Here is a 115,343-nt window from a genome sequence, read left to right as displayed (position 1 = left end):
GCCCTAACTGCTGAGTTAAAAGGCGAGCGTCCGGCCAATGTGGCTGGCCTTAAAAAAGGAGGCTGTATTGCAGTCACTAATGCGGGTCGTCCCTTTGCCAACGATTTAGTATTACTGCGTACTTTAGAGTATGCCGCTACTTTTGGTTTAAAAGTATTTTTCTATCCTAATGAGCCTAGCCTATCTGCAGGCGGGGTAGCTCATGAAGGCTATATTGCCTCTTTCCATGGTTTACAAGGCATTCCTTGGTTGGCAGAGACGGTTGCCTTATCTACTCAGCTATTGATGGTAGAAGAAACAGGTATTTCCGCTCACTTTAGTCAGCTGACCTGTAAATCTTCCATCGGCTTAATGCGTTTGGCCAAAGCTCAAGGCTTACCGGTCACTTGTGATGTGGCGATGCATCAGCTGCATTTAACGGATGACGATTTAGAAGGGTTTAATGCTCAAGCTTATGTCATTCCTCCTCTGCGCAGTAACACCGACCAAAAGGCCCTGATTAGAGGGCTACAAGACGGAACCATCGATGCCATTTGTAGTCATCATGAGCCTTTAAATGACACCGCAAAGCAAGCACCTTTTGCTGAGTCTACTCCAGGTATTTCAAACTTTGATACCTTTATGGGCCTAGCTTGTAAACTGGTGCGGGACAATATCCTAACTCCAGAGCAATTGGTGGAGAAGATTTGTTTGGCTCCAGCACGTATTGCGGGTATTGAAGAGCAGTATCACGAAATCGGGGGTGCAGTACTGGTTGATCCTAACCATGAGTGGCAGCTGACTCGAGACAGTATGCTGTCAAAAGGTAAAAATACGCCTTTCTTAAATCAGACCTTACAAGGTAAGGTGGTGGAGACTTATTTTGACTGAGCCCACTGTAATTAGTGGCTCCATTAAAGCAGTCACTTTTTATGAATTAATCAAAGGAGTAGGGGCAGTGATTACTGCCCTTGCTTTATGGGCTTGGCATAATGACGTGTCGCTGTGGATTGAGTCGGCGAATCACGCTTGGGTCCAACATTTCGGTACTTTATTTAGTACCCAAGTCGAGGCGCTTACCCGAGTGGCCCAGAAAGCGTCAGAGAACTGGACCTTATTCTTATTATTGATTTTGGGTTATGCCAGTCTTCGCTTTATTGAAGCTTATGGTTTATGGACCGATAAAACTTGGGCTTATTGGTTTAGCGTATTAGGCTACGGTATTTTTTTGCCCGTTGAACTTTACTATCTCATAGCTCGCCCTTTTGACTGGCTACAGCTAGCGACATTGCTATTAAATGTTTTAGTAGTGGTTGTTGTCTACAAACATATGCGTCGTAAAGGGTTGATCTAAACCAGCTCAGAAATGGTTTTTGCCAATTTTTTGGCCAACAGTGAGTAGGCGGTGGAATTGGGATGAAAGCCATCTTCAGCAAAGAAGTTTTGGGTTTGTAGGTCTTTATTGTTAAGGTTAATCGGCAAGGCCAATACTGACTCATAGTGGTCACAAACTTCAATCAACCTCTCATTCATTATCTGCGTTTTATATCCCATTAACTTATTCAAGGGGCTAGGGATAGCGGGCATTTCCTGCATGGGGGGTAAGCAAGGGAAGATAATCTGTTTCGCTCCAAATTTGCGTTGACTTAGGCCAATAATCTCGCGCAGCTGCTGCTCCCATTTGCTAGTAGAGACATTAGCAGTGGTGTCATTTACCCCCACCATTACTATCATAATGTCTACAGGAGTAGGAGGTACGGGCAATACATACAGCCTACGCAGGGCATCAAAGCTGGTATGACCGGAAGTGGCGTGCAGCGACCACTCTAGCTGTGAGAATTTCTGTTGAATTTGGGGCAGTAGCTGCAGTTGCTCAAGCAATTGGCCGGCAAGCGCTTCTTGTTGTGAGCTCACCCCTACACCAGCCGCTGAGGAGTCTCCTAGCAGCATGATATTTAAGGTGCTCTTATCCTCTGAAGGGCTGTCCTTTTCGTTAAGAGTCAGTCGCCCTTTACGTTCTCCTTCTGCTTCTGGCAGTCTTAAAGCGGTCTTTTTTAGCTTCATACCTTGGTAGAGATAGACTGGGGCTAATGCGATGTGTTTTGGTTGCAAAGGAATCATAGTTTTTTTCTTTTATATTATTTGTCTGACTGTTATATAGTTTATCTGGCTGTTTTAGGAAGCTATGAGTGTAATACAGTTTGATATCTCAAGCTAGAGTAGGGTGACAGCCGATCCTCCTGTTTTGCAGGGTTTGGTTATGGTTGTTTGTCTAAATGAGACATATAAGCGAGAAAGATAAAAAAGCTTCGCCTTAGATAGGACGAAGCTTTTGTTTATCGAAGCTAATACGACTAATCGAAGCTAGTACCAGTATATGATAGGCTAGATTTTACCAACTCCCAGTACGCTGACGAATGGTGGTTAAGCTATCATCAATTAATAGCTTGCCATCGACAAATACATCCCGTAATAAGTTATCTTCGCGGCTTTGTAGTTGGTCTTCTTTTATGGTGCTCAAATTGCCTTGTTGGTCTTTGACTAAAGCTAGACGTCCTTTTTTCGAACGTTTTGAGCGGCTGGTGATTGGGTCTTTGAAGATGTCTTTCCATTCTCCATCGATTTGAATAGCACTGGCTTTCATGGCCCAGCTCATAGTGTCTCGGGTCACTTGCTGTAATAAGCCGCCACCCATACCGAAAGTAACGTTATCGGCGCTAAATCCAGCTTTCATTACCGTCTGTAATATCTTGCCTAGGCTTTGTGGACTTATGCCATCGCCTTGGATCAGGCGCACATAATCCGGTAGAACTTTGTAGCCTTTACTGTTTACGCTGTAGCCAAATTTGACCGATAAGCGCTCTAAAGCTTCACGCACAACTTTAGCAGGATCGCCACTGTCAGGGCGAATCACTAAAGTGCCGCCCATGGTTTCGACTTGATGCTTTAACTCATCGCCCCAAATATTGTCAATGGCGTTCCATAGGTCATAACTGTCTGAGACCACCGCCACAGTACTTCCCTCACCCCCAAATTGCTCTAGCATATTGGCATAGGCTTGGCTTTCACGTTCGCGGCCCCAAGCGGTCATGGTGCTGTGCTCCGCGGCGGGAATAGAGAAGGCAGGCATCTCCTCGCTCATACCATACCAGCGACTGGCGGAAACTAAAGCAGTCATACTGTCGGTGCCAGAGAAGTTGACCAAATGCGCTAGGCTACCTAAAGCCACAGACTCTAAGCTTGAAGCACCACGGGCTCCAAAGTCATGTAACTTAAAGGGCAGGCCAGCTTGGCTATCTGCTGATTTCTCCAGGGCCACTTTGATCACGTTTTTGCAGTAATAAGATAGACTCGATACCGTTGAAGGATACCAAATGGCCCGTAATAAAGAGGTTTCTAAATAGCTAGGTAGCCAATAAAACTCAGGATCGGTATTGATAATCTGACACACCACATTTGAGACAGGGACAATGCTGCCCTCGGGCACCGCTTGGATTCTAATTGGCAGGTAGCCACCATGTTTTTCTACCAGACGCTCCCAACCTGAGCGATTAAAGGGTAGGCCGTGAGCGGTAATGATTTGCTCTGCCTCGTCAATATCTGCAGTGGTAATAGGCTTGCTCAGATATTCTTTAATGTACGCTTGTAACCCAAAGAAAACCACATCATAGTCGCCTTTGCGGGCTTCCACGTAGCTTGACATATATTCGCTGCCTGGGGGGTATTGTAGCCAGTGCGAAGTTTTATAACTGTCAGAATTCAGAATTAAATTATTTAAATTACTGGTGTACATCACAGAGCTCCTCTGATTGATGAAACGACATTTAGGATAAGTATTGAGGCTGTAAGGGCTAAAATAAGAAAGCCAAATTAGCCTCAAATGTCGTAATGGGGTTTACCGTCTATCGGCTTGACTGTAAAAGGCTGTAGCAGATAATAGCAATAAAAATCACAGGCCTACCATCTTAGTAATAATGGCGTAGTGATCCTCAAACATTCTTTTGGGATCAAGTTCAGCCAAGGGCAACCAGAAAGCTTTGGCAGCATCATCTCCCCCTTCTACTTGAGGCAAGCCTTCAGGGTCGTTTTTTAGCTTAAAGTAAAATACTTGGGTAATGGTACGACCTCTTGATGAGCGGTAAGGGTCATCAAAGGTATGCTGACTATGGCGAGAGCCATATAGCACTGAAGCAGGTACATCGAGCTTGGTTTCCTCCGCCAGCTCACGAATACAGGCATCTAGCAAGGTTTCTTTTTGATCCACAAACCCTCCAGGTAGCGCCCATAAACCACGACCTGGCATACTACGACGCTCTACCAGTAAGATATGGCCAGACTGTACTACCAAAGCATCAGTGGTCATAAAGGTAGGAGGATAAGGGGCATCACGCCACTGCTTCATATAATCATCAACGAACCAAGCTTCTTCATGAAGGTGCTGGTAGTCCTCAGTTTTTTTGAGAGCCTCCATAACTTCACGCGTGGAAACAGGGGTACGTTCTCCAGTGGGGGTAGCGCCCATCAGATAGCCTTCACGAATGGGAGTAGCAGATAGGTCTTTGTAATTGGGAACGGATACAGACTCCCAGGTTGGGAATAAGGATAAGTAATAAGACGAGCTGTCTTTGGAGTGGCCAATTAATGCAATGTCTTCATTCAAATCATGAGTAACGCTCTTAACAGAGGCTTGAACATACTGTAGCCAGCGCGTGTCGTTATATAGAGCATCATCAAGGCCAACACAGTGAATTCTAGCAGCATCCTCAGCCGAGTAAGCCCCCTTAATCATTTGAGCGCGCTCTTCAACTGTGAAAGGATTACGCAGGCTTCTAGGCATATTCGCTGAGCCGATTAACATGATGACATTTTCTGCTCTGTTTAACGCCTCATCTACCACCGCTTTATGCCCCATATGAAAGGGCTGAAAACGACCAATAAATACTAAATATTTGTAATGGCGATTGGAATTTGACTTTAAATTATCAGACTTTTTTTCTAATTCCATTGGGCTTTGTGCAGGTGACACGCTCATTCTTGAAGCTCCAGCAATACCAGCATTCAATCTTGTGATTGAACTTTGAGTTTGTGATTTGAGTTTGTGATTATTGTAAGAATTAATTTTTAAGGATAAAGGGCTTTATAGTGACACACTAGACTTCACAATAACAATAATGAATAGGTTCCAAAACGTATAAAAGGAGTAAAAAAAGCCCCTCTAAAGTTTAGAGGGGCTTGTATTTTAAAACTTTAAAAGCCAATGGCTTGTCTTGTTTAGCATTTAGCTAACCCGAGCGCCTTTCATCCAGGGTTTATTGTTGCGTCTATTGGCCCGTAACTGACGAACGCCATGGGCAATCAGGAACATGATACCGATCCAGATTAGACCATAACTGTATAACATGCCCATTTCAAAGCTATCGCCTAAGACCGTTATGGCTAAGAAAAATAAAAATACTGGCTCAAGATAACTCATCATGCCAAATACATTGACGGGCAATATTTGACTGGCATCTAAGTTGGTCTTTAATGCCAACACGCTGAGTATGCCTAGGCTTACGACCAGTAGCATATGGAGACTTGAACCCATTACAAAGGCTAAGTTCTCAGGAGCAACAAATAGCATATATCCTAGGGCAATAGGTAAAAACAGAGTCAAGTCGACTAGCATTCCTGTCATGGCAGTAATGCCCTGTAATCGACGCATAATATAATAAATGGGGTAAGTCCCACACACCCAAAGCGTTGCCCAAGACACGCTTTGAGTCCGCATCATCTCTAGGCTAATACCCACCAGGGCGAAGCCCACAGCCAACCACTGTAACTTGGATAATCGCTCCCCAAAAAACAGATAGCCAAACAGCACCATCATCAAGGGAAATAAGAAGTAGCCCATCGCTACCTGTACCCCTTGTCCATTGACTGGGGCCCACATAAATAGCCAAAGTTGACTAAAAAATATGGGGGTAGGTAGTAGCAGCCAAGCCCACTGCTTAGCCGTTTTTAGATTACGCAAGATATCCAGGTGGTAGCCCAAGCGGCCTCTTATCACCACAAAGCCTACTAAGGCTACCCACATAGACAGCATGCGCCAGATAAAGACCTGAGTACCGGTTAGCGGCTGCAGTAAGTTACTGTAAAAATAAAGGATACCAAATAATAAGTTTGAGACTACTGCCAGTAAGACACCTATAATCATTGTGCGCTGCTGTGCGTCACTAGCAGACCAAAAGGAAGCAAATGGCCGGTTGCTTCTTGTGGTGGAAATTTGTTTAGACATACAATGCACCATAAAAATAGGCATACCGATAGCATAGCTTTTTATAAAATAATTTATAAAAATGCAGACCCCGTCAGTATTGCTAAATTAATTTAATCTAGACAGTGCAGGGATTAATAACTTAGCCATATAGGCAAAGCGCTATGGGTATGAGATGACGGTTTAAAAAAGATTTTTTGTATTTAATAATACAATTGGATAATCAAATATCTGGTAGATATTAGAATCTTGCATAAGGGTTAGGCTGTAGCACTTAGGACAGCACCGGCGCCTAACCTTTGGGTATTATAAGTAACAGGTAAGTAGCCTATAGAGAAATGCTAGGAATGGACTTACGGCCGTTACTCTTCAGTGGTTTTAGTGACCAGTAACTGATTAACCTTGAGGTTTTCAGTATCTAGAATTTCAAACTTAAAACCAGCGTGCTCAATGAAGTCGGTTTTTTTGGGTATCTTTCGTAAAGAATACATCATGAACCCACTTATGGTTTCATAGTTCTCTGAGTTTGGCAAGTTTATGATCCCTAAAGTACGAATGACATCTTCAATAGGGGTCATACCATCGACCAACCAAGAGTTCTCTGTGCGTTGTACGATAGGCTGCTCATCTACGGTGACCAGCTCACCCATCACAATACTCATCACATCTTTTAAGGTAATCACCCCTACCACTAATGAGTACTCATTAACGATAATAGCAAAGTCGGATCCTGTGCTTTTGAAGGTCTCTAATACGTCGAACAAAGATAAGGTATCTGGAATAAATAGCGCGGTACGCAAAATAGTGGGGTCAGTTAGACGCACCTTCTCTTTTTGTAAAACCATCGCCAAAAAGGCACGAGACTCAACATAGCCTATGGTTTGCTCTAAGTCATCTTCTAAGCAGACTAAGAATTTATGATGTGGCTCACGAATCATGGTTTCAACAATCACATCATGATTTTCATTGGAGTCGAAATAAACGATGTATTCACGGGTGGTCATTACCGAGGTAACCGTGCGCTCTTGCATCTCAAAGATGTTGGCAATTAAATGATGCTCTTGGTGCTTTAACACCCCAGCTTCGGCGCCCGCATCCATTACTGCATAAATATCCTCTGAAGTGAGATCATCACGGCGCACCGTCGATACGCCCAGTAGCTTAAACAACAGGTCAGCTGCGCCATCAAATACCCAAATAATGGGTTTGAACACAAAGATAAGCATCATCATTGGGCGTACCAATCGGATGGCAATGGGCTCAGCATAGCTCATGGCAAAGCGTTTGGGCATTAGGTCGGCAAATAGCACAAAAACACTGGTGACCAGGATAAAGGAAATCACTGAAGCGAGCGTTTCATAACCAATGATCGATTGTAAAAATGATAGGGCTTCGTGTTGTAAGATGGCTTCTAGATAGGGGCTAACGGCAGATTCGCCAATCACACCGGCTAAAATAGCAACTGCGTTCAGTAAAACTTGTACCACCGTAATAAAGCTACCAGGGTTGTCTTGCATGGCGAGCACATCTAGGGCGCGTACTTCGCCTTCTTTGGCTAGAATTTGTAGTTTTATTTTTCGAGCTGAAGCTAGGGCAAGTTCAGAACTCGACACAACAGCACTGATCGCTATTAATATGAAAATAGAGATTACCGCAGTAATTAAGGTCATGATAGTTAACTCTAAGCTTTTTAAACTCAAAACCTAGGCTATAAGCGCCATAAAAAATGAGGCCACAAAAAGCTCGATAAGGGAGGCGAAGGGATTTTGAGTAGCTTAATAAATACAGTAAAATGGGCGATAGGAAATCGTGATTTCTGATAGAGTATATTATAGGTCATATTACAATATTTAGCTTGCTTATAAGCCTTTTTGCAGCATTTTTAGAAGGCATGAGTTCTTAGCTGCTTTTCTAGGCAACTAATTGCTATTGTAACTAATTATCATTTTCCTTGATTAATTCTCAATCGCCACCATAATAGAAACACTAAAGAAGCATATTCATCTTTAAACCCATCAAACTATCTTATCCATCCTATAATTTATAATATAAGAGGTCATCTTATGACTGATAACGCTCCAGTTTCTGCAATAGACATCGAACAATCAGACATTAAAAGCAACATTACCATCACTCCTTCGGCGCAAGAGTACTTAGCTGAATTACTGGCAAAACAAGAAACCCCAGGTATCGGAGTGCGTATTTTTGTTGAGCATCCAGGGACGCCTCGTGCAGAATGCTGTATGGCTTATAACCAGCCTGGTGAGGAAGATGAGGCAGATCTACAAATGCCATTTGAAGCCTTCACTGCTTATATTGAAGCCTCTTCAGTGCCTTATTTAGAAGATGCGGTTATCGATTACAATAAAGACCGCTTCGGAGGTCAGCTAACTTTCCGTGCACCTAACTCTAAAGTGCCTAAAGTGGGTGCTGATGCTAGTGTTGAAGAGCGTATCAACTATGTGCTTCAATCTGAGATTAACCCAAGCTTAGCCGCTCATGGTGGTGACGTACAGTTATTAGAATTGATTGAAGAAGAAGGCGTTGGCTTAACTGCGGTACTTAAATTTGGCGGCGGTTGCCAGGGTTGTTCAGCAGTAGACATGACTTTACGTCAAGGGGTTGAGGTTCAATTAAAACAGCAAATCCCTGAGTTGACTCAAGTGGTGGATGATACAGACCACTCGCATACAGAAAATGCTTATTATAAATAAACCCTCCTAATTGAGCGTAAGTAATAAGTATAATAAGAATTAGTGATTATATTTATTCATTGGCTGGGTTATCATTAGATAATCCAGCTTTTTTATGGCTTTTGATTTTGCCCTAGGGCTAGTTTTTGGCTTATGGTACTTTTTAAATTTATAGCACTTTTTGAGTGATAGCACCTTTAGAACAAGGTGCTTATATAAGATAGTATCGTTAAAGCTTTTATTTGAACTTTTATATTAATACGTTAAGGATGCGATATGAGTAATGCCGACAATGCAGTTGATAACCAGCGTTTAGAAACTTTAGCCATTCATGCAGGTTATAGTGTAGAGCCTACCACCAAGGCGGTTGCTGTGCCTATTTATCACACCAGCTCTTATGCTTTTGATGATACTCAGCACGGGGCAGATCTGTTTGATTTAAAAGTAGCAGGTAATATTTATACCCGTATTATGAACCCCACCAACGCTGTGTTAGAAGAGCGTGTGGCAGCATTAGAGGGCGGTATCGGCGCTTTGGCAGTAGCTTCAGGCATGGCGGCTATTACTTATGCGGTACAAACCATCTGTGAAGCTGGCGATAACATTATCGCTGCCTCAACACTATATGGCGGCACTTATAACTTCTTTGCGCACACTCTACCGCGTCAAGGTATTGAAGTTCGTTTCTTTGATCATAAAAACCCTGCAGCTATTCACGACTTGGTCGATGACAAAACCAAAATGGTCTTTGCTGAGAGTATCGGTAACCCATTAGGTAACATCATTGATATTGAAGCCATTTCAGAAGTGGCCCATAAGCATGGTGTACCGGTAGTTATCGATAACACCGTGGCCACGCCTGCTTTATGCCGTCCGTTTGAATTTGGCGCTGACATCGTGGTGCATTCATTAACCAAATACATGAGCGGTACTGGTACTTCTATTGGTGGCGCCATTGTAGATAGTGGTAACTTTAATTGGGGCGATTATCCAGAGCGTTTCCCTTTATTAAACCAGCCTGATGTCAGCTATCATGGCGTAAACTTTGTAAAAGATGTGGGTGCTGCAGCCTATATCGCCCGTGCTCGTGTGGCTCCTTTACGTAATACAGGTGCTGCGTTAAGTCCCTTAAATGCCTTTAGTATCTTGCAGGGTATCCAAACCCTAAGCCTACGTATGGAGCGTCATGTCCAAAACGCTCAAGCCGTGGCTGAATATCTAAAAGGTCATGATAAAGTGGCTTGGGTTAAGTATGCTGGCTTGTCGGATCATCCTGATCATGAGCTGGCGCAGAAATATATGAAAGGTACTCCTTCAGCTATCTTAACCTTCGGGGTAAAAGGCGGCCGTGAAGCGGGTGCGAAATTTATTGATGCCTTAAATCTAATCACACGTTTGGTAAACATTGGGGATGCTAAATCTTTGGCCAGTCACCCAGCCACTACTACTCACCGTCAGCTTAATGACGAAGAGTTGGCAAAAGCAGGCGTTAGTGAAGATATGATTCGTCTGTCTATTGGTATCGAGCATATCGAAGATATCAAAGCGGACTTAGAGCAAGCACTAGCCAAAGCCTAAGGTTATCGTTCCTGAAAAATAAAAAATCCCAAACTTAAGTTTGGGATTTTTTTTTGCTTGATGTTTAAGAATTCTAGCTTTAGCAAATTAAGCCGACAGAACTTGCTCAGCAATGGCTTGGTATTGCTCAACGGTTAGGCGAGGACCAAACTGTTGTACCACTTGACTGGCCACAGTACCTGCCAGCTTGCCACATTCAGTTAAGCTGTGACCTTGTGATAAGGCATACAAGAAGGCGCCAGAATAGTTGTCGCCAGCGCCATTAGTATCAATGACCTTATCAACTTTAGGGGTAGGTACTTGCGTTAAGGTGGTTGCTGCGTCAGCGTCTTTTTCACAAATAACCGTGTCTTTAGCGCTATTGGTTACTACAGCCAGTTGACAGTATTGAGTTAAGGCTTGGGCGGCTTCAGTAATGTTTTTTGTTTCAGTAAATAGCATGGCTTCTTCAGCATTACAGAAAATAGTATTTACCCCGTCACCTAAGACTTCCAGTAAGCCTTCTTTAGCAAAGTTAACCACGGCAGGGTCCGCAAAGCTTACGGCAATCCTGATATTATTATCTTTGGCTTGTTGACGTAGCTGTTGTAGGGCAGGGCGTAGACTCTCTGACATTGCCAGATAACCTTCAAAATAAAGCCAACTACTTTGAGCTAAAGCGTCAAAGTCTAGGTTATCTGCATTAATGTCACTTGAAGTGCCTAAGTAGGTTTGCATGGTACGCTCACCGTCTGGAGTAATCGTTACCACACAAGAACCAGTAACTCCTCCTGCTGAGACAGATTTTTCAGAAGTAGTGGCCACTCCCGCTTGATTCAAGTCTGCTAAATAAAACTCGCCCGCCTTATCATCTCCCACACGGCAGCCATAAAAAGACTTACCGCCAAGGCTAGCAAATGCAAACATAGCATTGGCAGCTGAACCGCCCCCAGTTTGCTTTGAGGGCTGTAATTGCTGAGCTTCGAATTCTGTTAGCAACTGTGTTTGCTCCTCTAAGCTGGCTAAAGTCATACTGCCTTTGGCCAGACTGGTCTGAGTAAGTTGTTGATCATTCAATAGATATTCATGATCTACCAAAGCGTTTCCTACAGCCATAACGTCGTACATAATATTTCCAACTCTTAGTAATTGTGGTGTGTTTGATTTCGATGCGGCTATGATACTGTAATTTAGGTTGGTTGTGGAGATAGAGGTTACCGCGTGGAACATCTGCTAGAAACTACAGAGTCTAAAAAAAATTATAAAAATTTATCGCTAAAAATAATTATATTGTAAGTATTTGATTTTAAATAGAAAATATTTTGTTTAAAAAATAGACAATTTTATCCTAAGCTTTAATTATTGTGCGTTATTTGCTGTCAAGTCATGAGTTATACACAGAGTTATCCACAGCTGCTGGGGGTAACTGAGTGACCTCTAGATTTTATAAGGCTTAGCCAAGTCACGAAAAAGTATTGGTTTAAACATAAAAGATATGGATTGCATTTTATACCGCCTACTAACTGATTAGTCTGTGGATGTTCCACGCTATTTCTAACCCCAGCTTATACTTAAGAGGCTATCAATTAAGCAAAATAAATTTGAATTAATCGCCGTCGCTAGTAGACTAAGCTTTTTTTGAATACACTGCTGTCAAGTGGTGAGTAAGGGTTAGGGGGCTCTTTTTCTAGGGAGCTCTTTTTAAGGCATAGTGTTAAAAGGGTGGGTTAATTAAAGGTAGCGTATGAAAAAAATATATTTGGTTCGACATGGACAAAGTACCGCCAACGCTGGAGGAGAGATTCAGCCTAACGCTAAGATTGAATTGACCGAGCTGGGCCACAAGCAAGCGGAAGAAGCCGCTGAATGGTTGTTGCAGACTCTGGGTGAAGATATTAACTCCATCTGTGTGTCGAGCTATATTCGCACCCAGCAAACCGCACAGCCGTTATTAAATAAACTAAAGCAGACACCAAAAGTTATAGACGGCTTACAAGAGTTTGATTTAATCGGCTTTAGTCGCTTAAAAGGCACCACTTTTACGCAGCGTATGGTGTTGACTGAGGCTTATTGGCAATCAGCTCATCCTGCCATTGCTAATGCTGAGGATGCGGAGAGTTTTCAGCAGTTTTATCAACGTATTCCCCAAGTACTTAAGCAATTTGCAACTTTTGAGCCAGGCAATCATGTGGTGTATACCCATGGGTATTGGATCAGTATGTTGATATGGTATTTACTCGGTTTGCCAGCCGATGAGACGCAGCACGTAACTAAGTTTCGTCAATTTGAATTGTCCATACGCGCCCAAAACGGCGAAGTATTTTGCTTGACATTGCCCAGTGATGAATTGAAGGGGCAATATGCACCTACCATTACCAAGGTGCGTCACTGTACTGACCAAAACTCAGATTTATCAGCCCAAGCCATTTAGCTTTGAATGTAAGTAAAGTTGTTACTTTGGCTTTAAAAAACCACAAACGCCTCCATTAATTAATATCAGCATTTTTGAATGACGCCTCTTAGATAGGCAGCCCTTTAAACCAGTAATAGCTAATAAAAATACGATAAATAATACGAGCAAAAAATATGAAACAAGATAATGCAGCGCTAGATTTGACCTTACATCCAAGCTTTGAATTAATTGAGCACCGCAAAATTGAAGCGTTGTCGCTTGATGTTGTTATCAGTAAGCACAAACAAACCGGAGCCATGCATTATCACTTGGCTCATCCGAGTGATGAAAATGCATTTTTAGTGGGCTTTCGTACTCAGCCTATGGACTCAAAAGGTGAGGCCCATATTCTTGAGCATACCGCGCTTTGCGGCTCTGCTAAATATCCAGTACGCGACCCTTTCTTTTCTATGATTAAGCGTTCCTTGAATACTTTTATGAACGCTATGACTGCAGCCGATTGGACTGCCTATCCGTTTGCGACCCAAAATAAGAACGACTACTTTAACCTGTTGTCGATATATTTAGACGCGTCTTTCTTCCCTAATTTACACCCCTTAGATTTCGCTCAAGAAGGCATTCGTGTTGAGCTCGATGACAATGATAAGCCGCAATTTAAAGGCATTGTGTTTAATGAGATGAAAGGGGCAATGAGTGGGGAGATTGACCAGCTGTATCACAGTGTGGCGCATCATTTATTCCCAACCACCACTTATCATTACAACTCTGGGGGTGATCCTGCAGATATCCCAGACTTGACTCATGCAGAGTTGGTTGAGTTCCATAAAAGCCATTACCATCCTTCAAACAGTGTGATTATGAGCTTTGGTAATATCCCAGTACAACAAACCCAGGCCAAGTTAAACGAAGATGCCTTAGCTCAGTTTGGAGAAGGTAAAAAGCATGAGTCACATCCTGAGACGCGCCTAAGTGCGCCTGTTCAGGTTACCGAAACCTATACTGTGGATGAGGTAGATAAAGCGCAAACTCACCATGCTATGGCGTGGTTATTGCCAGAGATTACCGATCCAAAACAGCGCTTAGCACTGCGTCTGTTAGAAGGGGTATTGATTGAGCATGCGGGCTCGCCTTTACGTGCCTATTTGGACAGTCATCCGTTGGCTACCGGTCCAAGTCCTTTATTAGGCTTAGACGACAGTCATTTTGAGATGGTGTTCTATGCTGGTGTACGTGGCTCAGAGCCTGAGCATGCCGATGCTATTGAACAAGGTATCTTAGATTTATTACAGCAAGTGGCCGATAATGAGATTGATTCTGAAGCCATTGAGACCATCTTGCACCAAATTGAGATTGATCAGCGTCATATTGGCGGTGATAGCATTCCTTATGGTCTAAACCTGATGTTAGAGGGCTTTAGTACAGCCATTCATGATGGCAACCCAATTGATATTTGGGAGGTCGATGAGCATCTACAGTGGTTACGCGAACAAGTAAAAGACCCTAATTGGTTGCCTGGTTTATTACAGAAGCATTTAATTGATAACCCACACCGAGTGCGTGTGACCTTAGTGCCTGATGCCACCAAGTCTGCTAAATTGGCCGAGGCGGAACAAGCCCGATTGGATGCTATTGAAGCGACATTAACGGCAGAAGACAAACAAAAAATTAGAGAGCAAACCGAGCAGTTAACTGCCCGTCAAGCGGCAGAAGATGACTTAAGCTTGTTGCCTAAAGTCGGTCTAGAAGACGTTCCTGAGTCGATTAGCTTTACTCATGGCAAGCAAGTAGACATTAAACTTGCCGGTGATGACAGTGTCCTGTATCAGTATGAGGCTGGTACCAATGGTTTGTATTATTATCAATTGATTATGCCGCTAGCGGGTCAGGATGAGTTGATTAATCATCCACTATTGCCTATTTATCTAGGTCTGCTGTCTGATTTGGGAACTGATACCTTGTCAGCGCGAGATTTCCAAGCGCTACAAGCGGCTCATTCTTCAGGGGTAACCGCGCGCGTTAGTCAGCGCACCTCGCCGCAAGATCCAGACTTATTGAGCAGTTACTTTGTGGTGGCAACTCGTGCCCTAAATCGTAAGCCGGAAGCCATTGATTTGGTGAAACAAGTCTTAGAGCACAGTATCTTCACTGAAAAAGACCGTATCAAAGAGCTATTACAGCAAAGACGCGCCGGCTGGCAGTCTCGTTTGGCCAGCTCAGGCCATGCGTATGCGATGCAAACGGCAAGCCGTAGTATGAGCCGTCAAGCTGAGCTTGAATATGTGCGTAGTGGCTTGCCTGCATTAAATGCGCTAAAAGAATTCTTGGGCAATGCCGCTGAAGATGAGTCCAAATGGGATGAGCTGTCTAGCGCTCTAGTAGTGTTACATAAGCGTTTGGCGAGCCTGCCCAAGCAAGCCTTAATTGTGTGTGAACCGGAGCAAACAGAGCACTTCAAACAGTTAATTGAACAAAACTGGGCGCAATCACTTTATACCAATAAGGTAGAGCAAGACAGTCAAGCCTTGGCAGATAGTATTCCTAATGAATACACCCAGCTGCAGCTTGAGCGAGGCAGTGCCGTGCCGCAACAAGCTCCTAGTGGAGAGCGTCAAGCGGAAGATATGGCTTGGTTGGTTGCTACCAACGTTTATCATAATGCTGCAGCCTATCCAGTGGTGCCAGCAGACCACCCCGATACAGCAGCACTGATGGTATTAGCGCCTTACTTACGTAACGGTTATTTGCATAGTGCTATCCGTGAGCGTGGTGGTGCTTATGGTGGCGGGGCGGGCTACGATGCCAATGCCTGTGCCTTTAAGTTCTTTAGTTACCGTGATCCACACTGTGCTGAAACCTTTGAGCATTTTGAGCAAAGTGTGAACTGGCTGCTTAATGAGCCACAGAAGCCGGAACAATTAGAAGAGGCTATCTTAGGGATTGTTTCAGGTATGGACAAGCCCGGCTCACCTGCTGGAGAAGCAGTGAAGTCTTGTTTCTCTGATTTACATAACCGCGGGGAAGCTTGGCAACAAAAAATGCGCGGCAATATTCTAGCCGTTACTTTAGAAGATTTGCAGCGTGTGGCGACCACTTATCTAAAAGATAAGCCAAGTAGCAAAGCAGTATTGGCCCCTTATGATAAAGAAGAGGTAGTGCAGCAGCTTGGATTTAAAGTGGCGAAAGTTGCCAGCTAATTCAAGCAGGCAAAGACTTGGTTGAGTTACATTGCTTGAGTGATATTGAGTTTACAATAGCAGAATAAAAAAGGTGGGCTTAAAGCTCACCTTTTTTTATGGCCATCAAGTTTTTATGGTGCTTGAGGTTTTTAAAACGCCTCAAGCTTTAGGCCAAATAGGATTCTAAACTGAAGTAAAAAACAAAACGAAGCAAAAAAGGGCGATTTGTGGTTAGATAGCAGGCTGACCCAGATTTCTATTTTGATAATACGAGAAAAAAATGCAAGATGAATACCATAAGCCCAATCAGGATCACCATATTCCTGACCCTGTGGCGATGACTAAGACCGACCAAACCAAAAGCTATGGCTATTTATCACGCTTTGCACTGGCTTATACGTTACTCTATGTTTTTTTGCCCTCAAGCTTGGCTCAGCTAGGTATGTCGGTTTCAGGATTAGTGCTATCGGCTTTAGTGGTTTTGGTATTAAACATGGCGCTGATTGCTATATTTAGAAGAACCGAGCAGCGCAGCTTAGAGAAAATAGAGTGTCACCGTATCGGCTTATTAACCGCAGTATTTACGTTAATAGTGACCTCTATGCTGATGATTTATTCTCTATACGACTTGTCTGCATCAGAGTTTACTATGACTGCGCTAAAAGAAAATGGGGTGATTCCGATGTTGGTCATCAGTGGGGCTGTTGGGTTTGCCATTAACTATGTGGTTGTTACTTATGGGCTGTGGTTACTACAACGCTTGCAGTCTCGATTGGCTAAATCGGCTTAGTTCGATTATGAGTTAGGCAAGGTTGCAAATCATTTCAAGTTTTAATAGCTCTGTATCTAATGCTTCAGTTAAATACTCAAGATTTGGCAGTGTTTTATCACAGCCCACAATACCAAAGTGCAATTTATCAAGATAACTGCTAAAGGTAATATTTAACGCCTGACCATTAAACACCACAGAAGCGGGATATAAGGCGCTCAATGTGGCCCCATTCCAATATAGCGGTTCTTTAGGGCCAGGCACATTAGAAATGAGAATGTTAAAGGCTTGCTTTTTGGGGTAAGCGTTGGTCAGCAGGTTAACCCCTTCCCAAGCATAACTGATGGCACTGTAATTAATGACTTGAGCTTGCTCCATCCGTCCAAACTTATCTTTGCCCATGGTCATGCTAGCATGGATAGCCTTGATTCGCTCAATAGGGTCGTCAACATTTGTGGCTAAGTTGCAAAGTACCAAGGAAGCTTGATTGCCCGAAGCGCTGTCATCTTTGCGTAATGACACCGGAACAAAAGCAATCAGAGGCTCTTCTGGCAACTGCTCAAGCTGTAATAAATAGCTGCGTAGGGCGCCAGAACAAATGGCTAAGGCCACATCATTGAGACTAACTTGCAAGATTTCGGCTATTTTTTGGAACCGAGACAGAGCATAAGTGGTTGCAAAAAAAGCTCGGCTATTGGAGATGCGCTGATTTAACGGGCTAGTCGGAGCCTGTATGGTTGAGACAAATCCGGGCTCTTTGCGTTCTTTGAGCTCATTCTTAAGCTCACCAAATACCGGCTTGATGGTGCCAATCTGTTCTTTTACTATCCCACTAAAAGTTCGTTTATTTGGTGCTATATTTTTTAAGTTTTTTTCATCGCGACTTAGTAGAGCCCAAGGCGGCAAGGTCATAACTTCAGTAGAGGAGTTAGACAGAGATTTTTCAACAATACGCATGGCCGCCACGCCATCCACTAAGGAGTGATGAATCTTAAAATATAAAGCAAAGCGCTTGGGCTCAGTCTCAGATGTAGTGGATGCGTCATCGATACCTTCAATAATATGGCACTCCCATAACGGGTATTTTTTATCCAGCATATTGGCATGGACATCGGACACGTAAGACAGTAGCGCTTGAAAAGAGTGCGGCTTAGACAAAACGGTATGGTGGAAATGATAGTGCAGATCGAAGTGCTCTGTGGTCTTCCAAAAGGTTAAGTTGTGCAGCACCTGATTAAAAGGAAAGGTCGGCGGTGTCTCTCCGTTGCGTATTTGGCGCACCAAATCAGTCACAAAGTCAGGCTTTGCGGAGGTAGGAATGTCAAACAAAAACAGCCCGCCTACATGCATGGGCTGTTTGTGCTTTTCAATTAAAAAGAACAGCTGTTCTACCAAAGAGACTACGCGCATATGACCTCTTGCCGCTTTAATTTTTTTAGACCAAAGTTATTCACGAATACCCAATTTTCTTTCGTGACAAATATTTTCTAGATTGGTCAATTCACTTTCTAATAACTTCAATATATTTTGAGTTTTTGGCAGAGTTTTACTACACGCTATGATACCAAACTCAATTTTATCCAGATAACTGGCCAAAGTAATATTCATGGCTTGGCCATTGAATAAGATAGAGGCCGGATATAATGCTCTTAATTCAGCGCCGTTCCAGTAAAGCTTCTTCTTAGAGCCCGGTACGTTGGAAATAATAAGGTTGAAAGCTTGCTTCTTGGGATAAGCACTGGTCAACACGTTAATAAGCTCCCAACTATAAGCCAGTAAACTATAGTTAATGACTTCAGGCTGGGTCATGCGACCGAAACGGGTCTTGCCATCATTCATACTGCTATTGACCAGTTTTAAGCGGCTCAGCGGGTTCTCTAAGTGGGTACCAAGGTTGCATAAAATAAAAGCAAACTGGTTGCCAGAAGCGCTCTCATCTTTACGCATAGAGTAGGGTACCCAAGCGATTAAAGGGTCTTCAGGCAGCTGGTCAATGGCCAATAGATAGTTGCGTAAAGCACCGGAGCAAACGGTAAGCACCACGTCATTAAGACTTACCCCTAGGTTACTAGCCACATTCCTGAATCTTTCAAGCTCATAGGAGTCTGCAATAAAGCGTCTTGAGCTGGAAATACTCTGATTTAGAATACTGGCTGGAGCCTGAGTGGTTCGAACAAAGCTTGAATCTTTACTTTGATTGAGAGTCTGGGTGACTTCTTTTAAAACAGGTTTGGCGGTCTTCAATTGATCTTTAAAGATGGTCAAAGCAGAGCGGTCCTTATCAGGCAGAATGGTTTCAATCTCATAACGATGACGCATCATCAAAGCCCATAAAGGCAAGGTCAGGGTCTCGTTCGGTGACTGAGACAAAGACTTTTGTACCAAGCGCATGGCTGCAATACCATCCACCAATGAGTGATGGATTTTAAAATATAGACCAAAGCGTTTTGGGCGCCCTTCAGATTCCGGTTCAATACCTTCAATAATATGACATTCCCATAAAGGACGGGCGCGGTCTAATAGGCGGCTATGCTCCTTTGAGATGTAAGACAGTAGTTCACGTACCCGTGCCGGCTTGGGCAACGCGATATGATGGAAATGGTGCTCAACATCAAACTCTTCATCCTTAGCCCAATAGGTTAAGTTATGAAGGACTTGGTTAAAAGGGAAAGTTGGCGGTGTTTTAGAGGACTGCATTTGCTGGACCAGCGTTAGAACGAAGTCTTCATCGGCGTCAGCGGGGACTTCAAATAAGAACAAACCGCCAACATGCATGGGTTGTTTACGTTTTTCGACCAACAAAAACATAAAATCTAGTAATGATAATAAACGCATAGCATTCCTTTGCTTAGATGACTGATAAAGAGAGTAAAGAACTTAATATTGAACAAGAATTGATAATCATTTTAGAGGGTAAGATCCATATTAATGCAAAATCTATTTGAGTTAAATAGTTAATGTTGCTATGACGTATTACTTTATATTTAGGGCCCAATGAGCCCTAAATTCCAAATACAAGCAGGTTAAAAAAAGAATAGGCTAAAAGGTTAGCTGATACTGCTTAGAACTACTGAAAAAAGTAGCCTGTTTGTGGTGAGCTGGGTAGAGCCATCTTACGTTTTGGCATACGGCCTGCTAAGTGAGAAGCACGTCCAGCCCAAATGGCGTGTTTCATGGCATGGGCCATTAATACGGGATCTTCTGCATAAGCAATGGCTGAGTTCATTAACACTCCGTCACAGCCAAGCTCCATAGCAATAGCGGCATCTGAAGCGGTGCCGACTCCGGCATCTACTAGGACTGGAATATTTAGCGCTTTGGTATTCTCAATAATAATACTCAAGTTATGTGGGTTTAACAAACCTAAACCAGAGCCGATAAGACTGCCTAAGGGCATAATCGCCACACAGCCCATGCTAGCAAGCTCTTTGGCAACGATGGGATCATCAGAGGTGTAAACCATGACCTCAAACCCATCGTCAATTAATTTTTGCGCGGCTATCAGTGTTTCAGTGACGTTTGGATATAACGTTTGCTCATCTCCTAGTACCTCAAGCTTTACTAGGTTATGGCCGTCTAGCAATTCACGCGCTAATTGGCAGGTGCGTATCGCGGTATCTGCATCAAAACAACCGGCGGTATTAGGCAAGATGGTGTATTTTTCCGGAGAAATAACATCTAGTAAGTTTGGCTGATCTCTATGCTGACCAATGTTGGTACGGCGAATGGCCACAGTGATAATCTCTGCACCAGAAGCTTCAATAGCTTCTCCCGTTTGTTGTAAATCTTTATATTTACCAGTGCCGACCAGTAGTCTAGATGAAAATGTACGGCTACCAATTTGGAAAGTATCATTTTTTAAAGGGGTGATAAGAGCGGTATTTTCAGTGTTCTTTGAGGCTTGCATAGTCATTCCAGTTACCTTGAGGTGAGAGGAGTAGGTATTATATAGGCTGAAAACGTCAAAGCCACTGCTCCTCGGGAGATGTTGTGGCATTATAACAAATAACAGCTGGGCACTGGTTTTAATATACAGTAGCAGAATCCATTACTGGTATTTACTTTTTGGCTTTTTGGTAGTAGCAGTTGGCTGATCGATAGGACGGGTCGCAAGGATCATTAAAGTCTAGCTGGCTAGTTTGACAAACTAAGGGGCGTTAGGGCACTTGATAGCAGACATCCCTTGAGTAATCCTTTATAATCTATAAATAAATATTACTTATTAACAGTCTAGTATAATTGATCTGTTTAAGCATGAGAGAGACAAGGGGTTGAATATGGGTTCATCACGACAATTACTACTGGGTACAGGCGTATTCCTTGGAGGCGGCATATTACTGTTGTCCTTGGTGAAACAAATGGATGCTCCAAAAGATTCCGCTGCAGATAATGCCATAAAAGTAGAGCAAGTCAGTAGCGCCGTAAAGTCTGATCAAGACCCGTTAACGGCTGATCTTGAAACAGAAAAGCGCTTATTGGCACAGAAACGCCTTGAGCGTGAAAAGAAGATGGCTCAATTGGATCAGAAGACGCGTGAATTCTTGACCGAGCAAGAAAAAGCCGAAGCCTTAGCGATGCAAAAAGCCCGTCTTGAAAATGAGCAATATCGTAGTGGTGCCGCAGAGCCTGTTGTTGATGAAATGCCAAAAACCGAAGAGACGTCTAAAGTAGTGACTCCAGTTACTCGCCCTGTAGTTACTGCAAGACCAGTTGAGCAGAGCGTGACCCCAGTAACTACTACACAGCCGATGCAAGCCCGTACTGAAGCAAAGGCCACAGTATCAAAGCCTGAGCCGAAGCCACAAGCTGAAGTGGTTTCTTCAAAGGCACCTTCCAGCACCCAAAAGCATACGGTACAACGTGGTGAAGGGTTAATTAAGTTATCTCGTCAATATAATGTGCCTGTAGAAGCGATTTCTCAGGCCAATAAAATATCTAAAGGTTCTACCATACGCGTTGGGCAAGAGATTACCATTCCCTCGAAAAGCCAGATAGACCGATTGGTGCGTGACTATAACGCCAGCAATAATGTTCAATCTAAGCCGCAACAAACGAAAGCGGCAGAAACCAAACCTGCCAGCTCTACTAATAAGGCCCCAACTAGCCAACAAGGCTATCAGGTAAAAGCAGGGGATGGCTTAATTAAGCTGGCTCGTCAATATAATGTGCCGGTAGAAGCTTTGGCTGAAGCCAATAACATGAGCACCAACTCTTCATTGAGAGTAGGGCAAAACATTACTATTCCTTCTCGCAAGCAAGTAGAAAGATTGCAGCGAGAGGCTGAACAAAAGAAAGCCGCTGAGCAAAATAAGCGTGAGGCACAACAGCGTTTGGCGGAAGCCCGTCGTAAAGCGGCTAGTGGTGAGGCCAAGGGCACCTTCGGCGTACAGGTGGCGCTTGCTGATAATCAGCAAAAAGCCGATGCCATTGTAAAAGAGCTGCGTGCTGCCGGTTATCCCGCTTCGACCAGTAACACCAGTAGAGGGGTTCGCGTAATTGTGGGTCCGGAAAAAGGCAAAGAAGCCGCTTTGGCTTTGAAGGATAAGATTAATGCTGATCCCAAGACTAATGTGAATAATGCTTGGGTACTTTATTGGCGTTAGAAGGATAGGATTGGCGCTAGTAAATTTCAAATTAGATTTAATCTACGCAAATAAGCTCACCCCTAACTAAACACGACACTGGATGTCGTGTTTTTTTATGAGCTGTCTTAAAATCTAAGCGAGTATAGGTCAGAAATGAGATAATACAAAATAGTATAAACATCTGTTTTTAAAAGCATTTAGAATAAAAAATTGCCAAAATTTTTTTAAAGTTAGCGGTAACAAAGAATTATAGATAAATTCTTTATTACTTTATGTGGTAAGTAATTATTGAGTTAAGGCGGTAAGATTTAGTGGACTTTATGATGTTAGGGGTCATGGTGTTGGTCGCGCTCATTATTATGATGAGTATTATTGCTCAGCGTCGCCATGACAATAAAAAACAGAAACCGGTTAAAGGAGATGAGCTTGCGATTTGGCCTTTTGAGCCAATGCCAATAATGACCGATACCGAAGTCTTGTTTTTTGCTAAATTGCAACAAGCTGTGCCGGAGTATTATATTTTTAGTCAGGTACAGCTTTCACGGATTATTGCACCCAGTGAAGAGGCCGGCACTGACAAAAACTTTTGGTTTAACCGTATCTGTCGTCAAAGTGTGGATTATGTGTTGGTAGATCGAGATGCTCAAACTACCTTGCTTGCCATCGAGCTTGATGACTGGACTCATGACAGTGTTGCAAGACAAAAAGCGGATGATAAAAAAGATAAGGCTTTGGCAAGTGCTGGTATTCCTATCTTACGATTTCATGCGGAGCGTATGCCCAGTGTTTCAGTCATACGCCACGATGTTGAAGCGGTGATTAGTAAGTATTTTCACAATTAAATCAATTTCTTATTACAGATATCCTTGATATTACTGGGGATTATTTAATCTATTAACGCTGCGTATACATATCTAACTAAATCTAAACAGGTATTTTCACCGATTTAGGTAATATATCAAGTAGTTGTAGATACAACTTTTTTAGATATATTTCGAATTACAAAGACAAGCTGTAGTTGTAATCAATAGTTCGGTATAGCTAGGCCGTATTGTTAAGCTAGGTTAAGTTAGCCAGATTTCGTTGAAAACGCCCTCTGTGCCTTCTGGCTTGACTGATATAAAAATAATTCACCCAGCAAGGAATAATAATGAAAGATAAAATTGATCATAATGACCCAGCCAAAAATATGTGTCCCCATACAGGAAATGGTGGTGAGCCACAATATCAAGCCGATGACAGTGTGCCAAACCTTACTACTCAACAAGGTGTGGTCATCTCTGACAACCAAAACTCTCTAAAAGCCGGCCCCCGTGGCCCAGCTCTATTAGAAGACTTTGTATTACGTGAAAAAATCACTCACTTTGACCATGAGCGTATTCCAGAGCGTATTGTTCACGCCCGTGGTACTGGTGCCCATGGTTATTTTGAGCTTACTGAATCTTTGGAAAAGTATACCACTGCTAAGATTTTGACTGAGACTGGCAAACAAACGCCTTTATTCACGCGTTTCTCAACAGTAGCCGGTAACAAAGGCTCAAAAGATACCCCACGTGATGTGCGTGGTTTCGCGGTTAAAATTTATACTGAAGAGGGTAACTGGGATATCGTCGGTAATAATATGCCGATCTTCTTTATTCAAGATGCTATGAAGTTCCCAGATTTCGTTCATGCGGTTAAGCCTGAGCCAGATCGCGGTTTCCCACAAGCAGCTTCAGCCCATGATACTTTTTGGGATTTTGTGTCATTGACCCCTGAAACCATGCATAACTTAATTTGGTTAATGAGTGACCGCGCTATTCCTCGTAGCTTACGTATGATGGAAGGCTTCGGTATTCACTCTTACCGTCTAATTAATGCTGAGGGTAAGAGCACTTTCGTTCGTTTCCACTGGAAACCAAAGTTAGGCGTTCAATCATTAACTTGGGATGAAGCGGTTAAGATTTCAGGTGCAGACCCTGATTATAACCGTCGTGACTTATTTGAATCTATCCAAGCAGGCGATTATCCTGAGTGGGAATTTGGGGTTCAGTTATTTACCGAAGAAGAAGCGGCAGAGTTCCCATTTGATCATTTAGACGCAACAAAACTGATTCCAGAAGAATTAGTACCGGTGAAGATTGTGGGTAAAATGGTATTGAACCGTTATCCAGATAACTTCTTTGCGGAAACTGAACAGGTGGCCTTCTGCCCATCGCATTTACCACCAGGTATCGACTTCAGTAATGACCCCTTATTACAAGGCCGTTTGTTTAGCTATTTAGATACTCAGCTTAAACGTTTGGGCGGTCCTAACTTTGCGCAGATTCCAATTAATGCGCCAAAATGTCCATTTGCGAACAACCAGCAAGATGGCCATATGCAAATGCATGTGCCTAAAGGTCGTACCTTGTATGAGCCACAAAGCTTAGAGCCTAACAAGCCACGTGCTAACTATAAGCAAGGCTTTAAGTCTTTCAACGAGCAGTTAGATGATGGCGTTAAAGGTCGCGTCCGTGCTGAAAGCTTCGCCGATCATTATAGTCAGCCTCGTATGTTCTACCGCAGTCAAACCCCAGCAGAGCAAGCGCATATTGCCACTGCCTATGCTTTTGAACTGGGTAAGGTTGAAACTGCCCATGTGCGTACCCGTACCCTAAGTCATCTATTAAATATTGATGAAGACTTAGCGAAACGTGTTGCCGATGCGTTAGGTATGGACTTACCTGAAGCCGCTAAACCAGCCGCGCCTATCGTTGATATGCCAGAGTCGCCAGCGGTTCAGACCATTGGTCTTAGCCCTAAAACTTTAAAAGGCCGTCAAGTCGGTATCTTAGTAGGAGCAGGCTCGAAGAAAGCTTCTATTGAGAAATTTGAAAATGCGGTTAAAGCTGCCGGTGGTAGCGTGAAGATTGTTGCCCCAAGTATCGAAGTGAAATTAGACGATGGCACAACCATCCAAGCTGATGAACGAGTGGCTGGTGCCCCCTCTGTGTTGTTTGATGCAGTAGTAAGTATCATCATGCCAGATGTGGCCAAGAAACTAGCCAAAGACAGCTCAACCCTAGATTGGTTCAACGATGCATTCAACCACTGTAAAGCCATTGCTTACTGTGGCGCGACTGATGAATTTATCTTAAGCAAACTACCTGTAGAAAAAGATGAGTTCGTAACGCCACTCGATGAGTTAGATGCCTTTATTGAAAATGCTAAGACCCGTCTGTGGGAACGTGAACCTAAGGTTCGTGATTTAGCTTAATTTTTAGCTATTTTAGACCCGTAAAACAAAAAACCAGTCATATAAATATGGCTGGTTTTTTTGATTTATTAATAACTCATTTATTACATTAATTGAAATGGAGAGAAGGCTATATGGCAGCCTGTACCTAGAAGTGGTAAGTTATATCTTTAAAAGATAAACTATAACCAGTATTCTTTTTACCACAAAATGGTATGTTACAACCTGATTTGTGACCACGCGATTACTTACTAAGCTTTGATAGAAAAAGGATTCTCACATGGAAAGTGTCCCAAGCAATAAAAATAAAGATAATAAGACCAATACAGACCAGTCTACGAATACTTCAGTAGCCTCAGAACATATGGATAGCGTTCGCTATGAGCAGCTTTTGAATGAGTCGCCAACCACTTACGACTTGTTTAAGAAAGGGCATGATATTAATCCTGATGCGCCTGCATTAAGCTTTTTCTTACAAGGCACAGCTTATAAGGAAAGTGAAACTTTTAGCTATGCAGAGATGCTGACTGAGATACATCAAGTGGGCAACTTTATGGATACTTTAGGACTAGAGGACGATGCGGTGGTTGCCATGCTACTTCCCAATCTCCCTGAGTGCTATAGCGTCATAATAGGGGTGCAAACTCGCCACATTATTATGCCCATTAACCCTCTACTTGAGCCTGAGGTCATTAGCGAGCTTTTGGCAACGGCTAAGGCTCGAGTACTGGTTACCCTTGCGCCTTTTCCCAATACTGAAATATGGTCAAAAGCTAAGTATATCGCACAGCATGTTCAAAGCTTAGCACACGTTGTTAGCATAAATATGGCCGATCATGTGCTCGGCAAAAAGTCCTTGCCTGCTAAAGTGTTACAAAAACGTCAAGACATCATAGAAAACGATGTGTCAGCTCTGCTTTTCGGTAGTAAGGCTGGACTACCTAACCATATCAACTGGCATAATTGGAAAACTGCCATAGTAAAGCAGCCAGGCGATCGTTTAACCTTTGAGAACAATAAATCGAAACGTCGTAATAGCTTAGATTATTCTTCGTTCTTTTGTACCGGCGGTACCACAGGGCGACCCAAGATTGCCAAGCGAATACATAAAAATGAAGTCTCCAACGTATTACAGGTGAGAGCCGCTTTGGGTGATGACTTCGTTGGCAATGGCAAAAACTTATTATGCGGTTTACCCCTGTTTCATACCAATGCCGTCATGGTAACAGGCATGTTGCCTTTTTCCTTGGGCAGTCATGTGATACTGGCCACACCGCAAGGTTACCGAGGTGAGGGTGTTGTTGCTAATTTTTGGGATATTATTGAGCAGTACCAAATTAACTTTTTTAGCGGCGTACCGACCTTGTTTAGCTCTTTATTAAATATTCCGATTAAGACGCAGGATGTTAGTAGCTTGCAGTATTGCTTAAGCGGGGCGGCACCCATGCCTATTGAAGTGTTCAATCAGTTTGAAGCACAAACAGGCATGAGCATATTAGAAGCTTATGGGCTGACAGAGGCCAATTGTGGTAGCTCGGTTAATCCTCGTGAGGGTGAACGCAAAGTTGGTTCCATCGGTCAAAGTTTTCCACATCAAGAAATGATTGTGGCTATCCTAGAGGAGGAAGGATTGTTCCGCCGTGCAGAAGTAGGTGAGGTCGGTAATGTCATTATACGCGGGGACAATGTATTTGCAGGATATTATATAGACAGCCAGAATAAGGATATTTGGCTTTACGATACGGTTGAAGATAAGCAAAAAGCGGACAATAACCAACTGGACCCCGCTAAAAGATGGGTTAATTCGGGAGATTTGGGCTATCAAGACGGCGATGGATTTTTCTTTTTAACAGGTCGTAAAAAAGAGCTTATTATTCGGGGTGGTCATAATATTGATCCAAAATTAATTGAAGAGCCTGTCTATAAATTTGGGGATATCGAAATCTGCGCTGCTATTGGTAAACCTGATGTGTATGCTGGCGAGATTCCTATTTTATACGTGCAGCCCAAAACAGGCGCGAGTATAGATAAACAAGCCCTTGAGGCGTATTGCCAAGATCATATTGGTGAGCGTGCCGCAATACCAAAAGAGATTCACATTATTGATGAAATACCTCTTACCCCGGTGGGTAAGGTGTTTAAGCCTGCTTTAAAACGATTGGCAAATGTGGAGGCGGTTGCTACCTTACTTAATGAGCACAATATTGCCGCAGACGTTACTACCCAAGAAGATGCCACTTACGGATTTATCACTTGTGTCAAGGTTACTGACCCTAATCAGCTAGAGACAGCGAAGCATTTGGCCGGTCAATTTGCCATTGCTTTAGATATTCGTTAGTTTTTTAGCTTATACAAACGGGTTTTATGACGGTAAGATCAAAGCAAAAGATGCCCCTTATATTGATCCAGTCAGAGGCTTAAATCCATAAAAAAACCAGCCACCGAATGGTTGGTTTTTTGTTGTTTTATAACGCGTCTACTCTCTTAATTGAGAGTAGGCGTTAGTCAGTTCTTTAGTCATCCCATTCAGGCGTGTAATCAGGATGTTCGATCATACGACCGTCTGAGCGTGCCAACTTATTGATGGCTTCAATATCTTCTTTATCTAGCTGCACCTTTAACGCATCAAGGTTACTTTGTAGGTGAGATGGGGTGCTGGTTTTTGGAATGGCAATACGGTTGTTGTCAGATAAAATCCAAGCCAACGATACCTGTGCTGGATTAATATTATGCTTGTCAGCAATGGCTTTAATAGTGTCATTATCAAAGACATCACCACGTGCTAACGGTGAGTAGGCAGTTAGCGGAATATGATGGTTGTATAAGAACGTTTGCAGGGTCTGTTGACGAATAAAGGGGTGAAATTCGACTTGGTTCGCTGCAATAGGCACATCACTGTGTTTTTGCGCCTCTAACAATAGATTAATATTGAAGTTAGAGACCCCAATGTTTCTAGTCAATCCTTGATGCTGCATTTCTGCCAATGCCGGCATTGTCTCTGATAGTGGCACACGAGCATCTGGCCAGTGCAGTAATAATAAATCTACATACTCAACGTCTAATTTATCTAATGACTCATGCACCGACTTCACTAAATTATCAGGCTCAAAGCGCATATCATCTGGGAAAATCTTGGTGGTTAAGAAAAAGCGGTGACGAGCTACACCCGACTTTTTAATGCCTGCTCCCACTTGAGCCTCATTATGATAGGCTTGAGCCGTATCAATATGCTCATAGCCCATTTGTAGAGCTTGGCTAACCACCTCAATACAGTCATCGTCTGTTGATTGCCAAGTTCCCAATCCTAAGGCAGGTATTTGCGCTTGTCCAACGGTGCGGGTTTGATAATTTTTATTATGCATTCTACTTATCCTTATTATTTTGACGCCCTTAGCCTTGAATCGGCTTAATAAGCGACGCTTATATCGTTTGCAGTAAATTTAAGGGCAATTCGGTCAATTTGAGTTTCAAATATGAGTCCCCTTAATACTAGTAGTACTCTTCAATACTGGTACCCTTTATGCGAGTAACTATTATTAGTATAACGACCAAGCCGATAGGGTTTGTAGTTAAGCTATATGAAAACGTAAGTGAGCGTAAAGCACTCAATAAATAACTCTCTATCTTTATGATATGCAATAATTTTTTTGTTCAGATAGAGGTTAGGCAAATAAAAGTAGAGTAGAGGCAGCTGAAGCTAAAATAGCTTGGTGTAAAAACTTATCGGTCAACATGGACACTTAAACTATCTATAGACTAGGTTTACTATGATGCGATTATATATCGGGCAAGCATTAGGAGAATTATGAGTTTAATAGAAGTAGTGGGTATAGAAGGTTATATTCAGACCACCTATCTTGCAGTATACCCTGACAAATTGATGTTAATAGATTCCGGTTGCCGTGGTGACGTAGATCTTATTTTAAACTACATCACAGACACCCTACAAAGGCCTGTTGAGCAGCTTAAGACAGTCTTGGTCAGTCATATGCATCCTGATCATGCTGGGGGTGCTGTGCTACTTCGTAAGAAGACGGGCTGTCAGATTGTGGCAGGCGCTCAGGCTGACACCTGGTATAAAGGCCTATTAGGGCGCAAACAACATGTATGGGATTTGGCACTGACTCACTATGTGGCCAATCGTAAAAGAAAGCCGAAGACCTATCAGTGGTACACCCCATTTCTCAAGCCCGATATTATAGTAAAAGATGGCGATAAAGTGCCCAACTTTGAAGACTGGGTGATACTTGAAACCCCAGGGCATACCAACTGTGACCTCTCCTTTTGGCATACGCCCAGCAATGAAATTTATACCGCTGATTTAATTTTAAAGATTAAAAATAAATTTGTATCGCCTTATCTGATAAGTTATCCCAAAAAATATAAAGCTTCTTTAAATAAGATCAAGGCTTTACAGCCTTCACAGTTACTGTTAGCGCACGGTAGAAAATCAGAAATTAGGGCTGAAGATTTCGATAGCCTCATTGAAAAAGCACCTAATGAGCCTCGTAGAATGGGTCTTAGAGAGGCAATAGGTCTTAAGTAAAGTTATGACGACTTTGAGGGCGATTGGCTTTGCTTAGGGCTTATGTCGGGTGTGATAGATTCTGAGAGTGATTGATTTTTAGAGTGAGTGGTTTTTAGAATGATTGACGTTTAGAGTAACTGATGCCTTGTATTGGTAAGTATTAATAGATAACCGCTATTATTATCAATGCAAGGCCTTTAACCCTTAGCAAACTGCCAAATAGAGTAGACGAAAAAAACCCCGATTAAACATTGTTTAATCGGGGTTTTTAGATATATGGTGGGCCGACCGCGACTCGAACGCGGGACCAATAGATTAAAAGTCTACTGCTCTACCAACTGAGCTATCGGCCCTAAACTTGAAGAGATTTTATAAAATGTCTCTTTGTTAGGAGAGGCATATTATACTTATCAAATTTAAGATTGCAATATAAATTTGAAAATTATTTCAATTTTATGGCATCTTATTAACAGTCTAAATCAAAAACGAATTCTTAGTAGAAAGAATCACATCGAGACAAACTGTTGAAAGAAAAACCCCGACTAAACGTAATCGGGGTTTTAAATATTTGGTGGGCCGACCGCGACTCGAACGCGGGACCAATAGATTAAAAGTCTACTGCTCTACCAACTGAGCTATCGGCCCTAAACAGTTAAAGGGTTGCTGTATCCCCTTAACGTGAGAGCACATTATACGCCTCAAAAATGAGAATGCAACCCTAAATCTTAAATTTTTCTATTTTTTTCAGTATTAATCGTTATTTTGTGGTTTTTACCTTAGATCATAGCCATTTATATTATCGCAGTTAGCTACTAAGGGCTTTAATCTCTAGATAGAGCTTCCACTGGGTTTAGCTTAGCTGCGTTGCGCGCAGGTAAGAAACCAAAAACAATCCCGATTAATGTTGAGCAAATAAAAGCGGCAATAATGGAAGTAGGGGAGTAGATAACACTGAAACTATCAGAGCCTAAACTATTAATACCTTCTCCAATTAAAAATGCTAACAGGATTCCTAAACCGCCGCCTAAGATACAAACTAGGACAGCTTCTATCAAAAACTGCTGCATGATGTCACTTTGACGTGCTCCCACCGCCATACGTACCCCAATTTCATTGGTACGTTCGGTTACTGAAACCAGCATGATATTCATCACCCCAATGCCGCCCACCACTAACGAGATAATCGCAATAGAGGAGATGAGTAGCGTCATGGTATTGGTAGTAGACTCAATGGTTTGACGAATAGAGTCAGAGTTTTGGGTTCTAAAGTCATCAGCCCCGTGTCGCCCTTCAATGAGCTCTGAAATCGCGGATTCTGCAGCACTGGTTGAGATTTGATTGTCAATGAGCACCACAAAACGATCAATGTTTTCTCCGCCCACAATACGTGACATCATAGTGGTATAGGGCATATAGATAGTAGGGGTATCACTAGAACGACTGAAGGCATTTTCATTGGGCTCTAATACCCCAATTACAAGCCCAGGAACATTGCCAATTAGCAATACTTCTCCAATGGGGTTAGTAATGTCTGGGAAAAAAGTGGTTTTGGCATTGTCATCAATGATAATGTCTTGCGTACGCAGGGAGATACTTTGTTCGTCGAAGCCTTGACCTTGTGCCAGTTTTTCTCCAGTGACTTCGAGATAGCCTGAGCCCACACCACTGATACTGGCGGACTCTTGTACACTTCGATAGCGGACACTGGCGTTGGTATCAAGCTGCGGGCTGACGCTGACTACATAAGGCTGATCGGCCACAGCTTGGGCATCGTCTGGCGTCAGGTTGTCATCATTATATTGTCGTCTGGGATCGCCATAGGGGTAACCATCAATAACGGTGATGGTATTGGTACCTAATGAGCTGATATTAGACAAAATTTGCTGCTGTGAGCCTTGACCTATACCTACGACTGAGACCACGGAAGCGATACCAATAATAATCCCCAGCATGGTCAACAAGGTGCGCATCTTATGAGCGCGCATCGCCAATATTGACATTCTAAACGCTTCTGATAGGCGGTCAATAAGGGAGCCTAACCGACTTTTTTGTTTGTGGCGTAAGACTTTTGAAGGGCTGGCTGAGGCTGCTGTTGCCTCTTCTGTTGTCTCTTCATTGGCTAGAGCTTGCGTATGGTCTGAATGGTTAAAGTGCTCATTGCGATAATCTGCAATAATGTGTCCGTCTTTAAGCTCAATAACCCGTTCTGCTTGATCTGCAATGCTGGGATCATGGGTGACCATAATCACCGTGTGACCTTGCTTGTTCAAATTATTTAGAATTTGTAAAACATCTTTCCCTGACTTACTGTCCAAGGCGCCTGTGGGTTCATCGGCTAAGATGACATCACCACCATTCATCAAGGCTCGCGCTACCGACACGCGCTGCTGTTGTCCGCCTGACAGTTGGCTGGGCCGGTTATGAACCTTATCGCCAAGGCCTAAGTCTGTCAGTAACTGCTCAGCCCGCTGTGCTCGTAGCTTATTGTCCATTCCGGCATAGACGGCAGGTACAGCAACGTTGTCTCGAGCATCAATATCACCCAGTAAGTGATATCTTTGGAAAATAAAGCCAAAATGTTCCCGGCGCAGCTTGGCCAGCTCATCGGCATCTAGCTGCTTAACGGATTTGCCAAAGATGAGATATTCACCGGCAGTGGCCTTGTCTAAACAGCCTAAGATATTCATCAAAGTAGATTTACCTGAGCCGGATTGGCCAATGATGGCCACCATTTCACCTTGATAAATAGTGAGGTCAATACCGTGCAAAATACGAATGGTCTGCTCACCAGCAGGAAACTCACGGATAATACCGCTTAGTTGCATGATGGGCTCTGCCCCCGGTTTTGGCGACGAGGCAGTCCTTTTTAATATTGGGTCGGTTGCAACAGAGTTGCTTATTGGCGGCTCGGGTGTGGTCATAGCAAAATCTTCAGTTCAGGCAAAGCTAATAAAATAAACTAGCCTAAGATAAATTCAAAGTCAGTGATCAGGTAATAAATAGCCAGTTATTAACAGGTTTATAGACTAGCTTTTACATTCCAGGTGGACGACGGCGACGGCTTTGCTGTTTGCCTGGGCCACCTGAGTTCTCCCCAATAATTACCGCTTCCCCTGCTTTGAGTCCACTTAGGATTTGGGCATTCACTCTATTGTCGATACCGACGGTTACAGGTCTGTCTTCCACACTGCCATCAGCTTTTAATACTCGCACATAACTACCTTTATTATTGGCAGAAGGTTTGTTAGTAGCAGAGTTTTTAGTAGCAGCATCGGCTCCTTGCTTAGCGGAGCGTTTGCCACCTGCAGCATTATTATCGCCTCGTCCTTTTTTGATTGCAGCAGAAGGCACTATTAGCGTGTTCTCAGCTTTATCGATGACCACATAAACTTGAGCAGTCATATCAATACGGAAAAGGCGCTCGGGATTAGGGACTTCAACATAGCCAATATAATAGATGGCAGAGTCGGTGGTGCTCGTGGAGCTAATTTGTTCTGGGGCGGGCTCGACAGCCGTTAATACCGCATCGTATTTTTTGTCGGGGTTCCCAATGGTATTAAAGTATACCGGCATACCCGCTTTGACATTAATCACATCTGCCTCTGAGATTTGGGCATTAATACGCACCGTTGATAAATCGGCTAAGGTGACGATAGTAGGCGCGGCTTGATTGGCGTTAACAGTTGTCCCTTGCTCGGTGACCACAGCGACGATGGTACCATCCATTGGGGCGCGGATAGTGGTATAGCCTAAGTCGGTATTGGCAGTATTTAAATTGGTTTGGGCTTTGCGTACGTCTGCTTCGCTACTGGCAATATTAGACTGGGCAGTGATAAGCGCTGCTTGGGCAGTTTTTATAGCAGATTTCGCTGCGGCCACACTGGCTTGCGCTTTTTCGACTGTGGTTCGCGCATTTTCAACTTCTTGCTGGCTAATAGCATCCATCGCAAGTAATGGACTTAATCTAGCATAGTCAGACTGGGCCTGCTTTAAGTCCGCCTCACGACTTGCTAAATCGGCTTGGGCGCTTTCTAAGCCCGCTTTACGGCTATAATATTCTGCTTGCGCACTTTGTAGTCCGGCTCGACCTTGCTCTAGAGTCGCTTGCTGATTAGATAAGTTGTTTTTTTGGGTAACTTGGTCAATTTGAGCGATGAGATCGCCTTTTTTTACTACATCACCCACATTTACATACAGCTTAGTGACTTCCCCAGAGACCTGGGCGCCTACATCGACCGTGTTTAGCGCCTTTACTTTACCTGAAGCCATGACATTACGTTCAATATCTCCTATCTCAGCAGGAGTAGTAATGTAGTTTGGGGTCTCTTCTTTGGGTTTAAATTTATTATATAAAAGTATGCCTAAAGCTAAGACAGCTAAAGCTATGAGACTCCACTTTATAAGAGACTTGCGAGTTTTCTGATTAGAGATAAAAGCCATGTCACAGTCCGAAACCTAATTTTAAATAGACTTATGATACCTCACTACGATAAAAAGACTATGGTATTAAGTTTAAGAAAGGTTACAAGGGACGGCTTAAGAGGTTGAAAATACGTAGAGGAATGGGATTGGGCAGAATAAATCGCTGGATAAGGTAAGCAATTGAGATATACGCAAGAACCAATTATAGAGGCAGATACAACTATAATGCTGATTAAAAAGCTAAGGTAACTGACTAAAAAAGTCGATGCCCTGTCACTCTTAAGGCCGCTTGCAGCATAAGCTCCCAAGCAGGTTGGCGCACAATACCTTTTACCGCTTTATCACACTGATAAAGAATGTCTGGCCAATCGGCAATGCTCTGTGGGGTTTGACGCCGGCAAGCACTTTGATATAAAGACTGCTTACTACTCCAGATACCTATGTTTTGGGGGTTTTCGCCAGCCATAAGCTGCATAATAAGGCGCATATCCTTACTAATGGCCCAAAGTATCAAGGGAGTGGGTTCTTCCATGGCTTTTAGTTGCTCCATGATCTTGACTACTTGAGGCGCATTACCGGCCAACATAGCGTCAGATAAATCAAAGACACTATACTGGGCATCACTGACTAAGGCATTTTTTAAAGCCTCCACATCAATTGTAGTAGATGTTGCTGAGGAAGAGTCAGGTTGAGGGTTATCAATAGCAGATTCGTTAGGAGAGACGGTTTGTGGTGAATATAAATAAGACAAGCGCCATAGGGCCTGATAAGCACTGAGCAGATGATGTTCTGTCTGCACCATCAAAAACTGCCAAGCTTCGGGCAATAGATTCAGCCCAAATTTTTGCGACTGAAAGGTTAGAATCTGTTGGCGCTGGTTTTCATTATATAAATTACAATCAATGACATGCCCTTGCTGCGCAAAGGGTATATACCATTTACTACTTTTTGAGCGGTTATCTACTTTGGCGGTTAGCCATAGCATACAGTTTTGATTGTCGCCATTATTGGCGGCGCTGGCAAAACTTTCGAGCTCTTGCAGCATCGCCTTATCAGGTTTGTGGTTGCCGGTCACGATAACCGCTGTGGCATCGTCAAATAAAGACAGGCTATTAAGCTCACTCATGACTTCTTGCCAGCTCTTACTCGACACTAATTCTAAGCGTTTAACCGCCAGATTTTGTGCTCGCCAAGAGTTACGCATGGCATCGATGAGCCATTGTTGTAACAAAGGCTCATCGCCATGGGCCAACCACAATCCGGTTAAATTAAGCGGGTTTGTGGCGCTAGCAGCACTAAGCTTTGGATAGACATTTAAAAAAGTATCTTCCATGGCTTAAGGCGTAGACTCAGCAGCAGGTGAATCAGAATCAGTCGGCACCAATACTGCAATCTTTGAGTCATCTTGCTTGGCTTTTGGTGCCACACGAGGCAAATTTAGCGCCACATATTGATCGGTAATACGCTGAGCTAAGTTTCTGTATAGCCACTCTTCAATTTGCTTACCCTGCTTATCGTCGGTACTGACTGAAGCTTCATCAAACTGATAAGTGCGCTCTACTTGCACTTGGTTTTTCACGATCATCGGTTCGCTAGCACGGCCTTGATCGTTATTCAGCGTTTCGTAGAAGACATCTGCAGACAATACTAGGCGAACTTCGGTTAACACCCCAACCAATTCGTAGCGTTTAAGCTTTACGTTCTCTACACGAATACTAGAGGTGTACTGCTTATCACTGCTATTAATTTGACGTCCAATGTTGTCAACCACATTGACCCCAACGGCATTCAAGCGCTGTGTTAGCGGTTGTTTTAAGCGAAAGCTGGTGGGGTCATTATCATTGAGACTAAGAGAGGTGGTTTGCGCCACATAAGTCATAGGACTGTCATAGCCACGTAAATGAAAACCACAGCTGCTCAGCATAAGCGGGGCTGCCACTAATGCCGCTGTTAATAGCGCAGTGCATAGAGCACCACGCTTATTTGTAGCAACAGTACCAGTTTCAGTCTGGGCTAATAGATGGGTCATGATTTATCCTACCACTACAATGTTAACCAGCTTGTTAGGCACAACGATCTCTTTTTTAATCTCACCGGTTAGATACTTAGCCACAGTTTCGATTTGTTTCGCTTGTGCTTTAAGGGTTTCAGGGTCGCTATTAGGCGCCACTTCCATCTTACCGCGTACCTTACCGTTAACCTGAACCACCATAGTGATGGTATCTTGAACCAATGCTGATTTATCAGCAGTAGGATAAGTCAAGTTTAGGGTGTCTATTCCCAACTCTTCAAGCAAATGCTCTGCAATGTGCGGCGCATAAACAGACAAGATCGTCAGCAAAGTAGTAATGGCTTCATGCTGTACCGCCAGTGCAGTGGTATTAACTTGTTTGTTCTTCGCAATGAAAGTACCAATCTCGTTGGCCAATTCCATTAGGCTTGATACTGGCGTGTTTAATGATAAACGGTCGCCTAAGTCATTATCAATTTTAGCAATAACTTCGTGAGTCTTACGACGTAGATTTTTTGCTAAGCTGTCTAGCTCATTGCTATCGATAGTAGAAATGGCCGGCAACTCAGTAGCACTAATGCCTTGTTCTTCTAACAGCTCAATATGAGTTTGCACTTCACGCCAAACTTTCTTTAAGAAGTTATAAGGTCCTTTTAAGGAGTCATCTGACCACTCTAGAGTTTGATCAGCAGGCGCGGCAAATAGGGTATACAAACGAACCGTATCAGCACCATACTGGTCGATAGTGGTTTGCGGATCCACTCCGTTATTTTTCGACTTCGACATCTTTTCAATTTTACCGATGGTTACTGGCTGGCCATCTGCTTTTAACGTCGCACTGATAGGCTGGCCACGGTCATCATAATTGATATCTACGTCTTCAGCGAAGTAGTAAGTTTTGCTGCCGTCTTCATTTTTGCGATATAAAGTACCGGCCAATACCATGCCTTGAGTCAGTAAGTTTTTAAACGGCTCATCGCCTGATACCAAACCTTCATCACGCATTAGCTTGTGATAGAAGCGGGCATATAATAGATGCATCACCGCATGCTCAACACCGCCCACATATTGATCGACCGGAAGCCAGGTGTCAGCGGCTGATTTATCGACCATTTGCGTTTCATCATTAGGACTTGCAAAGCGGGCGTAATACCAGCTTGATTCCATAAAGGTATCAAAGGTGTCGGTTTCACGCTCTGCTGGGCCACCACACTTAGGACAACTGGTGTTAACAAACTCAGGGATATTCTTCAGGGGATTACCACGGCCATCAGGCACTACGTCTGTCGGTAGCTTGATGGGTAAGTCTGCTTCGTCCACAGGAACGTTGCCACAGTACTCACAGTTAATCATTGGAATTGGGCAGCCCCAATAACGTTGACGTGACACACCCCAGTCACGTAGACGATATTGAATCTTACGTGCAGCTAAGTTTTGCGGTTCAAGCTTGGCCAACATGGCTTCAAATGAGCCTTCGAAGTCTAAACCGTCGAACTCACCTGAGTTAACTAAGGTGCCGCGCTCAGTGTAAGCCCCTTCATGATCTTCAGGAGTCTCAATTACAGTCTTGATAGGTAAGTTATATTTGCTAGCAAATTCGAAATCACGCTCATCATGAGCAGGAACCGCCATTACCGCACCAGAGCCATAGCTCATTAGTACGTAGTTGGCTACCCAGACAGGAATCTCTTCACCAGTTAGAGGATGGGTAACCGTCAGACCAGTATCCATACCCACTTTATCAGCTTTGGCAAGGTCAGCTTCTGCCACAGAGCCTTTTTTACACTGTTCACAAAACTCAGCAATTTTTGGGTTCTGTTCAGCGGCTAATTTGGCTAAGCGGTGTTCGGCAGCCACAGCCACATAAGTGACCCCCATTAAGGTATCAGGGCGGGTAGTAAATACATCTAAGGTGCTGATATCATCGCTGTTTTTGTAAGGGAAATGAACTTCCATACCTTGGCTGCGACCAATCCAATTGCGCTGCATGGTGATAACATCGCTTGGCCATTGTCCTTCTAACTGCTCTAAATCATCCAGTAGCTCATCGGCATAATCTGTGATTTTGAAGTAGTACATAGGGATATCGCGCTTCTCAACAGGAGCGCCACTACGCCAACCTTTACCATCGATAACTTGTTCGTTGGCCAATACGGTATTGTCTACAGGATCCCAGTTTACAGTGGCAAGTTTTTTATAAACCAAGCCTTTTTTGTAAAGCTGCAGGAAGAACCACTGTTCCCAGCGGTAATATTCAGGAGTACAGGTAGCAAACTCGCGTGACCAGTCAATCGATAGACCCAAAGTCTTTAACTGAGTACGCATGTTGTCAATGTTAGAGAAGGTCCATTTTGCTGGAGCAACTTGGTTGGCAATGGCCGCGTTTTCTGCAGGCATACCAAACGCATCCCAACCCATAGGCTGTAAAACCTGGTCACCTTTTAAGCGATAATAACGGCTGAGAACATCTGAAATAGTATAGTTACGAACATGCCCCATATGCAGCTTGCCACTTGGATAAGGGAACATAGACAGCATATAACGTGTTTTTTCATCTTTGTTGATGTCATTGCTTACTTCAAAGCGCTTATCCGCTTCCCACTTAGCTTGTTGTGTGGCTTCAATTTGCTTTGGTTGATAATGATTTGAATGGTTTTGTTCAGTTGCTGTGGTGCTCATAGTAGGCTCTAAGTTAGATGTTTTTTAAAAGTTTGAGTAAAAAAATCGTAATGACTAAAGTAATAAATAATAGAGAAATTCAGATACGATAGAATAGCTTAAATTGACTAAAATTGCGATGGTAAGCGCCAATTTTAACTCGATATTGGCGTTCACTGGCTTTATAAGCTGTTAACTATTAAGCTTGTTAAAACTTTTTTTGAGAGATAACCGTCATAAAAACAACAGGAGATATAAATGACAATAACTGTTTATGGTATTAAATCTTGTAGCACAATGAAAAAAGCGTTCACAAAATTAGAAGCGCTTGGTATTGACTATCAATTTCATGATTATAAAAAGCAAGGTATCGATAAGCCCAGTATCCAGCGCTGGGTCGACGAGCTGGGCATTGAAAAAGTGCTTAATAAGAGAGGGACCACTTGGCGTAAATTGACTGAGGAGCAAAAAGCAGCTGCTGATGCCGACGTCGATAAAGCGATTGAGCTATTGGTTGAAAACACCAGTATGATCAAACGTCCCATTGTAGAGGGCGAGACTCAAGGCAATAAAGTGCTACTTTGCGGCTTTAACGAGGCAGAGTTTGAGCAGGTATTTTCTGCCTAATTTATTAGTTAACACCGCTCGTAAAACATTAGAATTATTATAAAACAAAAGGGCACTGCTATTAGCGGTGCCCTTTGATTTGTTAACCTTTGATTTATTAAATAATAGCTATCAGTAGTGCGTGACTATTCAGATATCAGGCTAATTTCAGATGTAAGGGCAATTAGCTTAAAGCAGCGTCTAAATCACGGCTGATTAATGTCCCCACACCTTCATTGGTAAAGATTTCAAGTAAGGTGGCGTTAGGCACACGGCCATCGACAATAACCGCGCTTTTTACGCCGCCCAGTACCGCATCTAAGGCACACTGTATCTTCGGAATCATACCGCCTGAAATGGTGCCGTCTTTGATCATTTCGTCGACTTTTTTCGGAGTTAATCCGGTGACTACTTGGCCTTCTTTATTCATGACCCCTTTGATATTGGTCAATAGCATTAATTTTTCAGCATGTAGGAACTCGGCCACTTTACCGGCTACTAAGTCTGCATTGATGTTGTAACTGTTACCTTCATTGTCTACACCAATGGGGGCGATCACCGGAATGAAGTTTGAGCCAATAAGCATCATAATCACGTCTTTATTGACGCTTACCACTTCGCCCACAAAGCCTAAGTCGATATCACTACTATTACCTTGCTCATCAGTCTTAGTCATAAGTAGCTTTTTGGCGCGAATTAAATTCGCATCCTTACCCGTTAAGCCAATGGCACGGCCACCATGTTTGTTAATCAGGCTGACAATAGATTTGTTGACACTGCCGCCTAATACCATCTCTACCACGTCCATAGTAGATTTGGTAGTAACGCGCATACCGTCAATTCGATCTGACTCACGGCCTAGCTCTTTTAGTAAATTATCTACTTGAGGACCACCGCCATGAACCACAACGGGATGTAGGCCCACTGTTTTTAACAGGACGATATCGCGGGCGAAAGAGCTTTCTAGCTCTGGATCGGTCATGGCATTGCCACCGTATTTCACCACAATGATTTTGTCTTCAAAGCGCTGAATGTAAGGTAGGGCAGTGGTTAATACTTGAGCAGTGGTTTTGGCTTGGGCTAGATTTAAGGACATGAGAGACTCTTTTTTTTATACTTTGATAGGTCGTGAGTTTAATTAAATAGTTGGTGAATTTAAATCAATGGCTTTTGAACTTAAACAAACAGTTTAAACACCTTTTATTATTCTACTGATTTACCCGAATGTTGGCTACCTGATTGGCCAAATCCTCACTGATAGATTGGCATAGGTGGACGAAATAGCCTTGTATTTGAGTTAAGTCAGATAGGGAGTCGCCGGCGAAGCGCACTGTCAAACTGTTACTGGTGTTTGAGGAGCGAATGATGCCAAAGCCGTGGCTAAAATCCAAACGTAAACCATCAATACAGGTTAGCCGAGTATCTGCTGGCAAGGAGTGAGGCAGATCCTTTATATTGTCCTGTAGCTTCTGACATAGAGCCGAAAGTCTATTTAATATGGGCTGCGAATCTGGCGCCACATCAGGAACGGCAGTGTCTTGTGATACGCTATAAGAGTAATCGGCTAAAGGCAGATAGACATCTGGGGTGCTAACCATCTGCGGCAAAGTGTCGATGACATCAGCTAGGGTCATAGGCTGATGATGCAACCAGTTTAATAGGCGCAATCCTGCATACATGGCATCATCATGCAATAAGAAGTGGTCATCATTAAAGATAAAGTGCCCTGATAATTCACCGGCAAATAGATTATGCGAGTCTGTACCGTCTTTATTAGATTGTAAGGCGCGGCGCAAGATGCTGCTGCCTGTTTTACTCATTTGTGCTTCAGCCCCAGCTTGATTTATTAAGCTAGGTAGGTGATGAGAGCATTTCACATCGAAGATAACGGTTGGGGTGCAACAGTTAGAGTGACTACAAGTGCCAGAAGCAAAGTGGTCTTCTATGGCCACCCGAGACAGCAGATATAATAAGTGATCGGCTACCAACGGCTGGCCTCTGCTATCGACTACCATCAATCGATCCCCGTCGCCATCGAAGCTTAACCCCAAGTCAGCTTTATGGTGCAAAACTGCTGCAGACAACTCATGGAGGCGATTGTATTCCATGGGGTCTGGATTGCCCTTTGGGAAGTCGCCGTCAACATTGGCGTTAAGTATGATAACTTCCGAACACAAATTGGGGTGGGCTTGGTAAAAATCTTCAGCGAATAATCCAGTCGACCCATTTAAGCAATCAACGACAATCTTCAGCTTAGAGCCTGTGCGCTCGATATACGGCTTGTGGGTAGAGGTAGTCAGTTTTAAACGTGATTCATTAATACTATCAAGCGCTTCAACTGCCTTATTGATATAAGGATTTAATACTTCTTGGTGAGATAAGATGATTTGTTTTGGCAAAGATTTATTTGGCTTAGGGATGGCTGTATTAATATCTTTGCCTTCAATCTTGTCTTCATCGTTAGACTGATTTGATATCAGTTGCTGATACAGTTGCTGGATTTGCTCACTGCTTGGGGACTGGCTATTGATCAGCCATTTTAAGCCATTGATATGTGGCTCAGAATGACTGGCGGTAGCGATGACGCCATGGCCTTGATATTGATTGGCCCAAAAAGCCATCAAGGGTGTGGTCACTAAGCCCAACCAAATGACCTCACAGCCATGAGCCTTAAAACTAGAGGCCATATGTCTGGCAAGGGTTTCACTATGGTGACGGGCATCAAAGCCAATGACTACGTGATTGGCATTAGCATATTTTACAAAGTAACGGGCAAGCGCATGACTTAGAGCTGTCATGAACTCGGTGGTGAACAATCGACGTTCACCACGGATGTCGTAAGCTTTGAAAAGGGTACGTTGGTCGCTAAAGGCAGTCACTGACAAAGCAAAGTTCCAAATTTCAAGAAACCATCATTATAACTTTATAAATTTATAATAATAGTACTTTTAAGCTATTGCATTGTAAACAGGAGGCTTGACGTTATTGACGGCCTGAGTGACCAAAGCCACCTGCACCGCGTGCGCTTAGCTCATTGAACTCTTCGACAATCTCGAACTCAGGACGCATTACAGGAACCACCATGTATTGCGCCATACGCTCTGCAGGGTTTAATACAAAATCAGTCTCGCTTCGGTTCCAGATACTCACCATCAGCTCGCCTTGATAATCTGCATCAATTAGACCCACAAGGTTGCCTAAGACGATACCGTGTTTATGGCCTAAGCCTGAGCGAGGTAGGATGATGCCGGCATAGTTAGGATCAGCGATATAAATTGCCATACCAGTACCGACAAGCTGAGTCTCACCGGCCTTAATGGTAATAGATTCATCAATGCAAGCCCGTAAATCAATACCTGCTGAACCATCTGTGGCTCGAGTGGGCATAGGGAAATTAGGGTCAGTACCGATTTTTGGATTTAAGATTTTAACTTGTACAGAGTTCATAATTTATCCGTTATTTTGTGGTTTTAACTATATGGCTATTAAAGGGCACCCAGTCTAATTCATCTTTTTTTAAAATCAATTGCTAAAAAGCTAATGGTTACAGAATCAACCAGCTAGCCAGGCCTAAAAAGGACATGAAGCCAACAATATCGGTGACGGTGGTTAAGATCACTGAGGCTGATAGGGCAGGATCAATATCTAAGCGCTTTAAAAATAGTGGGATGCCGATACCGGCTACGTTGGCAGCAGTCATATTAATGGCAATGGCACAGCCAATGACTAAGCTAATCTTGGGGTCATGGAACCAAAGCTGAGCAATACCAGCCATAATTAAGGCCCAAATTACCCCGTTGATGGCACCGACCCACAGCTCTTTGTTCATTAACCATAAGCGGTTCGAGCCCCCGATTTGGCCCATAGCTAAGCCGCGGATAACCACAGTTAGCGTTTGGCTACCAGAGATACCGCCCATACTGGCGACGACCGGCATTAATACTGCTAAAGCGACTACTTGTGCCAGTACTTCTTCAAACTGTCCAATAACTGAGGCGGCGAGTAGTGCCGTTAATAAGTTAATGCCGAGCCAGACGCTACGGCTTTTAGCACTACGTAAAATGGGTGCAAACAGCTCTTCATCATCGCTCACACCAGCTAAGTGCTTCATGGTGCTGTCTACGTCATCTTGAATAATTTCCATGATGTCTTCGGCGTTAAGCTGGCCAACCAATTCGCCAAAACTATTGACCACTGGGGCATAGCGAATGTCAGAGGAGCGAAATACTGCGGCCGCATCTTGAATGTCCATTCTGTCGTTAATAGTAATGGCAGGATCGATCCATTGCTCAACCAAAGACTGCTGTGGATACTTAATCAGGTCCACCAAGCTTAATAGACCCAGCAGCTGATGGCTGGAATCAACGACGATGAGCTCTTGGGTTTCATCATCGAGTAGGTCTTCATCTTGACGCAGCCAGTTTTGCACCTCCTCCAAAGTAATATTACCTTGAATCTGAATGGTGTCTGGGTCCATATAGTCACCCACCTCATACTCTTCATAAGTATTGAGCTGGCTAACTTGCTGACGAATATCCTCATCAAGATTAGACATTACCTCAGAGCGCACCTTGTCATCAACGGTATCTAAAATCTCAGCAATGTCTTGAGCATCTAAGTCTTCAGCAAGCGTTTCAATCTCTTCTGCTTGCATGTTCTCCATCAATGAGGGGCGAATATCATCGACCACTTCAGCCAGTACTTGACCTTTTAGCTCGACAGGCACCTGCTCCCAAATCAGTTGGCGAGCATCGTGAGGAAAGGATTCTAGTAGGCTAGCAATTTCATACTCAGTTTGCTCATCTAAGAACTCAGCCATAGTAGTCAGGTCTTTGTCTGCTACCAACCTTTGTAGATAAATAAGCTTGTCTTCAGCGCGATCATAGCTCTCTGATAGGGGTTCTGGTTTGACTTTATGCTCAGTTTGAGTAGACATAGCGGCCCTTAGATTGCTTGATGAGAGAGAAGGTGAGGAGTTAGGGGTATAAAAAACCAAACCCCTAAAAACAAAAATGACAGGCATGCTTCCTGTCATTTTTGTGGTATTTTACAATATTTTTTTAGCCTTTGTAGGGACTATCTTTTATTTGGCTAGCCCCAAGCTTTGACTTACATATTTTTCTTTTTCAGTAGAGCCTTAATGTTAGACATATACTCATTGGCGACCACTGTAGGATCACGCTCAGCTTTTTTCTTCTTGGCATTGGCCGGCCAGTCTAAATGCTCTTCAGGCAACTCTTCTAAAAAGCGACTTTGAGTGGTGGTGCGCATCTGACCGCCCCCGCGACGCTGAGCAGCCAAAGTCAAAGTCAGTTCACGACGGGCACGGGTAATGCCCACGTACATTAAGCGGCGCTCCTCTTCAATGGTTTCAGCAATGATAGAGTTACGGTGTGGTAGCAACTCTTCTTCTAATCCCATAATGTAAACAAAATCAAACTCCAAGCCTTTGGCCGCATGTAAGGTCATTAAGTTAACCTTGTTGGTGTTTTCCTCTTCTTGCTGCTGTTCTAGCATATCGAGCAGTACCAGCTTACGAATCACCGCATCAATGGTCTTATCATCGTCATCTTCAGCGCGATTAATCAAGGCCTGAATACTGGTATAAAGCACTTCAATGTTATCGAGACGGCCTTTTTCTTGCTGCGGTGTTTTTGAGTCACTGCGCACAAAGTCGATATACCCGGTTTCATCAATCATCTGACGGACCAGAGGTACTGGATCTGGGTGCTGATCAAGCTCGCGAGTATAGTGCTCAATAAAGTCACCAAACTCTTTTAAGGTGCTGTAAGCCTTGCTAGGCAAGACATGAGGCAGACCACCATGAGTACAGGAGGCGAGTAAAGAGATACTGTGCTCCTGTGAGAATAATCCTAGCTTCTCTAAGGTTGCTGGTCCTAAACCACGCTTTGGCGTATTGACGATACGTAAAAAAGCACTGTCGTCTTCTGGGTTTAGAATCAGACGCAGATAGCCCATAACGTCTTTAATTTCACTACGAGCGAAGAAGGACTGTCCCCCCGATAGCTTATAAGGCACTTGGAACTGTCGCAGCTGAGCCTCAAGCATACGAGCTTGGAAGTTACTGCGATATAAAACCGCGTATTGCTCCCACTCATTGCCATTACGCAGCTTATGCGCCACAATCTCCTTGGCGACGCGCTCGGCTTCATCATCGTCATTACGGCAATTAATAATGCGGATTTTCTCGCCCTGACCTTTATCCGACCACAATGCTTTTTCAAACAAATGCTCGTTATTCATAATCACGGTGTTGGCCGCATTCAAGATACGGTTGGTCGAGCGATAGTTTTGCTCAAGCTTAATCACTTTTAGCTTTGGGAAATCTTCTTTTAGTAGCGCCATGTTCTCAGGACGTGCCCCGCGCCAAGCATAAATAGATTGGTCATCATCACCCACCACAGTGAATTTACCAGTTGGACCCACAATTAGCTTAATTAGCTCGTACTGAGCGGTGTTGGTATCTTGATACTCATCCACCAATAAGTAGCGGATGCGGTTTTGCCATTTATCGCGTAGCTGTTGATTTTCACTTAATATTTTGGCGGGCAGGACAATTAAGTCATCAAAGTCCACAGCATTATAAGCCCGCAAGTTACGCTCATATAAAGCATAAAGATTGGCAAAAATCATATCTTCTGGATCATCTAAGGTTTCCATCGCTTTGTCGGGCTCAATTAGATCGTTTTTCCAGTCAGAGATAAATTTAATAGCCTTGCCCACAAGCTCGCGACTTTCTGCCCCAGATAGGTTGTCACGCATCATCAGCTCCATCAACAGTCGCTTGCTGTCGTCGGCATCCATGATAGAGAAGTTACCTTTTAATGGGGTGTGCAGTAGCTCATAACGCAAAAACTGTAGCCCAAATTGGTGGAACGTTGACACCGTAAGTCCCCGGGTTTTTTCTTTGGGCATGAGCGAGGAGACACGTGCCTTCATTTCACGTGCCGCCTTGTTGGTAAAGGTCACGGCAGTAATGCGCTCAGCAGGAATATTGCACTGCTCAATAAGATAAGCGATTTTTTGGGTAATTACTGAGGTCTTACCTGAGCCTGCACCCGCTAAAACGAGGAGGGGACCAGACACATAAGTCATGGCCTCTTGTTGTTTGGGGTTAAGCTTACTCATGGTACACCTTTTTATATTGCTAACGATAGAGATTGGATAACTAGACTAAATTTAGAGGGTTTTTTAGACGATGGTTAGACAGTCGAAATTAACTTCAAAACTGTAAAATGATCGAGTGGTTATTATAGGGGTTCGCTTTAAAATCACAACCAAATCTATGCAAACTTATTGAGCCATTACAAACTCGACTATGAAGTCGTTTTTTTTACTAGAAAGACCTTACTCTATGTATGGCTTTGTAATATAATACAACTATGGAGTTAGATAAGCGCAAGATTCTAACGCTTTGATTTCGATGAATACACATACTGATTTATTAAAGTAAATTTTGCATTTTTACCCAGTATTTAAACAACTAAGTTGAGGATAGTATGATTAAACGTCAAGCATTGTTAATGGCTGCTGTAGCTGCTGGTCTAAGCATGACTGCAATGGCAGAAACTGCAGGCACTTGGACTGTAGGTGTGGGTGTTGGCCACGTTGAGCCAGACAGTAAAAATGGTAATCTAGACAAGAGTGACTTTGGCAACATTCGTATTGATCATATTGATCCTGACGTACGTCCAACACTTACTGCTGAGTACTTCGTAGCAGATAATGTGGGTGTTGAGCTACTGGCAGCTTTACCATTCCATCATGACATCATCATCGATGTACCAGGTGTTGGTATGGCAGAATCTAAAACTCAGCTTTTACCACCAACCCTATCACTACAGTACCACTTCGATAATGTACATGCGAACGTGAAGCCGTTTGTTGGTGTGGGTGCAAACTATACGACTTTCTTTAAAGAGCGTTCAGGTGTACCAGGTGTTGATTTACAAATTAAAGACAGCTGGGGCGTAGCGGGTCACGCAGGTATTGACTTCAAAATCAATGAAACTGACGCAGTTCGTTTAGATGCTCGTTACATCGACCTTGAGCCAGATGTTAAGCTTAATGGCCAAGACGCGGGTACAGCAGAGATCAACCCATGGGTATATGGTATCTCTTACGTACAACGCTTCTAATAGAAGCCAGTTAAATAAAAGTCGGCTTAACTTAATTAAATAAGTAAGCAGACTAAAATAAGAACCCCCGTATCTGATTGGATACGGGGGTTTTTTATGCTTAATTAACTTTACGCTTAATGATTTTTCACTTTCAGAAGCTATCTTAAAGCATTTAGTTTCTTGGCAGCTTCTAAAGCAAAGTAAGTTAAGATGCCATCAGCACCAGCACGTCTAAAGCCAAGCAATGACTCAAGAATAACGTCCTCAGTTAACCAGCCGTTCTGAATGGCGGCCATGTGCATGGCGTATTCACCGGAAACTTGATAGGCAAAGGTAGGTACGCCAAAGGTGTCTTTTACTTCACGGATAAGATCTAAATAGGGTTGACCTGGTTTAATCATAACCATGTCAGCACCTTCATTGATATCCATGGCCACTTCATGTAAGGCTTCTGCGCGGTTACCAAAGTCCATCTGATATTGCTTTTTGTGGCCACCTTTTAGGTTACCAGCACTGCCTACCGCATCACGGAACGGACCATAATAAGCAGAAGCGTATTTGGCAGAGTAGGCCATAAGGGCTGTATTTACAAAGCCTTCTTCTTCTAAAGCTTCACGCATAGCCAAAATACGGCCATCCATCATGTCACTTGGAGAGATGATGTCTGCTCCTGCGCGAGCGTGTGCCAGGGTTTGCTTCACTAAAACATCAACAGTGTCATCATTAACCACATAGCCTGACTCGTCTAGCAGACCATCTTGACCATGGGTGGTGTAAGGGTCTAAAGCAACGTCAGTCATAACCACCATGCCTGGAACTTCTTTTTTGATTGCACGAACCGCACGGCAGGTTAGACCATCTGGGTTATAGGCTTCACGACCATCTTCAGTTTTTAGACTGGCATCAATGACAGGGAAGATATCGATGGTGCTTACACCTTCTGCCAAAAGCTCTTTGGCGTATTCAACTAATAGATCAATCGATAAACGCTCAACACCAGGCATACTAGCAACAGCTTCACGCTGATTTTCACCGTCCAGTACGAATACTGGAGCAATCAAGTGTTTAGGGTGCAACTCAACTTCACGCACCATAGCACGAACGTTGTCATGAACACGTAAACGGCGTAAACGAGTATGTGGATAGGTGCGATTAAATATATAACTCATAATAAGTCCTAATAACTTCAACGAATTAAGGAATGAAAAAGGGTAGGGCAGTCGGATAGGACTACCAAAAATAGTCTTTAAGGGATGAAAAGCAGAATAAGGCAGTTATAGATCTTTTTATTATTCTTAAGTTAGCTATCCCAGTACCTATTATAACGCAGGGCTCAGTATGTTTTGGGTTCAAGAAATGATACAAGTTATAACCAAAGTCTTAATTCAATGAACAAGTGACTTAATAAATAGGAAATCAATAGAAATATTAGACCACTATAATTCAAGACTTTAAAACTTTATCTGGAACTAGGGGTATGGGTCATTATTATGGCAGACTAAAATCTTTAGCCAAGTTGATAAAAGCTATCATTACAATGAGTTTAACGAATACGGTATTGGCCAACTACAGGGGAGTTATATACAATTCAACCTTAGGTAGGACGCAATCTATAAATAAAACATAATAAATAGTGCCGAAAACTGATAAATAAGTAACAGATGAATAAACAATTAAGAGACGGTTATGAGTGAAGATAAAGTTCTAAAAAAACAGAGCGGTGATACTAATCGGAGTGATGGTAGTTGTAGTGATAGCAGTAAGGCTCAGTCCGCCCCATTAAATAGAAGAAGATTTTTAGAGCTCACCACTTTAGGCATAGGAGGGTTAGGGTTGCTTCATCATTCCAATAGCGCTTTGGCAGCCACTGGTTTAGTAACCGCTACTGAAGACAATAACAATTCTATTGGCTTAATAAAAAACTTGAGTCAGTGTAAATCACCGAGCATACCCACCCGCATCTTTGCCAGCTCCAATACTGGCGTTGATGACAGCCGTAATGTCTTAGGCCTAAAGCGTCTAACTTGTGCCGGCTTTGACATTCAAAATCCAGAAATTAGCCGTCGTCAGTATTTACGCTTCGGGGGCACCGATCAACAGCGGGCCAGTGACTTACAAAATATGGCCACAGGGGCTATTGCCGTACCCAGATTACTATTGGCCGCACGAGGTGGCTATGGCGCCATGCGGATTCTAGAGTTTGTTGATTGGAAGAGTTTGGGCAGAATAATGAAAGATCAGGGCAGTATCTTGGCAGGGTTTAGTGATGTTACCGCCCTACAATGTGCTTTATTGGCACAAGGTAATATGAGTAGCTTAGCTGCCCCCATGTTATATACCGAGTTTGGCAAGAAGGAACCAGATATAGTCAGTTGCCAAAGCTTTGTGGAAGCCCTTACCAATCCGAATCTTAAGATCAATTTACCGCATCAAAATAAGGTGACTTTATCCACTCCGCTTAGTGGCATTTTATGGGGAGGTAACTTAAGTGTGGTCTCTGCGCTGGCAGGCAGTGCGTATTTACCAAACCCTGAAGGGGGAATTGTATTTTTGGAAGAAGTGGGTGAGCAGCCCTATCAAGTAGAGCGAATGCTTTATAGTTTATATTTATCGGGGGCCTTTAAAAAGCAACAGGCCATTGTATTAGGAGCATTTAGTGGGGCGGGAGAAGACAGCTATGATGTCCGCTATAATTTGTCCGCAGTGATTGAGCATTTGAGTCAAGTCACTGGATTACCTATATACACTGGATTCCCTTTTGGGCACGTGGCCCGTAAGCAAAGCTTTCCTTTAGGGGCTATGTGTCATTTAACCCCAACCGCTTCAGGCATTACTCTTGAGTTTGAGGATTATCCTATCATTAATAGGGAGCTTATATACCCTGAAGGATTATGGAGTTAATCTACTAATAAGAAATCTTAACGTATCAGGCATAATACTTTACATTAAAGCACTAATGCCGGAGTCTCATTGGGCTATTATAATAAACGATAAATAATTATTAAAAAAAGGAAAGTAAATTATGTCAAATCAATCTAACAATAGTAAAAACTCTAATAACAATATAGACAAAGCTCTAGAGTCTCTTGAGAACACAACTGATGCTCCTAAAAGCAACGAGTCAGTGGACGTAGAAGTTGTTAAAGGTGATAAGGTCATTTATGAAGATGGCGATTTTGAAGAATTTAATAAAGAGCAACAATTAGAATCTAATGCAGAGGATTCTAAAAAAGACAGTGCTAAAGAAAATCAGTCTAAAGAAAAGGATTCTGAGAAGAAAGACTCTAAAAAAGAAGAGTCAAAAGATAGCTCAGATGATGATTCTAATAAGCAATCTAATTCAGAAGAAGATGAAGACAGATCTGACGAAGATGATTCGGAAGATGAGTCTAAGCAAGAAGGTTCGAATAAAGACAAGTATACGGCTGCGATTGCCAATATCTATCAATGGGCGACCAAGCTAAAAGATGAATTTATGTCAGACAAAGACAAAAAAACTGAGTCAGATGAAACCGTTGATGAAGAAAAAACAGATTCTGATGATTCTGACAAGAAAGATAAAACTTCTGAAAAAGACAGCTCTGAAGAGTCTGAAAAAGAAGACAAGCACAGTGCATCGATTGCTAATCTTTACCAATGGGCAGCTAAGCTAAAAGAAGATTTTGCTTCTGAAGCCTCTAACATGACTCATGATGTTTCAGAAAAAGCTTTGGGAATGATGCTTACTAAGCTTTTAAATGCAGCAGAAACAGAGTTAAGCGCTTTTGATAAAAAAGTAGAAGAATCAGAAGAGCCTGTAGATAATGCTGAAGAAGAGCGTAGTAAGATTGAAGCTAAGAAAGACAAATATCAAGGCATGATTGACCTACTACAGGGTGAATAATAAGCTGTATCTTTAAATCGCTTAACTTAAATAGTTACTACTAAACTCAAGATGACCTTTTAGGTTGTCTTGAGTTTTTTTATTAGACATAAATATAGAACAAGCAAAGGTTTTTTTATTTTTTTATAAAAAATTACCTATTGTCAAAGGTATAGCCAATAAGGATTTGGATCTCTATTAATCCTGTAAATATTTAAATTAACAATAAATGTTTTATAAAAGCTTTGTTTTTCTGAATTTTAGGCGTATAAATGAAGTTGAAGAAAAAAACAGGCAAATGTCTGCTATTAGGATTTAATCTAATTTTATTTACTAGAGCCAGTAGTCTTAAAGAAATTTTCCAGATAAAGATAAGTTAACGTAGGGGAATAGTAATATGTTATTAGCAGTCTATACCTATCTTACTTCTATTAATCAATAACCCTATAGGCTTAGTCTAGTTGTTTTATTGGATATTGACCCCATATAGATAATATGATAGCTCAATGATTGTTATTGCTTATTTCAATTATCAATAAGATAAACTGAACTAAATTCTGAGAATGTTGAAAAAAGATGTATGTTGGAAGGTTTTTAATTTAGCAGCATATAACCTATAAATATTTTCTTTTGGCAGAAGAATTTTTTTTCATGCTTTGGCAGTTGATAAACTGAGTATAAGCGAGCATAATTTAATTAAACCCAGGTAGTTATTGGATTACAGCGTTTGTATTTTTATGTAGTACTGTAAAAATTAGTCTAATTTTACGTGGGGATAAGCAAAAAATTTGATGTGGTAAGTAATTAATTTTTAAATAATTTTTTAGTTTTGATGAATTTTTTTACTTATTTACACATAAGAGATACTAAAATAACTTGCAATTGATTTTTTTTAGTATATAATACGTCGCTATCAACACCATATGTCATTTCTGACTTACGCTATTCCAAACTAGCATAATAGGTTCTGATAGTGATATGGTTAACACCACCTTTCTTTGAACACCTTTTATCACAACGCTTTCTCAACATTTAATGGAATAAAGAATTAGCTGGATGCATTTATATGTAGGATTTTTTGCCCCTGCAAGTATTTGTATATAACTAATTTTGGTGCTTTATGGACATTGGGTAAAGGTAAGCTAGGTTTTTTTAGTCGGAGTGTTAGTTTAAAAAAATCGTTTTATGTTTATTTACCTTATTAAAAGCAAAAACATAAAACAGAAACATTTCTCTTTTAATGGAATCATTATGAAAAAAATCATTTTAGCTACTTCTGCAATTATCCTAGGTTCAGCTGCTGCACATGCTAGTGACGGCACAATCTCTATCACAGGCCAAATCACAGACAGAACTTGTGCTGTAGATAGTAAGTCTAAAAACTTAGCAGTAGTATTACCTACTGTATCTGCTGTGACATTAGCTCCAGGTCAAACTGCAGGTCGTACTCCATTTACTATTAACCTAACTAACTGTGCACAAGGTAAAGTAGCTACTTTCTTTGAACCAGGCGATACTGTAGATTATGATTCAGGCCGTCTAAACAACGCTACTGGTACTGCTACAAACGTACAGGTTCAACTACTAGGCGAAAATAACAAAGTTATTCCAGTTCTTGCTGGTCCTCAAGCTAACTCGCAAGAAGTTAACGTTGCTACAGCTGGTGGCTCAGCCGCTCTAAACTACTATGCTGAATACTATGCTAAAGCTCAAGCAACAGCCGGTAGCGTAGCCACTACTGTTAAATACACGATTGTTTACCCATAGTCACTACCTTAGTTACTAAAAAGGTAATCGTACTGTAAGACTAAATGAGCTAAGGTAAGCAATTACCTTAGCTTTTATATTTTTGACTATTAGAAGGGACATAACATCATGCTATCGAATTTTAAATTATCAAATCGTAGATTGTGCAGATCGGCTCTACTGGCATTAATGTTGCCTTTTACTGCTGCTAATGCCGATGTAGTTATCCATGGTACTCGTGTTGTGTACCCTTCTGATGCTCGTGAAATAACAGTTAGGGTATCAAATGAAGGCACAAGTCCAGCCTTAGTGCAAGCTTGGATCGATGAAGGGGATGCTAGAGTCACTCCTGATCAATCTAAATCACCATTTGTTATTACTCCGCCTATTACTCGCGTTGAACCGGGTAAAGGCCAATCGTTACGAGTTAGTGCTTTGCCTGGGGTAAATGCGCTTAGCAAAACTCAAGAAAGCCTCTTTTGGTTGAATGTGTTAGACGTTCCACCTAAACCTAAAAAAGGTGCTGATAACGAGTCAGATAACTTTCTGCAGTTGGCGATTCGCTCACGTCTTAAGTTCTTTTATCGTCCTGCGGGTCTCAAAGGAGATAGCTTATCTGCTCCTAAACAATTGCAGTGGTCAGCTCAAGGCAATACGTTGACCATTAAAAATCCGACCCCTTATCATGTTACTATTACTTCTATTGTCCAAAAACCATTGGGAGCTACAACTGATAAGGAAGAGGTGTTGACCGATGGGATGATGTTACTACCATTTTCTGAGCAAAAAATTAACGTTAAAAATCCCAATATTAAAGGCATGACTTTTACCACCATCAATGACTATGGCGGCCGAGTACAGCAGGTAGTTGAATAAAGGGTTCTATTGCCCCTTTGACTATTTTTAATCATACGTATTTTAATCATACGTGAGGGACGTGGGGTAACTGTAACTATGATGGATAAGGTAAGAATAATAAAAACGCCTATTAGACGTACGTTTAGCTACTCATTATTGTGTGGCGTAGTGACCTTAAGTCTTTCAAGTTTGGCATTTGCCAATGAAGATGCTGAGGCGATATCTGCAGATTTTGATTCAGCATTTTTGATTGGCGATGCCAAAAAAATTGATATTGCCAAGTTTGCTACTGGTAATCCTATTTTGCCAGGTGAATATAGCTTAGATGTTTATGTTAATGGCAACTGGTTTGGGAAACAGCGCTTAGTATTTAAGCCCACCCCAGATGACAAAAGCTCATTTACTTGCTTTACACCCAAACAGCTGCTTGAATTCGGTATCAAAGCTGAACTAATCAAACAAAAAGCTAAAGACTCTGCCAACAGTTGTTTGCCACTTGAGCAGTGGATAGATCAAGCATTCTATGATTTTGATATGTCAAGTCTAAAGCTCGATGTTTCTATTCCTCAAGTTGCTATGCAGAATAATGCCCGAGGTTATGTTGATCCTAGTATTTGGGATAGGGGTATTAATGCTGGCTTTGCCTCTTATAATGCCAGTGCCTACAAAACATTTGATAATGCTCGCAATCAAGAGAATACCAATGCCTTTGTCTCGCTCAGTGCCGGGCTTAATTTGTCGGGTTGGCAGCTGCGTCATAATGGTCAGTGGACGTGGTCAGATAATGAAGACAGTGAGTCTGAATACACTGCGGTCAATACCTATTTACAGCGTGCCTTTCCTGGGCAGCGTGGTGTACTTACCTTAGGCGATAGCTTTAGTCAAGGGGATATATTTGATACTTTCGGTTATCGCGGCGTAGCTTTTGCCAGTGATGATCGTATGTTGCCCAGTAGCTTAAGTGGTTATGCGCCCCGCATTCGTGGTAATGCGAAGACCAACGCTAAGGTAGAAGTGCGCCAGCAAGGTCAGCTTATCTATCAAACCAACGTATCAGCGGGTAGCTTTGAGATTAATGATTTATATCCCACGGGCTTTGGCGGACAGCTAGAAGTGTCTGTTATTGAAGCTGATGGTGAAGTACAGAAATTCTCTTTGCCTTATACTTCGGTGGCTCAAATGCTACGTCCTGGTCTAAGCCGTTATGCAGTGGTAGCCGGTAATTATCGTAATAAAGATACAGATAAAGATCCTTTAATTTTACAGGGTCAATATCAGCGCGGTATCAATAACTTTATTACTGCCTATGGTGGGGCTCAAGCCTCTGAAGATTATAAATCAGTGAGTTTGGGCAGCGCTTTTGCTACTCGATTGGGCGCGGTAGCTTTTGATATAACCCACTCAGATACTGACTTTAAGAACCGGGATCCAGAGACCGGACAAAGTTATCGTATTAGTTATAGTAAATTTATTAATCCTACCAATACCAATGTAACTTTGGCTGCTTATCGTTATTCAACACAAGGCTTTTACCGTTTGGCAGATGCTTTTAAAGCGCAAGAACAAGATGAAGAGGGTATTGGTTCATTATATATTGGTAAACAGCGCAGTGAGTTTCAGGTGACTTTAAACCAAGGATTACCTAATGACTGGGGTAACTTCTATTTGACCGGCGCTTGGGTGGATTATTGGGATAAGCAAGAAGATAGCAAACAGTATCAGTTTGGTTATAGCAACACTTACAAAGGTGTAAGCTACGGTTTGTCTGCCAATAAACGTGTGGTAGAAAATGTTACATCGGGCAAAGTTATTGACGATACTGAATATATGTTGACCTTATCACTGCCACTATCTATTAAACGCAGTGCAGTTACTCTTAACTCATATGCTACTCAAGACAATATTACAGTGGGTATCAATGGATCGCTTGGCGACAGAGTGAGTTATGGTGCTACCTTAGCTACTGACTATGGCGAAAATCCAAGCTTAAACACCAATGCTCAGTATCGCAGTAATTATACTACCTTATCAGGTAATTACTCTGTGGCTGATGGCTATCAACAACTGGGTCTGTCTGCTGGAGGTAATATAGTGGTACACCCAGAGGGTGTGGTATTGGGTCCCGATCAGGGAAGAACCATGGTATTGGTTCATGCTCCAGGCGCTGAGGGCGCTAAAGTTAACAATACAGATCATCTTACTATCAATAAATCAGGATACGCAGTCATTCCTTACGTTACACCTTACCGAATTAATGATATATCATTAGATACCGTAGGTGTATCCGATAATGTAGAGCTTGAGGGAGCAAGTCAACGTATTGCTCCGTATGAAGGCTCAGTGACTAAGGTAGACTTTTTGACTAAAGTAGGAAAGGCGATATACATTAATACCGTTGATGATGAGGGCAATACTTTGCCTTTTGGTGCAGATGTTATTGATTCAAATAATGAACATATTGGTATAGTTGCTCAGGGAAGCTTGGTATACTTACGGACCCCAAAGTTATCTGATACCGTCACCGTTAAATGGGGCGATGAACAAAATGAGCAGTGTCAAATGTCGTATGATATAACCAATTTAGCCAAAGACAAAACCCAATCAATGATCACCCTAGAAGGGGTTTGTCATGGATTTTAAGCGATACTTTTTAATGGCTGCTGCGCTACTGGGCGGTAGCCTTGGTGCAACGCAGGCGCAGGCAGGGTGCACTTTAAGCTATGGTTTCACTACGGTAAACATTAATATGGCCATTGGTAAGGTGGTTGCTAAGCCGACCGATCCAGTGGGTACGGTTTTATACACTAGGCGCGTTAATATACCTGCCAATCCTAATTCTCAAATGATTTGCGATATTTGGAGTGGAGGCACAGTACAAGCGGTTATCTTGAATAATCAAGGACTTGCAATGCAGCCTAGTATATATAAAACCAACGTACCAGGTATTGGTATCCGCTTGTATCGAGAGTTACTAGGTGGGGATGGGTTTTCAGGATACTATCCGTATTCTTCAGAATTAAAGAGAAGTACAAGATATTCATTAGGTGAGGGATATTTTGTTATTGAAATTATCAAGACGGGCGAAGCGACAGGCACAGGTAGCTTAGCGCAAGGTCTATATAGCAGTTATTACCTTGAAGGTTATTCCTATCGTCCCATTCTAACCAGTACTGTTACTGGCGATACTATTACTATTACATCTTCTTCTTGTGAAATAAAGAGTAATGCTAATAAAGTGGTTCAGCTACCCATAATGAAAAATTCAGACTTTAAAGGTGTAGGCTCTACCCAAGGCGAGCAGCCCTTTGATATTAATATCTTGTGTAATGGGGGTAAAAACATTCAGACTCCTGATAAAATTAGCGTCAGTTTTGACTATGAAACTGCTAATAACAACAATAGAGTTCTAAAAAATATTGCTCCTAGCAATACGCAAGCAAAAGGGGTAGGTACGCAACTGGTATCTAAGTATAATAACACTGATAAAGTTATTGCTAAGGGTGAGCCGGTAAGCCTTGGTACGCTTAATGCCAGTCAAACCATAAGCTATACATTGCCAATGGTAGCACGCTATTACCAAACCGATCGTGTGGTGACTGCAGGTGAGGTAAAGTCAATAGCCACAGTGACTCTTAACTACGATTAATCTAAGTTAAGAGTCACGCTTATAGAAACGATAGATTGCTATCTGGCTATTTAAATTAAAAAGCCCCTATATCTAAGGTTGCTGTAAATGGCAATTTTTAGAATAGGGGCTTTTTTTATTAGCTATCCTTGGAATATTTATATTAGTTAAAATGGTTTCATACACTACGTGATACAAATAGTTGGTCATTAGTCATAGCGATCTTAGAAACCAATTAAATAGAGTTTTTTGAATGATTTGGACAGTAGAAGAAAAATAGAATCACTTCAGCATTTGCACTGTGGGGCTCTAAAGTAGCCAATATTTTGGGTTTTGATGTCGCAAGTTGGGGCTACTGGCAGGGAGAGAATGCAGCAGCCTTACAAGCGTCAATTTTTGCTGATTCAACCACCGTATTAAACTTGGGTATTATTTTGGGTGCCTTTATCGCTTCAGCAGCAGGTGGTCTGTTTAAGTTCACCAAGATTACACCAGGTAACTTTGCTGCATCTGTGATTGGAGGTTTGTTAATGGGTTACGGCGCTCGTTTGGCATTTGGTTGTAATATTGGGGCTTACTTTGGGGGTATCGCCTCTTTTAGTTTACATGGTTATATTTGGAGGGTGCTAGCATTAGCAGGAACTTTCTTAGCTTTATACTTACGTCCACTATTTGGGTTGTCTGTGCCTAAGCCAACCGATACCTTTTGTTAATTGTAGTTAGAATTAATCAATAAATATAGCAATCGACAACTAAAAAAGAGCTGAAAATTTCAGCTCTTTTTTTTATCTGTAAGAGAAGAGTGTTTTGATTAAGTTTAAATTTAAATACTAAAAAATACCCAAAGAAAAAAGGCTTCCAATAACTTGGAAGCCTTTTTAATATATGGTACCCGGAGCCGGACTTGAACCGGCACGCTATTGCTAGCGAGGGATTTTAAATCCCTTGTGTCTACCAATTTCACCACCCGGGCAAAACTTTTTTAACTAAGTCGCTTAGTGTTGCTAGCAACTCATTTAGTGCGCGTATATTACCATAAAATTAATATTCGTCAACACTTTTTTTCTTTAACTTATTAAAAAGTTTTAATAAGAAATTTGGAGGCTGAGGTCGGAATCGAACCGGCGTCCACGGATTTGCAATCCGCTGCATAACCACTCTGCCACCCAGCCATTTGAGGTGACCTATAATACCAAAAAAAAATTAAAATACAAGGGTCACTTGAGCGTATTTTGAAAATATTCGCATTTTCCGATGTTTTTTGATGGTTTATAAGGAAATCATCCCTAAAAAAAGCATATTTAGTACGTTTCGAGACATTACTAAATATGCTTTTATATCGATTTAAAACTAAGTCATTATCGCTAATGGATTGTTATACGATACTTTTGTTCTCAGCTTTCGCTTTTTTGACATCGCGATAAGTTGCCGTACAGATGAGTATTAGTACGGCTAAGGTGATTGCCGGCCAAATTAAAATATATAAGCCATAAGCAAATGCACTCATAATATACTCCTTATTGTTAGATTCATTTATTTTTTATCAATGATGATAAGGCTTAATTATTAACTAAGCACCTGATTAGGCTTTTGGTTGGGCTTGAGCACTATTCGCCTTGTCTTGAGGCTTATCATAACTACCGACCCGCTCTTTGATTAGTTCAAAGTCGAAGCGTTCATTGCTCATTAAGCTTAATACCACGCAAACGATAGTACTTACACCGTAAGCGGTTAATGACGATAGTAGTACTTCATAATCACGTAAGAAGCCAGTTGCGTAGATTAGCATTAGTACTAAGGTGATTAAGGCTGCGATAAAGCCTAGCTTACGACCGAAGAATCCAAAGACCATTAAGCCAATCACTACGGCAGCACCGACACTTGCAAAGATTTCAAACATTAGAGCGATACCCCCTTCGATCGGTAACAGCTCGAAACGGGCGATACAGAAGAAAAGTAGAGCAACAATTACCGCAGTGGTGAAAGCTAGGTTAGTGACACGGTCCCAGAACACACTGGCGATAACTGGGAATACCACAGCACCCCATAGAGCGCCAACAAAGACCAGCATCACTAAAATATCAAGCTTTAAGCTTGCGAAGATTAGACCAAGTGCCGTGGCAATAATCATGGTGGCACGGCCAACGATCAACATTTTTTTTGGATCTGGGTTATCTTTGGCGATGTTTTTACCATATACATCGGCCATCATAATAGTGGATAGGGCTGATAAGTCCGAGTCTGCCGTTGAGGACAGAGAGCCAATTACTAAGATAAAAAATAAGGCAATAAACACTGGATGTAGATAGGTACTTACCATCTGCGGGATAATATTATTCATATCTCCGTCAAGAGGCTGGATACCTACAGTCAATGCCATTAAACCAATCATACCAAGGCCAATCACGATACCAGCATAACCTACGGTAGCAGTAATGAAAGTAGCTTTGATTTTAGTCTTATCAATGGCGAATAGGCGCTGGGTAATGGTCTGGTTACCAATAGCATAGGCGAGGACCGCTACGAAGTAGGGCGCACCTTGTTGTAAAAAGGCTTCTGATGAGAAGAAGTTTTGCTGCTGCGGGGTTAAGTTTGGTAGGCCATCAACCATGGCTTGGGGACCACCCATAGCAAATAATACGGCAGGAATAATAACCACACCGATGGCCATTAGCGCCACCAATTGTGCAAAGTCAGTAAATACTGAAGCACGGAAACCTGAAGTTAAGGTATAGCTTAAGACGCCGACGGCTGCAATAACCACGCCCGTCTGGAAAGATAGGGGTGAAAGCACCGAAACCAGAGCACCAGCGGCGGTGAAGTTGACCATCAAGCTAATTAAACTACCCATGAGGTTTGAGACCGCTAAGATTAATTGGCTTGAGGATCCATGCCGTGCGTTGATTAATTCACCCAGCGTGTGACCGTTTGGTGCCAGTTGGCGAAAGCGCATGCCAAAAGGATAGATAAATAAAATCATCAATGCACCCCAAAATCCATAGTGGATAGGGCCTGATAGGCCATATTTATAGCCGGATGTCGCTGCTGCATAAAACGAGGCAGCCCAAATCCAGGTGGCGGTCATACTGGCAGCACCCATACCAAAGCCAACTCCGTGTCCGGCGACCATAAAGCCTGAGGTGCTTTCTTTGTCCTTCTTAATAAGTAATGAGAGTAAGTAGGTACCCCCATAAAAAACGAGCATCATAATAATGATTGCCCAAGCGGAAAACTGAAACAGTTCTTGAGTTTGCAAACCATTCTCCTTAAAAAAATTAGGGGAAAGGATGACAGTCTTATTATTCCACACTAACTATCTGAACCATCCTTAGTGGTTTTGTTCTCATATAAACTTGTAGAACATATGAATCACTCACAACCAATTTCAAATCTTGCTTATTTCTCGTTCTAAAGGGCGAGCAAATCCGCTTGTCAAAGGATGCTTTGACAAAATTTAAACGGCAAAAAGCATCGTACAAAAATACGCCGCTAGGCCGATTAACACGCTTTCTCTAAAACATTTGATGAGCTGACGTTAAAACCTGTCGTTTTAATAACTTATCGTCTTAACCGTCAGCAAATGCTAATTTAACTTTTGTTTTGATTGTGGTTGGTGGTGACATTGCTCAGTGAGCGAGTGAACAAAACCAAATGTCAAAAGATAAAAATATTGGATACGTATCGAACGTGTTGCAGGCCTCATAGTTTATTTGTCTATCTATAAAATAAACTGACATCGAGCAACGCACTGAACCAAAAGGGGCCAGCGTGTTCGTACATTTTTGACAACATCGTCATTGATTTGACCTAGCATTTGATTCCTGAATCAAGCTTGTCATCTTAACGAGATGTATAACTGTTAGAGTTAATACTGAGGTGTTGCGTTAAGCCCTCTATAACTCTAACAAATTGCTGTACAGCTACTTTTTAAAGCCTTATTAAAAACCTTTGTTCAAAAAATAGACAGCAATAATTGCGAAACACAGGGTAACGTAAATACTGACAAATTTCAAATATTCCCAAAAGAAGGCATAGCAACTACAACCATTAATAAATCTTTATCAATAAACCATAAGTTAAGTTATAAATTGGGGAGATACCCATAAAATAGGGAATAAGTGCCAGAAAAGTCATGGCATATAACAAAGTGAGTCAGAATATTTAGTCGCCATAGGTTACAATATCGCTAATAAACACATCCCTAAGCGAAATCGCTTGAAAACTAGCAATCCCTCACAATGAGAAAAGATGGAGCCAGATATGACTGAAGCCACTGCAACACGCCTTGACGGTAGAGCACTAGCAAAAGAAATTGAAACCGATTTAAGCCAACGCGTTGCTGCCCTTATTGAGAAAACAGGCCGTACGCCTATTTTGGCGACTATCTTAGTCGGTGATGATCCTGCTTCTGCCACTTACGTGCGTATGAAAGGCAATGCTTGTAAGCGCGTGGGTATGGAATCTATCAAAGTTGAGATGCCTGCCAGCACCACAACAGAAGAGCTGTTGGCAAAAATTGAGGAGTTGAATAACAATCCAGACGTTCACGGTATTTTGTTACAGCATCCGGTGCCAGAGCAAATTGATGAGCGCGCTTGCTTTGACGCTATTGACTTGGCCAAAGATGTGGACGGTGTAACCTCTTTAGGCTTCGGTCGTATGAGCATGGGTGAGCCTGCTTATGGCTCATGTACGCCGCAAGGTATCATGTACTTGCTTGAGAAAAATAGTATTGAATTTGAAGGTAAGCATGCCGTAGTTGTGGGTCGCAGTGCCATTCTAGGTAAGCCAATGGCACAAATGCTATTGAACGCTAACTGCACAGTGACCACTTGTCATTCACGCACTCAAAACCTAGCTGAGCATGTTGGTCGCGCTGATATTATTGTGGGAGCAGTGGGTGTTCCTGAGCTGATCAAAAAAGACTGGATCAAGCCAGGGGCTGTCGTAGTCGATGCCGGTTTCCATCCTACGGATGATGGCGGAGTAGGCGATATCGAACTTAATGGTATTGAATCGATTGCAGCGGCTTATACCCCAGTACCAGGCGGGGTAGGTCCTATGACGATTAACACTTTAATTCGCCAGACGGTAGAAGCAGCTGAGAAAGCCGCTAAATAGTGGGCTAGAGAATAAACCCATTCAAGAATTGTCGTAAATTAATTTAAGGAGGCAGGTATGCAAATATTCTGCCTCCAAAACCCAGACTATCTAAGTTAACGGAGCATTGCTAATGAGTTCACATCACCCCAATAATAGCTGGCAAGCAAAGGCACAGTCATTTGGGATGCTTATGATTGATATCAGTCATTATTTAGCATTGTTAGTGATAGGACTTGTGGTAGTTTGGGCAGGGGGTGCTGAGTTCATTAGCATTGTCCAAGCTGGCAAAGCGGAGCTTAAAGACATCCTTATGCTGTTTATTTATCTTGAGCTGCTGGCCATGATAGGGATTTATTTTAAAACCCATAGATTGCCAGTACAGTTTTTGATTTATATTGCCATTACTGCCTTGTCACGACACTTGGTAGTAGATGTACAAGCAGTTTCAGAAGATTTTCACTTATGGTTATTAATAACCACCACTTTTTCTATCTTTATACTCAGTATCGCTATTTTTATTTTAACTTGGACAGCCAGTAAGTTTGGTCGTCCTGAAGATAATTTATTGCACAAGGACAGCTCTGAAAAAGATAGCCTTCAGGAACACAGTGTTCAGGCAAGCCATATCAAAACTGACCCTAGCGAAAAGTAGTCGCAATCGATATTAAGTCATAATAGTAGGGAGGCCAGCACACATAATTAGAATGGCCTATGTCTATAGCCAGCCTGACTTCCGGAATTGACGATATAACACCACACAAGTGGTGAGAATCACCGCTAGCACCACAAAGTAAGCATACTCATAATGTAGCTCTGGCATAATATCAAAGTTCATGCCATATATTCCCGCTACGGCTGTCGGTACGGCTAAAATACCTGCCCAAGCAGCCAATTTGCGTACCACTTCGTTCTGCCCCATATTGACCATTGCCATATAAGTATCCATTGCCACACTGAGCATCTCGTTTAAGCCATTGACCGCGTCGATAGCGCGTAATAGATGGTCATTTACATCGCGAAAGTAAGGCTTAGCAATGCTGGGAAAGGTGGAGACCAGCTCGTTTTTTTTGTGATTAATAAAGAAGTTACAGATGTCTTGCACCGGCATCATTACCGCACGCATGTGTACCAGCTGTGACTTTAAGATATATAGGCTCTGCAGAATCTCTTTACTGAATTTATAAGAGAAAATATTACGCTCTTGCTCTTTTAAGTACTCACCTAGGCTGTCGATGATAGGTAAGTAGCTGTCTACCACGTAGTCTAATACAGCATGTAGTACGAAGACTGGGCCCATAGACATTTTTTCTGGGCGTCGGTGGCAGTAAGCTCGAACTGGGGCATAAGAATTGGAGGCGCCAGTGCGAATGGTAATAATATAATTATTGCCCATAAACATTGAAGTAGTGCCATAGTGAATATTGTTATGGGCCAAATAAGCAGTACGAACCACTACGAATAAAGAGTCGTTGCCATAGGACTCAATTTTAGCGCGTTGATTTTCGTTAAAAGCATCTTCTAAAGCCAGCTCGTGAATATCAAAAGCTTTTTGTACCGCCTCGATGGTCTCAATGCTAGGGTCATATAGTCCAAGCCAGATAAACTCCCCTTTATTAGTGAGAGTTCTGCTCACCTCATCCAAGTCTATTTTTTCAACAAACTCACCTGTTTTACGAGAGTAAACGCAGCAGTTAACAATCTCGTTAATCCCCGATCGTTCAAAATCCTCTACACGCTCTGCATCAGGATCATAGACCGGCATAGTAGGCGACATAAAGGACAGAGCTTGCTGCTCTTCTTTTATTCTTATATCGGACATAGTTAACCCTCATGACTTTGGTGAACGAAGAGATGGTAATGTGTTGAGGTAAACGGCTAGAGCATCGACTGGCAGTATCCCAGTCTAAAAATGTCTGTATTATAAAGCGTATTTATTTAGAGTTTCCATATCAACCAGCTCCAGTAGACTTTCGTGACAGGCTTCAAGCTTAATCTGCGGAGCCATATCGTGGTCTAGGGCATCTAGCCAGCGTAGGGCGCAGATGCACCAGTAGTCGCCTGGCTTTAATCCTGGGAAGCCAAATTCAGGAACCGGGGTAATCAAGTCATTACCAGTTTTGGCAGAGAAGCTTAAAAATTCGCTGGTCATTTTGGCACAGACAGTGTGTTGTCCAATGTCTTGCGGGCCCGTATGACAAAAGCCATTACGATAATAGCCAGTGATAGGATCAAAACAACAGCTCGCCAAAGCAGTGCCTAGTACATTTCTTTGGTTTAACTTAGGGTCAGGATGATGGCTAGACATAATTAGGTATCTCTTTAAAATAAAATTATATGATAAGTGTGCTCTATAACTCAGCCTGCTTACAAAGTATTAGGTCAAGCAACGCATCCGCACATTGTGACAGTCTATATCTAATCTTTGAGTAAGCCTGAATGAGGAGGGGTAGGATAATAACTAAATAGTGGTTAAGCGATAAAATTAAACCAAATAGTAACACATTCATGGTTAAGATAGGCGGCTTGTCCACTCAAACCAGCGGGCTGAAAATCGTTGTTTATCAATTAACTGTTGCTATAGGGAACTAACTTAAGTCGGAAGCTAACTAACGGTCTCAGCTGATATTAATGGAACGAGTTTTGAGTTTTATCATGGGTTTCTCTAGGCGAAAGCGGTTAGCTATGCTAGACTTAAAGTCATAAATTAATTGGCTTATTGAATGTCGAATTTAGCCATGGCAGGGTAAAGTCGTGTTAAAATGATTTTAAAGACTTAAATCTTACTGTCAACGTACCGGCAATTAAGATGTCCTTAGCTTTATCAGGCAAGTTTTATAGCTTTTGTACGAAATCTAATAGATGGGCTATAAAAGTGGGCTTAAATAATGAGTTTAATGATTCACAGCAAAACGGTGTACGCCGTTTAGTGGTGTGCTCAGACAAAATGTACAGAGTGCTAGGGCCTCTATTATTCATAGTTTTGTTTGTACAAGCTTAATTGTTCAAAATTATATACTCTTAAAATATCGATTACTTACTAATACACTTTAACTAACGATTTGGTGATGGCGAACCGGCTTGAGTAATGAGTATCGCCTCCAAACAAGGATTACTTGTGTCTGATAGTTCTATAACCTCCAGTAAAAATAAAAGCCAGCCTTCAGATAAACTAGCCCCAGTAGCGGATGTAGATAACATCTGGTTGTTACCAGATGGGGTGAGTGACTTACTTTCTGAAGAGGCCCAAAAGCAAGAGTGGCTACGTTATAGGTTAACCCGACTGTTAGTAAGCCGGGGTTATGAGCTTATTTGTCCGCCAATGATTGAATTTACCGAATCATTATTAGGCAATGCTTCAGAAGACCTAAAACGTCAAACTTTCAAAATCATTGATCAGTTGTCTGGTCGTCTTATGGGGGTACGTGCTGATATTACCCCGCAAATTCTACGTATCGATGCGCACCTAAATAAAATGGGCAAAGCCGATAAAATTGCCCGTTATTGTTATGCCGGTCACGTTATCCGTACCTTACCTGATGGTCTGTTTGGTTCACGGACCCCATTGCAACTGGGTGCTGAAATATTTGGCAGTGATAGTTTAGATGCCGATATCGAATTGATTGATGTGCTTTATTGCCTGATTGACAACTTAGATCTAAAAAAACATTTACACATAGATATTGGTCATGTGGCTATTTTTGCCCGCTTAAAAGAGTTGGCAGGATTATCGGACAATGATGCTTCGGTATTGATGAATTTATATGCCAATAAGGCTTTACCCGAGTTAAAGAACGTCTGTGAAGACTTGCCTATGGGCAGTGACTTTTATCACTTGGCCGTTTATGGTCATGATATGACCGCCTTAAAAGAAGCCTTATCAGATACGGCAACTCAAGACGCTGCTATTATTAAAGCGGTGGGTGAAGTTCAGACCATGGCCCGTCATATCAAAGAGACTTATCAAAGCAATGTTAGTGTTGATATTACTGAATTAGGCTATCACTACCACACAGGTATTGTCTTTAATGCCTACTTTGAAAACGAGTCACAAGCTGTGGTGCGTGGCGGCCGCTTTAATGGGGAGAGCTTTGACTCAGCAAGTAATGCTCCAACTACTATTGCCCAAGAATTGCCTTCACGTAGTGCGACCGGATTTAGTTTAGAGGTTACCCGACTTCAGCGTTTTATCACTCTAAATGAGTCGAAGCTGGTATTGGTAAGCTTTGCCGATATGCAGGGCGTGCGTAATGATGACAATGCCAAGCTTGAAGAAGATTTAGGGAATAAGATTTCAGAGTTACGTGATTTGGGTCATCGAGTTGTGCGTCCTTTAAGTGCTGATGATATCCCCAATAACGTGACACACAAATTAATTTTAGAAGATGGTGAGTGGGTGTTAAGAGCAGTTTAAACTTCGTTTTATACGAGGGTATACGCTGATTTTAAGACTCAAAATAACTGCGCCACAATGACGCAATTTAATTTTTACAGTTCAATAAGAGTGGTTAAGGATTTGTTATGGGAAAAAATGTTGTAGTACTAGGTAGCCAATGGGGCGATGAAGGTAAAGGCAAGATTGTTGACTTGCTAACCGAAAAAGCTTCTGCTGTAGCCCGCTTCCAAGGCGGTCATAATGCGGGTCACACGTTGGTAGTAGACGGCAAAAAAACAGTTCTACACTTAATTCCATCAGGTATCTTACGTGATGACGTGACTTGTTTCATCGGTAACGGTGTGGTGTTATCACCAGAAGCGCTGTTAAAAGAGATGAAAGAGCTTGAGAGCAATAATGTGCCAGTTCGTGAGCGTTTAAGAATCTCACCAAACTGTCCCTTAATTCTTCCTTACCACATCGCTTTAGACCAAGCCCGTGAAGCAAAACGTGGCACAGGTAAAATTGGTACCACCGGTCGTGGTATCGGTCCAGCTTATGAAGATAAAGTGGCACGTCGTGCTATCAAACTTGCTGACCTATTCCGCGATGACTTAGAAGAAAAGCTACGCAACTTAATTGAATACCATAACTTCCAGTTAACTCAGTACTACAAAGTTGAAGCCATTGATTTTGACGAAACTTATGCTTTATGCCAACAGTGGCGTGATGAGCTAAAAGACTTAGTATGTGATGTAACTGAAGAGCTAAACCAATTGCGCCTTGCGGGCAAAAACTTAATGTTTGAAGGCGCTCAAGGTACTTTACTAGATATCGACCATGGTACTTATCCTTTCGTTACCAGCTCAAGCGTAACGGCTGGTGGTGTCTCAACAGGTACTGGTATTGGCCCATTATACCTAGACTATGTATTAGGTATCACTAAAGCGTACACCACACGTGTGGGTAGCGGTCCATTCCCAACTGAATTATTTGACGATGTGGGTGCTCACCTAGCGAAAGTAGGTCATGAATTTGGGGCAACTACCGGTCGTGCGCGTCGCTGTGGTTGGTTTGATGCTGAAGCACTTCGCCGTGCGGTGGTATTAAACTCACTGTCAGGTATCTGCTTAACCAAGCTTGACGTACTAGATGGTCTAGACGAAATCCGTATTGGTGTTGGTTATGACATTCCTGAATCTGAGGTTGCGGCGGCCCATGACGGTGAGTTCTACGAAACCGTAACGCCTAAGTATGAAACCTTACCAGGTTGGAAAGGTTCAACGGTTGGTATCACCAAATACGAAGATTTACCAGAAGAAGCCAAAGCTTATATCAAGCGTATCGAGCAATTAATCGACTGCCCAGTAGATATTATTTCTACAGGCCCTGATCGTGACGAGACTATCGTATTACGCGATCCGTATGATGCGTAATTAGTCGAATTTTATTCGCTAAACAAAATAGATAGACTGTAAAGAGCCCTATGTTATGAAAATAACGTAGGGTTCTTTGTTATATTAAATGGCAAATAATAAGTCATTTTGCAGTGAACTATAGATCAATAAGACGCAAATAATAAACAAGCCATAGGCTATAGGGTTTTTAGAATAAATATCATAATTAATAAATACCATAATTAAAGGTTTATAGATGCAGCAATTATATTTAGAAGATGTAAAGGTCGGTGATAAATGGACAAGCCGTACTGAAACAATAGGCATAGAAGAAATTAAGGAGTTTGCGGCAAGTTATGATCCACAGCCGTATCACATGGATGAGACCAGAGCCAAAGATACTTTTTTTGGTCAATTGGTGGCAAGTGGTTGGCAAACGGCTGGTATTACCATGCGCTTAATGGTTGAGTCTATTCCGATGGCAAGCGGATTAATAGGTGCAAGTGCCCAGATTAAATGGCCAACACCTACCTATCCTAATGATACACTGCGTATTGAAGCTGAGGTCATCGAGGTCAAAGAATCAAAGTCTAAGTCGGACCGTGGTATAGTGACCGTGGAGGTCAAAACCCTTAATCAGCACAATGAAGTGGTGCAGTTGTTTATCTGCAATATGTTGACGTTGAGTCGTTCTTCTGGAATACCGCCGTTAAATAATGAGCGTTTATTAGGCAGCCAAAAATAACTATGTTACACCTTACCTTTTTGGGCACATCAGCTGGCGTACCAACCAAGAAGCGCAATGTCACAGCGCTGGCTATTGAATGCTTAAATCCTTTTGGTTCAGCCGGCAACCCAGCTAGTAAGAAAAACAAGCCTTGGGTTTTGGTTGATTGTGGGGAAGCGACCCAACACCAGCTGTTAAAAACCAACATTAGTAGCCATCAGTTAGCGGTTATTTGTATTACCCATGTGCATGGGGATCATTGTTATGGTTTGCCAGGGCTTCTCGCTAGTATGGCCATGTCAGGGCGCAAAGAGTCGTTAACCATTATTGCGCCTCAGGCTATTAAGCAATTTTTAGAGGCAGTTAAGGCCACCACTGAGCTGTATTTTCCTTTTGAGATTGAATTTATTAGCATTGAAAGCTTATTTAAGACCACAGAGCTTAAACAGTCACATACGGTATCTGTGCCGTTATCGACCACACATCAGCTGGATATTGAGGTTATTAAGTTATTCCATCGGGTAAAGTCGTACGCTTTTAAAATTACCCAAACTGTGCAGACCATTAAGTTGAATATTGAAAAGCTGAAAGCGGAGGGTGTTGAGCCTACTGCTGCATGGGGTAGGCTTCAAGCCGGGAAAGATGTGACTTTGCCCAATGGCGGTCAATTGAAATCATTGGATTATACGCAGCGCGTGGCTCAGGTGCTTAAAGTGATTGTGGCGGGTGATAACGATAATCCACAGCTGTTGAGCGAGGCGGCCAAAGACGCAGACTTACTGGTACATGAAGCCACATATACTCAGGCAGTGGCTGATAAAATAATGTCACGAGAAGATGCCTTTGATCCGATGCATACTACGGCCAAGCGGATTGCGAGCTTTGCGCATTCCGCCCAATTAAATAATTTAATATTGACTCACTTTAGTGCCCGCTATCAGCCTTATGATGACCCTGAGTCGAAGACACCAAATATGGCTGATATCCGCTTAGAGGTAGAGCAGTATTATCAAGGGAATCTGTGGCTGGCTCGAGACTTTATGCGTTTTGAGGTGACTCATAAAGCGGTAAAGCAGTTAGTCAACTAGCTGTCTTGGCTTAATAACTGCTGGCCCACCCAGTGTCTAGCAAATTGATAAGCCACACGACCAGAGCGACCACCACGGCTAGAAGACCAAAGTAGGGCTTCGTGACGTATCTTATCGCTCCATTCAATGCCTTCAGCTTGCAGATAATGGGTAACGATATTTAAATAAGTCTCTTGATTCATTGGATAGAATGACAGCCACAGTCCAAAACGATCCGATAACGACACAGTCTCATCAATAGTTTCATAAGGGTTAACCTCATCGGTCTGACCGTCATAAATACTGACGTTGTCTTTCATTAGCTGAGGCAATAAATGACGACGGTTACTGGTGGCATAGACCAGTAGCTTATCTTGTTCTGAGTCCAGCGCTCCATCCAACACACTTTTTAGGGTGCGGTAGTTCTCATCTTGACCATTAAATGCCAGATCATCACAATAAACGATATAGCGACAAGAAGTATCTTCTGGTAACTCATTAATGGCGTCTCGAATCTTATCTAGCATTTGTAGGTCATCGCGCGATACTTCAATCATGCGTAGGCCTTGATCTTTAAATTCGTTCAATAATGCTCGGATGATAGAAGATTTACCGGCCCCTCGCGTTCCAGTCATTAACACATGGTTAGCAGGATAGTCGGCCAAAAATTGCTTAGTATTTTGGACTATTTTTTGTTTTTGAGTATCAATGCCGATCAGGTCATCAAGCGCTAAAGCAGAGCTAACTTTAATCGGCTCAAGTCTGCCTTTAATGCCACCAACCCAGCGATAGGCCAATTGACTAGGGTCTATCTTAAGAGGAGGGGTGATGTTTTGTTTTAGGAACTCAGCCAATAAGTGAGCTAAATTATCATCTAAGGTAAGCGTGTTTACAGAATTTGCCATGCTGACTCAGCCCCATCAAGTTATGATTATAAATACGAAATAATAGAGTCAAAAATAGTGCCAGTAAAGCCCAGTGAATGCAAGCCATAGCCTACGTTATAATTCTTAACTAAGCCCTTTATTCAATACTGTCTACTGAGCTGTCTTTAACCCATCACTCTTAACTGCGACAACTATGTCTAATCTGCAACACACAATGCAAAATGCTAGGCAACATACCATGCAAGATCCTAGGCAAGATATCAGGCACCAAATGATAAGGCAGCGGGTTGACTCTCAGCTTGCTCAGCAAGGGTATATTTCCTGTAAATTACTGTGTTTAAGTTACGAAGTAAATGAAAATGAAGTTAGCTATCAAGGCATTACTAAGGCAGAGCAGGAAAATGTTGCCTATATTATTAAATGGCAGTTGCAGCCAACGGCTAAAAGTTATAGCTCAAGCTTAGACGCTGAAATTGACAATATAAAACAGCTTCAGCAGCAGGGTTGGCAACAGCAAGCATCGTATCCAGAATCAATACAGTATCAGTTTATAAAAACGAGCATCATTGATATGCAGGGCGAGCAGTGGCAGCTAACCGGCTTGATCATGCCTTATTTTCATCTAGGCAGTCTCAAGCGCTATCTGCATTGTTTTTCATTATCTAAGCCACAAAAGCTACAATTGGCGCTTGCCTTGGCCAAGTGTGTGCAGCAGCTACATCAAATAGGCTGGGTACATGGGGATATTAAGCCCAGTAACTTTCTTTTGGCCTCATCACAGGTGTATTTAAATGACTGGGCTTGTGCAAAGCCGATATTGAAAGATTTTGGAATAAATGAAACCGAGTCAAAAACTAGAGTGCAGGGGACACCCGCCTATTTAGCGCCGGAATGCTGGCAAGGAGAATCGATAACGGTGCAAAGTGATTTATATGCTTTTGGCATAACCTTGTTTGAACTATGGGTAGGGGAAAAGCCTTATCAACTACAAGAGAAGGAATTGGATAAGCAGAAATTGTCATCTCAATGGGCAAGACTACATTGTCAACAGCCGATTCCTTTATTACCCCAGCAGTGGTCCTCGTTACAACCAGTCATTGATAAACTTTTGGCAAAACAGATGCGAAATCGTTTCGATAAAATGGAAACGGTCATTCAGGAACTACAACAAGTTATTAAAACATCTGCTGAATTTAGACTATACTAGCAGCTATAATCTCTGGCTTTTGCCAACTAATATTAATAAAGCGATATAAAAGGTTAGGACTATGTTTCTTGTGATCCAAAACGATACGATAAACTTGAGTGATGTGAGCAGAATATCTAGAGATTCTAATACCATTAAGGTCTATTTCATCAGTCAGTCGAATTCAGTTGAATATCACTATGACACTGAAAATGACGCTTCTGAGGTTGAGTATAAGATATTCAAAAACTTAGAAGAGAAAAGGCTGATTGTGTAAGCTAAATATATATAAATATTTAAAGAGGGTGGAAAGAGTCAGTCTTGGTATTGATTAAGCAATAGCTATGCAAATAAGATAGGCAATAAAAAACCCGCTATAAGCGGGTTTTAATGTTTGGTTGAGAGTAACTAACCGCATAAAATGGTGGGGATGGAGAGACTCGAACTCTCACACCTCTCGGCGCCAGAACCTAAATCTGGTGCGTCTACCAATTCCGCCACATCCCCATTTTGTTCTACACATACAATTAATGTGTACTGGGCTAGTGCTTCTCAGTGGTTGGGTATTATATAGATTTTAAATAAGTTGGCAAGCCCTTTTTTTAAATTTTTCTCTTTTTTTATCAATATAGGTCGAATTAAAGCGATTTTAACTAAAATAAGGCTTATCAGCAGTCATTGATTATCGATTACTTGCCGTAAAAGTATTTTAAACAGCATAAGAGCACCTTAACAGGAACGACTGTTGTCAGTAATGCCTAATAGCTTTATCTTACGGGTTAAAGTATTGCGTCCCCAGCCTAGTAGATCAGCCGCTTCGCCTTTTCGGCCCTTGGTGTGCTCTAAAGCCACTGTGATTAAGACTTTTTCAAATTCGGGGGTAGCCAGCTGTAAAATTTCAGTTTGCCCTTGATTCAAAGCAGTAGTGGCCCAGATTTGTAGCTGACTTTGCCAATCAGTAGGCTGATTTTGCAGATAGGCCTTAGTAGCTAAATTAACTGTCGATAGGCTATTAAAGTCATCTACTTTTGATGGAATAGACTCACTGGTTAGCGTCGTAGCCATCTCTAACGCAGTTAGAGTCGATGAGTTGTTGTCAAAGTCATGGAGTGGTGGCTGTTGTTGCTCAGCAGTTAATTTATGCTGATGGGTTAAATAGCGCTGAGCAAACTCAGTAAGATCAGGCGGCAAATCCCCAATACCCAGTACTTCGCCGGTTGCCATTACGGTAATCCAACGGCAAGCATTTTCTAATTGACGTACGTTACCCGGCCAGTTGAAGGATTGCATAATGTGCAGAGCTTCTGGCGATAGTTGTTTTTTATCGGTCTTCATCTCGGTGGCTGCCTTGCTCATAAAGAACTCAATCAGCTCAGGGATATCATCAGGACGGGCGCGCAGTGGGGGTAGTGGCAAACGAATCACATTGAGTCGATAAAATAAATCTTCACGAAATTTACCCTCTTTGACCAGCTGCTCTAAGTTCTGATGGGTAGCGGCAATGATACGGACATCGACTTTAATAGGCTTCTGTCCGCCCACTCGGAAAAACTCGCCGTTGGCCAGTACTCGCAGGAGGCGGGTCTGGGTGCTAAAAGGCATATCACCAATTTCATCTAAAAATAGCGTCCCGCCATCAGCTTGCTCAAAGCGACCTTGACGCTGAGTGGTAGCGCCAGTAAATGCCCCTTTTTCATGACCAAACAACTCAGACTCTATTAGTTCATGAGGAATGGCGGCCATGTTTAAGGCAATAAAAGGCTTTTTTTGACGCGGAGAGTTTTGGTGTAAAGCACCTGCCACAAGCTCTTTACCGGTACCAGACTCGCCAGTAATCAATACCGTAATTGGGGAAGAGGCAAGTCGTCCTATGGCGCGAAATACAGTCTGCATGGCGGCGGATTGACCAATAATGGGACTGGATTGCACGCCTTCAGGCTTTGAAGGTCTTGTGGCTTTGATAGCAGCAGAGTCAGCAGCCGTTGTTTTATTTGTTTTAAAGGTTACTGACGCATCAGTTGCAGGATTAGAGGCGACAACAGGCTTCTCTTCTGATGATTTGAGCGTTGAGGCTTTAGGATTAGTGCCAATGGCTTTTTTGATAATTGTGACGGCGTGATCTAAATCAAAGGGTTTGGGTAAATATTCAAATGCCCCGGTATCATAACTGTCCACTGCTGACTTCAAGTCGGAGTGAGCGGTCATAATGATGACTGGTAAGTCTGGAAAGTTCTTGTTCATCCACTGGCTAAAAGACAGTCCATCCATCATCGGCATACGGATGTCGGTTAAGATAACATCCGGCAGACGGCCCTGATTTTGATGATCATTCAATATGTCGTTTAGCTTCGCCCAAGCACCTTTGGCATTACTAAAAGCTTGTACTTCAAGGCCAGCATCCTGAAAAGTATCTTCTAAGATTAATCTTAGCGCAGGATCATCGTCGATTAGCCACAGGCTGTGTTTAATTGTCATGTTATATATTCCATTTTTTATGAATGTGGTCCAGTTATAGAAGCTGCTTTTTTATAAGGATATTTTGGGTTTATATCACGACTATTATTGGTGTTGAAGAGTGCTTAACTGTAAGGGGAGATAGACATTAAACTGGGTATCTCCAGGCTGAGAGCTGACCTCAATCGCCCCTTCATGACGGTGTATGATTTCTTGTACCAGAGCCAGTCCTAATCCAGTACCATTCGCTCTTCCGGTCACTAACGGAAAAAAGATTCTTTCGATTAAATCATCAGCAATACCGGCGCCATTGTCTTGAATACTGATCCGAATTACTTGCCGGTGGTGCTGAGCACCAATGGTATATTGATGCTCAATCCGAGTAATTAGAGTTAATTGAGGTTGGTATTCAGCTTGTAACAATGTCGTATCCTGCTCTGACAATGCTTCACAGGCATTATTTACTAGGTTTAAAAATACCTGAATAAGTTGATTTTTATCAGCGGTAATCTCCGGCAGCGACAAATCATAATCTCTTTTGATAGTAACCTGTGGGTACTGAGACTGGATTAGTAGTAACACATGCTCTAAAGGCTCATGTATATTTACCGATTGCCATTCTGGTAGTTGATTTGAGCCAAGTAGCTGCTCAATAAGCTTAGTTAAGCGGTCCGTTTCACTGATAACGATACCGGCATAGGTAGTTAGTTTTTTGGCATCTACTAAAACAGTATTCTCATCGTTATTGGTGGCTTCAGAAGGGTGTTGGGTTTGCTTAATTAATAACTGAGCCGCACCGCGAATGCCTGCCAACGGGTTTTTTACCTCATGAGCAACAGAGCGCAGCATTTCACGAGAAACATCATGTTGCTCTTGTAAACGCTGCTCTTTGTCTAGTCGGCTTCGACGGTCTCCTTGCCACATTTCAATCAAGTAATAAGAGCTACCTTCCTGATTCATCGGAGTCACACTGTAATGCACATATAACGGCTGGGTGACTCCTCGGATATGGCGACTGTACTCAATAAAAGGCTGTAAGTACTCTTTGGCATTATGAAACTGCCTTTCTAGCTTGTCTCTTGATGCCTCTACACAAGATTTGTTCTCTGAAAGCTGGGCCTGAGAGTCTACTGACGGATTTAAGCTTTCGCTATCAGCCTTGATGACTTTGGCTTCACTCATAGTGGGTATTAATAAGTCTAAAATGCTAAGCCCTATTAAGCGCGACTTGCTTACTGAAAGTAGCTGCTCAGTTTGGCTGTTGACCCATTGAATGGTCAAATCCTCAGCCACCCAGATGACACCGGTATATAAGCTTTGTAATAAGGAGAGGGCTTGTAATGACTTCATATGAGAACTTTTTCCAGCGTCAAGGAGGCAAGTTTAAAGTTGCAAGAATAGTACCAATCTAGATGGCCTATTAAATAGGCGATGTAGTTTTATTTTTAGACCAAGCTGTTGAGCTCATAACGTTATAAAAAAGACTAATCCAATAATATGACCTAAATAAGTGCATAAAATAAGGTTCCTGATACATTTTAGGGCAGAAAATACTAAATAATGTATTTTTTTGCGATTAGTGGGTAGTGAATAAGAAAATATGCACCATACAAGTTGAGCTTATCTATATAAAGCTCACTGATTTAGGAAGGATAGGGTAATGTTAGGCATTTACTAAGTTTAATAATGAGATGAAAAACATATGAATAACGCATTGGTGCTAGTATAGCGTTGCTAAAATTCGTACAATGCACATCAAATTTTAGTGTTTACACACTGCCTCGCAATTCTTCAATCTATCCTCTTTCAATTCACTACTCTTAAAAGTATTTTTCTATGCCAAGCAAAAATCCAGCGGACTCCGTTTCTATTTATGTGCCAGGTGCCTCAGTCACCCCGGATGCAACTTCTCAAGGTGCTTATCACCATAAAGCCAACCACAATCAAAATCGCAGTGTCGAACAAAGTGGACAGCAAGCCAGTCAGCAAGAGACAGCGACAGGCTCTTCGGTTGCCCCAAAAGTAGGCTTTGTGTCATTAGGCTGCCCAAAAGCGCTAGTAGACAGTGAGCGTATCATTACTGAATTGACCCGAGATGGTTATCGTGTGGCCTCAGATTATGAGGGAGCAGACTTGGTGGTGGTAAATACTTGCGGCTTTATTGAGTCCGCAGTACAAGAGTCTTTAGATGCCATCGGTGAAGCCATAAGCCAAAACGGCAAAGTGATTGTGACCGGGTGTTTGGGGAAAGATGCTGAGAAAATCCGTGATATGCATCCCGCTGTTCTTGCAGTAACGGGCGCTCACGCTTATGACGAAGTCATTACTGCAGTTTCAAAACATGCGCCAATGCCTCAAGCGATTAAAGACAAAAAAGCTTATGATCCCAAGATTGATCTGATTGATTTGGCAGGCGTGAAACTGACTCCAAGTCATTATGCTTACCTAAAAATATCAGAAGGCTGTAACCACCGTTGTACCTTCTGCATCATTCCAAGCTTACGCGGTGACTTGGTTTCTCGTCCTATTGATGAGGTGATGAATGAAGCCATAGCCCTGAAGAAAGCCGGAGTGAAAGAACTGTTGGTTATTTCTCAGGATACCTCGGCTTATGGGGTAGATTTGAAGTATAAGACCACCTTCTGGAATGGTATGCCGCTCAAATCAAAGTTCTTTGATCTTTGTGAAGTACTCGCCAAAGTAGGTATTTGGGTGCGTCTACACTATGTGTACCCTTATCCGCACGTCGACAAAGTGGTTGAGCTAATGGCGAAGCCAGGTGATCGTGGTGGGTTATTGCCTTATCTGGACATCCCGCTACAACATGCCAGTCCCAGCGTGTTAAAAGCCATGAAGCGTCCGGCACACAGTGAAAATACTTTAGCGCGTATCCAAAAATGGCGCGAGATTAACCCCGATATAGTGATTCGCTCAACCTTTGTGGTAGGCTTCCCTGGTGAAACTGAAGAAGATTTTGAATATCTTCTTGAGTGGTTGAAACAAGCTAAGCTTGACCGTGTGGGCTGTTTTACCTATTCAGAGATTGAGGGAGCGGTGGCCAATGACTTGCCCAATCCGGTGCCTGAGGAAGTGAAGCAAGAGCGCTACGAGCGATTTATGGCGGTACAGCAGCAGATTTCTGAGCAGAAGCTACAAGAGAAAGTGGGTAAAACCATGACGGTATTGGTCGATGAGATTGATAACGAAGACTTTATTGCCATTTGTCGCAGTTACGCCGATGCGCCAGAGATTGATGGTCACGTGTATGTCGATGATATTGTACAAAACGGTCAGGTCGCTTTAAAAGTAGGGGATATCATCACCGTAACCATCGATGAAGCCAGTGAGTATGACTTATTTGCTTCTTATACTGGCTAGCAAATTTCTTCAGGGATAATGATTTTGAAAGCAAAGGACGGCCTTAGTATCAAAATAGAACTATAAGCAGATAGCGTTTTTTGGTAAACTTTACCGAATTTAGCTTAATTTTTAGTTAGTTTTTTATTTAGCTATTTATTTCATCTTAGCTGTGCTTAATCATTGGGTCATAATTTATGGTCAAACTAATTAAAGGTTAGCCAGGTTAAGAGAAAATAAATTAGTGCAAACAATATAGCAAGGTGCCTTATGTCTGATAAAAACCCGCAGTACTCACGTATTTTACTTAAGCTATCTGGAGAAGCCTTAGCTGGCGGACAAGGTATGGGGATTGATACTTCTGTACTGGATAAAATGAGCCTAGCCATCGCTCATTTATGTGGTTTGGGAGTGCAAGTAGGTATCGTTGTTGGCGGTGGTAACTTATATCGCGGCAGCCAACTACAAAAAGAAGGGTTGGTGGGCCGAGTAACCGGGGACCAAATGGGGATGCTGGCCACAGTTATGAATGGTTTAGCAATGCGCGATGCTCTAGAGCGCCGTAACATCAACACCCGTTTGATGTCAGCCTTACCTATCGGTGAAGTTACTGAGAGTTACAGTAGCAGAAACGCCATTCGTTACCTAAAAAATGGCGATGTTTGTATCTTTGTGGCAGGAACAGGTAACCCATTCTTCACCACTGATACTGCTGCTTGTCTACGCGGTATTGAAATTGAAGCGGGCGTTATCCTCAAGGCGACCAAAGTAGATGGGGTTTACGACAAAGACCCAAGTATTCATGATGATGCCAAAAAATATGATGCTTTAACTTTCGATGAAGTCTTAGAGCAAAAGCTAGGCGTTATGGACTTAACAGCGATTGCTCTATGCCGTGAGCACAACGTTCCTTTACAAGTATTTGATATGAATAAACCCAACTCGTTATTAAACGTTATTATGGGTCAAAATGAAGGCACAAAAGTCTTTCACTAGTTATCTCTGCAAGACTATCTAGCCGCACAAGACTAGTTATGGCCATAAGACTGGCGCGACATTTATAGCGTTGTATTGTTAAACGATTATCTATTGTTAACTGATTATAGAGTAAGGAAAAAAATTATGATTAATGACATTAAAAAAGACGGCGAAGAGCGTATGAAGAAATCTCTAGAAGCATTGGAAAATGCTTTTAGTAAAGTACGTACCGGCCGTGCTCATCCAGGTATGTTATCTGGCGTAATGGTAAACTACTATGGCGCAGATACTCCGCTTAACCAAGTGGCCAGCGTTAACGTTGAAGATTCTCGCACTTTATTGGTTCAGCCATTTGAACGTTCAATGGTGCAAGCAGTAGACAAAGCGATTCGTGAAGCGGACTTAGGCTTAAACCCAATGACTGCAGACGTGATCCGTGTTCCTATGCCAGCCTTAACCGAAGAAACCCGTCGTGATATGCAGAAACTTGCGCGTGGTGAGGCAGAAAACAGCCGCGTTTCAGTGCGTAATATCCGCCGCGATATGATGAATGATGTAAAAGACTTGGCGAAAGAAAAAGAAATCAGTGAAGACGAAGAGCGCCGTGCCAGTGATGATATCCAAAAGCTAACCGATAAATACATTGCTTCTATCGACAGTAAGCTTGAAGCCAAAGAAAAAGAGCTAATGGAAGTATAAGACTGATTATAGGCTTAAAAGCCAATTAGTAATAAGTCAGTGAGCCCTATCAAGCCTAGTCTGCTATCCCTCAATATTCTATATTTAGGGCTGACAGGCTAGGTTTGAATCATAAGGTTTTATTAAGTCTGTATTACAATACCTCGTTAATAAATACAGACTAATAAGACCAAAACCTACCCAAAACACTAGATAAAGACTATTATGACTGAGCCACAAACCTCAAACGCTTACGATTCCTTGCCTATCCCCCCGGTGTTACCAAAGCACATTGCCATAATTATGGATGGCAATAACCGCTATGCTAAAGCGCATGGCATGGCCAAAGGTCAGGGCCATATTGCGGGTAAAGAATCTTTAGACCCTTTGGTAGAGTATTGTGTGGCTGTGGGCATTGAGGTGTTAACTGTTTTTGCCTTCTCAAGTGAGAATTGGCAACGTCCAGCCGATGAAGTGGCGCTACTGATGCGACTGCTTTCTGCGACCATCAGTGAGCAGTTGCCGCGTATGAAGAAGTACAATATTTGTTTAAGATTCATTGGGGATAGAAGCCAGTTAAGTCCAGAACTACAAGAACAGATGGCCGATGCTGAAGCAGAGACAGCGGACCATAAGGCAATGACTTTGGTAATTGCTATCAGTTATGGTGGGCAGTGGGATATTGCCAATGCCGCCCAACAACTTGCTAAAAAAATTGAACAAGGTGAGATGAGCGCCGAGCAGTTAACAGTCGAGGCTTTAGGGGGTCAAGTTCAGCTAGCGGATTTGCCAGATGTAGATATGCTTATCCGTACCGGTGGTGAATACCGAATTTCAAACTTCTTATTATGGCAATCAGCCTATGCTGAGCTATTTTTCACCAATACTTTATGGCCAGATTTCGCTGCCAAAGAGTTAAATGAGATGATGTTTGAATTCTCACGTCGTCAGCGCCGATTTGGTAAAACCAGTGAACAAATTGAGTCAGAAACGTAGGGCTTGGGCTTCACAAGCACGTTTCTTTAAATTACATGAATAAAAATAAAAGAGGGTGCCTAGTATGTGGATACGCATTAAGACGGCTTTAATCTTGGTCTTGATTGTGGGAGTCGCACTATTTGCTAGTGATACGCCTTATCTGTTCATCCCTTTATTGGCCACTGGGATAATAATAGCTTCCCATGAGTGGACCAAGCTAATGCCAAAGTGGCGTGCCCCCTCTTTATTTGTGGTATTGGTATTTGCCGTTACCATGACTACCTTACTGCTTCCTGTCACCTGGCCTGCTTGGTGGGCTGCTGCTATTGTCATTTGGTTAATGGCATTGTCTTGGGTCACTAAATTCCCTACCTCCACAAACTGGTATGGCCAGCGCTTATCGGTAATGGGTATTGTTATTTTAACTGCGGCCATTAGTGCCATGTTCTATCTGTGGCAATTGTCTGCTTGGTGGTTGATGTATGTGTTCTTATTGGTCTGGTGTGCCGATAGTGGGGCGTACTTTGTGGGTCGTAAGTTTGGTAAACGCAAAATGTCTCCTAATGTTTCACCCAATAAGAGTGTGGAAGGTCTAATGGGAGGGCTAGCAACCGGACTGGCCGTGGTAATAGGTATCAGCTTATTTATGCTTGAATACACGGGTATGCAGCTGGTTTTATTTGTTCTACTTTCTTTGGTGACTATCTTAGCCTCAGTACTGGGTGATTTATTTGAGTCTATGCTGAAGCGTCGTGCAGGGGTCAAAGACTCTGGTACTATTTTACCAGGACATGGTGGGGTATTAGATCGCATTGATTCTTTATTATCCGCCACGCCAATTTTTGCTTTGGGTTTTTGGGCCTTACAATACTTTGGCTTTATAACGATATAGATTAAACCGATATAGCTTAAAGCAGCATAAACTTAGCTCTAAGCTATTAATTTTTAAAAAAACACCCATCATCATTATTATTTTATATAAAAACTAGCAATGGTTTAAAAGGTAAGTTATGACCCAACGCATCGCTGTCCTCGGCGCCACCGGATCTATTGGCGACAGTACTTTATCAATATTGGCTGACCATCCCCAAAACTATCAGGTTTATGCGCTATCAGGTCATGGTCGATTGGATAAGCTCTTTGAGCTGTGTCAGAAGTTTCAACCGAGTAGAGTGGCTGTGCCTGAAGACAAGGTAGAGGATTTTGCTTCACGATTACAGCAAGCCAACCTCGTCTGTGATGTGGTAGGGGGTCAAGCGGGTCTAGATGATATCGCAGCAGATACTGAGGTTGATACCGTGGTGGCTGCCATTGTGGGTGCGGCAGGACTGGCTTCAACTTTAACCGCTGCCAAAGCGGGTAAGCGTATTTTGTTAGCGAACAAAGAGGCTTTGGTCATGGCCGGCAGTCTGATGATGCAGGCAGTTCGAGATAATGGGGCTACCTTATTGCCTTTAGATTCAGAACACAATGCCATCTTCCAGTGTCTGCCTGCTGAAGTACAGCAAAAAAATACTCACATTCATAATGCTTGCTACGGTATCAAAAAGCTGTGGTTGACGGCTTCTGGCGGACCTTTTTTACATAAAAGTTGGGAGCAGATGCAGAGCGCTAGTGTCAGTGAAGCAGTTAAGCACCCCAACTGGTCTATGGGTCAAAAAATATCAGTAGACTCTGCGACTATGATGAATAAGGGACTTGAGCTGATTGAAGCCTGTCATTTGTTTGATCTGGACGAGTCGCAAATCAATGTGGTTATCCATCCACAAAGTATTATCCATTCGATGGTTGAATACTGCGACGGTAGCTTCTTGGCGCAAATGGGTAGTCCTGATATGCGTACCCCAATTGCTCATGCTTTGGCCTATCCAAATCGTATTAGTGCTGGGGTTAAGTCTTTAGATTTATATCAATTATCAGCACTGGAATTTATTAAGCCTGATTTACAGAAATTTGCTTGTCTAAAATTAGCCAGAGAAGCCATGCAGTCTGGGCAGGCCGCGACCATTGCCTTAAACGCGGCCAATGAAGTTGCAGTAGAAGCGTTTATAAAAGAGCAAGTTTCTTTAACCGATATTGCCTTGATTAATGGCCGAGTATTGGACACTATGCATCAGCAAGATTCTGTTACATCTAATAAAAAAGATGAGACAGATAGCTTTAGTGGTGATATTAAAACCTTAGAGGATATTTTAACTATAGATAAATTAGCTAGGATTCAAGCTCAACAAGAGGTAGAAAAATGTCGCAGTTAATGACATTGGCTCTATTCCTTCTTGCTTTTGCGGCTATTTTAGGACCATTAGTAGCACTACATGAGTGGGGGCACTATATTGTGGCCCGCATATGTGGGGTTAAAGTGCTAACTTATTCCATCGGATTTGGTCCTAAGCTTGCCAGTTGGACCAATAAAAAGACTGGCACTGATTATCGCATCTCCGCCTTACCGCTAGGCGGCTATGTGAAAATGCTTGATGAACGAGAAGGGCCAGTGCCTGAAGAAGAGAAGCATTTGGCTTTTAACAATCAGCATCCTTTGAAGAAGATCGCCATTGTTGCCGCCGGCCCCTTGATGAATTTCGTCATTGCTATCGCCTTATTTTGGGTGCTGTTTTTGGTGCCCAGCGAGCAGCTAAATACCCGTATTGGATCAATTTTGCCTGAGACACCAGCGGCCACAGTGAATTTACCCAAAGGGGATAAAATTGTTGCGGTTGATGGTCATAAAGTACAGACCTGGGAAGAGATTAACTATCGTCTGGCTGATCGTATGGGAGAGACGGGCACCGTCTCTCTTGCGCTGCAACAAGTAGCAGGAAACCCAGAGGGCTCAGCCAACGTCTCTGCTACGGAAAAAGCCTCTTCAGTTTATGCCCAAAGCAGTGAAGTAGCTGTTCCGATTAATAACTTTATGCAGGGCACACAATCTGGCAAAGACACGCTAACCAGCTTGGGAATACTGCCTTGGCAACCTAAGGTTGAGCCGGTGATAGGGCAGTTATCAGAAGAAGGGGCTGCTATACGTCAGGGCATGAAGGTCGGTGATAAGATTGTTGCTATTAATGGGGAGCCGGTAGAAGACTGGTTAATGGTTACCCGTATTATCAGGGACAATCCTGAAACCTTGCTTAATTTCACAGTGATTAGAAAAAATGAGCAAGGTCAAAGCCGTGAAGTTCAGTTGCAAATTATGCCTCAGGGTAAAAAAGGTCCAGCGGGTCAGCAGTATGGTCAGATTGGGGCGGGTATTGCTCCTATTGAGATTGTAGTACCAGAGGACTACAAAACGATGGTATCCTACGACCCTATTACTGCTATCGGTAAAGCTTTTGCTAAAACCGGTCAACTGGCGACCATGACCCTAAACTCGATGGGTAAAATGATCACAGGTAAAGTGGGATTAGACAACCTATCAGGTCCGATCACAATTGCAGTTATCAGTAAGCAAAGCTTCGAGATTAGCTGGGAGCAAGTATTGGCCAATGCCGGTATTATTAGCCTAAGCCTTGCCGTACTGAACTTATTGCCCATTCCTGTTTTAGATGGGGGGCATTTATTATATTATTTTATAGAACTGATTCGAGGCAGACCGGTCTCAGAAAGAATGCAGATTGTTGGCTTTAATCTTGGCTTCCTGCTGCTTCTTGGCTTTATGATTTTGGCCATAACTAATGACTTTAGTCGTTATTTTTAAACAAAAATACTGGATTTTATTAATTTAATAGCTTTAAATAGTTGCTTGTATCTAAAAATAGGGGAGTCTCTTCCCCTAAGGTCTAGATTTTTTATAATAATCTTGATAATGACCTAAAGTTATTTTGGATTAACCTAATAGGTTTAATGCTTTAATAGATTTAATGCTTTAATAGACTTAATGTAAGTAAGGCGGTATTTCGGGTTGATACTCGAGGTAGGCATAACACTAAGCCCCGCCTTTTACTTTTATAAAATAGAAATAAGCTCACTAATTCACTATAAGCATAGTGAAAGACAAGTTATTAAACCCCCTTACTTTTAGCACGTTCTTTGAATCACGGATTGTATGTATGCAAACGTCTTTATTTAAAATGTCACAACTAATAGCAGTGCCTGCATTTGCAGCAATTATGGCCGTATCGGCGCAAGCAGCGGATGCTGTAGTAACCGACGTCCAATTTGTGGGTCTGCAACGTTTAACTCCGGAAAGCTTATATCCTTTGCTTACTACCAATGTGGGTGAGACGGTAACCGATCAAGATTTAGCTAACAGTATCCAAGCTTTATATGCCACTGGTGACTTCGCTAACATTCAAGCTAAAAACGAAAATGGACGTTTGACTTATTATGTAGTAGAGCGCCCTATCGTTGCTGAAGTGAACTTCGAGGGCAACAAGCTTATTCCAAAAGAGGGCTTAGAAGAAGGTCTTAAATACGCTGGTATCTCTGTAGGTAGCGTCTTAAAGCAGTCAACGGTGCAAAACGTGGCCAACGAGCTACAACAGCAGTATATTGGCCAAGGCTACTACAACAGTGATATCGAGGTAGATCAACAGCTTTTAGACGGTAACCGCGTAAAGCTGACAGTACGCTTTATTGAAGGTAAGGCCGCTAAAGTGGTTGATATTAACGTCATCGGTAACAAGCACTTTAGTGATGAAGACATCAAAGATGTATTTGCGGTAAAAGAAACTTCTTGGACCCGTCTGCTTTCTAAGTCAGACCGCTATGCCAAAGAGAAGTTAGCAGCCAGCTTAGAGAACCTAAAGTCAATGTATATGAACGAAGGCTTCGTTAACTTTAGTGTTGATAATGCCATTTTGAATATCAATGACTCAAAAGACAAAGTGTTTATTGAAGTAAGCGTGACCGAAGGGGAGCAGTATAAGTTTGGTGAGACCAACTTCTTAGGCAACCCAAATTATGACAAGCAACAGCTGGCACAAAGTATCTCCTTCAAGCCAGGTGAGCAGTTCTCTCAAGCCAAATTAGAAGCCTCTACTAGTGCCCTAAAAAATCAATATGGCGATGATGGCTATTATTTTGCCCAAGTTCGTCCTGTTCCTCGCATTAATGATGAGACCAAAACGGTAGACATCGATTACTTTATCGATCCTGCCCGTCCTGTCTATGTGCGCCGTATTAACTTTACCGGTAACACCAAGACTGAAGATGAAGTACTGCGCCGTGAGATGCGTCAGTTGGAAGGGGCGTTGGCTTCTAGTGAGAAAATTCAAAACTCACGTGTGCGCCTAATGCGTACTGGTTTTTTCAAAGCAGTTAATGTTGATGTGAAGCCAGTTCCCAATACACCAGACCAAGTGGATGTCAACATCAGTGTTGAAGAACAGCCTTCAGGGAGCTCAACCATCGCTGCCGGTTATTCGCAAAGTGGTGGGGTCACTTTCCAGCTTGACTTCAGTCAAAGAAACTTCATGGGGACGGGTAACCGCGTTAATGCCGCTTTAGCTCGTTCTCAAACTCGAGATTCGTATAGTTTAGGTTTCACCGACCCGTACTTTACTGAAAACGGGGTATCACAAGGGATCAGTGGTTACTATAGAAAAACCAAACTTGATGATCGTAACGTTAGTGAATACGTTTTAGATTCTTATGGTGCTAATTTAAACTATAGTTATCCAATTGATGAAACCAAGCGTATTAGTGCTGGTTTCAACTACGACAATACAGAAGTAAAAGGCGGACGCTATTTAGGTCTTTCTAACGCTTATGATCTGTTAAAAGAAGATGGCACCTATGATAAGGACAACTCTTCTTATCAGTTCAATAATGATTATAATACCTATAACCTTGAATTAGGGTGGGAGTACAATACGCTAGATCGTCCTGTGTTCCCTACTAAAGGGATGAGCCATACGGTTAATGCTACCTTAGGGTTTGGTGATCAGACTTACCAGAAGCTAATCTATAGAGGTAACTATTACTATCCTTTAGCGAAAGATTTCGTTGCTCGTGGCTATGCTAAGCTTGGTTATGGTAATGACCTGCCTTTCTATGAAAACTTCTATGCTGGGGGTTATGGCTCGGTTCGAGGTTATGAGTCTTCTAGTCTAGGTCCTATTTCTCCATCTTTCTCAAACTTAGATGACGAAAATCAGTATAAGTTTTACGAAGAGGTGGGTGGTAACGCTTTGGCAACCGTTGGTGCGGAGCTAATTCTACCTATGCCATTTAAAGGCGATTGGGCCGATCAAGTACGTCCGGTGTTATTCGTAGAAGGTGGTCAAGTATTTGATACTACCGATAAAGAAGACAAAATAGTTGAGTTTAACAAAGACACTGGTAAGTTTACCGAGACGGCTGGTGGTACGCCGCTATTAACGCAAGACAATGACTTCAGATACAGTGCCGGTGCGGGTATTACTTGGTTTACCCCGATTGGGCCTATCTCTTTAAGCTATGCTAAGCCATTTGGTGATAAAGAGGGTGATAAGACTGAAGAAGTACAATTCCAGATTGGTAGTACGTTCTAGTTTATCGCTAGTTAGTCGACAGCTAATATCTGTTTTGACATTATTCATTGTCACTGCTTTATACAGGCTCAAAGTTATTAACTTTGAGCTTTCTTTTAATTAAACCCTTAAATAAAATCTTAAAAGGACATCTGGCATCCCTATGAATCCTTCTGCTTCTACCGTAAGCCTTGCTGAAGTGTTAACAGCCATCGAGGCTCGTCAGCCTATCTTAAATAAACAACCGTTGACAGAGGCGCAGTTACAGATCCAGTTAACCGGTATTGGCAGTCTAGATCAAGCCAGTGACAGTCAGCTAAGCTTTTTAGCAGACCAGGCCTATGTTTCAGCTTTATCAGAAACTAAAGCAGCGGTAGTCTTGGTATCAGCAGCGCATGCGGACCAAGTACCTGAGGGTAGCACTGCGATAATTGTATCTTCACCTTACGTGGCTTATGCCAGTGCCACACATCTGTTTGACCGTTCGCACAGCTTTGTGGCTACACCTTCCCAAACTTTTATCCATCCGACAGCCCAGGTGGCTGATTCTGCTGAACTGGGTGAGCAGGTATATGTTGGGCCTTTTTGTGTCATCGGTGAACAAGTAAAAATTGGCTCAGGCAGTCGGCTGCAGTCACAGGTGCATATTGAGCCATACTCTATAATCGGTAGAGACTGTGTGCTATATCCAAATAGCTACATTGGTCATAGCTGTCAGTTAGGCGATAAGGTTAGAATTCATGCCGGTGCCAGCATTGGTTCTGAAGGCTTTGGTTTTGCGCCTATGTCTAATACTGCCACGGAAGGTTGGGAGCGTATTGTACAACTGGGCTGTGTTATTATTGGCAATAATGTCCGTATTGGTAGCCAAACTTGTATTGATAGAGGCGCAGTTGACGATACTATTATTGAAGATAACGTTATTATTGATAACTTAGTTCAAGTAGGCCACAACGTAAAAATTGGGGCAGGGACTGCTATAGCTGGAAAAGTAGGTATCGCTGGTAGTACTATCATAGGTAAGAGTTGCATGATTGGCGGCGGCGTTGGTATCGCCGGTCACTTACAGATTGCAGATGGGGTAGTATTAACCGGCATGACCCTGGTTAGTAAGTCAATTAAAAAACCAGGCGTGTATTCTTCTGGAGTAAGCTCAATGCCAGCCATGGATTGGCGACGTGCTATGGTGAGAATTAGAGCACTGGGCAAGAAATAATCAGCTGACTTGATCACATAAGTTTTTTAAGCCTAGCTTTAGTAGGCATTATTAAGGTTAAATAGTAGCATTAAGATTTGTGTGCGTAAAATTTTGATAAGGATAGTTCATGACACAGCAGGGTAAGGGTGCAAACTCAGAAGTTAAAGTAATTTCCGAACAAGACGAATGGCAAATGACCGCTGAAGATGCGCAGTTATTGTTAGATAAATCAGTAAGTTTGCCGATGGGTTATGAGCAATTAAAACGCTATTTGCCCCACCGCTATCCTTTCATGCTAGTGGACCGCGTGACCGCTTGTGGCTCAAATTCTTGGATTACTGGTTACAAGAATGTCACCATCAATGAGCCTTTTTTTCAAGGTCACTTTCCACAAGAGCCTATTATGCCTGGGGTGCTGATTATAGAAGCATTGGCTCAGATATCAGGCATTTTGGCTTTTATTAATGAAGGGGTTACTGCCGAAGAGGGCCATCTGTTTTTATTTGCCGGAGTAGATAAGGCTAGATTTAGAGCCCCCGTGATTCCTGGTGATCAGTTGGTCTTAAAGTCTAAGCTTTTATTGCAGAAGCGGGATCTTTATAAATTTGATTGTAAAGCCTATGTTGCCGATAAATTAGCAGCCAGTGCCCAATTAATGATTATGCGCCAAGATAGAATCGTTACGGCTTAGAACGAAGGCTATCACATAATATAATTTTAAATTCTCTAAAATAATAGGTTGTTCTTAATGACACAGATACACCACACTGCCATCGTCTCAAGTAAAGCTGAAATCCATGACAGCGTAGTGATTGGACCTTATTGCATTGTCGGCGATAATGTTTCTATTGATGAAGGAACTAAGCTGCTACGCCATGTGGTGGTGACTAAAAATACCCGCATTGGGAAAAATAATGAGATTTTCCAGTTTGCCAGTATTGGTGAAGACTGTCAGGACTTAAAGTATGCAGGTGAAGAGACTTGGCTCGAGATTGGTGATAATAACTCTATTCGAGAGGCCTGTAGCTTTCATAGAGGGACCGTCCAGGACAATAGCCTTACCAAAATAGGTAGCAACAACTTGTTTATGGTCAATACCCATATCGCTCATGACTGTATTATAGGTAATGGCAATGTCTTGGCCAATAACGTGGGAGTAGCTGGTCATGTCCACATTGGTAATAACGTCATTGTTGGTGGTAACGCTGGGGTCCATCAGTTTTGTCAGATTGGTGACTATAGTCTTATCGGCGGAGGGAGTGTTATTCTAAAAGATGTCGCAGCAATGACTCTGGTCTCGGGAAATCCTGCCGCAGCACATGGTCTTAATGTTGAAGGCATGCGCCGTAAGCAGTGGTCAAAGAAGACCATTAACACCCTCAGAGCCGCTTATAAGCTGATTTTTAAATCTGGTAAAACTACCGAACAGGTGATTGCAGAATTGACTGCTGATTACTTGCCGCAAGAGCCAAAAATTCAGTTATTAATAGATTCTTTGGTTAACAGTAACCGAGGAATTACCCGATAATTTAGATAATTGAAAACTAATTTAAGTAAAACTAACATCAAGCCATAACTTTTAGTTATGGCTTTTTTAGTTTTTAGTCGCTTGACATTTAATCGCTTATGAAACAGACTTACTTTGTTAAATGATGTAAATACATATTGCTATAAAGCCAATTTATTGGCGGTAGTTAGTGACTTCAATGACTGTCTCATAAGGACATTAGACAGTTAAAGTATAAGCCTTGGATGGCTGGAGGATTAAAATGTCAAACAAACAGCATCACGCTCAATGGGGATCTCGCGTTGGCTTTATTATGGCCGCCGTTGGTTCTGCTGTGGGTTTAGGAAATATTTGGAAATTCCCATATATGGTTGGTGAAAGCGGAGGGTCTGCTTTTGTACTGGCTTATCTGGTGTGTATTGCCCTGATTGGCTTTCCAATCTTAGTAGCAGAGTGGATGATTGGTCGTCGTGGGCAACGTAACCCAATGGATTCATACGCTACTGTGGCCGCTTCAGAAGGTAAGACTCGTAACTGGGCCATTGTGGGTGTGGTCGGAATTTTAGGGGCCTTTTTAATCCTGTCTTTTTACAGTGTTATTGGGGGTTGGGCTCTAAACTATATGACCAAGTTAGCCAGTGGTGATTTTAACGGGCTAGATGGAGCAGCTGTAGAAGGGGTATTCAATACAATGTTGGCGTCTCCCGCTACGCTAACCATTTGGCATACGGTCTTCATGGGTATTACAGCAGGTATTGTGGCCCTTGGGGTAACTGGTGGTATTGAAAGAGCCGCTAAGGTTATGATTCCATTACTGGCGTTAATTTTGTTGGTAATCGTGGGTTATAACGTGGTCAATGGTGGTTTTGCTGAAGCCGTTGATTACTTGTTTACACCAGATGTGGCTAAGCTATTTGGGGAAGGCGCTTCAGATATTTATTTATCTGCGTTAGGACACGCTTTCTTTACCTTATCACTGGGTATGGGCATCATGGTAACTTATGGCTCATATTTAGGTAAAAACATTAGCCTACTAAGTATGGCACGGACAGTAGTAATCCTTGATACGGTTATCGCGCTTGCTGCTGGCTTGGCTATTTTCCCAATTATTTTCAGTCATGGCATGGACCCTGCAGCCGGACCTGGTCTAATCTTTGTCAGCTTGCCAATCGCCTTTGGTAGTATGACGGCGGGGGCATTGCTAGGTGCCTTGTTCTTCTTATTGATTACTTTTGCGGCGCTAACTTCTTCAATTTCTTTGATTGAGCCTTCTATTGAGTTTTTAGAAGAGCGTACGTCAATGAGTCGTAAGACAGCGGTTGTTGTGGCCAGTGTCGCTATTTGGTTGTTGGGTGTGGCAGCGTTATTGTCTTTCAACCTATGGTCAGAGGTAATGATTTTTGGTAATAATATCTTTGACTTCTTAGACAAGTTAACGAGTAAATTCATGTTGCCAATCGCAGGTTTAGCGGCCATCGTCTTTGCAGGTTGGGTCATGAATCAAGAGAGCGTGCGCCAAGAGCTTGGCTTATCAGGAGGCAGTTGGTCACTGTGGCAGTTAATTGCTAAGTTTGTGGCCCCTATTGGTGTAATCATCGTATTCATCACGACTGTTCTAAGTTAATCCAAACGTTAACTTTAAGCAAAAATAAAACCCCCAACTTAAAGTTGGGGGTTTTTTTATATCTCATTTAACAGAATAAGGGTTAAACAGCTAGAACGTTAGGCTTTAGACTGCTGAATGATGTTTAACATACGGCGTAAAGGCTCTGCTGCGCCCCATAATAGCTGATCGCCCACAGTGAAGGCACCTAGGTACTCTGGACCCATATTCAGCTTACGTAAGCGTCCTAAGGCCACGGTTAGTGTTCCGGTTACTGCCACAGGAGTTAGGCGCTGTATGGTGGCTTCTTTATCGTCTTCTACCAAATCCAACCATTCGTTGCCGCTATTTTTTAACGCTGCTTCGATTTCCTCTAAAGGAATGTCTTTTTTTAGTTTGATGGTTAGACCTTGAGCATGACAGCGCATTGAGCCCACACGGACGCACAGGCCATCGATAGGGATGATATCGTCGCCTTCATTGTTTAGAATCTTGTTGGTCTCAACGCCGCCTTTCCATTCTTCACGAGATTGTTTGTTTTCAAGTTGGCTGTCGATGTAAGGGATCAAGCTTCCTGCTAAAGGCACACCGAAATATTGGGTTGGGAACTCATTACTGCGCTGAGTCTCAGCAATTTTTTTGTCGATGGCCAAAATAGCACTGGCAGGGTCAGCCAATTCGTCAGCTACCGCATCGCGCAACATACCCATGCCACTGATTAGCTCACGCATATTATTGGCACCTGAGCCACTGGCCGCTTGATAAGTCATTGCTGATACCCATTCAACCCACCCACGGTTAAATAACTCGCCGATGGCCATAAGCATTAACGAGACAGTACAGTTACCGCCGATAAAGTCCTTGGTGCCGTTTTGTAGGGCATTGTCGATAACTGAGCGGTTTACTGGGTCTAAAACGATAACACTATTGTCTTCCATGCGTAAGCTACTGGCCGCATCAACCCAGTAACCGGTCCACCCAGAATCACGTAATGGGCCATGTACCGCTGTGGTATAGTCGCCGCCCTGACAGGTAATAATCACGTCACAGCTGCTAAGTGCTTCAATATCATGAGCATCTTTTAACTTGGCACTGGCTTCAGTGTGTTTAATGCCCTCAAAAGTAGGAGCATCACCACCAGCATTACTGGTCGAAAAGAAAATAGGGGTGATATTAGCGAAATCTTTCTCTTCTACCATACGCTGCATTAGCACAGAACCTACCATGCCACGCCATCCAACAAGACCCACTTTTAATTGACTCATGAATATATCCTTTGTGTATCTAGCTAAAATTATTTGTTAGATTAAGAACGTTAAGCCCAGATAAGCTTAGCCCTGAATAAATAACCGACGCTGTATCTGAATTTGCAGTATTTGTATTCGTGCTGCAGATTGTGGGCAGCAAATTTACAATATGCAACCCTTTACATTGCCTTGATATGAGTGAAATTGCAAGAGTTGGGCTTTAATTTTTTAACATTTTTTTTGTTATAAATTATAAGATAGAACTATATTTACTAAATTTACCAATTTATTTATATATTGGTTAGAATCTCTGTATTATTGAGCGGACTTATAGCGATAGCTCTTACCTTGGCTTTATCACTATATAGGCTTTACTTTCCCTTATCCCAGCCTAGTGGCTCTACTAAAAATTTACATTGGTGATTTATGCTCGACTCACTCTATTTTATTTTCCAAATATTGGCAGGCTTGGTGGTCTTCGTCAGTGTGTGGGGGTTATTGCCTTTAGATCATTGGTGGATAAGGGGCGTTGATTTTCCAAGGATACAAATTCTAGTCATCGGCTTGGTAAGTCTTATTGGTTTATTGGTCTCGGCTCCGCAGTGGGAAAGTTGGGATGTCATCCTATTGGTTGCTTTAATAGCAGCGGTAGGGCTTCAGTTACGCATGATTCTACCTTATACCCGGCTTTGGAAAAAAGAGGTGCGTCAAGCCTTGCCGATAGACGATGCGGTGCAATTAAAGTTAATGGTATCGAATGTATTAACGCCCAATAACAATACTCAAGCCTTGGTAGATTTAGTTCAACAAAAGCAGCCCGATGTGCTAATAACTCTTGAGTCAGACCAAAAATGGCAAGATGCTCTAACGGTTATTGAGCCCGACTATCCCTATACGGTTAAAGTGCCTTTAGATAATTTATACGGCATGCATCTGTACTCTAAATTTGAGCTGATTGATCCTGAGGTAAAATATTTATTGATTGATGATATTCCCTCAATTCATACTCAGCTACGACTGCCTAATGGCGAGGTTATTTGGCTTTACTGCCTGCATCCTATGCCCCCTAGTCCAACAGAGGCAGATAAGTCGACCACGCGCGATGCTGAACTGTTGATGGTAGGGAGACATATCAAAGAAAACAATCAGACGGCCATTTTAGCAGGTGATTTAAACGACGTTGCTTGGTCAAAAACAACGCTAATGTTCCAGCGGATATCAGGGTTGTTGGATCCCCGCATTGGTCGATTTTTTATCAATACTTTCCATGTGGACTATCCTTTTTTACGCTGGGCGTTGGATCATATTTTCCATAGCCCATGTTTTACGTTAGTAGATATTGAGCGTTTACCGTCCATAGGCTCAGACCATTTCCCAGTATTGACTACTTTGCAATATGAAGCTTGTGCCACAGCTGAACAGCAACAGAATGCTACTGAAGCTACGGCGAAAGATAAGCAGGAAACGGCAGAAAAAATTGAAGAGGGTAAAGAGGAAGGGGAACGACTGTCACAAGAGCATGCTGAAGCAGAACAAGAGAAAGCTGAGCAGGAAAAATCTGGCGCTCAGTGTCAGTAGCTTCAACAATAGCTACAACCTTGCTATCAGTTAATACGAGTAAATAGAAAGAAGGGGCGACTGGCTGGCAGGTTGTAAGCATATGCTTACGTAAAAATGGGCTTTTGCCTGCTAGGCAGAGATAGGGCAACCGCCTACAATAGACTCATCAACACAAGGATGCATGGATAGCAGTGTTGGGTTGCGTAGATGAGCTGTTAGGATTTGCAGCAGATAAAATTTGATCTATTGCCCTGTAGATTAACTCTTATCAAATTTACGTAGAAGTCTGGCTAAGGATTAGCCGTAAGGAAAATAATAATAACAATTAAATAGCGCCCCAAAACCCAAGTCTCTGCCCTAGACTTGGGTTTTTTCTTTTTCCCTTTTTTGATTTTATCCTAGGGTTATTCTTTGTCTTTTCTTAAGGCTGTCTTCTTATTGGCTTTTACAGAGCGATTGGCATCCTTTAATTGACTGTCTTGGGATAAAGAGCGATACACCTCTAAGGTCTCGTCAATCATTTGCTGCATGGTAAATTTGTCAGTAATAGGCGGACGCATCGCATTTTCTAATTGAATACGAATGACTTTGCATAAGGCGTAAGCGGTATCTTCTTTCACCAAGCCTTGTGGATAAAGCGGTTTTAAAATTTCATTAAAAGCCGCTTTGTTCCAGCCGACCACAGGGGTTCCCAAGTGAATGGCTTGTAGCACATTAATTCCAATGGACTCAGGCTGATTTGCCAGACCTAGCACTAAGTTTGAAGCGGCCAACCATTCCCGCATGTCATTGTGTTTGGTCCCGATAAAGGTGAACTTGTCTCTTAACTCTAATGCGTTAATTCGCTGCATAAACTCTTCATGCACCACTTCACGGCGTGAATCGTCATCCATAATAATGATGTGCAGATTGGGGAAGTCCTCGCTTAGGTTACCCAAGATATCGATTAGCCACTCTTGCCCGTACTCTTGGCCGATGATGGTGGGAAACAGTAACCATTTTTTGTGCTCAAGCTCAGGATATTCAGCAAAAGTTCTATGAATCCAATATACAGAAGGGTTATAGCGATAAGGAAAGTTGCGGGTATCTACGCCGCGATAAATGCGTACGATAGATCGTGGCGGATTCTTAACCTCTTTCAATCCCTTTAATAAATAATCACTCACACTATCAGAGACGGTAATTAGACAGTCAACGTTCAGTAAAGCTCGCGCATAACTATTTAACGGATAAAAACCATACATGGTAGAGACCAGCATAGGCTTTTTAGCTACTTTGGCGCCTTTAAGTGCCCAATGTAGAATCCAAGCCGGGGTGCGAGAGTGCAGGTGAATAATGTCGGGCTGATACTTCTCAATAAGCTGACGTAAAGGCCAAATCTGGCGCAGAGACAGCCAGGATTTCTTTTCTAGAGATAACTGATGATAGATATTACCATCGCGTTTAAGACGTTTTACCAGCTCATGCTCGGTGTCTGCTGATGAGATAATAATTGAGGTGTGGCCACGTTTGACCAAAGCCCGTCCAAGATGAAAAATTCCGCGCTCGGATTCGTCGTGCTTTAAAGAGGAGAGCAGGCGCATGACTTTCATAGTAGCAACTGGGCAGGTTAGTGGATAACAAAGCAATGGATTGCGCACATTGTCAGTGAAAATGAAGCAAAAAACAAGGTGCATGTTAAATTTACGGAAGTGGTAAATTAGCGTGACTGACTAAGATGCTCAGCATTGGGCAACACTTGTTTTTCAGTTAAGTATTTCCAATAACGCTGCGGCAAATATTGTCGGTGTAAGCGAGGGTTTTTACGCTCTTTGATATTAACATTGGCAAAATAGCCTTGCCAGAACTTTTGATATTGTTTTTCCTGCTCGCTATGCAGGCTACTAGGATTCAGTAATACCTCGTCTGCCACATCGACAATGGTTTGTAGTTCGGCAGGCTTATTATTGACAGCTTTGGACTGGTCATAAAAAATACCATAACCCCGTTTAATATCATAGATGGCCCACTGCTGGTCTTGATAACGCTGGCGAAAGTGCTCTCCGATTAACGGTAGAACATTGAAGTCAGGCTCTACTCGGGCAAAATAGATGTCTTCGGTAGTATGCTCAAAACGGACGAATGCCTCCATGCGGTGCTTTTCACGCCCCACTGATTTAACTGTTTGTGATAACTCCAGAACCGACAGGTTACCTAAGTCTTGCAGCACTTGACGATTGGGATAGTCTAGGGCGTATTTAACCACTTTAAACAGGATGCTACCAATCTCTGCTTTTTCAGATAAAAACCCCCAAAGTATTTGGCGCATTCCTGATCGGCCCAATAAGGTATTTAATTTGGTAAGCACTCTTTGGGCTTTATTTTCATCGACAGCGACATAAGTGGCGGTATCGATAAGGGAAGGCTGATAGTCATTGCTATCAATTAGCTGTAGATACGGCTGATTTTGCAGTTTATGCTCGTAGACATAGAACACAGCACTGAGCCAGCCTTCAAAGCTCGATTCATAGACAATAACAGTGGGTGTAGTTAAGGCAGGGGTACTGTGTAAAGGCATTTATTTATCCTCTCATAGGCTTCTACTGTATAAGCAGTTGCCACTAAAACAGAGCAAGTTGCCCACTGCGTTGGTCTTTAAACTTGGTTTGGGTTTGGGCCAATACGTATTGTCGAAAATTATCCCGAGTTAAATGGGCCAGGTGCTCATTTTTACCAGTGGTAGCAATAAAGTACTTGGCTCGATTCACCGCGGCTCCCATTTTCTTTAGGTGCTCAAGCGTTATTTGGTTAAAGCGTCTGGCTTTAACCACCTTTTTTGCGGTCTTAATCCCAATACCAGGTATACGCACAATGGCTTCGTACGGAGCGGTTTGAATATTTACTGGGAAATGCTCACGATGACGAATGGCCCAAGCCAACTTCGGGTCACATTCTAGGTCTAAGAAGGGGTCATCTGGCTCTAAGATTTCATGAGCGCCGAAACCATAAAAGCGCATTAGCCAATCCGCCTGATAAAGACGATTTTCACGGACCATAGGCACAGGGGTACCCACAGCTGGCAAGCGGCTGTCTGATAGCATAGGAACATAGCCAGAATAATAGACACGCTTTAAATCGTATTTTTGATAAAAGTGACTAGAAAGCTGAATGACCTGTAGATCGGTTTCATTACTAGCGCCGACGATCATTTGACTGGTCTGACCAGCAGGGGCGAACTTAGGGGCCGACTTGTGCTTTTTACGGCTCTCTTTGATGGTAATAATCTCTTCTTTCACCGTTTGCAGTGGCGCTTGAAGTTGTTCATGGCTTTTTTCTGGGGCCAGTAGGGCAAGTCCGGACTTTGTGGGTATCTCAATATTGGCACTTAATCGGTCGGCATACAAGCCCGCCTGATACAGCAGTTCTTTACTCGCACCAGGAATGGTTTTTAGATGAATATACCCGTTAAAACCTTCACGAGTACGCAGCAGTTTGGCCACCTCTACCAGACGCTCCATGGTGTAATCACCATCCTTAAAGATACCTGAGCTTAAAAACAGTCCTTCAATATAGTTGCGGCGATAAAACTGCATGGTGAGCTCTACCACTTCTTCGACAGTAAAAGCGGCACGCGGGGTATCATTACTGCGTCTTGAGGTGCAATAGGCACAGTCGTAAATACAGTGATTGGTAAGCAGTATTTTTAACAGACTGACACATCGGCCATCTTCAGTATAGCTGTGACAAATTCCTGATTTTGAAGCATCCCCTAAGCTACCGCCTTGGTTTTTTCGGGTGCTACCAGAAGAGGAGCAAGACACATCATATTTAGCCGCATCGGCTAGAATATTTAACTTACCTTGTAACCTTTCATAATTAATTGAACCCATATCTTTATCCTATTAACTATAGAGAGTTATGATAGCAAATATAAGGCTCAGACCCTATGTATTAAGGGGGGTGGTTAGATTCTATACGACAAGTAGTGTCGCTAATAATCGTCATGATTAAATTAAGGGCTATTAATAAATAAATTCATCTGGCTATAAAAAAACTCCTATCCAGAGTATCTGCAATAGGAGTCTAGAAAGTGGAGTTTAATAAGCAAAACTAGAGTCTACGATTACTCAGTTATCTAGTATTATGAGTATAGACCGACATCAGTAGCCCAAAACCTGCCATCAAGGTAATAATGGCAGTTCCTCCATAACTTACCAAAGGTAGAGGCACCCCAACCACAGGTAGAATGCCGCCCACCATACCGATATTGACAAAGACATAGACGAAGAAAGATAAGGCGATAGCCCCCGCCAATAATCTACCAAAGGTATCAACGTGAATAGCCGCGATGTATAACGAGCGTACCAAAATACAAGCGTAAATAAACATCAGTACACTAACCCCTAACAGGCCAAATTCTTCAGAAAAAGCAGCGATAATAAAGTCAGTATGGCCTTCAGGAAGGAAGTGCAGGTGCGACTGAGTGCCCTCCAAATAGCCTTTACCGGTCAAGCCTCCTGAGCCAATGGCTGTTTTTGATTGCGTGATATTCCAACCCGCGCCTAACAGATCTGCTTCTGGATTAAATAAAGTTAATACCCGCTGTTTTTGATAATCGCGCATCAAAAAAGTCCAACCCACCCAGACTGTAGGGATCATCATCGCCACAGCTGAGCCAATCATCCACCAAGGCAATCCTGCCAAAAACAAGACAAATATTCCGCTGGCAGCCACAAGTAGTGACGTGCCTAAATCTGGCTGTTTGGCAATGAGTAATACTGGCAAAACAATTATAGCAAGGGTTGAGAATACGGTGACAATATTGGGCGGTAAATCGCGTCCAGACAGATACCAAGCACACATCATGGGCAGCCCCAGTTTTAAGAACTCAGAGGGCTGGACACTACCAAAGCCTGGTATACCAATCCAGCGCTGCGCCCCCATACGTACTTCACCAATCAGCTCTACCAAAATCAATAAAAAGAGACCGATAACATAAAAAAATGGGGTGAAGTTTCGATAAACACCGGGCGGAATCTGAGCCATACCAATCATAACGGTGAAGCCCAGTAGATAGCTGACTGATTGGCGAATAATCATGGACACATCTTGAGTGGAAGCACTATATAAAATAGCCAAGCCAATAAAGCTCAAGGTGAGCAGAAGCAGCATCAGCCAGGGGTCAATATGAATACGTTCCCAGATGCTAGTGCTATCATCTCGGCCAAAATGATGAGTTTGTCGAGAAAATCGATACTGTTGTTGCTTTGACATAAGGCAGTTTATTATTGAGTTCGCAGAGGGAGAGGGGTTCTAATCACCTGATATTATCACCAGAATTACTCATTTTACTAAGGGCAGTATTGCTTTAGACATCTAGATATCAAATTATCTAAATAGTAGCAATAGTTTGGTAAGAAGTGAGACGCTATAGTTTAGCGTGACTGTGGCAAATTTGATAGTATCAATACTCTATCTTTATCCCCCATTTACAACCTATTCTACTGGCTAACCCTCGCGACTGCCTGTTGACTACATTAACTATAATAATATGACTGGAAACTACCAAGCTATGAAAAGCACGATGAAATACTCTTTAGGCATCATTGCATCACTTGCTCTGTTAAGCACCAGCTGTTCCACAGCCCCAAAGTCGTCATCAGGGGCCAATATTAATGAGCAAAGACAGGTAAGAGTGGTTAATAACAATAATCGCTCTCAAAAAGTAGTGACTCGTCAGACCGCTAAAACCGATCGTTTGGGTAACTTAATTCGAGAGTCCGATCAAGCGTATCAATCGGATCGACTGACTATTGAGCAAAATACCAGTATTCGTCCTTATGGTGGCACTTCTTCGCCAAATTACGGCCAGCCCTCAAACTTTGGTGAAACCAACTATTACTATGTGCAATGGTTAAACAGTAATAGCTATCGAGCCAATGAGGTAGCTCAATATAAGCGTTATTTAGCCAATTATTTGGGTGAGCCGGCTGTCCCACCTTTTGATCAGCTGTTAACCACGGCCCGTAGTTGGGAGCGTTGTGGTTACGAGCAGTATCAGCTTCCCCCTAATGAGCTTTGGTCAAATATGGTAGCAACCTTGAGACTCTATGAGGATTTAAAGAAGCAAGGGATTCTACCTCCGACCGCTGAAATTAGATCCACTTATCGTTCACCCTCCTTGAATGCTTGTGCAGGAGGAGCCGCGGCCAGTAAGCATATGAGTAATGGGGCCATTGATATTTGGGTGCCCGAGTATGAAGGCCAACCTTGGTATATAAATAGTATGAAAGAAAGACTGTGTCAGTTTTGGTCTAGCCAAGGTCAGAGATATAACTTTGGTCTGGGTTTATATGCTACGGGCGCTATTCATTTAGACACCCAAGGATATCGATATTGGGGCGCGGAAAATTCTGACTCAGGCTCTTATTGTCGCTATTTAAATTAAGTCAATCTCTATTCTGATATTATTCTTAATACTTATGTAAAAATCGTGTATAATATGTGTTAAGCCAGTTGCTATTATCAATTTGCATTCAGAAAAAATGATGTCTTAGTTAAGACACCGTTATCGCTGGCTAAACTTTCCTTCATTAAATTGTCTGTAACTCATAACCTTAAATCCTTTATGTGAAATCATTCATTTTTAAGTCATTGTAAGACATAAGAAGGCATATACTATTTGAGGCATAAGATTTGAATATAAGATCGTCATCGTATCTGGCTATATTAAGTTGTTTCGTGGTAGTGACTACAGTTATGGCTTGTAAGCCTGCTGATAGCCTACTGCATACAGCCCAGACCAACGAAGAATGGCAAGACATAACAGATTCAGGATTACCTAGAATTGAAGGGCCCAGCTTGCCATCTTTAACGCAAAGAGCTCAGTTAGATTCTGTACAAGCAAAGCAGGAAGAAGAGAGTGGTGGCTCTGTTACTATTGATAAAGCCAAATTGGCGGCAACTAAGCAAGAGACCTGCCCTAAGCTAGTTGAATTACCAGTAGGTTCAACAAAAGTAGTTCGTAAAAATGAAGTGATGCAAGATGCTTATTGTGATTACTACCTTTATCCGAAGAAAGGACAGAGTATATCTATTGAGAATTATCCAAAGCATATGGCTGCCAACTTAATCAGCCCTGTTTATTACGACTTTGCTAATGGTAGCTATTTAGTTAATCAAGCGGATAAATATGTCATACGTTTGAGCTACGAAGGTATTGAGCAGAGGTATGAGCCGGTAGATTATGAAGTAACTATACAGGTTCAATAATAAACCCCTTCATTTGCTTTTAATAAAAAAAGACACCTTGGTGTCTTTTTTTATGTCTTAAGCTTAAAAGCCAATAGCTTAGGAGGCTATCGCATTGTTCACGTGCTTTTAAAGCCTGAAATTCATTGTATTATTTCAGCTTATTAAGCTCAGAGTTTTTAGCAATATCAGGTTTGCCGACGGTAACTATAATAAATTTATCTGGTGTTAACGTCTCTTGCAGCGCTGCATTGACTTGTTTCACACTGCTGTTCTCAACACGGTCGATATAATTGGTGAGGTAGCTGTCGGGTAGCTTGTTGAAGTTGAGCGCACCTAGCATCCCATTAATGCCGGCATTACTGGAAAAGCCCATGGGATAACTATTGATTAAGCTTTCTTGAGTCAATTTGAACTCATCGGCAGTGACCCCTTGTTGTAAAGTCTCTTCTACGGTTTGCAAAGTGGCTTTAATAGCCTCATCTGCTTTTTCGTTACGGGTAGAGAAATTGATAGTATAAGGACCAGGAACTTGCATGGCTGTCATACTGCCATAGATGCCATAGGTGTAGCCCATCTCTTTACGAATTTTACCCATCAAGCGTGAGTTAAAGCCGCTACCTGCCAGGATTTCATTGCCAATACTAAAGTCGCTCCGGCGCTGAAGCTGTGTAGGATCGACACTAACGCTATGGCCTTGTTGGCCGATAACTACTGAGGTTTGGTCGCTGTCGTAATCGACATGAACCCATTTGCTATTTTTAATGGGAGTCGGTTGGGGTAGTTTAGGAGCAGGCTTACCCTGATTTAGCTGTCGGGTTATGGTCTCAGCCGCTTGTTTGGCTTGCTCTAAGGTTAAATCACCAGTGAGGCTCAAGCTGGCGTTTTGGGCTACCAGATAAGTATCATGAAAACGCTGTAAATCCTTAATCTCAATATTCGGAATGCTATCTATTGTGCCATAAGAGGAGTGGGCATAGGGATGAGAGCCGTATAGCGTTTTATTAAAGGTAATGTTGGCAAGATAAGAGGGGTTTTGCATCATCTGCTTTAGCCCTAATATTTGCTGAGCCTTGCTACGCTCTAAAACTTTTGCTTCATATCTAGGCTCATTTAGCACATCACTTAACAGCTTTAAAGCGGGGTCTAGCTTGTCACTTTCAGACAGGCTACGAAGATTGATCACAAACTGATCTTTATAAGCGGCACTGCCAAGCTCAATACCCAATTGCTCGGTGGCTTCTGCGAAGGCAGTCTCATCTAATTGCTTGGTGCCTTTGGTCAATAGATCTGCCACCATGCTGGCAAGACCAAAACCGTCTTTACGGATGCTTTCATCGCGAGCACTACCAGCGTTAAATCTTAAGTCAACATCAACAATAGGCAACTGATTGGTTTGGAAAAAAATAACCGGAACCCCATTGCTAGTAGTAAAGTGTTGAAATTTAGGAATAGAGAAGTCTAGTTTTTTCTCATTTTTTAAGCTAGATAGATTTTCAAGCGCTTTGATAGGCTGGGTAATATCAACGTCTTTAGTAGCATGTTCACCGCTAGGCAAGTCAGGTGCAGCATGGGCACCAAGCGTAGTTAATCCCACTGAAATAATGAGAGAGCTGGCCACAATAAGTGGTTTAAGAGCGTAAGAGGGACGTAAGTGTGAGTTCATATCAAATCCGTATTTGGGTGTTATAGCTTTTAATTTTTATAGCTGTCTTTTAATTTTATGGCTGTAATAAATAAAGATTAGGGGAGTGGCTTTATTTACTAGTCGATTTTGAAGCAGTAACTGGCTCCACATACATCACGGTTAGGTTGTCTTTTACCAAGTATTTATTAGCCGCTTCATTGATGTCTTTACTACTGACTTTTGCCAACTCTTTAGGCAGAGTATGAATTAGGCGATCGTCTAAACCACGAGATTGAAGATTACCAATCATATAAGCTTGACCGGCCATGCTGTCTTGAGCGAAAACGAAGCCTTTAACAGCATTGTTACGGGCACGCTCCAATTCTTTTTCACTGATGGCTTCAGTTTTAAATTTATCAACTTGCTCTAAAATAGCTTGCTGTGCTTGAGCCAAAGTGACCCCTTCACGAGGCGTAGCTTGAATCATAAATAAGCCGTCACCACGCTCGTATGAATCGTAGTACGAAACCACTGATGCCAATAACCCTTGCTCGCGAACCAAGCTCTTCTCAAAACGGGCTGCATAACCGCCATCCATAATGAACTGCATCATGAGTAGGTCATAAACCTCTTTTTTAGGAAGATCAGTTGCCATAGCACTATGTAAAGTGGGCACATTAAAAGCCATAAGTAAGGTCGGTACATTGACCGTCTCTTTTACGGTTTGCTGTTGATAACCGCGCCAGCCTTTCTGTAATACTGACGGACGTTCAGGAATTTTCTTACTGGGGATAGTGCCAAAATACTGTTCAACTTTTTTTAGGGTTTGTTGCGGGTCAACATCGCCCACAATGACCAAGGTGGCATTATTGGGGGCATACCAAGTTTTGTACCATTGCTCTAAATCTTCAATATTGGTATTGGCGATTTCCTGCATAGGACCAATAATCGACTCACCTTTAGGACTGTCAGGTAACACCAATTTACGGAACTTCTCAAAAGCTCTGGCCAGAGGATTGTCATCAGTACGTTGACGACGCTCTTCCATTACCACGTTGCGCTCTTGCTCAAATTCTTGGACGAACTCATCACTATCAAAGCGTAAGTTGGTCATACGATCGGCTTCTAATTCTAAAGCCAAATCCAGACGGTTTACTGGGAACATTTCGTAATAGCCAGTATAGTCGTAGCTGGTGAAAGCATTATGGTCACCGCCAAACTTGGCAATCAGTCTATCAAAATCAGCCCCAGAGACTTTTTCAGTCCCTTTAAACATCATGTGCTCTAATAAATGGGAAATACCGCCTTTATCTTCTGGCTCATCTGTCGATCCCACGGAATACCAAATCTGGGTCATAGCCACAGGGGCTCTGTGGTCCTCTTTAATAATAACTTTCAGTCCATTGTCTAATAGGTACTCATGACGGCTGTCATCGGCTGGATACTGTGTATCCTCATTATTAGCAACCGTATGACTGAAAGCAGATTTATTTGAGGAGGCACTAGAGGCATGAGGCATGCTGTTACAAGCCGTTAAGGCCGTTGCAGTGATACTAGCCAATAATAGGGTTTTAATTGCATTACTAGCAGGGCTAGTAGTAGGGGAGTTAGCAAGAGAATTAGAATTTGTTGTTATAAAGGGTTTCATGCAGTCCTCAGGATATCAGTGATAAAAATGATAAGGATAAAAGAATAATAAGTAGTAAGTGCTAAAAAGTAAAAAGGGTACCCAGAGTAAAAATAACCAGTTCTAAAAAATAGCATTAAGTAGATATAGGTTAATAAATAAACAAATAAGTAAATAAATACAGATAGGAGGCTTAGCGTACCGCTAATATTGATTAGGTTATAGACCTACAATGTGAAATTTTATTACCCATTATTTCAAGTTCTAATGAGGTTACGCAACTTTTCTGCCAGGGAGGCTGCAAATAGATAAGCCTAACTAGGTTAAATAATTAATTTTATTAATCAATCGGCGCTTATAACCTTAATAATTATAAGGGTTTATTGATGAAATATTGACTACAGATGAATAGCGAATTTTGTTATAATTATCTGTTACTCTACTTTTGAGTGACTATCCCATTCAGTAATTGCTGAAAACAGCAGGCGAGGCGTCTTTATGTCATCAACTACCCCATCAAATACCTCTGGTATTACTTATCCTAAATCGTATGACGTTATTGTCATCGGTGGCGGGCATGCCGGTACCGAAGCAGCACTAGCGGCAGCGCGTATGGGCGCACAGACGTTATTGTTGACACACAATATTGAAACCTTAGGCCAGATGAGCTGTAACCCCGCCATTGGGGGAATTGGTAAGTCGCATTTGGTCCGTGAGATTGATGCCTTAGGCGGTGCTATGGCCTTGGCTACCGATAAAGCGGGCATTCAGTTTCGAGTATTAAACAGTCGTAAAGGCGCAGCAGTACGAGCCACTCGGGCTCAGGCTGACCGTATTTTATACAAAGCGGCCATTCGTCATACGCTAGAAAATCAGCCTAATTTGGACTTATTCCAACAAGGCGCGGATGACATCTTGGTAGAAAATGGCAAAGCTTGTGCTGTGGTGACCTCGACTGGCATTATTTTCCGCACCAAGACCGTGGTCCTAACCTCAGGTACCTTCCTAGGCGGTGTGATTCATATTGGTTTGGATAATTCAAAAGGGGGCCGTGCCGGTGACCAGCCTTCTATTAAATTGGCCGAGCGTTTACGTGAATTAAAACTGCCTGTGGGTCGTCTAAAAACAGGAACGCCCGCGCGAATTGATGCTAGAACAGTAGACTTTAGTGTGATGAAAGAGCAGCCAGGCGATACGCCACTGCCGGTGATGAGCTTTATGGGTGATGTTTCTATGCACCCAGAGCAAGTTAATTGTTTCATCACTTATACCAATGAGAAAACTCACGATATTATTCGTAGAAACTTGGACCGCTCGCCTTTATTCTCAGGCAATATTGAAGGGGTAGGGCCACGTTATTGTCCCTCAATTGAAGATAAAATCCACCGCTTTGCTGATAAAGACAGCCATCAGATTTTCATCGAGCCAGAAGGGTTGACCACCCATGAATTGTATCCCAATGGGATTTCTACCAGTTTACCCTTTGATGTGCAGTTAGAGTTTATTCGTACCATGGCGGGTCTAGAGAACGCTCATATTACCCGTCCGGGTTATGCCATTGAGTATGATTACTTTAACCCTCAAAGCCTAAAACCAACTTTAGAAACCAAGTCTATCGATAGCTTATATTTTGCCGGTCAGATTAATGGCACCACAGGTTATGAAGAGGCTGGGGTACAAGGGTTGCTGGCTGGGGTGAACGCTGCTTTATCTACTCAAGATAATCCAGTGATGGACAGCTGGACGCCACGCCGCGACCAAGCTTATTTGGGTGTGTTGGTAGATGACCTAATTACTCACGGTACCAAAGAGCCGTACCGTATGTTCACCAGCCGTGCTGAATATCGCCTATTATTGCGTGAAGACAATGCCGATCAACGCTTGACTGAAATTGGCCGTACCTTAGGCTTAGTGGATGATGCCCGCTGGGAGGCTTATCAAAATAAAATGGAGTCGGTTGCTACTGAATCAGGTCGTCTAAAAGAGTTGTGGGCTACGCCAAATAATGAGCTGGGTAAGAAGTTCTCTGAACGTACTGGTGAGAGTTTATCAAAAGAGTCGACCGCTTATGATTTGTTAAAACGTCCTAACGTAGGCTTTGAGGACATTGCAGCGATAACGGGCGCGGATGTGGCAGCAGATGTCGGTGAGCAGATTGAAATCTCAGTGAAATATGCAGGCTATATCAATCGCCAACAAGAAGACATTGATCAAATGAAGCGTTTAGAAAATACGCAGCTGCCAATGGACTTTGACTACAGTGTGGTGTCAGGCTTGTCTAATGAAATTGTCCAAAAGCTACAAGAGATTCGTCCTGCTACCTTAGCCCAAGCCAGTCGCATCAGTGGCGTTACTCCAGCCGCCATACAACTACTAGGTATGACGTTAAAAAAACAGAAAAAAGCGAAGGCAACTTTAGACAGCTAAGCTCTGAACTAGTTGATTGTAAATAAAGCTGACTCTAAACTAAGCTGACTTAGTAATGATTGCTAACCTGACAGCCTAAGGCGATAGCACCGCCCCAAATCCAGATGAGATAGCAATGATTGATGCCATTCTTTTTGCTCTAAATATTGTACTGCCCAACCTCGTGCTTATGGGGTTGGGTTTTTTTATGCGAAAAAAAGGACAGATCAGTAAAGCATTTATTGATCAGGCCTCTAAGCTAGTATTTAACTATGCTTTGCCTTGTTTGCTTTTTTTTAGTGTCATTGAAAGTCAGGTTAACTTCAGCGAACAATTGAATCTGTTGGGTGCTGGACTTGCAGTAACCCTGCTACTCTACTTCGGTGCAGAGCTATACGCCAAGCTTTTTATTGCAAGACCTGAAGATAAAGGGGTGTTTGTTCAAGGCGTCTTTCGCAGTAATATGGCCATTATTGGCCTAGCGACTGTTGCCAACGCCTACGGGGCCGAGGGGCTAAGTATTGGCGCGGTCTATATGGGCGTTATTACTTTGGTATTTAACATTTTGGCAGTGATTACTCTAAGCCGTACCGCCATAAGTCCAGATGCCGATCAAAAACAGATTGCAAGGCGTGAAAGTTACGCTATGATGTTAACTAAGAAGTTATTCACCAATCCTTTGATTCTCTCCTTGATTGCAGCATTTGGCTTTAAATTGCTTGCTTCGACGTTGGCCTTGCCAGCGCTCCCTAATGTGATTACCCAAACCGGGGCTTTGCTGTCGGCACTGTCTTTACCATTGGCGTTAATTTGTGCCGGTGCCACCATCGATGTCCGCTCTATGTTGACACTATCAGGCTTATCCATGCAGGCCAGTATCGGACGCATTGTGATTGCACCTATAGTAGCCGTGGTAGTCGGATTGGCCTTTGGCCTAACTGGGGTGCATATGGGCGTGCTGTTCCTAATGGTGGCCTCTCCGACAGCTGCAGCCAGTTATGTCATGGCCAAAGCAATGGGCGGTAACGAGGTATTAGCGGCCAATATCTTAGCGTTTACCACAGTGGTGTCTTTATTTGGTATGGCGATAGGGGCAGCAGCCTTGAGAGCGCTAGGCTGGATGTAGGCTTGCATCAAACCGTTCTTATTGAAAATGTATTTAGGGTAAAAGACGTACTTTTCAAATTCAAAAAGGTAATATCTAAATTATGTCAAAAAAAATCTGCATTCAGCTGTGTTGTGCCAGTATTGCCTCGTTAGCATGTTTAAATGCTCAGGCTATCCCAACCAGTGAGGTGATATTTGAAAAGGGCAGTAATTGTGGTCACTATCAGGGGGATTTAACCTCAGGTCAGCTGTTTTCATTAGAAATGGGTGCCGAGCAAGAGTTGGTAATTAGTACAGATGGTCATGTACAGACAGTAACCGATAATAAGGGACAGGTTTTGGAGGATAAGGGTGGCGCTAATTATCGCTATAATGCTATCCGTACCGGTACTCATATTATCAAGATGGTGGGACGAGTCGATAGTGCGGTCGAATTCTGTGTTTATTAGGGTTTAATAGTGTTTAATGATGATGTATTAATATTTAAATCTATCTAATAGTTTAATCATATTGTAAGCCGGTGAATACAGTGATATATTGATTTGAGAAGGTAATTTATTTACCACGCCTTTAATCGCTATTTACTCTATTACACTGAGGATTCATTATGAAATCTAAAGTTATAAAAGCCGGTCTTGTTGGTGTGATAATGTCCCTTTCTTTGACCGCACAAGCATTACCCACGAGCCAAGTAGTGTTCGCAAAAGGCAGCTACTGCGGCAGTTATACAGGCGACCTGAGTAAAGGACGGGTATTTAAAATCTGGCTAGGTGCCAATCAAGAACTGGTTATTAATACTGATGGGCATGTGCAATCAGTAAGAGACAGCAAAGGCAGACGACTGGCCGATCATGGCGACTATGATTATAGATATTACATCCGCTCAAAAGGCGAGCATAGAATTACCATGGTAGGCTCAGGATTTAGTACTGCTGAATTTTGTGCATATTAAATTTATCGACTAACTACTCATTAGTAAATCACTTAACAAGACATTAGATACAAAAAAAGCCGATATTCATTGATATTGGCTTTTTTATATCTTCAGTTTTAAAATTATGAATTTAAAAGCTGGGTGCAATAATATTTAGGGTTTTAGATCAAATACGCCCAACTCAGGCACCAACTCAAGAGAACGCAAACGGGCCTGTTGGTCGTAAATATTAGCGGTAACCATCAGCTCATCAGGCTTATGCTCTTCAATAAAGTGCTCTAATAGAGGACGGACGCGTCCGACACTACCAACGAATGAGACCGCTAACGCATCTTCAACCATAGCTTGCTCTGGTGCATTCCAGATACCTTTCATAGTTTCCACAGGAGCGGGTACCTGTCCTCGACCACCACGACGTAAACGAACGAAACTCTGCTGGGCAGAGGTAAAATGATAGCGCGCGGTTTGTTCATCATCGGCCAATAACATATTCGCGGCCAACATCACATAAGGCTTGTCCAAGTATTGTGAAGGCTCAAAGTTCTCACGATAAGTGGCAATAGCCTGAGTCATCATACGTGGTGCAAAATGCGAGGCAAAAGAATACGGTAGACCAAGTTTCGCCGCTAGGGTGGCACCAAATAATGAAGAGCCTAGAATCCAAATAGGCACATTACTGTGAGCACCCGGGAAGGCTTGAACCGGACTATCGTCTGAATCTTTGCCTAGGAAGAATAAAAGCTCCTGCACATCTTGCGGGAAGCGATCAGCATCATGCATTTGGCGGCGCAGTGCTCTAAAAGTTGCACCATCTGTACCAGGTGCACGGCCCAAGCCTAAATCAATACGGTCACCATACAAAGCCTGCAAGGTGCCAAATTGTTCAGCAATCACCAAAGGCGCATGGTTGGGCAACATAACGCCCCCTGAACCAATACGGATTTTATGGGTCTTAGCACCGATATGCGATAGCAATACTGAAGTTGCGGCACTGGCGATACCCGGCATATTGTGATGCTCGGCCATCCAGAAGCGATTCATACCGATGGCTTCCGCTTTTTGGGCCATATCAACGGTATAGGCTACACCTTGTGCGGTGGTTTGACCCTCTGGCACTGGGGCTAAGTCTAAAAAAGATAAAGGAATTGCAGTCATAGGTAATCCATTAGCAGAGTCAATAAAGCCTTGATGGGTATCAAAAAGGCTCATCAGCTGCTTAGTTAATTAAAATATTATTTGTTTTGTGTTACCTATTGATATGTGACTTATCTGCATGAGTTTCAAGTAGACCGGTTGAATATTAATAAATCATAACAATCTGATAAATTAAGGGTTAAAAACAAAAAAGGTGCCGATGGGCACCTTTTTGAGTAAGTTGAGTGATATTTTATTTCTAATTTTATGGCTAGTTGCCAAATTGTTGTTGGCAAAGCTTGATAAAGGCTTTCCCAAAGTGACGAATTTCAGCATCATCTCGCACTGCAATCCAACTGGTAAAGCGGCCGAAATGATCGACAGGTATGGCAGTTAGGTTCTGGTAGTGACCCGGTTCAAAGGCCATTTCGGCAATAATACCCACGCCAAGACCGGCACCAACATAGGTGCTAATCACGTCAGCATCAAGCGCTGCCAAAACAATCTCTGGCTCAAGTCCGGCTTCATGGAAGGTCTGGTCAATAGCGCCACGACCAGTAAAGCCACCATGGTAGGTCACTAAAGGATAACTGGCTAGGGTAGGTAAATCGATAGTTTCAAGCTCAGCCAATTCATGGTCTTTGGGTACAATAACTCGGTGCGACCAATCATAATAACGGTAGCAGCGTAGATAAGAGTTTTGCAATAAAGCTTCGGTCGCAATACCAATATCTGCTTGTCCACGGATAACCATATTGGCAATGGTCTGTGGGTCTGCTTGTTGTAGTACCAGCTGCACTTTAGGATATTGTTCTTTGAATTTCTTAATTATGTCAGGTAGCACATAGCGCGCCTGAGTATGCGTGGTCGCTAGGGTTAAAGTGCCGGTATGCGGGTTGTTATAATCGAGGCTAATATTTTCGATGGTCCGAATTTCAGTAAAAATAGACTCAATATGAGGCAATAATGCTTCGCCCACGGGGGTTAAGCCGGTAAGCCGTTTGCCTTGACGCACGAAGACTTCGGCTTTGAGTTGGTTTTCTAGTGCGGAGATATGTTTGGATAAGCTGGATTGGCTGGTATGCAATACTTGAGCGGCTTGGCTTAGATTGTAGCCATTAATCACGGTATGCCAAACGGTCTCTAACTGCTTAAGCTGAATTTGTAAATGTCTTTGGTTAACGACGACATCAATTGCCATAAATATATCCTGTGTCACTTTTGCTCAATATCTACTAAATAATATAGGCTTACCTAAAATATAAGCTTATTATCAAGCAGGAAGAGGGGTGATAAGCGGGTCGAGATCAATAGATCGGACGAGTTATCCAAACATTATACCGTTATTTAGTGAGATATCACTATTTTCAACAGTAATGCAAACTTAGCGAATGGTATGCTTGATACGATACCGCTAGTCAAGTGCTTCATTCTAAAGTAACATAACGGTTTTTACGATATTTTTAACGATAGGTCTACTATGTCTGTATCGACCCCAACTGATCAAAATAGCTCGAAATCTGAGCTAATTGCCCCTCCCAAAAAATCATGGTCTGACGCGGCCAAAGCTTATTTGGACTCTCGTGTCATAATCATGTTGTTTTTGGGCTTCTCGGCCGGTATTCCGATTCTATTGATTTTCTCAAGCTTATCGTTGTGGTTACGAGAAGCGGGTATCGATAGAAGCGTGGTAACCATGTTTAGTTGGGCAGCCTTGGGCTATTCTTTCAAATTCATTTGGGCTCCTTTAATTGATGCTTTGCCTGTGCCATTTTTGACCAAATGGTTAGGACGACGTCGTGGCTGGATGGTCGTGTCTCAGCTATTAGTGATATTGGCCATTGTATTAATGGCTCGAATCAATCCCATTGAAGAGCATGTCTTAGTTTATATGGCGGCAGCGGCAGTGCTGTTGGGTTTCTCTTCAGCCACTCAAGATATTGTTATTGATGCTTATCGTATTGAGCTGGCCCCACCTGCTATGCAGTCTATCCTGTCTTCGATCTATGTATCAGGATATCGCATTGGTATGATTGTTGCCGGTGCCGGCGCGCTCTATTTGGCAGATTATTTTGGCTCTACAGAGACCTTGTATAGTTATGAAGCGTGGCGTAATACTTATTACATCATGGCAGCGGTTATGACCTTAGGCTTGCTGACAACCTTTGCCAGTTATGAGCCGACCGCTGAAACTCTACAAAAAAATAAGCAGCAGTTAAATCTAAAAGTCTTCTTGAGTTACTCAGCTTTATTGTTAGTCCCTGGATTGCTATTTGGCCTTATTTATCTCATTAATATTGTGGTAAATGAGATCTTTAATTCTGCGGTTGAATTGATTCCTTTGGCGTGGCTACCTGGCATTAAGCTATATTTCATGGTGTTAATTGCTGCAGCGCCTGTGCTACTGCTATTTTTTATCATTAACCAATCGAAGATTATTAATAAAGCGCCTTTAGTGGCGGAAACTCGAAGTGATTATGTGCGCCTAGTGCTGTTGTTTGTGGCCGCTGTTTTCTCCTTCATTGCGTGCTACGTACTAATGGGCAAAGTGTTACCAGAAACCGAAGCGGTGTTTATCGGATTCATATTAGAAACCTTGCATCTATTGACCAGTTTAGCTGCAGCAGTAGCTGCAGGATATGTTTTAGTCCAAGTGGGATTGGTGCGTAAAGAAGTGGCCATGGCGACTTGGATTGACCCTATCCTCGATTTTTTCCGCCGCTATGGCAAAAAAGCCTTGTTGTTGTTGGCCTTAATCGGTTTATACCGCATTTCAGACATTGTGGCGGGAGTTATCTCCAACGTCTTCTATCAAGATATGGGCTTCAGTAAAACTGATATTGCCAACGCCGTGAAGCTTGTGGGCGTTATCATGAGTATCGGTGGTGGCTTCTTAGGCGGCTTGCTGGCTCAACGCTTCCGTATTATGCAAGCGATGATGGTGGGGGCAATCTTGGCCAGTGCCACCAACTTGCTGTTTGTTATCTTGACCTATAATCCAGGCAACTTGCCGATAATGTATATGGCCGTCATTTTTGATAACTTAGCGGCAGGTCTTGCTAGTGCCGTATTTATTGCCTTTTTATCAGCACTGACTTCTATTAGATTTACTGCGGTACAGTATGCTATTTTCTCCTCACTTATGACCTTGATGCCAAAAGTGTTGGGCGGTTATTCTGGAACCATCGTAGATAATATGGGCTATCCGTTCTTCTTTATCTTCACCTTTGTTATTGGACTACCGATTTTGTACCTAATTTATGTGGTCGATAAAAAGATTGTCATTGGCGAAAATGATGATCCAGTGGCTGATTTAACGGACTCAAGTCCTAGCAGCACAGCTAAAGATTAGGGGTGAATAAAGATAACAATAAAGACGATACTTAAATGACTAATCTCAGTTTACGCCCGTCAATAACTGCTTTAAAAAAGTCCAACTATTCGAACGTTCCCGGACACTGGGTAACAGATTGGTTGTTGTACGTATTACAAAAGTCGCCCTCGTTTTTGATCACCGATGGTGATTATCAGTTAACTGAGTCTGAACAAATACAGTTTGAGACTGGTATTGCTCAGATGCAATCTGGTACACCACTGGCTTATCTGACCGGTAAGCAAGCCTTTTGGTCGCTAGAGTTTGAGGTCAATGAACATACCTTGATACCCAGACCTGATACGGAAGTTTTGGTGGAACGGGTATTGGGCTGGATTGATAATCATGTTCAGAGTGATGATAGAAATAATTCATCTAAACGATTGTTAGATTTGGGCACGGGTTCAGGCTGTATTGCCATCAGCTTAGCGCATGAGTTACAAATCTTAGCCCCCAACCGCTGGCAAGTCACTGCCATTGATTACTCCCAGCCTGCCTTAGAGGTGGCAAAGCGCAATGCTAATTTAAATGACGTGAGTCATATTGAGTTTAAGCAAAGTGATTGGTTTTCAGTATTAAAGGATTCTGAAGCTACTGAAAGACCACTATTCGATGTTATCGTCTCTAACCCGCCTTATATCGTCGATAATGATCAACACCTCGATAAACTTAAAGCTGAGCCACTATCAGCCTTAGTTGCACCAGACAATGGGTTAGGGGATATCAAGCAGATAGCCGATCAAGCTAGGGATTATCTAATCCATGGCGGCTTATTAGCGGTTGAGCATGGCTATGATCAAGGTGAATTAGTACGTCAAATATTTATTGATTTTGGCTACGATCAAGTGGAGACCATAAAAGATTATGGGGGTAATGATCGAGTGACTTGGGGTGTTTATGGCTAAGCTGTTTATTGATAAGTTAAATTGCTATATCTCACTGCATATAGCCAAGAAAAGGCTAAATAATTGAGTCTACATTAAACCCAGAACAAAAAGCCCCGCTAGATTACCTAGCGGGGCTTTTATTTTTAAATTGTCCCGTCCTGAAATAAG

Annotated in this window: 87 protein-coding genes and 5 tRNA genes (1 of these 92 running past the window's edge); 50 read left to right on the top strand and 42 right to left on the bottom strand. The window is 42.5% G+C overall.

Going from position 1 to position 115,343, the window contains the following annotated elements; translation table 11 throughout:
- Positions 1 to 870 carry the 3' portion of a dihydroorotase gene (locus B3S92_RS08530; protein ID WP_296204908.1) on the top strand. Its footprint begins 282 nt before the window's first position, so only the last 870 of its 1,152 coding nucleotides appear in the window; its start codon lies beyond the left edge, outside the window; its stop codon occupies positions 868 to 870.
- Entirely contained in the window at positions 863 to 1,333 is a 471-nt protein-coding gene (locus B3S92_RS08525) for a DUF2127 domain-containing protein (protein WP_077451239.1), read from the top strand. The genes B3S92_RS08530 and B3S92_RS08525 overlap by 8 nt, the downstream gene beginning before the upstream one ends.
- Here B3S92_RS08525 and B3S92_RS08520 read toward each other — a convergent pair.
- The 5 genes from B3S92_RS08520 to B3S92_RS08500 all read right to left on the bottom strand — a co-directional run bounded on the left by B3S92_RS08520 (position 1,330) and on the right by B3S92_RS08500 (position 7,905).
- Complete coding sequence (locus tag B3S92_RS08520; RefSeq protein WP_296204904.1) at positions 1,330 to 2,100, bottom strand: SGNH/GDSL hydrolase family protein; 771 nt, start codon at positions 2,098 to 2,100, stop codon at positions 1,330 to 1,332. The genes B3S92_RS08525 and B3S92_RS08520 overlap by 4 nt on opposite strands.
- A gap of 271 nt (positions 2,101 to 2,371) precedes the next feature.
- Positions 2,372 to 3,772, bottom strand: a complete 1,401-nt coding sequence (locus B3S92_RS08515) for a nicotinate phosphoribosyltransferase (RefSeq protein ID WP_296204903.1) — start codon at positions 3,770 to 3,772, stop codon at positions 2,372 to 2,374.
- 156 nt (positions 3,773 to 3,928) lie between these two features.
- Positions 3,929 to 4,984: a bifunctional nicotinamide-nucleotide adenylyltransferase/Nudix hydroxylase gene (locus tag B3S92_RS08510; protein ID WP_414707018.1), complete on the bottom strand. Its 1,056-nt coding sequence runs from the start codon at positions 4,982 to 4,984 to the stop codon at positions 3,929 to 3,931.
- A gap of 273 nt (positions 4,985 to 5,257) precedes the next feature.
- Positions 5,258 to 6,256 carry an EamA family transporter RarD gene (rarD, locus tag B3S92_RS08505; RefSeq protein ID WP_296204899.1) on the bottom strand — a complete coding sequence of 333 codons (999 nt, stop codon included), beginning with the start codon at positions 6,254 to 6,256 and terminating at the stop codon, positions 5,258 to 5,260.
- A gap of 341 nt (positions 6,257 to 6,597) precedes the next feature.
- On the bottom strand, positions 6,598 to 7,905 hold the full coding sequence (locus tag B3S92_RS08500) for a hemolysin family protein (RefSeq protein WP_296204896.1): 1,308 nt from the start codon (positions 7,903 to 7,905) through the stop codon (positions 6,598 to 6,600).
- A gap of 393 nt (positions 7,906 to 8,298) precedes the next feature.
- Between B3S92_RS08500 and nfuA the strand changes: the two genes are divergently transcribed.
- Positions 8,299 to 8,949 (top strand): Fe-S biogenesis protein NfuA, encoded by a 651-nt coding sequence (nfuA, locus tag B3S92_RS08495; RefSeq protein WP_296204893.1) that lies wholly within the window; start codon positions 8,299 to 8,301, stop codon positions 8,947 to 8,949.
- Positions 8,950 to 9,204: 255 nt separating this feature from the next.
- On the top strand, positions 9,205 to 10,506 hold the full coding sequence (locus tag B3S92_RS08490; protein WP_296204891.1) for an O-acetylhomoserine aminocarboxypropyltransferase/cysteine synthase family protein: 1,302 nt from the start codon (positions 9,205 to 9,207) through the stop codon (positions 10,504 to 10,506).
- 87 nt (positions 10,507 to 10,593) lie between these two features.
- On the opposite strand, the gene B3S92_RS08485 is transcribed toward B3S92_RS08490, so the two are convergent.
- Positions 10,594 to 11,613: an adenosine kinase gene (locus B3S92_RS08485; RefSeq protein ID WP_296204888.1), complete on the bottom strand. Its 1,020-nt coding sequence runs from the start codon at positions 11,611 to 11,613 to the stop codon at positions 10,594 to 10,596.
- Positions 11,614 to 12,229: 616 nt separating this feature from the next.
- Between B3S92_RS08485 and B3S92_RS08480 the strand changes: the two genes are divergently transcribed.
- The 3 genes from B3S92_RS08480 (at position 12,230) to B3S92_RS08470 (ending at position 16,864) form a co-directional block, all read left to right on the top strand.
- Complete coding sequence (locus B3S92_RS08480) at positions 12,230 to 12,916, top strand: histidine phosphatase family protein (RefSeq protein WP_296204884.1); 687 nt, start codon at positions 12,230 to 12,232, stop codon at positions 12,914 to 12,916.
- 155 nt (positions 12,917 to 13,071) lie between these two features.
- Positions 13,072 to 16,092: an insulinase family protein gene (locus tag B3S92_RS08475; RefSeq protein WP_296204882.1), complete on the top strand. Its 3,021-nt coding sequence runs from the start codon at positions 13,072 to 13,074 to the stop codon at positions 16,090 to 16,092.
- A gap of 262 nt (positions 16,093 to 16,354) precedes the next feature.
- A complete protein-coding gene (locus tag B3S92_RS08470; RefSeq protein ID WP_296204880.1) occupies positions 16,355 to 16,864 on the top strand; it encodes a hypothetical protein in 510 nt (169 codons plus the stop codon).
- Between the two features lie 12 nt (positions 16,865 to 16,876).
- Here B3S92_RS08470 and B3S92_RS08465 read toward each other — a convergent pair whose 3' ends face one another.
- The 3 genes from B3S92_RS08465 to B3S92_RS08455 form a co-directional block, all read right to left on the bottom strand.
- Positions 16,877 to 18,253: a WS/DGAT/MGAT family O-acyltransferase gene (locus tag B3S92_RS08465; protein ID WP_296204876.1), complete on the bottom strand. Its 1,377-nt coding sequence runs from the start codon at positions 18,251 to 18,253 to the stop codon at positions 16,877 to 16,879.
- A gap of 36 nt (positions 18,254 to 18,289) precedes the next feature.
- Complete coding sequence (locus tag B3S92_RS08460; protein WP_296204873.1) at positions 18,290 to 19,678, bottom strand: WS/DGAT/MGAT family O-acyltransferase; 1,389 nt, start codon at positions 19,676 to 19,678, stop codon at positions 18,290 to 18,292.
- A gap of 232 nt (positions 19,679 to 19,910) precedes the next feature.
- On the bottom strand, positions 19,911 to 20,750 hold the full coding sequence (locus tag B3S92_RS08455; RefSeq protein ID WP_296204934.1) for a thiazole synthase: 840 nt from the start codon (positions 20,748 to 20,750) through the stop codon (positions 19,911 to 19,913).
- 370 nt (positions 20,751 to 21,120) lie between these two features.
- On the opposite strand from B3S92_RS08455, the gene B3S92_RS08450 reads away from it, so the two are divergent.
- From B3S92_RS08450 to B3S92_RS08435, 4 genes are all read left to right on the top strand, one after another.
- Entirely contained in the window at positions 21,121 to 22,446 is a 1,326-nt protein-coding gene (locus B3S92_RS08450) for an SPOR and LysM peptidoglycan-binding domain-containing protein (RefSeq protein ID WP_296204871.1), read from the top strand.
- A gap of 302 nt (positions 22,447 to 22,748) precedes the next feature.
- Positions 22,749 to 23,270, top strand: a complete 522-nt coding sequence (locus B3S92_RS08445) for a DUF2726 domain-containing protein (protein WP_296204869.1) — start codon at positions 22,749 to 22,751, stop codon at positions 23,268 to 23,270.
- A gap of 308 nt (positions 23,271 to 23,578) precedes the next feature.
- Entirely contained in the window at positions 23,579 to 25,666 is a 2,088-nt protein-coding gene (locus B3S92_RS08440; protein WP_296204866.1) for a catalase, read from the top strand.
- A 259-nt stretch (positions 25,667 to 25,925) separates the two neighbouring features.
- Positions 25,926 to 27,983, top strand: coding sequence for an acyl-CoA synthetase (locus B3S92_RS08435; RefSeq protein ID WP_296204865.1), 2,058 nt, complete (start codon positions 25,926 to 25,928; stop codon positions 27,981 to 27,983).
- 175 nt (positions 27,984 to 28,158) lie between these two features.
- Here the strand turns inward: B3S92_RS08435 and B3S92_RS08430 are convergent, their stop codons facing one another.
- Positions 28,159 to 29,007, bottom strand: coding sequence for an aldo/keto reductase (locus tag B3S92_RS08430; RefSeq protein WP_296204863.1), 849 nt, complete (start codon positions 29,005 to 29,007; stop codon positions 28,159 to 28,161).
- Positions 29,008 to 29,450: 443 nt separating this feature from the next.
- Between B3S92_RS08430 and B3S92_RS08425 the strand changes: the two genes are divergently transcribed.
- Positions 29,451 to 30,191, top strand: coding sequence for an MBL fold metallo-hydrolase (locus B3S92_RS08425; protein WP_296204862.1), 741 nt, complete (start codon positions 29,451 to 29,453; stop codon positions 30,189 to 30,191).
- A gap of 259 nt (positions 30,192 to 30,450) precedes the next feature.
- Here B3S92_RS08425 and B3S92_RS08420 read toward each other — a convergent pair.
- The 7 genes from B3S92_RS08420 to leuS form a co-directional block, all read right to left on the bottom strand.
- A tRNA-Lys gene (locus tag B3S92_RS08420) sits at positions 30,451 to 30,526 on the bottom strand.
- Positions 30,527 to 30,742: 216 nt separating this feature from the next.
- Positions 30,743 to 30,818 (bottom strand) — tRNA-Lys (locus tag B3S92_RS08415).
- Between the two features lie 176 nt (positions 30,819 to 30,994).
- Positions 30,995 to 32,998: a MacB family efflux pump subunit gene (locus tag B3S92_RS08410; protein ID WP_296204932.1), complete on the bottom strand. Its 2,004-nt coding sequence runs from the start codon at positions 32,996 to 32,998 to the stop codon at positions 30,995 to 30,997.
- 208 nt (positions 32,999 to 33,206) lie between these two features.
- Positions 33,207 to 34,613, bottom strand: a complete 1,407-nt coding sequence (locus B3S92_RS08405; protein ID WP_296204859.1) for an efflux RND transporter periplasmic adaptor subunit — start codon at positions 34,611 to 34,613, stop codon at positions 33,207 to 33,209.
- 235 nt (positions 34,614 to 34,848) lie between these two features.
- On the bottom strand, positions 34,849 to 35,928 hold the full coding sequence (gene holA, locus B3S92_RS08400) for a DNA polymerase III subunit delta (protein ID WP_296204856.1): 1,080 nt from the start codon (positions 35,926 to 35,928) through the stop codon (positions 34,849 to 34,851).
- Between the two features lie 3 nt (positions 35,929 to 35,931).
- The gene (locus tag B3S92_RS08395) at positions 35,932 to 36,624 is read right to left on the bottom strand and encodes a hypothetical protein (protein WP_296204853.1); all 693 of its coding nucleotides are present in this window, start codon (positions 36,622 to 36,624) and stop codon (positions 35,932 to 35,934) included.
- A 3-nt stretch (positions 36,625 to 36,627) separates the two neighbouring features.
- Positions 36,628 to 39,285, bottom strand: a complete 2,658-nt coding sequence (leuS, locus tag B3S92_RS08390; protein ID WP_296204851.1) for a leucine--tRNA ligase — start codon at positions 39,283 to 39,285, stop codon at positions 36,628 to 36,630.
- A gap of 237 nt (positions 39,286 to 39,522) precedes the next feature.
- Here leuS and B3S92_RS08385 point away from each other — a divergent pair, with 237 nt between their 5' ends.
- On the top strand, positions 39,523 to 39,891 hold the full coding sequence (locus B3S92_RS08385; protein ID WP_296204849.1) for an ArsC family reductase: 369 nt from the start codon (positions 39,523 to 39,525) through the stop codon (positions 39,889 to 39,891).
- A gap of 163 nt (positions 39,892 to 40,054) precedes the next feature.
- Here B3S92_RS08385 and argB read toward each other — a convergent pair whose 3' ends face one another.
- From argB to B3S92_RS08360, 5 genes are all read right to left on the bottom strand, one after another.
- Positions 40,055 to 40,966: an acetylglutamate kinase gene (gene argB / locus B3S92_RS08380; RefSeq protein WP_077450470.1), complete on the bottom strand. Its 912-nt coding sequence runs from the start codon at positions 40,964 to 40,966 to the stop codon at positions 40,055 to 40,057.
- 112 nt (positions 40,967 to 41,078) lie between these two features.
- On the bottom strand, positions 41,079 to 42,749 hold the full coding sequence (locus tag B3S92_RS08375; protein WP_296204931.1) for a phosphomannomutase/phosphoglucomutase: 1,671 nt from the start codon (positions 42,747 to 42,749) through the stop codon (positions 41,079 to 41,081).
- Positions 42,750 to 42,852: 103 nt separating this feature from the next.
- Positions 42,853 to 43,317 (bottom strand): dUTP diphosphatase, encoded by a 465-nt coding sequence (dut, locus tag B3S92_RS08370; protein WP_296204847.1) that lies wholly within the window; start codon positions 43,315 to 43,317, stop codon positions 42,853 to 42,855.
- A gap of 97 nt (positions 43,318 to 43,414) precedes the next feature.
- A complete protein-coding gene (gene mgtE, locus B3S92_RS08365; protein ID WP_296204845.1) occupies positions 43,415 to 44,806 on the bottom strand; it encodes a magnesium transporter in 1,392 nt (463 codons plus the stop codon).
- Positions 44,807 to 44,979: 173 nt separating this feature from the next.
- Positions 44,980 to 47,019, bottom strand: coding sequence for a UvrD-helicase domain-containing protein (locus B3S92_RS08360; RefSeq protein WP_077450473.1), 2,040 nt, complete (start codon positions 47,017 to 47,019; stop codon positions 44,980 to 44,982).
- Positions 47,020 to 47,390: 371 nt separating this feature from the next.
- Here B3S92_RS08360 and B3S92_RS08355 point away from each other — a divergent pair, with 371 nt between their 5' ends.
- Entirely contained in the window at positions 47,391 to 48,029 is a 639-nt protein-coding gene (locus tag B3S92_RS08355; RefSeq protein WP_296204840.1) for an OmpW/AlkL family protein, read from the top strand.
- Between the two features lie 140 nt (positions 48,030 to 48,169).
- Here B3S92_RS08355 and hemB read toward each other — a convergent pair whose 3' ends face one another.
- On the bottom strand, positions 48,170 to 49,180 hold the full coding sequence (gene hemB, locus B3S92_RS08350) for a porphobilinogen synthase (RefSeq protein WP_296204838.1): 1,011 nt from the start codon (positions 49,178 to 49,180) through the stop codon (positions 48,170 to 48,172).
- A 517-nt stretch (positions 49,181 to 49,697) separates the two neighbouring features.
- On the opposite strand from hemB, the gene B3S92_RS08345 reads away from it, so the two are divergent.
- From B3S92_RS08345 to B3S92_RS08315, 7 genes are all read left to right on the top strand, one after another.
- Positions 49,698 to 50,912, top strand: a complete 1,215-nt coding sequence (locus B3S92_RS08345) for an LD-carboxypeptidase (protein WP_296204834.1) — start codon at positions 49,698 to 49,700, stop codon at positions 50,910 to 50,912.
- A 121-nt stretch (positions 50,913 to 51,033) separates the two neighbouring features.
- Entirely contained in the window at positions 51,034 to 51,894 is an 861-nt protein-coding gene (locus B3S92_RS08340) for a hypothetical protein (protein ID WP_296204831.1), read from the top strand.
- A 1,230-nt stretch (positions 51,895 to 53,124) separates the two neighbouring features.
- A complete protein-coding gene (locus B3S92_RS08335; protein WP_296204830.1) occupies positions 53,125 to 53,640 on the top strand; it encodes a fimbrial protein in 516 nt (171 codons plus the stop codon).
- Between the two features lie 108 nt (positions 53,641 to 53,748).
- On the top strand, positions 53,749 to 54,495 hold the full coding sequence (locus B3S92_RS08330) for a fimbrial biogenesis chaperone (protein ID WP_296204827.1): 747 nt from the start codon (positions 53,749 to 53,751) through the stop codon (positions 54,493 to 54,495).
- A gap of 81 nt (positions 54,496 to 54,576) precedes the next feature.
- The gene (locus B3S92_RS08325) at positions 54,577 to 57,117 is read left to right on the top strand and encodes a fimbria/pilus outer membrane usher protein (RefSeq protein WP_296204928.1); all 2,541 of its coding nucleotides are present in this window, start codon (positions 54,577 to 54,579) and stop codon (positions 57,115 to 57,117) included.
- Positions 57,107 to 58,123, top strand: coding sequence for a fimbrial protein (locus B3S92_RS08320; RefSeq protein ID WP_414707016.1), 1,017 nt, complete (start codon positions 57,107 to 57,109; stop codon positions 58,121 to 58,123). The genes B3S92_RS08325 and B3S92_RS08320 overlap by 11 nt, the downstream gene beginning before the upstream one ends.
- A gap of 305 nt (positions 58,124 to 58,428) precedes the next feature.
- Complete coding sequence (locus B3S92_RS08315) at positions 58,429 to 58,815, top strand: YeeE/YedE thiosulfate transporter family protein (RefSeq protein ID WP_349678952.1); 387 nt, start codon at positions 58,429 to 58,431, stop codon at positions 58,813 to 58,815.
- A 173-nt stretch (positions 58,816 to 58,988) separates the two neighbouring features.
- On the opposite strand, the gene B3S92_RS08310 is transcribed toward B3S92_RS08315, so the two are convergent.
- The 4 genes from B3S92_RS08310 to B3S92_RS08295 form a co-directional block, all read right to left on the bottom strand.
- Positions 58,989 to 59,075, bottom strand: a tRNA-Leu gene (locus B3S92_RS08310).
- A gap of 125 nt (positions 59,076 to 59,200) precedes the next feature.
- Positions 59,201 to 59,274: transfer RNA gene (locus tag B3S92_RS08305), tRNA-Cys, on the bottom strand.
- A gap of 203 nt (positions 59,275 to 59,477) precedes the next feature.
- Positions 59,478 to 59,609 (bottom strand): putative transporter small subunit, encoded by a 132-nt coding sequence (locus B3S92_RS08300; protein ID WP_296204824.1) that lies wholly within the window; start codon positions 59,607 to 59,609, stop codon positions 59,478 to 59,480.
- Between the two features lie 75 nt (positions 59,610 to 59,684).
- Complete coding sequence (locus tag B3S92_RS08295; protein WP_349678954.1) at positions 59,685 to 61,343, bottom strand: sodium:solute symporter family protein; 1,659 nt, start codon at positions 61,341 to 61,343, stop codon at positions 59,685 to 59,687.
- A gap of 1,019 nt (positions 61,344 to 62,362) precedes the next feature.
- On the opposite strand from B3S92_RS08295, the gene folD reads away from it, so the two are divergent.
- Together folD and B3S92_RS08285 are read left to right on the top strand one after the other, a co-directional pair.
- Positions 62,363 to 63,223: a bifunctional methylenetetrahydrofolate dehydrogenase/methenyltetrahydrofolate cyclohydrolase FolD gene (folD, locus tag B3S92_RS08290; protein WP_296204819.1), complete on the top strand. Its 861-nt coding sequence runs from the start codon at positions 62,363 to 62,365 to the stop codon at positions 63,221 to 63,223.
- Between the two features lie 112 nt (positions 63,224 to 63,335).
- The gene (locus tag B3S92_RS08285; protein WP_296204817.1) at positions 63,336 to 63,857 is read left to right on the top strand and encodes a phosphate-starvation-inducible protein PsiE; all 522 of its coding nucleotides are present in this window, start codon (positions 63,336 to 63,338) and stop codon (positions 63,855 to 63,857) included.
- Positions 63,858 to 63,920: 63 nt separating this feature from the next.
- Here the strand turns inward: B3S92_RS08285 and corA are convergent, their stop codons facing one another.
- Together corA and B3S92_RS08275 are read right to left on the bottom strand one after the other, a co-directional pair.
- Positions 63,921 to 65,024 carry a magnesium/cobalt transporter CorA gene (gene corA / locus B3S92_RS08280; RefSeq protein ID WP_077451563.1) on the bottom strand — a complete coding sequence of 368 codons (1,104 nt, stop codon included), beginning with the start codon at positions 65,022 to 65,024 and terminating at the stop codon, positions 63,921 to 63,923.
- A 99-nt stretch (positions 65,025 to 65,123) separates the two neighbouring features.
- The gene (locus B3S92_RS08275) at positions 65,124 to 65,510 is read right to left on the bottom strand and encodes a DUF2237 family protein (protein ID WP_296204815.1); all 387 of its coding nucleotides are present in this window, start codon (positions 65,508 to 65,510) and stop codon (positions 65,124 to 65,126) included.
- A gap of 810 nt (positions 65,511 to 66,320) precedes the next feature.
- Here B3S92_RS08275 and B3S92_RS08270 point away from each other — a divergent pair.
- The 4 genes from B3S92_RS08270 (at position 66,321) to B3S92_RS08255 (ending at position 70,789) form a co-directional block, all read left to right on the top strand.
- Positions 66,321 to 67,616, top strand: coding sequence for an ATP phosphoribosyltransferase regulatory subunit (locus tag B3S92_RS08270; protein ID WP_296204812.1), 1,296 nt, complete (start codon positions 66,321 to 66,323; stop codon positions 67,614 to 67,616).
- 107 nt (positions 67,617 to 67,723) lie between these two features.
- On the top strand, positions 67,724 to 69,013 hold the full coding sequence (locus B3S92_RS08265; protein WP_077451566.1) for an adenylosuccinate synthase: 1,290 nt from the start codon (positions 67,724 to 67,726) through the stop codon (positions 69,011 to 69,013).
- A gap of 217 nt (positions 69,014 to 69,230) precedes the next feature.
- Positions 69,231 to 69,719: a MaoC family dehydratase gene (locus B3S92_RS08260; protein ID WP_296204810.1), complete on the top strand. Its 489-nt coding sequence runs from the start codon at positions 69,231 to 69,233 to the stop codon at positions 69,717 to 69,719.
- A gap of 2 nt (positions 69,720 to 69,721) precedes the next feature.
- On the top strand, positions 69,722 to 70,789 hold the full coding sequence (locus B3S92_RS08255; protein ID WP_296204807.1) for a ribonuclease Z: 1,068 nt from the start codon (positions 69,722 to 69,724) through the stop codon (positions 70,787 to 70,789).
- Here the strand turns inward: B3S92_RS08255 and B3S92_RS08250 are convergent.
- Complete coding sequence (locus tag B3S92_RS08250) at positions 70,786 to 71,673, bottom strand: ATP-binding protein (protein ID WP_296204805.1); 888 nt, start codon at positions 71,671 to 71,673, stop codon at positions 70,786 to 70,788. The two genes, B3S92_RS08255 and B3S92_RS08250, sit on opposite strands and share 4 nt — an antisense overlap.
- 175 nt (positions 71,674 to 71,848) lie before the next feature.
- Here B3S92_RS08250 and B3S92_RS08245 point away from each other — a divergent pair, with 175 nt between their 5' ends.
- Positions 71,849 to 72,862, top strand: coding sequence for a protein kinase domain-containing protein (locus B3S92_RS08245; protein WP_296204802.1), 1,014 nt, complete (start codon positions 71,849 to 71,851; stop codon positions 72,860 to 72,862).
- Positions 72,863 to 72,923: 61 nt separating this feature from the next.
- Entirely contained in the window at positions 72,924 to 73,118 is a 195-nt protein-coding gene (locus B3S92_RS08240; protein ID WP_296204801.1) for a hypothetical protein, read from the top strand.
- A gap of 145 nt (positions 73,119 to 73,263) precedes the next feature.
- Here B3S92_RS08240 and B3S92_RS08235 read toward each other — a convergent pair.
- The 3 genes from B3S92_RS08235 to B3S92_RS08225 form a co-directional block, all read right to left on the bottom strand.
- Positions 73,264 to 73,348 (bottom strand) — tRNA-Leu (locus B3S92_RS08235).
- Positions 73,349 to 73,570: 222 nt separating this feature from the next.
- Positions 73,571 to 75,316 carry a sigma 54-interacting transcriptional regulator gene (locus tag B3S92_RS08230; RefSeq protein WP_296204798.1) on the bottom strand — a complete coding sequence of 582 codons (1,746 nt, stop codon included), beginning with the start codon at positions 75,314 to 75,316 and terminating at the stop codon, positions 73,571 to 73,573.
- Between the two features lie 84 nt (positions 75,317 to 75,400).
- A complete protein-coding gene (locus B3S92_RS08225) occupies positions 75,401 to 76,645 on the bottom strand; it encodes a two-component system sensor histidine kinase NtrB (protein WP_296204796.1) in 1,245 nt (414 codons plus the stop codon).
- Between the two features lie 486 nt (positions 76,646 to 77,131).
- On the opposite strand from B3S92_RS08225, the gene rimO reads away from it, so the two are divergent.
- The 12 genes from rimO (at position 77,132) to B3S92_RS08165 (ending at position 92,064) form a co-directional block, all read left to right on the top strand.
- Positions 77,132 to 78,673: a 30S ribosomal protein S12 methylthiotransferase RimO gene (gene rimO / locus B3S92_RS08220; RefSeq protein WP_296204794.1), complete on the top strand. Its 1,542-nt coding sequence runs from the start codon at positions 77,132 to 77,134 to the stop codon at positions 78,671 to 78,673.
- A 249-nt stretch (positions 78,674 to 78,922) separates the two neighbouring features.
- Complete coding sequence (gene pyrH / locus B3S92_RS08215; protein ID WP_077450640.1) at positions 78,923 to 79,648, top strand: UMP kinase; 726 nt, start codon at positions 78,923 to 78,925, stop codon at positions 79,646 to 79,648.
- Positions 79,649 to 79,774: 126 nt separating this feature from the next.
- Positions 79,775 to 80,329 (top strand): ribosome recycling factor, encoded by a 555-nt coding sequence (gene frr, locus B3S92_RS08210; RefSeq protein WP_077450641.1) that lies wholly within the window; start codon positions 79,775 to 79,777, stop codon positions 80,327 to 80,329.
- 204 nt (positions 80,330 to 80,533) lie between these two features.
- Positions 80,534 to 81,304 (top strand): polyprenyl diphosphate synthase, encoded by a 771-nt coding sequence (uppS, locus tag B3S92_RS08205; RefSeq protein WP_296204790.1) that lies wholly within the window; start codon positions 80,534 to 80,536, stop codon positions 81,302 to 81,304.
- 64 nt (positions 81,305 to 81,368) lie between these two features.
- Positions 81,369 to 82,178, top strand: a complete 810-nt coding sequence (locus B3S92_RS08200; protein ID WP_296204787.1) for a phosphatidate cytidylyltransferase — start codon at positions 81,369 to 81,371, stop codon at positions 82,176 to 82,178.
- 118 nt (positions 82,179 to 82,296) lie between these two features.
- Positions 82,297 to 83,541 (top strand): 1-deoxy-D-xylulose-5-phosphate reductoisomerase, encoded by a 1,245-nt coding sequence (gene ispC / locus B3S92_RS08195; protein WP_296204784.1) that lies wholly within the window; start codon positions 82,297 to 82,299, stop codon positions 83,539 to 83,541.
- Positions 83,541 to 84,980, top strand: a complete 1,440-nt coding sequence (rseP, locus tag B3S92_RS08190; protein ID WP_414707017.1) for an RIP metalloprotease RseP — start codon at positions 83,541 to 83,543, stop codon at positions 84,978 to 84,980. The genes ispC and rseP overlap by 1 nt, the downstream gene beginning before the upstream one ends.
- Before the next feature lie 352 nt (positions 84,981 to 85,332).
- Positions 85,333 to 87,756: an outer membrane protein assembly factor BamA gene (gene bamA, locus B3S92_RS08185; protein ID WP_296204780.1), complete on the top strand. Its 2,424-nt coding sequence runs from the start codon at positions 85,333 to 85,335 to the stop codon at positions 87,754 to 87,756.
- A gap of 142 nt (positions 87,757 to 87,898) precedes the next feature.
- On the top strand, positions 87,899 to 88,951 hold the full coding sequence (lpxD, locus tag B3S92_RS08180) for a UDP-3-O-(3-hydroxymyristoyl)glucosamine N-acyltransferase (protein ID WP_296204777.1): 1,053 nt from the start codon (positions 87,899 to 87,901) through the stop codon (positions 88,949 to 88,951).
- Between the two features lie 175 nt (positions 88,952 to 89,126).
- Positions 89,127 to 89,624: a 3-hydroxyacyl-ACP dehydratase FabZ gene (gene fabZ, locus B3S92_RS08175; RefSeq protein ID WP_296204919.1), complete on the top strand. Its 498-nt coding sequence runs from the start codon at positions 89,127 to 89,129 to the stop codon at positions 89,622 to 89,624.
- Between the two features lie 57 nt (positions 89,625 to 89,681).
- On the top strand, positions 89,682 to 90,461 hold the full coding sequence (gene lpxA, locus B3S92_RS08170) for an acyl-ACP--UDP-N-acetylglucosamine O-acyltransferase (RefSeq protein ID WP_296204773.1): 780 nt from the start codon (positions 89,682 to 89,684) through the stop codon (positions 90,459 to 90,461).
- A 241-nt stretch (positions 90,462 to 90,702) separates the two neighbouring features.
- On the top strand, positions 90,703 to 92,064 hold the full coding sequence (locus tag B3S92_RS08165; protein ID WP_296204771.1) for a sodium-dependent transporter: 1,362 nt from the start codon (positions 90,703 to 90,705) through the stop codon (positions 92,062 to 92,064).
- A 98-nt stretch (positions 92,065 to 92,162) separates the two neighbouring features.
- Here the strand turns inward: B3S92_RS08165 and asd are convergent, their stop codons facing one another.
- Positions 92,163 to 93,308: an aspartate-semialdehyde dehydrogenase gene (asd, locus tag B3S92_RS08160; protein WP_296204768.1), complete on the bottom strand. Its 1,146-nt coding sequence runs from the start codon at positions 93,306 to 93,308 to the stop codon at positions 92,163 to 92,165.
- 408 nt (positions 93,309 to 93,716) lie between these two features.
- On the opposite strand from asd, the gene B3S92_RS08155 reads away from it, so the two are divergent.
- On the top strand, positions 93,717 to 94,868 hold the full coding sequence (locus B3S92_RS08155; protein WP_296204765.1) for an endonuclease/exonuclease/phosphatase family protein: 1,152 nt from the start codon (positions 93,717 to 93,719) through the stop codon (positions 94,866 to 94,868).
- A gap of 386 nt (positions 94,869 to 95,254) precedes the next feature.
- Here B3S92_RS08155 and B3S92_RS08150 read toward each other — a convergent pair whose 3' ends face one another.
- The 4 genes from B3S92_RS08150 to rodA all read right to left on the bottom strand — a co-directional run bounded on the left by B3S92_RS08150 (position 95,255) and on the right by rodA (position 100,103).
- Entirely contained in the window at positions 95,255 to 96,442 is a 1,188-nt protein-coding gene (locus B3S92_RS08150; protein WP_296204763.1) for a glycosyltransferase, read from the bottom strand.
- Positions 96,443 to 96,549: 107 nt separating this feature from the next.
- Positions 96,550 to 97,407, bottom strand: a complete 858-nt coding sequence (locus tag B3S92_RS08145; protein WP_296204761.1) for a TIGR03915 family putative DNA repair protein — start codon at positions 97,405 to 97,407, stop codon at positions 96,550 to 96,552.
- Between the two features lie 43 nt (positions 97,408 to 97,450).
- Complete coding sequence (locus B3S92_RS08140) at positions 97,451 to 98,719, bottom strand: putative DNA modification/repair radical SAM protein (protein WP_296204758.1); 1,269 nt, start codon at positions 98,717 to 98,719, stop codon at positions 97,451 to 97,453.
- A gap of 241 nt (positions 98,720 to 98,960) precedes the next feature.
- The gene (rodA, locus tag B3S92_RS08135) at positions 98,961 to 100,103 is read right to left on the bottom strand and encodes a rod shape-determining protein RodA (RefSeq protein WP_077450655.1); all 1,143 of its coding nucleotides are present in this window, start codon (positions 100,101 to 100,103) and stop codon (positions 98,961 to 98,963) included.
- Positions 100,104 to 100,413: 310 nt separating this feature from the next.
- On the opposite strand from rodA, the gene B3S92_RS08130 reads away from it, so the two are divergent.
- Both B3S92_RS08130 and B3S92_RS08125 read left to right on the top strand, forming a co-directional pair.
- Entirely contained in the window at positions 100,414 to 101,277 is an 864-nt protein-coding gene (locus B3S92_RS08130) for a D-Ala-D-Ala carboxypeptidase family metallohydrolase (protein WP_296204756.1), read from the top strand.
- 248 nt (positions 101,278 to 101,525) lie between these two features.
- Positions 101,526 to 102,101, top strand: coding sequence for a hypothetical protein (locus tag B3S92_RS08125; RefSeq protein WP_296204753.1), 576 nt, complete (start codon positions 101,526 to 101,528; stop codon positions 102,099 to 102,101).
- Between the two features lie 130 nt (positions 102,102 to 102,231).
- Here the strand turns inward: B3S92_RS08125 and B3S92_RS08120 are convergent, their stop codons facing one another.
- Together B3S92_RS08120 and B3S92_RS08115 are read right to left on the bottom strand one after the other, a co-directional pair.
- Positions 102,232 to 103,746: a M16 family metallopeptidase gene (locus tag B3S92_RS08120; protein ID WP_296204752.1), complete on the bottom strand. Its 1,515-nt coding sequence runs from the start codon at positions 103,744 to 103,746 to the stop codon at positions 102,232 to 102,234.
- 91 nt (positions 103,747 to 103,837) lie between these two features.
- Positions 103,838 to 105,355 carry a M16 family metallopeptidase gene (locus tag B3S92_RS08115; protein ID WP_296204749.1) on the bottom strand — a complete coding sequence of 506 codons (1,518 nt, stop codon included), beginning with the start codon at positions 105,353 to 105,355 and terminating at the stop codon, positions 103,838 to 103,840.
- Between the two features lie 510 nt (positions 105,356 to 105,865).
- Between B3S92_RS08115 and mnmG the strand changes: the two genes are divergently transcribed.
- The 4 genes from mnmG to B3S92_RS08095 all read left to right on the top strand — a co-directional run bounded on the left by mnmG (position 105,866) and on the right by B3S92_RS08095 (position 109,799).
- The gene (gene mnmG / locus B3S92_RS08110; RefSeq protein WP_349678953.1) at positions 105,866 to 107,761 is read left to right on the top strand and encodes a tRNA uridine-5-carboxymethylaminomethyl(34) synthesis enzyme MnmG; all 1,896 of its coding nucleotides are present in this window, start codon (positions 105,866 to 105,868) and stop codon (positions 107,759 to 107,761) included.
- A gap of 115 nt (positions 107,762 to 107,876) precedes the next feature.
- Positions 107,877 to 108,866: an AEC family transporter gene (locus B3S92_RS08105; RefSeq protein ID WP_296204744.1), complete on the top strand. Its 990-nt coding sequence runs from the start codon at positions 107,877 to 107,879 to the stop codon at positions 108,864 to 108,866.
- Positions 108,867 to 108,948: 82 nt separating this feature from the next.
- The gene (locus tag B3S92_RS08100; RefSeq protein WP_296204741.1) at positions 108,949 to 109,296 is read left to right on the top strand and encodes a hypothetical protein; all 348 of its coding nucleotides are present in this window, start codon (positions 108,949 to 108,951) and stop codon (positions 109,294 to 109,296) included.
- Positions 109,297 to 109,454: 158 nt separating this feature from the next.
- On the top strand, positions 109,455 to 109,799 hold the full coding sequence (locus B3S92_RS08095) for a hypothetical protein (protein WP_296204739.1): 345 nt from the start codon (positions 109,455 to 109,457) through the stop codon (positions 109,797 to 109,799).
- A gap of 135 nt (positions 109,800 to 109,934) precedes the next feature.
- On the opposite strand, the gene B3S92_RS08090 is transcribed toward B3S92_RS08095, so the two are convergent.
- Both B3S92_RS08090 and B3S92_RS08085 read right to left on the bottom strand, forming a co-directional pair.
- Positions 109,935 to 110,936, bottom strand: a complete 1,002-nt coding sequence (locus B3S92_RS08090; RefSeq protein ID WP_296204736.1) for an LLM class flavin-dependent oxidoreductase — start codon at positions 110,934 to 110,936, stop codon at positions 109,935 to 109,937.
- Positions 110,937 to 111,186: 250 nt separating this feature from the next.
- Positions 111,187 to 112,116 carry a LysR substrate-binding domain-containing protein gene (locus tag B3S92_RS08085; RefSeq protein ID WP_296204734.1) on the bottom strand — a complete coding sequence of 310 codons (930 nt, stop codon included), beginning with the start codon at positions 112,114 to 112,116 and terminating at the stop codon, positions 111,187 to 111,189.
- A gap of 279 nt (positions 112,117 to 112,395) precedes the next feature.
- Between B3S92_RS08085 and B3S92_RS08080 the strand changes: the two genes are divergently transcribed.
- Complete coding sequence (locus B3S92_RS08080; protein ID WP_296204732.1) at positions 112,396 to 114,267, top strand: AmpG family muropeptide MFS transporter; 1,872 nt, start codon at positions 112,396 to 112,398, stop codon at positions 114,265 to 114,267.
- Positions 114,268 to 114,302: 35 nt separating this feature from the next.
- Positions 114,303 to 115,193, top strand: a complete 891-nt coding sequence (prmC, locus tag B3S92_RS08075) for a peptide chain release factor N(5)-glutamine methyltransferase (RefSeq protein ID WP_296204729.1) — start codon at positions 114,303 to 114,305, stop codon at positions 115,191 to 115,193.
- The last annotated feature ends 150 nt before the right edge of the window (positions 115,194 to 115,343 follow it).

This window comes from Psychrobacter sp. UBA3962 (genome assembly GCF_002385225.1).
Taxonomy (GTDB): domain Bacteria; phylum Pseudomonadota; class Gammaproteobacteria; order Pseudomonadales; family Moraxellaceae; genus Psychrobacter.
This window is presented reverse-complemented; position numbering and strand designations above follow the sequence as displayed.

Excerpts from the sequence above, each read along its gene's own strand:
- holA (WP_296204856.1), bottom strand. The coding sequence starts at position 35,928 with ATGGAAGATACTTTTTTAAATGTCTATCCAAAGCTTAGTGCTGCTAGC.
- B3S92_RS08445 (WP_296204869.1), top strand. The coding sequence starts at position 22,749 with ATGATGTTAGGGGTCATGGTGTTGGTCGCGCTCATTATTATGATGAGT.
- B3S92_RS08265 (WP_077451566.1), top strand. The coding sequence starts at position 67,724 with ATGGGAAAAAATGTTGTAGTACTAGGTAGCCAATGGGGCGATGAAGGT.
- B3S92_RS08095 (WP_296204739.1), top strand. The coding sequence starts at position 109,455 with ATGAAATCTAAAGTTATAAAAGCCGGTCTTGTTGGTGTGATAATGTCC.
- B3S92_RS08325 (WP_296204928.1), top strand. The coding sequence starts at position 54,577 with ATGGATAAGGTAAGAATAATAAAAACGCCTATTAGACGTACGTTTAGC.
- B3S92_RS08500 (WP_296204896.1), bottom strand. The coding sequence starts at position 7,905 with ATGACCTTAATTACTGCGGTAATCTCTATTTTCATATTAATAGCGATC.
- B3S92_RS08340 (WP_296204831.1), top strand. The coding sequence starts at position 51,034 with ATGTCAAATCAATCTAACAATAGTAAAAACTCTAATAACAATATAGAC.
- B3S92_RS08150 (WP_296204763.1), bottom strand. The coding sequence starts at position 96,442 with ATGAAAGTCATGCGCCTGCTCTCCTCTTTAAAGCACGACGAATCCGAG.
- B3S92_RS08355 (WP_296204840.1), top strand. The coding sequence starts at position 47,391 with ATGATTAAACGTCAAGCATTGTTAATGGCTGCTGTAGCTGCTGGTCTA.
- B3S92_RS08520 (WP_296204904.1), bottom strand. The coding sequence starts at position 2,100 with ATGATTCCTTTGCAACCAAAACACATCGCATTAGCCCCAGTCTATCTC.
- lpxD (WP_296204777.1), top strand. The coding sequence starts at position 87,899 with ATGAATCCTTCTGCTTCTACCGTAAGCCTTGCTGAAGTGTTAACAGCC.
- argB (WP_077450470.1), bottom strand. The coding sequence starts at position 40,966 with ATGTCCTTAAATCTAGCCCAAGCCAAAACCACTGCTCAAGTATTAACC.
- bamA (WP_296204780.1), top strand. The coding sequence starts at position 85,333 with ATGCAAACGTCTTTATTTAAAATGTCACAACTAATAGCAGTGCCTGCA.
- B3S92_RS08410 (WP_296204932.1), bottom strand. The coding sequence starts at position 32,998 with ATGCAACTAAGCGGTATTATCCGTGAGTTTCCTGCTGGTGAGCAGACC.
- rarD (WP_296204899.1), bottom strand. The coding sequence starts at position 6,256 with ATGTCTAAACAAATTTCCACCACAAGAAGCAACCGGCCATTTGCTTCC.
- fabZ (WP_296204919.1), top strand. The coding sequence starts at position 89,127 with ATGACCGCTGAAGATGCGCAGTTATTGTTAGATAAATCAGTAAGTTTG.
- B3S92_RS08405 (WP_296204859.1), bottom strand. The coding sequence starts at position 34,613 with ATGGCTTTTATCTCTAATCAGAAAACTCGCAAGTCTCTTATAAAGTGG.
- B3S92_RS08260 (WP_296204810.1), top strand. The coding sequence starts at position 69,231 with ATGCAGCAATTATATTTAGAAGATGTAAAGGTCGGTGATAAATGGACA.
- dut (WP_296204847.1), bottom strand. The coding sequence starts at position 43,317 with ATGAACTCTGTACAAGTTAAAATCTTAAATCCAAAAATCGGTACTGAC.
- frr (WP_077450641.1), top strand. The coding sequence starts at position 79,775 with ATGATTAATGACATTAAAAAAGACGGCGAAGAGCGTATGAAGAAATCT.
- asd (WP_296204768.1), bottom strand. The coding sequence starts at position 93,308 with ATGAGTCAATTAAAAGTGGGTCTTGTTGGATGGCGTGGCATGGTAGGT.
- B3S92_RS08225 (WP_296204796.1), bottom strand. The coding sequence starts at position 76,645 with ATGAAGTCATTACAAGCCCTCTCCTTATTACAAAGCTTATATACCGGT.
- uppS (WP_296204790.1), top strand. The coding sequence starts at position 80,534 with ATGACTGAGCCACAAACCTCAAACGCTTACGATTCCTTGCCTATCCCC.
- hemB (WP_296204838.1), bottom strand. The coding sequence starts at position 49,180 with ATGAGTTATATATTTAATCGCACCTATCCACATACTCGTTTACGCCGT.
- B3S92_RS08140 (WP_296204758.1), bottom strand. The coding sequence starts at position 98,719 with ATGGGTTCAATTAATTATGAAAGGTTACAAGGTAAGTTAAATATTCTA.
- B3S92_RS08145 (WP_296204761.1), bottom strand. The coding sequence starts at position 97,407 with ATGCCTTTACACAGTACCCCTGCCTTAACTACACCCACTGTTATTGTC.
- B3S92_RS08090 (WP_296204736.1), bottom strand. The coding sequence starts at position 110,936 with ATGACTGCAATTCCTTTATCTTTTTTAGACTTAGCCCCAGTGCCAGAG.
- B3S92_RS08475 (WP_296204882.1), top strand. The coding sequence starts at position 13,072 with ATGAAACAAGATAATGCAGCGCTAGATTTGACCTTACATCCAAGCTTT.
- folD (WP_296204819.1), top strand. The coding sequence starts at position 62,363 with ATGACTGAAGCCACTGCAACACGCCTTGACGGTAGAGCACTAGCAAAA.
- leuS (WP_296204851.1), bottom strand. The coding sequence starts at position 39,285 with ATGAGCACCACAGCAACTGAACAAAACCATTCAAATCATTATCAACCA.
- B3S92_RS08255 (WP_296204807.1), top strand. The coding sequence starts at position 69,722 with ATGTTACACCTTACCTTTTTGGGCACATCAGCTGGCGTACCAACCAAG.
- nfuA (WP_296204893.1), top strand. The coding sequence starts at position 8,299 with ATGACTGATAACGCTCCAGTTTCTGCAATAGACATCGAACAATCAGAC.
- prmC (WP_296204729.1), top strand. The coding sequence starts at position 114,303 with ATGACTAATCTCAGTTTACGCCCGTCAATAACTGCTTTAAAAAAGTCC.
- B3S92_RS08120 (WP_296204752.1), bottom strand. The coding sequence starts at position 103,746 with ATGAACTCACACTTACGTCCCTCTTACGCTCTTAAACCACTTATTGTG.
- rseP (WP_414707017.1), top strand. The coding sequence starts at position 83,541 with ATGACATTGGCTCTATTCCTTCTTGCTTTTGCGGCTATTTTAGGACCA.
- B3S92_RS08470 (WP_296204880.1), top strand. The coding sequence starts at position 16,355 with ATGCAAGATGAATACCATAAGCCCAATCAGGATCACCATATTCCTGAC.
- B3S92_RS08230 (WP_296204798.1), bottom strand. The coding sequence starts at position 75,316 with ATGACAATTAAACACAGCCTGTGGCTAATCGACGATGATCCTGCGCTA.
- B3S92_RS08105 (WP_296204744.1), top strand. The coding sequence starts at position 107,877 with ATGATTGATGCCATTCTTTTTGCTCTAAATATTGTACTGCCCAACCTC.
- rodA (WP_077450655.1), bottom strand. The coding sequence starts at position 100,103 with ATGTCAAAGCAACAACAGTATCGATTTTCTCGACAAACTCATCATTTT.
- B3S92_RS08335 (WP_296204830.1), top strand. The coding sequence starts at position 53,125 with ATGAAAAAAATCATTTTAGCTACTTCTGCAATTATCCTAGGTTCAGCT.
- B3S92_RS08130 (WP_296204756.1), top strand. The coding sequence starts at position 100,414 with ATGAAATACTCTTTAGGCATCATTGCATCACTTGCTCTGTTAAGCACC.
- B3S92_RS08510 (WP_414707018.1), bottom strand. The coding sequence starts at position 4,984 with ATGGAATTAGAAAAAAAGTCTGATAATTTAAAGTCAAATTCCAATCGC.
- B3S92_RS08450 (WP_296204871.1), top strand. The coding sequence starts at position 21,121 with ATGGGTTCATCACGACAATTACTACTGGGTACAGGCGTATTCCTTGGA.
- B3S92_RS08080 (WP_296204732.1), top strand. The coding sequence starts at position 112,396 with ATGTCTGTATCGACCCCAACTGATCAAAATAGCTCGAAATCTGAGCTA.
- B3S92_RS08435 (WP_296204865.1), top strand. The coding sequence starts at position 25,926 with ATGGAAAGTGTCCCAAGCAATAAAAATAAAGATAATAAGACCAATACA.
- lpxA (WP_296204773.1), top strand. The coding sequence starts at position 89,682 with ATGACACAGATACACCACACTGCCATCGTCTCAAGTAAAGCTGAAATC.
- B3S92_RS08385 (WP_296204849.1), top strand. The coding sequence starts at position 39,523 with ATGACAATAACTGTTTATGGTATTAAATCTTGTAGCACAATGAAAAAA.
- B3S92_RS08250 (WP_296204805.1), bottom strand. The coding sequence starts at position 71,673 with ATGGCAAATTCTGTAAACACGCTTACCTTAGATGATAATTTAGCTCAC.
- B3S92_RS08165 (WP_296204771.1), top strand. The coding sequence starts at position 90,703 with ATGTCAAACAAACAGCATCACGCTCAATGGGGATCTCGCGTTGGCTTT.
- B3S92_RS08515 (WP_296204903.1), bottom strand. The coding sequence starts at position 3,772 with ATGTACACCAGTAATTTAAATAATTTAATTCTGAATTCTGACAGTTAT.
- B3S92_RS08360 (WP_077450473.1), bottom strand. The coding sequence starts at position 47,019 with ATGAGTAAGCTTAACCCCAAACAACAAGAGGCCATGACTTATGTGTCT.
- B3S92_RS08085 (WP_296204734.1), bottom strand. The coding sequence starts at position 112,116 with ATGGCAATTGATGTCGTCGTTAACCAAAGACATTTACAAATTCAGCTT.
- B3S92_RS08485 (WP_296204888.1), bottom strand. The coding sequence starts at position 11,613 with ATGTACGACGTTATGGCTGTAGGAAACGCTTTGGTAGATCATGAATAT.
- B3S92_RS08115 (WP_296204749.1), bottom strand. The coding sequence starts at position 105,355 with ATGAAACCCTTTATAACAACAAATTCTAATTCTCTTGCTAACTCCCCT.
- B3S92_RS08330 (WP_296204827.1), top strand. The coding sequence starts at position 53,749 with ATGCTATCGAATTTTAAATTATCAAATCGTAGATTGTGCAGATCGGCT.
- B3S92_RS08425 (WP_296204862.1), top strand. The coding sequence starts at position 29,451 with ATGAGTTTAATAGAAGTAGTGGGTATAGAAGGTTATATTCAGACCACC.
- B3S92_RS08465 (WP_296204876.1), bottom strand. The coding sequence starts at position 18,253 with ATGCGCGTAGTCTCTTTGGTAGAACAGCTGTTCTTTTTAATTGAAAAG.
- rimO (WP_296204794.1), top strand. The coding sequence starts at position 77,132 with ATGCCAAGCAAAAATCCAGCGGACTCCGTTTCTATTTATGTGCCAGGT.
- B3S92_RS08460 (WP_296204873.1), bottom strand. The coding sequence starts at position 19,678 with ATGCGTTTATTATCATTACTAGATTTTATGTTTTTGTTGGTCGAAAAA.
- pyrH (WP_077450640.1), top strand. The coding sequence starts at position 78,923 with ATGTCTGATAAAAACCCGCAGTACTCACGTATTTTACTTAAGCTATCT.
- B3S92_RS08245 (WP_296204802.1), top strand. The coding sequence starts at position 71,849 with ATGTCTAATCTGCAACACACAATGCAAAATGCTAGGCAACATACCATG.
- B3S92_RS08320 (WP_414707016.1), top strand. The coding sequence starts at position 57,107 with ATGGATTTTAAGCGATACTTTTTAATGGCTGCTGCGCTACTGGGCGGT.
- B3S92_RS08275 (WP_296204815.1), bottom strand. The coding sequence starts at position 65,510 with ATGTCTAGCCATCATCCTGACCCTAAGTTAAACCAAAGAAATGTACTA.
- B3S92_RS08480 (WP_296204884.1), top strand. The coding sequence starts at position 12,230 with ATGAAAAAAATATATTTGGTTCGACATGGACAAAGTACCGCCAACGCT.
- corA (WP_077451563.1), bottom strand. The coding sequence starts at position 65,024 with ATGTCCGATATAAGAATAAAAGAAGAGCAGCAAGCTCTGTCCTTTATG.
- B3S92_RS08455 (WP_296204934.1), bottom strand. The coding sequence starts at position 20,750 with ATGCAAGCCTCAAAGAACACTGAAAATACCGCTCTTATCACCCCTTTA.
- B3S92_RS08345 (WP_296204834.1), top strand. The coding sequence starts at position 49,698 with ATGAGTGAAGATAAAGTTCTAAAAAAACAGAGCGGTGATACTAATCGG.
- ispC (WP_296204784.1), top strand. The coding sequence starts at position 82,297 with ATGACCCAACGCATCGCTGTCCTCGGCGCCACCGGATCTATTGGCGAC.
- B3S92_RS08395 (WP_296204853.1), bottom strand. The coding sequence starts at position 36,624 with ATGACCCATCTATTAGCCCAGACTGAAACTGGTACTGTTGCTACAAAT.
- B3S92_RS08440 (WP_296204866.1), top strand. The coding sequence starts at position 23,579 with ATGAAAGATAAAATTGATCATAATGACCCAGCCAAAAATATGTGTCCC.
- B3S92_RS08430 (WP_296204863.1), bottom strand. The coding sequence starts at position 29,007 with ATGCATAATAAAAATTATCAAACCCGCACCGTTGGACAAGCGCAAATA.
- B3S92_RS08490 (WP_296204891.1), top strand. The coding sequence starts at position 9,205 with ATGAGTAATGCCGACAATGCAGTTGATAACCAGCGTTTAGAAACTTTA.
- B3S92_RS08155 (WP_296204765.1), top strand. The coding sequence starts at position 93,717 with ATGCTCGACTCACTCTATTTTATTTTCCAAATATTGGCAGGCTTGGTG.
- B3S92_RS08240 (WP_296204801.1), top strand. The coding sequence starts at position 72,924 with ATGTTTCTTGTGATCCAAAACGATACGATAAACTTGAGTGATGTGAGC.
- B3S92_RS08300 (WP_296204824.1), bottom strand. The coding sequence starts at position 59,609 with ATGAGTGCATTTGCTTATGGCTTATATATTTTAATTTGGCCGGCAATC.
- B3S92_RS08200 (WP_296204787.1), top strand. The coding sequence starts at position 81,369 with ATGTGGATACGCATTAAGACGGCTTTAATCTTGGTCTTGATTGTGGGA.
- mgtE (WP_296204845.1), bottom strand. The coding sequence starts at position 44,806 with ATGTCTACTCAAACTGAGCATAAAGTCAAACCAGAACCCCTATCAGAG.
- B3S92_RS08285 (WP_296204817.1), top strand. The coding sequence starts at position 63,336 with ATGAGTTCACATCACCCCAATAATAGCTGGCAAGCAAAGGCACAGTCA.
- B3S92_RS08100 (WP_296204741.1), top strand. The coding sequence starts at position 108,949 with ATGTCAAAAAAAATCTGCATTCAGCTGTGTTGTGCCAGTATTGCCTCG.